The sequence below is a fragment of the Aeromonas media genome (assembly GCF_020423125.1).
GTDB classification, from domain to species: domain Bacteria; phylum Pseudomonadota; class Gammaproteobacteria; order Enterobacterales; family Aeromonadaceae; genus Aeromonas; species Aeromonas media.
Genome location: NZ_CP075564.1, coordinates 2,601,715 through 2,715,758, shown reverse-complemented (window position 1 = coordinate 2,715,758; position 114,044 = coordinate 2,601,715). Strand labels below are relative to the sequence as shown.

The window sequence follows — 114,044 nt, the reverse complement described above, 5'->3', positions numbered from 1 at the left end:
CATCAGCAATATCTGGAGAAGAATCCGGAAGGGTATTGCGGGTTGGGCGGCATTGGCGTCTGCCTGCCGCCCAGCCTGAACCGCTGAGGCGCAGCATGTATAAAACAGGGGCCATCCGGTCCCTGTTTCGTTTTTTTGAAAGAAATATTAAAAAAAGTGTCCTGGTCGGGAACTTAACCGAACCTCGGCAGACTAACAATTAGCTACCATGGACGGCAGCCAAGACCAGACACATTTCTTGCCTCGACATTCATCCCACTGACAAGCGCGATGAATCGGAAGTGATAGCAAGCAGGGCTGCCCGTTGAAGGCGGCCCTTTTCACTTTTCGGCCGTGCAGCCGCGCGGGGAGGGGCTAGCGGATGGTGCTGTCGAACAGGTTCTTGATGAGACTGATGAACTCATCGAGGAAGGCGTGCTGGGCCGGGGTGGGCGCCCGCAGCCAGACAGCGGAGAGCACCTCTTCCAGATCGGCCACCACGGCATCGGCCTCCTGCATGATCATGAAACGCACCTTGGGGTCGAGCTGAGGGTTCTGCTCGCAGATGGCCATGAGGTTGCCCGCCACCCGGTTGCTCACCAGATCCTCTATGGTCTCGGAGCCCGTGCCCTGCTGCTGGCTCTCGAACAGGCCCAGACTCTCTACCAGATACTCGATCAGCGCAATATAACCGTCGCTCTCTACCACCATGATGGCTGCCTTCATTCATTGCTTTGGGGAAATGGTGGGTATTTTAGTGGCTGGCCTTGGCTTGGCAAGCTGTAGTAGAGGCGATGGCGGACAAAACTGACCCCGCCGCGCTCGACGGTTTCCAATCCGGCCTGCTCGAACCCGTGGCGCAGAAACAGCGCGAGGCTGAAGGCGCTGGCCTCCGTGGTCAGGCTGTGCAGGCCCAACTGGCTGGCCGCCTGCAGCGCCTGTGCCAGCAGCAGGCCGCCGAGCCCCTGACGCGGATGATCCGGGCTCACATAGAGCAGGCTGAGGTGGCCGTCATCGCTTAAGGTAACAAAGCCAAGGGGCATCCCCTCCTGCTCCATGACCCAGCCGTGGTGCTCGCGCAGCTGGCTGGCGAGACCCGGATGACGGGCGCCCTGAGCCCATTGCTCCACCTGCTCCGGGCTGTAGTGTTCCGGGCCCAGGCGGCGCACCGACTGCTCGAACAGGGCGAGCAGGGCGGGGATGTGCTGCTCCCTCAGGGGGAGGATCCGGGCGGGCGCGGTGTTTTGTGTCTGCGGCATGGCTGTTATCCTGCCTTTGCTGATAAGGTCGGCTCCAGTGGCCGCTTGGCTTTGGGCAGCCCCGCCACCACGCGCTGGTAGGAGTGTTCAATCCAGCCCTGCCAGAGCTCGGCGTCCAGGCTCTCGCTCAGGGTGACCGTATTCCAGTGCTGCTTGTTCATGTGCCAGCCGGGTTTGACTTCGGGGTGTATCTCTCGCAGCAGCAGGGCGAGCTCGGGCTCGCATTTGAGGTTGATGGTGAGGGGCTCGGCCTGCCAGTTCACCAGGGCGAACATCTTGCCGGCAATGCGGTAGACCAGAAACTCCGGGCCGAAGGGGGTATCCTCGGTGGCCCCCGGCAGGCTGAGCAGGAATTCACGTAACGATACAAGGCTCATACAGGACTCCATGCTGGTCCGATGATAAGTGGCAGCATATTCAGCGGGGCGCCCCATCTGTTAATATGCCCGCCGAGTATGTCCCTCAACCCCCTGGGAGCCCATAAGATGTTGTACCACAAGACCTTTGAGCTGGGCCCCGATCGGGATTGGGTGGTGTTCGTGCACGGCGCCGGCGGCAGCTCCTCCATCTGGTTCAAGCAGCTGCGCGCCTACCGGGAGCACTTCAACGTGCTGCTGCTCGACCTGCGTGGCCACGGCCAATCCAACCAGCTACAACAGGTGGTCAAGGGACACTACAGTTTTCGTGCCGTGACCGAGGACATCCTGCGCCTGCTCGATCATCTGCGCATCCCCCGCGCCCATTTTGTCGGCATCTCCCTTGGCACCATCCTCATCCGCCACCTGGCCGAGCTCTGCCCCGAGCGGGTCAAGAGCATGGTGCTCGGCGGCGCCATCCTGCGCCTCGATATCCGCTCCCGGGTGCTGGTGCAGCTTGGCCGGGTCGGCCAGCACATCCTGCCCTACATGTGGCTCTACCGGTTGTTCGCCTTCATCATCATGCCGCGCCAGCACCATCAGGAGTCCCGCAACCTCTTCGTGCGCGAGGCTCGCAAACTCTGCCAGAAGGAGTTCAAACGCTGGTTCCGCCTCGCCACCGAAGTCAACCCGCTGATGCGCTACTTTCGCGAGCGGGCCCTGCCCATTCCCACCCTCTACGTGATGGGGGAGGAGGATCACATGTTCCTCGCCCCGGTGCGCGAGCAGGTAGCCCGCGACCCTTACAGTTGCCTCGAAATCATCGAAAAGTGCGGCCACGTCTGCAACGTGGAGCAGCCGGATCACTTCAACCGCCAGTCCCTGGCGTTTCTCTCCCGTCAGGCGGCGTCATCCGCCCTTTGAGGCCCGGCAAGGGCCTCAGATGAAGTAGTGGCCAATCTCCAGATAGCGCTGGCGGATGTGCTCGATGAGCAGCCTTATCTTGCGCGGCGGCTGGCGGGTGAAGGGGTAGACGGCGTAGATGCCGAGCTTCTTGCCCACCTGATCGGGGAAGAGATCCACCAGCTCGCCGTTCATCAGATCGTGATAGACCAGACAGCGTGGCACATAGACGATGCCGCGCCCCCCCAGCGCCGCCTTGCGAAGGGCACCGGCGTTGTCGGTTGAAAAGCTCCCCGACACCGACACCAGATAGTTGCCCTCTTCCCCCTTGAAGGCCCACTCCGAGGCCCCCGTGCTCTGGTAGGCGTAGCGCAGGCAGTTGTGGGTGAGCAAATCCGACGGCTCCCGCGGCGCCCCGAAGCGGCGCACATAGGCGGGGGCGGCGCAGATGACCCACTGGGAGTCGAGAATGTGGCGGGCAATCAGGCTCGAGTCATCCAGATAGCCGGTGCGAATGACCAGATCGAACCCCTCTTCCACCAGGTTGACGAAGCGGTTGTCCAGCGACATCTCCACCGTGAGCCCCGGGTGCTGCTGGCAAAAATCGGCTACCGCATCGGCGAGCAAGAGCTCGCCGGAGATGGTGGGCACCGACATCCGCACATGACCGCTCACCTTTTCACCAAATCCCGCCACCGCGTCGAAGGCGTCCAGTGCGGCGGCCTTCACATTTTTGGCACCTTGATAGAGCGCCTTGCCCGCCTCGCTCAGGGTGAGCCGGCGGGTGGTGCGATAGAGGAGCTGGACCCCGAGCTCCTCCTCAAGACGCCCGATCCGCTTGCTAACCACTGAATTTGTCAGGGAATTTTGTTCAGCCACCTTGCTGAAGGAGCCTGCCTCCACCACCTGGGCGAAGAGGATGAGGTCGTCGGTACTGGCCATATTGATCAACTTTTGGAACTAATGTTGTTCATTATTTCCATATATCGCGAAAAAGGAACAGGGTAAGGTCACGTCCGCTTAACAAAACAACAACAAGGTGCGCCTCTGCACCCCTCTGGACAAGGACGCAATGATGACAGACACCCTGCTGGCCCTGGTGGCCTTCTCGCCGATCCTGGTGGCCGCCGTGCTGCTGGTCGGCCTCAACTGGCCCGCCAAGCGCGCCATGCCCGTCGCCTTCCTGTTGACCGTGTTCATCGCCCTCTGGGGCTGGCAGATGAGCCCGACCCGGGTCTTCGCCTCCACCCTGCAGGGGCTGGTGATCACGGTGACCGTGCTCTGGATCGTGTTCGGCGCCATCCTGATGCTCAACACCCTCAAGCACACCGGTGCCATCACCGCCATTCGCGGCGGTTTTACCAACATCTCGCCGGACAGGCGCATCCAGGCCATCATCATCGCCTGGTGCTTCGGCGCCTTTATCGAAGGGGCCTCGGGCTTTGGCACCCCGGCCGCCATCGCCGCGCCGCTGCTGGTGGCCATCGGCTTTCCGGCGCTCGCCGCGGTGCTGCTCGGCATGATGATCCAGTCCACCCCGGTGTCGTTCGGCGCGGTGGGCACCCCCATCCTGGTGGGCATCAACAAGGGGCTGGATAACCAGGCCATCGGCCAGACCCTGAGCGCCGGTGGCAGCAGCTGGGACATCTACCTGCAACAGGTGACCACCAACGTGGCCCTCATTCACGCCACCGTCGGCACCCTGATGCCGGTGCTGATGGTGATGATGCTGACCCGCTTCTTCGGCCGCAACCGCAGCTGGACCGAGGGGCTCTCCATCCTGCCGTTTGCGATTTTCGCCGGGCTCGCTTTCACCGTCCCCTATGCCCTCACCGGCATGCTGCTCGGCCCCGAGTTCCCGTCCCTCATCGGCGGTCTGGTGGGGCTGGCCCTGGTGGTGACGGCGGCGCGAGCCGGTTTTCTGGTGCCCAAGAATTCCTGGGATTTCGCCCCCGAGAACGAGTGGCCCGCCGAGTGGCTGGGCTCCTTGAAGCTCGATCTCAAAGAGGCCGCCGGTCGCCCCATGTCGCTCATGCTGGCCTGGCTCCCCTATGTGGCGCTGGCGCTCCTGCTGGTGGCGAGCCGGGTGAGTCCGGAGTTCAAGGCGAGCCTCCTGTCGGTGAGCCTCGCCTTCACGGATCTGCTGGGTGAGAAGGGGGTCAGCGCGTCCATTGAGCCGCTCTACCTGCCGGGGGGCCTGCTGGTGCTTTGCGCCCTGCTCGCCACCTGGCTGCAGTCGCGCTCCCTCGCCCCCTTCGGTCGGGCGCTGGGGGAGTCCAGCCGCACCCTGATCGGCGCCGGCTTCGTGCTCATCTTCACCGTGCCCATGGTGCGTATCTTCATCAACTCCGGCGTCAACGGGGCGGATCTCGCCAGCATGCCGGTGACCACCGCCAACTTTGCCGCCGGGCTGGTGGGGGAGTTCTTCCCGGCCCTCAGCGCCACCATCGGCGCGCTGGGGGCCTTTATCGCCGGCTCCAACACGGTATCGAACATGATGTTCAGCCAGTTCCAGTTCGAGGTGGCCCAGACCCTGGGGGTCTCCACCGCCGCCATGCTGGCCCTGCAGGCAGTCGGTGCGGCGGCCGGCAACATGATTGCCATTCACAACGTGGTGGCGGCCTCGGCCACCGTGGGGCTGCTCGGTCGTGAGGGGGCGACGCTGCGCAAGACGGCGCTGCCGACCCTCTACTACCTGCTGGTCACCGGCCTTATCGGGCTGGCGCTCATGTACAGCTTCCACATCTCGGACGCACTGCTGCAGCTCAAGTAAGGAGAGCAAGTGATGAAGGTAATGCGGGTCTACCCGGCCAAGCCGGCCGATGTCTATCTCTACGCCACCTGTCTGGTGGACCTGTTCGACCCGGTGGCGGGGCTCGATGCCATCGCCCTGATCGAGCGGGAAGGGATAAGGGTGCACTTTGTCGAGAAACAGACCTGCTGCGGGCAGCCAGCCTACACCTCGGGTCACGAGGAGGAGGCGCGCAAGGTGGCGCAAAGCCAGATGGCGCTCTTCCCCGAGCCCTGGCCGGTGGTGGTGCTGTCGGGCTCCTGCGGCGGCATGATGCACCACCACTACCGCCGCCTCTTCCCCGAGAGCCCCGAGGTGGCCGATTTTTGCGATCGGGTGTTCGAGCTCACCGAGTTTCTGGCCCGGATCTGCCGGGTGCGCTGGCACGGGGTGGGGGAGGCGAGCATCGTCATGCACACCTCCTGCTCGGCCCGGCGCGAGATGCAGGTACACACCACGGCCCGCAGCCTGCTGGGGCAGCTCGATGGCGTCACCTTGCATGAACAGGCCTACGAGAGCGAGTGCTGCGGCTTTGGCGGCACCTTCTCGGTGCGCCACCCCCACATCAGCCAGGCCATGGTGGAGGACAAGACCCGCCACCTGCTGGCCACCGGCGCCGACACCCTGGTGAGCGCCGACTGGGGGTGCCTCTTGAACATCAAGGGATCCCTGGCCTATCAGGGCAGGATCTTGCCTGCCACCCACCTGGCGAGCTTCCTGCTCGCCCACAGCCGCCCCGACAGTGACGAAATAGCTCATAACGGCGTCGCTGTTAGCGATTTGGCTCATACCAAAGAGGCCCAGCCCCATGTCTGATCACGCCAAGTATTCGCCGCGCCGCTTCCATCCCCAGGCCGAGGCGGCTCTGGCCGACCCGGTGCTGCGCCAGAATTTTCGCGGCGCCATGGATTACCTGCGCGGCAAGCGCCGGGATGCCTTCGCCGACCCCGCCGAAGAAGCGGCGGTGCGCGATGCGGCGGAGCAAATCCGCCAGCGCTGTCTCTCGCGCCTGCCGGAACTCCTGGTGCAGCTCGAGGCCAACTGCGAGCGCAACGGCATCAAGGTGCACTGGGCCCAGACGCCGGCCGAGGCCAACGCCATCATCCTTCGCATCGCCCAGCAACACGGGGTGAGCAGCATCGTCAAGGGCAAGTCCATGGTGAGCGAGGAGGTGGGGTTCAACCACGAGATGGCGCGCCACGGCATCCGCTGCCTTGAGAGCGACATGGGGGAGTTTATCGTCCAGCTCGACGGCGACACCCCGTCACACATCATCATGCCCGCCATCCACAAGAACAAGCAGGAGGTGAGCGACACCTTCGCAAGCAACCTGGAAGGCTTCACCCCCACCACGGACGTGGACGAACTGATCCAGACCGGGCGGCGGGCCCTGCGCGAAGAGTTTCGCCGCGCCGGCATGGGGCTCTCCGGCGTCAACTTCGCGGTGGCGGAGACTGGCAGCCTCTGTCTGGTGGAGAACGAGGGTAACGGGCGCATGTGCACCACTGTGCCGAAAGTCCACGTGGCCATCACCGGCATCGAGAAGGTGGTGGAGTGCCTATCCGACGTGCCGCCGCTTTACAGCGCCCTGACCCGCTCGGCTACCGGCCAGGCCATCACCACCTACTTCAACGTCATCAGCGGCCCGCGCCAGGCAGGGGAGCTGGACGGCCCGGACGAGGTGCACCTGGTGCTGCTGGACAACGGCCGCAGCCAGGCTTACCGGGACGAGGAGTTGCGCAAGACATTGCAGTGCATCCGCTGCGGCGCCTGCATGAACCACTGCCCGGTCTACACCCGCATCGGCGGCCACGCCTATGGCACCATCTACCCGGGGCCCATCGGCAAAATCATCTCCCCCCACCTGCTGGGGCTGGAGAGCACCAGCGATCTGGTGACCGCATCGAGCCTGTGCGGTGCCTGCGGCGAGGTGTGCCCGGTGCGCATCCCCATTCCCGACCTGTTGCAGCGCCTGCGCCGGGAGGCCAAGCACGACGCACAGCCCGGTCACGAACCGCTGGCGGGGCAGGGGGCGGCCAAAAGCCGGCTCGAGACCCTCGCCATGCAGGGCTTTGCCTTTGCCGCCACCCACCCGCGCCTCTACCACGCCGCAACCGGGGTGGCCGGTCGCCTGCGGGGCTTGATGCCCAAACACCTGGGCCCCTGGACCCAGTGCCGCGAAGCCCCCAAACCCGCCCCCCAGAGCCTGCACGCCCTGCTGCGCCAGAAGAAGAAGGAGTCCTGAGATGTCGAGCAAAGAGGTCATATTAAGCCGCCTGCGCGGTGCCGCCACCCCCATTGCCCACGCCCCCCATGGCTGGCAGCCCTGGCGCGGGGAGGATGAACAGGCGCGGCGTGAGCGCTTTGTTGCCGGGATCAGCGCCAGCCATGCCGAGATCCTCACAGTCCAACAGGCAAACCTGGCCCGGGATCTGGCCGCCTGGCTGGATCAAGAAGGCGTGACGCATCTGGCCTGTGGCCAGGGCGGTCGCTGGCAGGCGGCGGTCGCGGCGGCTTGCGCCGGGCGATCTGTGTTGACCCCGGCGGGGGAGTTTTCCGGCTGGAAGGACGATCTGTTCGACACTCGTCAGGCCGGCATCACCCACTGCGCGGGGGCCATCGCCGATACCGGCACCCTGGTGTTGCTGCCCGATGGTGGCGAGCCGCGCACCTTGTCCCTGGTGCCCCCCTGCCATATCGCGTTGCTGGCGGCTTCCACCATCGCCGACAACCTGGCCGGGCTGGTGGCGGCCGGGCGCTGGCAGCAGGCCATGCCCACCAACCTGCTGTTGGTCTCCGGCCCCTCCAAGACCGCCGACATCCAGCAGACCCTGGCCTACGGTGCCCACGGCCCGAGCCGCCTCTTGGTGGTGCTGGTGGAGGATTGCTGATGCCCTGGAACCAATTTGACGCCGCCGTGCTCTCGCGTATCCCGCCGGAGCGGCTGGTGAGCGACCCGGACTTGCGATTGGCCCACGGCACGGACGCCAGCTTCTACCGGCTGGTGCCCGAGCGCATCGTGCGCCTCGATTCCCTCGATGAAGTGCGCTTCGTGCTCGGGGTGTGCCGCGAATTGAACCTGCCGTGCACCTTTCGCGCCGCCGGCACCAGCCTCTCGGGCCAGGCCCTGAGCGATTCGGTACTCATCACCCTGACCGACAGCTGGCGCGGCCACCGCATTCTGGACGAGGGTGCGCGCATTGCCCTGCAACCCGGGGTGATCGGCGCCGATGCCAACCGTTATCTGGCGCCCCTGGGGCGCAAGATTGGGCCGGATCCCGCCTCCATCAACGCCTGCAAGCTCGGCGGCATCGCCGCCAACAACGCGAGCGGCATGTGCTGCGGCACCGCCCATAACAGCTATCACACATTGCACGCCATGACCCTGCTGCTGGCCGATGGCACCGTGCTGGACAGTGGCGATCCCCAGAGCCGCGCCGCCTTTGCGGCCAAACGCCCGGAGCTGCTCTCGGGACTCGCCGCCCTGCGCACCGAAGTGCTGGCGAATGCCGAGCTTGCCGCCAAGATCCGCCACAAGTACCGGCTCAAGAACACCACCGGCTACGCCATCAACGCCCTGCTCGACCATGAGGACCCCGTCGATATCCTCACCCACCTGATGATTGGCTCGGAGGGGACCCTCGGTTTTATCGCCGAGGTAGTGCTCGACACCGTGCCGGAATACCCCCACAAGGCCTCGGCCCTGCTGGTGTTTCGGGACGCCGAGCAGGCCTGTCTGGCCACCTCGCGCCTGAAAAGTGCGCCGGTGGCGGCGGTGGAGCTGATGGATGGGCGCTCCCTTCGCTCGGTGGCGGGCAAGCCCGGCCTGCCGGACTTTATCAAGACCCTGGATCTGGCTGCCTGCGCCCTGCTTGTCGAGGTGCATGGGGAATCGAAGGAAGAGCTGGTGGATCGCTGCGAGCAGGTGACGGCCATGGCCGCCGAGTTCGTTCAGGTCGCCTCTGTGCCTTTTACCAGCGACAGCGCCGGGCTCTGGGCCATTCGCAAGGGGCTTTTCCCGGCGGTGGGGGCGGTGCGCACCACCGGCACCACCGTCATCATCGAGGATGTTGCCTTTCCCATCGAGCGTCTGGCCGAAGGGGTGGCGGGGTTGCAGCAACTGTTTGATCGCTTCGAGTACGGTGAGGCGATCATCTTCGGCCACGCGCTGGAGGGGAATCTGCACTTCGTCTTTACCCAGGGCTTTGACGATCCGGCCCAGGTGGCCCGCTACGGCGCCTTTATGGATGCGGTGGCCGAGCTGGTCGCGGTGCGCTTTGGCGGGTCCCTCAAGGCCGAGCACGGCACCGGCCGCAACATGGCCCCCTATGTGGAGCTCGAATGGGGGCCAGAGGGGATGGCGCTGATGCGCCGCATCAAGGCGCTGCTGGACCCGGACGGCCTGCTCAATCCCGGCGTCATCATCAACGACGACCCCAAGGCCCACCTTGCCCACCTCAAGCCCATGCCGGCGAGCGATGCCATCGTGGATCCGTGCATCGAGTGCGGCTTTTGCGAGGCGGTCTGCCCCTCGCGCACCCTGTCACTGTCGCCGCGCCAGCGCATCGTGCTCTATCGGGAGTTGTCGCGCCGTGGTCGCAGCGGTGAAGCGGCAGGGGATCTTGCCCGGCTGTTTGACTATCAGGGCATCGACACCTGCGCCGCGACCGGGCTCTGCGCCGATCGCTGCCCGGTGGGCATCAACACCGGCAGCCTTATCAAGAAGCTGCGCAGCGACAAGTACCAGCGCTTCGTGCCCATCGCCCGCTGGAGCGCCGATCACTTCGCCGGCGTCACCCGCACGGCCCGCGGTGCGCTGGGCCTCAAAGCCATTGCCGGCAAGCTGCTGGGGGAAAAAGCGCTGGCAGGGCTGGTGAACGGGGTTCGCCATCTGAGCGGTCAGCGCACACCCGCCTGGCTGCCGACCCTGCCGGGGCCGAGCCGCTACCAGTGGCCGCCAGGGAAGGGGAGCCATAGCGGACCCAGCGAGCGCGCTGTGGTTTATCTGCCGTCGTGCGCCAGCCGGGTATTCGGCCAGCAGGAGGATGCCCCGTCACTGCCGGACGTGGTGTTATCCCTGCTCAAGAAGGCGGGTTGCCGGGTCATAGTGCCGGTGAGAGTTGAGGGGCTCTGCTGCGGCATGCCCTATGACAGCAAGGGGATGGTCGAGGTGGCACAGGCCAAGCGCAGTGAGCTGGCCGAGGCCTTGTGGCAGGCAAGCGAAGCCGGCCGCTGGCCCGTGCTGCTCGACACCAGTCCCTGCGTGCAGCGGCTGCTCTCGGGGGCACTGGGCAAGGGCCTGCGCATATTCGAGCCCTCCGCTTTTGTGCTGGAACACCTGCTGCCGCACCTTGAGCTGACCCCCATCGATGAGACCGTGATGCTCTATATCACCTGCAGTAGCCGGCGCATGGGGCTGGGGGAGGCGATGCTCAGCGTCGCCCGTGCCTGCGCCCGGGAGGTGATAGTGCCGGAGCATATCCAGTGCTGCGGCTTTGCCGGCGACAAGGGGTTGATGACCCCGGAGCTAAACGCTGCCGCGCTCGCCAGCCTGCCCGCGCAGGTACCAAGCCATTGCCGCCAGGGTTTCAGCAACAGCCGCACCTGCGAGATGGGGCTGAGCCAGCACGCCGGCATTTCTTATCACAGCATCCTGTATCTGGTGGCGCAGGCGGCGAAATGAACAAGACCCGGCAGAATGAATTCTGCCGGGTCTTGTTGGTTGGCTAATAGGTGGGTGCTCTAGGGAAGGTGCGAATAAGCGGGGAAATTCTTCTCGGCTGACTCAGTCATTTCATTTCTTCATGTTTGAGCCGATTTTTTCTCCCGTAAATGCCTTGAATCAGCCTATTTAGACCGTTTCTTCGCCATTTAAGGCGCTATTCCCAGTTTTTAGTGAGATCTCTCCCACTGACGTATCATTTGGTCCGCCCGAAACAGGTTGGCCAGCGTGAATAACATCGCCAGTTGGTTATCGTTTTTCAGCAACCCCTTGTATCTGGCTTTCACGAAGCCGAACTGTCGCTTGATGATGCGAAATGGGTGCTCCACCTTGGCCCGGATGCTGGCTTTCATGTATTCGATGTTGATGGCCGTTTTGTTCTTTCGTGGATGCTGTTTCAAGGTTCTTACCTTGCCGGGGCGCTCGGCGATCAGCCAGTCCACATCCACCTCGGCCAGCTCCTCGCGCTGTGGCGCCCCTTGGTAGCCGGCATCGGCTGAGACAAATTGCTCCTCTCCATGCAGCAGATTACCCAGCTGATTGAGGTCATGCTCGTTGGCAGCGGTGGTGACTAGGCTGTGGGTCATGCCACTCTTGGCATCGACACCAATGTGGGCCTTCATGCCAAAGTGCCACTGATTGCCTTTCTTGGTCTGATGCATCTGCGGATCGCGTTGCTGCTCTTTGTTCTTGGTCGAGCTGGGTGCCTCAATGATGGTGGCATCGACCAAGGTGCCTTGAGTCATCATGACGCCTGCTTCGGCCAGCCAGCGATTGATGGTCTTGAACAATTGGCGGGCCAGTTGATGCTGCTCCAGCAGGTGGCGGAAATTCATGATGGTGGTGCGGTCCGGCAAGGCGCTATCCAGGGATAACCGGGCAAACAGACGCATGGAGGCGATTTCGTACAGAGCATCTTCCATCGCGCCATCGCTCAGGTTGTACCAATGCTGCATGCAGTGAATGCGTAGCATGGTTTCCAGCGGATAAGGTCGCCGGCCATTACCAGCCTTGGGGTAAAACGGCTCGATGACTTCCACCATGTTTTGCCATGGCAGAATCTGCTCCATGCGGGACAAGAAAATCTCTTTTCTGGTCTGACGGCGCTTACTGCTGAATTCACTGTCGGCGAAGGTAAGTTGATGACTCATGATGAACCCTGTTCCATGGCTCCAGATGACAAACATGATCTCATATCAGGGACTTGTTCGCACCTTCCTTAGTGATCGCGCCTGCAAAAGGGATGGGGATCCTCGCTGGATCCCGCTCGCCTGAGGTGGTTAGAATAGGGCCTTCCATGGGTCACAGGATGAGCAAGGATGTTACACAAGCAAGTCAGTTTTATCGTCGACAGCAAGGGCGTCAAGCAGGCTGCCGTGGTCCCCATCGATATCTACAACGAGCTGATGACCCTGCAAAAGGCCCTCTCCGACAACAAGCCGGGGGAGCGCGAGCTCTACCACTTCAACGGCAAGGGGGCAGAGGCCCATGGTTATCCGGTGGGCAAGCGGCAAAACCCCGGCTTCATGGTCCAGGCGGGCTCCACCGCCAACGGCGAGGATGCGGCCTCCCTGCGCGAGGCGGTGATCGAGCTGCGCCAGGAGCTGCTGGGCAAGGGGGTGCTCGTTCCCCACCCCGAAGGGGGTTTCATCTTTACCGCCGATCAGCTCTTCAACAGCCCGAGCCTGGCCGCGAGCCTGGTGGCGGGCAACAACCGAAGCGGGCTGGATGCCTGGCAAAACAGCGCAGGCTACACCCTCAAGCAATCGGGTTTTGGCAAGAAGACCTCCTGATGACGGGGCCCGGCAACGGGCCTCGCTCATGTTTGCCTGAGTGCCCGCGGCGAGCCGCTCATCAGGATGACAAGGAGGGCGGCTTCCCTTTGCGCTGCTAGCCTCAATGCCAGACGCCTGCCAGGAGATGCCGCCATGTCTGGACTCCTTCGCCTCGTGCCCGGGGCGGCCCTGCTCAGTGCCCCCGCCGCTGCGGGCAACGGCCCCCTCGATCTGACCCACAGCGGGGTCGGGCTCTTCGCCCTCGCCATCTTCGCCCTGGCTTATGCCCTGGTGATGGCCGAGGAGTACCTGAAGCTGCGAAAGTCCAAGCCGGTGCTGGTGGCCGCCGGCATCATCTGGATAGCCATTGGCGTCGTCTATGCCGGGCAGGGACAGAGCCCCCTGGCACACGAGGGGTTTCGGCAAAACCTGCTGGAGTATGCCGAGCTGATGCTGTTCCTGCTGGTTGCCATGACCTACATCAACGCTATGGAGGACAGGTTGCTGTTTGCCGCCCTGCGCGCCCGCCTGGTGCGGGCGGGGCTCAGCCTGCGCACCCTGTTCTGGCTCACGGGATTTCTGGCCTTCTTCATCTCCCCCGTGGTGGACAACCTCACCACGGCACTCCTGATGTGTACCGTGGTGCTCAATGTGGCCAACGGGGATCGCCGCTTCATCAACCTGGCCTGCATCAACATAGTGGTGGCGGCCAATGCCGGCGGCGCCTTCAGCCCTTTTGGCGACATCACCACCCTGATGGTGTGGCAGGCGGGCAAGGTGCCGTTCCAGCAGTTCTTGCTGCTCTTCATCCCCGCCCTGCTCAACTTCCTGGTGCCGGCCACCCTGATGAGCCTGATGGTGCCCCGTCTGGTGCCCGCCATGCCGGGCGAGATGGTGGTGCCAAGGCGCGGCGCCGTTGTCATCGTGCTGCTCTTTGTGCTCACCATAGTGACCGCCGTCGCCTGCCATCACTTCCTGGGGTTGCCCCCCGTGCTCGGCATGATGATGGGGCTGGGCTACCTGCAATTTTTCAGTTTCTATCTGCGAAAGACCCAGCCCGTCACCCTGGCCCGGGCACGGGCGCTGTATGAGCGCACCGGGGACGAGGCCAGGCTGCTGCGTCTGGGCTCGGTGGTGCCGTTCGATGTGTTCAACAAGATTGCCAAGGCGGAGTGGGACACCCTGCTCTTCTTCTACGGGGTGGTGATGTGCGTCGGCGGCCTCGGGTTTATGGGGTATCTGGCGCTTGCCTCCCATTTCCTCTACGACGGCGGCGATCCGACCCTGGCCAACGTCGCCATCGGCCTGCTCTCCGCCCTGATCGACAACATTCCGGTGATGTTCGCCGTGCTCTCCATGGAGCCGCAGATGAGCACGGGGCAGTGGCTGCTGGTGACATTGACCACCGGGGTGGGGGGCAGTCTGCTCTCGGTCGGCTCCGCCGCCGGGGTGACCCTGATGGGGCAGGCCAGGGGCATGTATACCTTCGTCGGGCACCTCAAGTGGTTGCCTGCCATTTTGCTTGGTTATATGGTCGGCGTAGGGGCGCACCTGTGGCTCAACAGCGCCCTGTTTTAGGCAACCCGGTTCCAGGCACCATGGAGAGGCAGGATGGGACAACTGTTCGAGGCGCTTTTGCCGCGCCATGTCACCTTTATCGAGGGGCAGAAGATCTTCTTTGTCGGTACGGCAGCCGCGAAGGGATCGGTCAATCTCTCCCCCAAGGGCGGGGATTCGCTGCGCGTCCTCGATGCCCACACCCTGGCCTGGCTCAACCTGACCGGCAGCGGCAACGAGTCCGCAGCCCAGGTGCTGCAACAGCCGCGCATGACGGTGATGTTCTGCGCCTTCGAGGGGGCGCCGCTTATTCTGCGAGCCTATGGCCAGGCACGGGTGCTGCACCGCACTGATCCGCAGTGGCCGTCGTTGCTGGCGCTGTTCCCCCCAAGCGTCGCGGCTCGCCAGATCTTCCTGCTGGACATTGAACGGGTCCAGACGTCGTGCGGCATGTCGGTGCCCCTGTTTGACTATCAGGGGGACAGGGAGGATCTCGCCAACTGGTCGGCACGCCAGGGGCAGGAGGGGATTGAGGCCTACTGGCGCAAGAAGAACCAGCTAAGCCTGGATGGGCTGGAGAGCGAGATCCTGGCGCGCAGCGGGTTGCAGGCCGATGACTGAGGCCTGCGCCCCGATGGAAAAAGCCCTGTCCATGGACAGGGCTTTTTCATTGCAAGGCATCAGGGGACGCGCTTGCCGCTCAGCAGCCAGTAACTGAGGGCCGACCCCAGGCCGCAACCGGCGATGGCGATGGCCATGGGGAGCGGCGATTCGGGGGGATTGAGGTTGACCAGGACCCCCACCAGGGCCCCAAGGCCAAAGCGCAGGGTGCCCGCCAGCGCCGAGGCGGTGCCTGCGGACTGGGGGAAGTGGCCCATCAGGCCGGTCATGGCGTTGGCCCCCACCAGGCTGATGTGGCCGACGAAGAGCACCACCGGGATGACGATGCCCCACAGGCCGCCGATCTGGCTCCAGGCGTTGTAGATGAGCAGGGCCCCGGCGAGCGGCAGCACGGTCAGGCCGTATCGCAGCATGCGTTCGGCACCCACCCCTTTCACCAGCCGGCTGTTGGCGAAGGTGACCACCATCATCAGCAGGATATTGAGGCCAAAGAGCCAGCCGTAGTGCTCGGTCGGCACCTTGAAATACTCGATGTAGACATAGGGGGAGGCGCTCAGGAAGGCGAACATGCCGGAGCTCGACAGAGCGCCGCACAGCACATAGCCCATGGCACCACGGTGGGAGAGCACCCCCCAGTAGTTGCGAAGCACCTGCCCGAGTCGCAGGGGCTGCTTGTGCTCGGGTTTGATGGTTTCCTCAATCTTCCACTGCATCACCAGGCAGATGAGCAGGCTGATGGCCACCAGCAGCCAGAAGATGACCCGCCAGTCGCTGTGAGCGCTGATGTACCCCCCCACCACGGGGGCCACCAGGGGGGCGAGGGTCATCACCAGGATGACGAAGGACATGGCGCGGGAAAACGCATCCTTCTCGAACAGGTCTCTCAGCAGGGCGTTGACCACCACCGAGCCAGCCGCCCCACCAGCTGCCTGCAACATGCGCCAGGCGAGGAGCTCAGGCAGGGAGTCCGCCATGGCGCAGCCCACGGAGGCCACGGCAAACATCGTCAGGCCCGCCAGGATCACCGGCTTTCTGCCGAAGCTGTCGGCGAGCGGCCCGTAAAAGAGCTGGCCGATGGCAAAGCCCCCCAGGAAGGCGCTGATGGTGAGCTGGGCGCCGTCGATGCTGGTAGCCAGATCCCGGGCGATGGCGGGAATGGCGGGCAGATACATGTCCACCGCGAGGGGAGTCAGGCCCGCCAGGGCACCGAGCAGGATGAAGAGGAAACGGGGGGAGAGGGAGCTGGCTTGGGGCATAGGGTATCCGAGTCGTGGGCTGGGCCGGGTTAAGAGGCAGGTGTTGAGTCTATCAGTTTTGGCGGGCGCGATCAGGTGCATCCTGCCCGATGCCCTTTTGTCTGGTGTGGCGCCAGAGCAGCCAGAGCCAGGCAAGCCATCCGAGCAGGGAGAGGGCATTGCCGGTGCGCTCCGGCCAGCGCGCCGCCAGGGTCAGGGTGAGGCTGTGGTGGCCCGCCGGAACCCAGAGTTGCATCAACCCCTGGCGATTGGCGCTCACCGTCAGCGCCAGGTGCCCGTCGAGGCGGGCCTCCCAGCCGGGGTAATGGTATTGGTGCAGGACCAGCCGGGTCGGCACCCGGGCCTTGATCTCCAGCGCCAGGGCGCGGGGTTGCCAGCGGGTCAGGGTCCAGCTTGCGCCTGGCGGTTCGGCGCTGACGGGCGGCTGGAACTCCTCCTTCCAGGCGAGCAGGGTCGGGGCGAACATGCCTCCCGGTACCTGCCTTGGCCTGTATTCCCGGGCACTGCGCTTGCTGTCGAACTCGAATGCCATGGCCCCCCGTTCGGGGGCCTGGGTGAGGGGGGCGTGACGCACATAGGCCAGGGTGGAGAGGAGGGTCAGCAGAAATACTCCCCACCAGAGCCCCTGCCAGAGACGATGGGGCTGGGTGCCGAGCGCCACCACGGCGACCGTGGCAAGGGCGAGCAACAGGTTGAGCCGCCAGGGAAACTGCACTCGCTGCAGGGGGGGAAGCAGGCTCCAGAGAGGCTGGCTCGGGGGCAGCATCATCAGGAAGGCGACGACGCCGATCGCCCCCCAGAACAGCAGCTCGGGGTGGCGCGGCTCCCGGGCGGCGGCCCAGGCGATGAGCAGCAGGGCCAGGGTCAGCATGCTTTGCCACGCCAGGTGACCGCGAAAACGCCAGTCCTCCCAGGCGCTGGGCAGGCGGTCGAGAAAGTTGCGCCTGTAGTCGAACATGCCGCCGCGCATCAGCTCCATGGAGATGGCCCCCTGATCCGCCAGGGCGGGCAGCAGCAGGGCGGCTGCCATGCAAAGCCCCACCCCCTGGGCGCCGAGGGCTTGCCAGCAGGGCGTCAGAGTGCGGGTGCGTCTGGCGAACCAGAAGGCGCGCAAGGTGACCAGCCCCATCATGAGCAATAGGCTGGGGAGGTGGGAGAAGGCCAGCAGCGCCAGCCCCAGGATCAGCAGGGGCAACCCCTGAGGTCGTCCGCGGTGGGCGCGATCCTGCCCTAGCAGGATAAGGGGGGCCCAGGCGAAGGCCCAGAACTCCGCCAGGGCGAAGCGGGCATAGAGATCCATGGCGACATGATAGGGCAGCGCCAGATAGAGCAGGCTGGCGGCCAGGGCCCGGCCAGGGGGCGTGGTGGCACGCAGCCACAGATAGGCAAACACCCCGGAGAGCAGCAGGGCCAGGGTGGCGCTGCCAAGCAAAGGGTAGATGGCCTGCTGGGGGTGGGCACCGGGCCCGGCAAAGAGGGCGCTGACGTAGTAGGGGAGCGGGGGATAGAAGAAGAAGGTGGGGCTGCCGAAGCCGCCGTTCATGGCCATCAGCCAGCGGGGATAGAGCTCCCCCTGCCAGAGCTGGCGGGCAAAGTAGTGGCCGGAGAGCAGGTGATGAAACAGATCGTGTCCCTGGCTGCCCCCCTGCCACCAGAGCGGCAGCATCAGCAGGGCGCAGGCCAGCAACAGGGCCAGCACGACCCGTATCCCCTCCCCGGTTCCGCTCGTGTTTCTTTCCATTGCACTGGTTCCTGACAGACCCGGCTGTGAGTGTAGACGAGTCGTGCGATGCCCTCGCAAGCGCCCGGTTCAGCGGGCCAGGGCGAGCCAGAGGCCGGGTTCGGCGTGAAAGCGGGGGGCAAGCCAGAGGGTGTCATAAGGGCCTGGCAGCGCCTCTGCCCCCAGGGGGCGGCGGCTGAGACGGCAGGCCCCCTGGGTGAGCGCAAGGGCGGCATCCCCCCGGTACCAGCCGTCGGTGACGGGCAGGGTTGTGGTTTCCCTAAGCAGCCTCACTCCCCACTGAGTCACCAGCGCCGGGCAGTTTTTTTCGGCGACTCTGGCCGCCTGCACCATGGCGGATGGGCGGGGTGGGGTGAAGGTCACCGCGAGCAGCAGCAATCCGGCCAACGCGACCAGCCCAACTCCTCGGCGTGGCAGCCAGCCTGCCAGCAACACCAGGCCGAGCAGGGTGATGGGCGCGAGATGGCGGGGATTGTCCGGATTCTGGCCAAACAGGGTCCAGAGCAGCAGGGCGAGCCAGTAGAGGGACCAGGCCGGGGAGAGGGCGGCATGGCCCTTTACCCTTTGCCAAAGAGGCTGCGCCAGCAGTCCCCCGACAGCCAAAAGCCAGAGCAGGGTGAACTGATCGTTGAAGGTATTCGCCCAGCTCAGCAGTCGATCCCCGTGGGCTGCCGCCGTGTTGCCCCACAGGGTAAAGTGGCCGTCGGTAAAGCGCCGCCCCTCGGCAAAATAGGCCCAGCCGTCGGCCTGCCAGACAAACAGCAGGCAGGCTAGCCCTACCAGCGCGATAGGGAGCACAAATCTGACGCGGTTGCCCTGCTGCGCCATCCCAAGCCAAAGGGGCAGCAGGGCCAGCACGAAGTAGGAGGGGCGCAGCGCCAGCATGAGGCCCAACAGCAAACCCGCCAGCGCTATCTTGCGCTGTTGCAAGGCCAGCAGCGCGCCCAGCCAGGCCGCGAGCGCCGGCCCGTCGGACAGGCCGGAGAGGGCGAGCGTCGGGGTGAGCGGCAGGGCCAATACCAGCAGCCAGACCGGCGCCAGCAGGCTTGGCCGCTGCCACAATCTGACCGCGAGGTAGGCGGCGAGCGGCGCCAGCAAACTGCTCCCCAAGAGGCTTGTCCACAGCACCGCCCGGGCCGGTTCGTCCACCGCCAGATTGATCAGCCGCGCCAGCCAGATAAAGGCGGGGTAGCCCGGAAAGTGGGGGGAGAACTCCAGCACGCTGAAGCGCACCACCCCGTGGGCAAAGTTGAGGGCATCGTCGGAATCGAGCGCAACGGGGAAGGTCAGCAGCCAGCCAAGCCAGGCCAGTTGCAGCAGGGCAAGCAAGTAGAGTCGATTGGCGAAGCGTAATCGGCCGTGGCGACGCCCCCCTTCTCCCCGTGCGGGAGAAGGGTTGGGGATGAGGGGGGCCGTCGTCATCGATGAGAGGCCATCAAAGCGGCGCCAGCACGGCCATCAGCGCTTTTTCGGCATCACTAAAGGCAGCGGCATCGGCAGGCTTGGCACCCACCCCGAACACTCCCGGGTTGCCGATGGCGTCGAGCACCTTGGCCAGTGCCTGATCGGCCGCCTTGCGATCCCCTTCGCTCAGGGAGGGGAGGATCAAGTCGAGGAAGCGCTTGCTCTTGACCACCAGCACCTTGGCGGTCTGGTAGTCGCCAAGGTTCTGGCTGGCCCCCTCGAGACGGCGTTCGATCTCCGCCTTGTAGGCCCGGTTGAGCAGGGCCGCGGTCGCTGCGGCGTCTTTGGCCTTGATAGCGGCCGCGAGCGGTGCTTGCAACTCGACCTTGTGATGCTGCTCCAGATAGGCGAGCTCGTCGGCAATCTCGCTCAAGGTGGCGCTGGCATCCTTGCCGTCAGTGGCGGCGCCAAGCAGCGCCTCACGGGCCTCGATCAGCGGCTCTTTGCCGGCGGCGGCGTAGGAGTAAGCCTGCGCCTGGCCGCTCAGCGTCAGCAGCAGGGTGAGGGCAAGTAAACCCGGGCGTATGTTCATCCTGTTCTCCTTACTTATGCCAAAAGGTTATGCCAATGGCGCGGCCCTCAGGCCACGCTCTGGGTTTCGATCACGGTGTTTTTGTTGCGATGATTGAAGGTGTTGCGGCGTCTGTCTACTTGTTGGGCACCGACAATCATCAGGCCACGCTCTGGGTTTCAATCACAGTATTTTCATTGCGATGATTGAAGATGGCGTGGCGTCTGTCCACCCCGTCGATCACCATGTCGGCAGCCATCATGCCCATCTCCATGGCGGTGTCGGTGAAGATGTAGCGGAATGTCCCCTGACGGCCGGTCATGATGAGGTTATTGATCGGCATCAGCGCCTTGATGGCTTCGTTGCGGCGTGCCTGATAGCCCAAATCCATCAGCGGATAGGCGTACTCGCTGCGCGCCTCGAAGGTCTCGTCGCCAAGCTTCTGGGTATCGACGCCGAGGCTCGCGAGATCAGCGGTGACCCGGCCGCGCAGATCGGCCAGCGGTGCCTGCCAGGTGGCATCCCCCGGGTTGCAGGGGATCTCCAGCATCACCGAAGTCTGGCCCTGGGGTGCCATAAAGGGGCTGCGCCGGCGCGGCTCCTGCAGGCGGGTGGCCAGAATATGGGGGTCGGAGAGGTACTGCCAGGTGTTGTCCGACAGGTTCTCCTGCTTGAGAGGCATATTGACGAAGCGAAGCGACCGGTAGTGCAGATCGCACGGCAAGCCCAGATGCTGGCAGGTGAGCGGCAGCGGCAGGGTGGAGATCACCTGATCAAAGCGCTCGCTCTGCTCAACGTCAACTTGTGACCAATAAACCCGTTCGATGCGGCCATTAGCCTGCTCGAGGCGGGTGATGGTGGCGCCGGTCTTGAGCTCTACCCCCTCGGCCACCAGCCGCTCGCCCAGGGTGGTGAAGATCTGGCCGAAGCCATACTTTGGATAACGATATTTGCGGGCATAGGTACGCACCGAGAGGTTGCCGCTGCGCCTTGGCAGCAGGCGGCGGGCCACGTCTTTGAGATCGATCAGGCTGATGCGCTGGCCGGCCCAGTCGGCGGAGAGACGGTCAGGGTTGATGCCCCACAGCTTGCCGGTGTAGCCCTCGAAGAACTGGCGATAGAGGGTGCGACCGAAGTGGCTCTGGATCCACTCGGCAAAGCTCGCCCTGGCAAAATCGGTGGGCTTCTTGGCAAAGGGCAACAGCAGCAGATCCTTCATCGCCCCGGCCATCAGTGGCAGCGGCGCTGTCTTGAGCAGGTTGGTCAGATTGAGGGGGTAGTCATAGGTGCGCCCGCCAAAGCGGATCACGCTCTTGCGCTCGGCGTGGAGCAGGTCGTCCCCCATCAGCTCGTCGATAAAGGTGAGCAGCTCGGGGTTCTTGGTGATGAAGCGGTGGCCGCCGTAGTCGAAGCGATAGTCGCCGTCGCGCCCCTTGAAGGTCTGGGTGGCGCACATGCCGCCCACCACGCTCTCTTGCTCGAACAGGGTGACCGTAAAACCGGCCTGGCAGAGGCGCCAGGCGGCCATCAGCCCTGCGGGACCGGCACCCAGCACCGCAATGTTTTTCTTGTTGTTGTCGCTCATGACTGTCTATCCGAAAAATCTGGCAAAGGAAGAGGCTTAAAAAGCGGCCCCTTGGCCGCTTTTGAGGGAGCTGCGCAACGCGCGATCAGCCTTGGGCCCTGGGTTGATAGCTGCGATGCCAGAGGGTGACGAAGATGACCAGATAGGCAGCCCAGGTCAGCAGCTGCAGGCCGGCCGGCGAGGCATTGTAGCCAAACAGGGCGCGCAGGAAGGTACCGAAGACCCCCCGATCGTCGAGAACCTGGCTGATGTTGAACACGGGCGTGGTCCAGAAGGTGATGACGTCTGCCGCCTGCAACATGTTGACCGCAGAGGAGAGCAGGCCAGCGGCGATGATGATGATGAGCAGGCCGGTCCAGCGGAAGAAGGGGGCCAGCGCCACCTTGCGGGTGGATCGCAGCAGCCCCCATACCAACGCCACCGAGACCAGCAATCCGCCCAAGGCGCCGATGAGCCCCTCATGCAGATCCACCCCCTGCCCTGAGTAGATCAGGGCCGAGAAGAACAGCACGGTTTCAAACCCCTCGCGCATCACGGCGAGGAAGGCGAGCAGCACCAGGCCAAAGAGGTTGCCGCCATCGATGGCCGCATCGATGCGTGCCGTCATGGCCCCCACCTGGGATTTGGCCTGCTTCTGCATCCAGATCGCCATGTAGGTGAGCACCAGGGTGGCGAAGAGCAGGATCCCCGCCATCAGCAGGTGGTTGTAGCGCTCGCTCTCGAACTGGCTCACCACCACCTGGAACAGGAAGGCGACGACGAGGGAGGTGATAAGGCCGAGCCCGACTCCCAGATAGATGAGCTTGTTGTAGCGGCTCGCCCCCAGCTTGGCGAGGTAGGAGAGGCAGATGCCGACCAGCAGGAAGGCTTCCAGCCCCTCACGTAGGGTAATGAGAAAACTTGCGAACATCAGGATTGAGGCTCCGTATCGGGCGTGATGGGGAGGGGCTGCAGGGTCAGTTGCAGCCGATTGAGTTGCACTATGGGTGGCGCCGGCAAGTCCGGCTCGGCGGCGCGCACCGCATCACTGACCCACTTGGGGTAGGTGCGGAAATTGAGTCTGATGTCGGCCTTGAAGGGGCCTTGGGCATCCGCCGGCAGCGGCCAGACTTCATCGCGCCAGCCATCGGCCGGAATGCGGGTATCTTCAAGGAGCTTGGCGTAGCGCCAGAACTTGAGTCCCACCGGCTTGCCCTCGGCATCGCCGAACACCTTCCTGAACAGGCGCGCATCCTCGGGCACGGCGCTGTTCACCGGCTGGCCGCTGGTGAGCACGATGTTTCCGTTGGCGTCGGTGACGGTCAGCTCCAGCCAGATCTCGCGAAAATCGGCCACCCCGGTGGGGAGGGCGTGGCCGGCGCCGACGTTGGTAACCCGCACCACCAACTGGCGGTTATCGACAGTCCCATCAATGCGGGCGGAGAGCGTGGCGCTGGCGCGCAGCAGTGCCAGGCTCTCCTGCTCGAGGGCCGGGTTCCTCAGCCCCACCAGCTGGTGCTGGGCGCCGGTGAAGTTGTGGCGATAGAGCCGTTCCTTCACCGGGCCGTTTTCGGTGGATTGGCCCGCTACCGGTTCGCCGCCGTTGCCGGGCTCCGGATTCATGTGGCAGTCGATGCAGGTGCGCCGCCTGGCGGGATCGTCTGCTTTCGCGAAGCTGGAGTTCTCCCACTCATCCCAGGTGTTGACGATGTTGGCGCCGGTGCCCGGGGCAAACTCGTTGTGACACGACTTGCACAGGGCCGCATCCCGGTAGAAATCCTTCTGGTAGGAGGCCTTGTGCATGGCGGGGCGGGAGTTGATCTGCCGCTCGGCCAGCCAGTGCTGAAGGCTGCCCCCCGGGGCATCCTCGAACACATAACTCTCCCTGTCTTTCAGGTTCACCGTGAAGGCACTGTTGCCGCCAGCATCCTCGAGTTTGGTGATGCGATGGCACAGCACGCAGCCGGTGCCTTCCTCGACAACCGGTTCACCTGCCTTGTGGGCCGCAACCAGCGAGGCGCCGCCCTGCTCAAACATGTGGGAACCCTTGGGCAGATCCTGCTGGCCGTTCAGCACCTGCTGGGGCATGTGGCAGCCCTGACACCACTGGCCGAACGCTTCCCCTTCGGTCTCGCGGGCCAGCGCCTGCACCACCTTGTAGTAGGGGTGGGAGTTGCCCATCAGCCGGTGGTTGCTCTCGCTCCAGTCTTTGAAGGCCTGTTGGTGGCAGTTCTGGCAGGAGGCGGAGTTGAGCCACGCTTTCGGGTGAGTGGTCGGCGCCTTGGCGGGATCTGTGCGCGGGGCATCGAGTCGCAGCCAGTTGGCAAGATAGGGGAGGTTGCCGTCCGCCGTCACGAAGGCGTGCAGATCCTCCATCATCGCCTGCACTTCGGGTTGGGGCTTGGCGGGATCCACCACTGCCGCGCCATCTCGGGTGTCGTGGCCCATGCCGCCCTGGGTTTGCTGAGTCATGCGCAGGTATTCGCCGACAAAGTCCCCCGCCACCATGTTGGCGAGGTTGGCGTGGCCGTTGATGGCGTTGTCGCCGCTCTTCTGGCGATGGGCCGCCATCAGGTGGCGGTTGGTGAAGTTGAAGCCGTCCAGATGGCAGGAGTTGCAGCTCATCCAGTTGTCCCCGGCCATGGGGAAGCGGCTGTTGGCGGCGGTATTACCCAGGTTGAACAACCGCTCGCCGCGCTTGGGAGGCTCGGGGCGGGGATCCGTCTCCACCAGTTTGGCGAAGTGGGGCACATCCACTGTCACCCGGGCGAAGGGGCTGCTGCCGCCGGTACTGAGGCGGGTGAGATCCTGTCCCATGGCGTTGTGCACCAGAATGTGGTCGCCATCGATCAGCAAGTCCCGAGGATTCTGGCCCGGCAGGTGGCGCAGCAGCTGGGTCGCCTTGGCGCCTCCTTGGAACTTCTTGCGGCGGTGGCGGTTGCTGTTTTGCTTGCCGCTGCGCGAGAGGTCGAACACCAGCAAGTCCTCGGAGCCCGCCAGGGTCAGATAGACCCGCTTGCCGTCGGCGGCGAAGCGCGCCGTGAACGGGTTGGAGACGATCTGGCTGCGGTTGCCGACGTTTGGCAGGTTGATCTGCAAAAAGAGCTGCTTGCGCTCGTCTACTCGTTCAGTGATGCGCTCACTCTCTTCATCCAGATTTATGATGGAGACCGCCGGGAAGACGGTGCTCTGAAACTGGAAGGGGTGGTCGAAACTCCACAGCACATGGGGCAGCCAGGCTTCGCTGCCATCGGGGGAGAGGGCGATGCCATCGAGCAGGCGCGGCAAGCCCTGGGAGTTGCTTGGTGTGGCGCTGTGGGTCTCGGCCAGGGTAATGAGCCTGGGTTTGGGCAGGGTCGCGCCTTTGGCGCCGTTCTCAAGCCTGGCGAGATCATAGATGGCGAGTTGGCCCGTCATGGCGTGGGTGAGCAGCAGGCGATCGTCGTCGGTCAATGCCAGCCCGCGCGGGGTCTCGGCAGTCTCTGCATCCAGCTGGAGCTTGCCCGAGCTGTCATAGGCCTGCAGGCGACCCGATTCGAACAGGCTGACCCAGAACCAGCGCCGTTTGGGGTCGAAGATGACGCCGTAGGGTCGATGGCCGGTGGGGATCGCCTTTTCCAGGTCGAGATCATCATCCAGCAGCAGCAGGCGATCGCCGCTGTAATCGGTGACCAGCAGGGTACCGTCGTCTGCGCGGGCCAGCTGGCGCAGATCCCCCCCCAGTTGCACCTCGTTGAGTCGCTTGCCGCTTTCTCGTTCAAGCAGTGTGACCGAACCAGCGCTCTGGTTGGCCACCAGCAGGCGAGGGGCGTCGCCCTCGTCATAGGCGATCATGGCGGTGCCCATCTCCTGGGCGGAGGCAGTCCCCGGCAGCAGGGCGGCGAACATCAGGGATAACAACAACTTCAACATAAGATCAGGTGCGCCATGTCAAGATGGTCCAGCGCCAGGCGTGGCGCAGCACCAGGGGCGTCAACGCGAGCGCGCTCAGCCAGTGGGTCCAGCTGGCAAGGTTGCCGAGGCTATCCCCCGGGGTGCCGTGCAGCACCAGCAGCAGGCCGCTGGCCAGACAGACCAGCAGCAAGGCTTCGATGATGCGCCCGGTGGTGCGCAAGAAAGGCTTGCGGCTCTTGCTCAGCAGACTGCGATGAGAGAGCCAGAAGGCACCAAACAGCAAGGGAAACAGGGTGAGCGAGAGCATGACATGGAGAAACAGATTCCAGCGTGCCAGGGACCAGACCGGGGTCAGCGGCTCCCACAGCAGCAGGCCGGAGAAAAACATCAGGTAGAGGGAGCCCTCGGCGGCCTGATGGTGATAGGCCAGCCACTGCCAGCACTGTCGGGGTGAGAGGGAAAGGCTTGTCATTGATTGCTCCAACGCCCGGGCGGTACGGCCCGGGGGGAGCAAGTTTATAACGCAGTAAGGGTAATGAAAAGAGTTATCAATTCGGCTCTTGATGAATAGACCCTGAATGGCGCCGGGCCCTATTTGTGCTCCGCCAGCCGCTCGGTCACCGCATAGATAAGTGCCGCGGTGGAGAAGGCGAGGAAGACGATGACCGACCACTTCATCTCGATCTCGTTGCCGGTGCCGTCGTCGAGGAAGGCTTTGAGCACCTCGATGCCGGCGATGGTCACCAGAGAGTTGATGACGATGAGCTTGAGGGACGCGAAGTTGATCTTGCTGAGCCAGTTGTCGCCGAGGGCCGCTCGCTGCTCCGGAGTCTTGATGAACTGCACGTAGCCGCAGATGGCCACCAGGATCAGCATCTGGGCGACCAGCACGAAGTCCACCAGGGTGAGTACCCCCGTGATGAGATCCAGATAGTGGATGTCGATGATGTCGCGGCACAGCACATAGAGCTGCATGGCGAACTTCACCATCAGGAGGGCGACACAGATAAGGATGCAGACATAGAAGGGGAACATCATCAACCGGCTGCCGTTGAGCATGACGTTGAAGCGGCGCATGGGAAACTCCATCGAAAAGGAAGGCAGCCAGAATATCCGGAAAGAAAGGAGCGGGAAAGCGCCTTGGCGCCTCCCGCCCGGCCTAGAGGGGGAAGGTGGGAAGGCCCCGGAACAACTGCTGCAACCCCTCTCCCCAGGCCTTTCGCAGCGCCACGAAATGGGGGTTCTGTTCGGTGATGCGGTGCTGGTTCGTCGCCGAGAAGCTGCCCTCGTGATAGACCAGGGCATCCAGGGGCAAGCCCACCGACAGATTGCTGCGCAGGGTCGAGTCGATGGAGATGAGGGCGCACTGCAATGCGGTCTGAAGCGGCGTCTCATGGTGAATGATGCGATCGATGATGGGTTTGCCGTACTTGCTCTCACCAATCTGGAAGTAGGGGGTGTCGGCGCTCGCCTCGATGAAGTTGCCCTCCGGATAGATGTGGAACAGGCGGTGGCGCTCCCCCCGGATCTGCCCCCCCAGCAGGATGTTGCAGCCGAAGTTGATATGGCCCTGCTGCTGACCCCCATCCCGGCTGATGACGGTGCGTATGGTCTGGCCGATGAGGGCGGCAGCCTCGTAGAGGCTGGGGAGGGCAAGGAGCTCCTGCCCCTCCGTCAGCAGGCTGATGACGCTCTGGGTGGTGGCCAGATTGCCGGCGCTTTGCAGCACTATCACCCTGTCCTCCCGGGTGAAGAGGTGCAATTTGCGGAAGGTGGCGATGTGATCCACCCCCGCATTGGTGCGCGAATCGGACGCAAACACCATGCCGTCTTGCAGGCACATGGCGACGCAATAGGTCATGACCGCACTCCCGCCAGGACTCTCCCGGTCTTCATTGCTGCTGTCCATCCAGGCGGGTCACCTGCGCCTGGCTCTGCAACTGTTCGCACCCGCCGCCATAGCGCACGCCGCGCACCGGACAGGCATCCAGATAATCCATGCCGACCGCGAGCTTGAGGTGCTCGCTGGTGGAGCTGGTGAGGTTGGTGACGTCGAACGTGTGCCAGCGCTCCTCGATCCACACCTCGGCCCAGGCGTGCATCGCCACGTGGCTGCTGTCCTGGCTGTAAAGGTAACCGCTCACGTACCGGGCCGGCAGGCCGGCGTGGCGGCAGCAGGTCAGGAAGACATGGGTGTGGTCCTGACAGACGCCGCTGCCCGAAGCAAGTGCCTCGTCGGCGCTGAAGGTGGCATCCGTGCTGCCAGGTTGATAGGGCATCAGCACCAGGATGCGTGCCATCAGGCTCTGCAAGTCGGCCAGGGTCGGCGCCTCTGGCAGGCAGGCCTTCGCGAGATCCTGCAGGGCCGGGGTCGGGCGGGTGAGGGGGGTGGGCCTCAGGTAGCTCAGGGGAGAGATGAGGGAGGACTCCTCATCTTCCGGGGCGTCGTCGCAGATCTCCACCTCCCCGTGGGCGCGGATCAGGATCCCCTCGTGGGGGGACTCCAGGCTCAGCACGTGCAGTATGTTGCCGTAACCGTCCGTGGTGCAGGTGGCCTCCCCCGGCAGCTCCAGCTCCCAGGAGAGGATCTGCTGGCGGGCCGTGCTGTGAGGAGTCAGGCGCAGGTACTGGGTGCTGCGGCGCACCACGTCGGCATAGTGGTAGCGGGTCTGGTGATCGATGATGAGTCTCATAATACCTCCAGGTAGGCGGCGTGGATGCTCTGGCCGATGGCGCCGATGTCGCTGAGGAAATCACTCAGGTACTCCTGCATGCCGAGGGCAAAGACATCGTCGATGGCGCCATAGGTCAGATGGGCGTTGAGTATGGTGGTCAGGCGCCGGGGCGTCTGGCCGGCGTTGCCCTCGATCTGGGCCAGGATCAGCTCCATTTCGTCGAGGCAGGCGCGCAGGGAGCGCGGTACTTCATTGCGCAGGATCAGCAGCTCGGCGATGGAGGCATGGGAGAGCGTCTTGTAGAGGGTCTGGTGGGCCTCGTAAGCGCCCACTGACCGCAACAGGGCGTTCCAGCGGTAGAACTCGCGCACGCTGTCCTCGTCCTCCCGGATCACCTGATACTTCACGGTCAGGATGCGTGCCGTGTTGTCGGCCCGCTCGATGAAGGTACCAAGGCGCAGGAACCAGAGCACGTCACCGCGCATGATGGTGCCATAGGTGGCGCCGCGAAACTGGTGGGAGCGCTCCTTGATCCAGTCGAAGAACTCCTGGGCCTGGCCGCTGGAGAGCCCCGCCTGGCGGCGCCGGCGGATCTCTATCCAGGCGGCGTTGATGCTCTCCCACACCTCACCGGGGATCTTGCCCCGCACGGCGTGGGCGTTGTCCCTGGCCATGCGCAGACAACTGAAGATGCTGCTCGGGTTCTCCTCGTCGAAGCAGAAAAATTGCAGCAGGTTCTCCATGTTCACCTGGCCGTAGCGGGCCAGGAAGGGCTCATGGGTGCCGCTGATGGTGAGGGGCGCCACCAGCTCGCTGTGATCGGCGTCGATGGAGGGCATCAGCGACATGGTCTGGGTGACGTCCAGCATGCGTGCCGTGTTCTCCGCCCGCTCCAGGTGGCGGGACATCCAGTAAAGTTCGCTTGCGGTGCGGCTCAGCATGGGCTGCCCTCCATGACCCAGGTGTCCTTGGTGCCACCGCCCTGGGAGGAGTTGACCACCAGAGAGCCTTCGGTGAGGGCGACCCGGGTCAGGCCGCCAGGTACCAGGCGCAGCTCCTGCCCCGTGAGGACGAAGGGGCGCAGATCGATGTGGCGGGGGGCGATACCGGCGTCGACGAAGGTCGGGCAGGTGGAGAGGGAGAGCGTCGGCTGGGCGATGTAGTTGTCCGGCCGAGCCTTGAGCAGCTCGCGAAAACGGGCCAGCTCCTCGCGGCTGGCGCAGGGGCCGATAAGCATGCCGTAGCCGCCAGCGCCATGGACCTCCTTGACCACCAGCTCCTCCAGGTGCGCCAGCACATAGGCCAGGGCCTCGGGTTCCCGGCACTGCCAGGTGGGGACGTTGTTGAGGATGGGCTCCTCCCCCAGGTAGAAGCGGATCATCTCCGGCACATAGGGGTAGATGGACTTGTCATCCGCCACCCCGGTGCCGATGGCATTGGCCAGCACCACGCCGCCGGCGCGGTAGACCGAGAGCAGCCCGGGCACGCCGATGAGGGAGTCCGGGTTGAAGGCGAGGGGATCGAGGAAGTCGTCGTCGATGCGGCGATAGATGACATCCACCCTTTTCAGCCCCGTGGTGGTGCGCATCAGCACCTGACCATCCTTGACCACCAGATCCGCGCTCTCCACCAGCTCCACCCCCATCTGCTGGGCGAGGAAGCTGTGCTCGAAGTAGGCGCTGTTGAAGCGCCCCGGAGTCATCACCACCACGCAGGGGTTGTCCACCGGGCTGCTCTCGCGCAGGGTCTGCAGCAACAGGGCCGGGTAGCGCTCCACCGGGGCGATGGGCTGGTTGTGAAACAGCTCCGGGAAGAGGCGCATCATCATCTTGCGGTTCTCCAGCATGTAGGAGACCCCGGAGGGGGTGCGCAGGTTGTCTTCCAGCACATAGTACTCACCGTCGTGGTTGCGGATGATGTCGACCCCTGTGATGTGGACATAGGTGTCCCGGTGCAGGTCGACCCCCTGCATGCAGGGCTGGTACTGGGCATTGGTGAGGATCTGGGCGGCCGGGATCACCCCCGCCTTCAGGATGCGCTGATCGTGATAGATGTCGTGCAGAAAGGCATTGAGGGCGGTGACGCGCTGGCGGATCCCCTTGTCCAGATGTTGCCACTCCCGGGCGGGAATGATGCGGGGAATGCTGTCGAACGGGATGAGGCGCTCGGCGCCGTCCCCATCCCCGTAGACGTTGAAGGTGATGCCGACCCGGCGAAACAGCAGGTCGGCCTCTTCACGCTTGCGCTCTATGCTCTTCTCGTCGGTCTGGTGCAGCCACGCCAGGTAGGCGTGGTAGTGATCGCGAAACTGGTTGTCGGCGAGCAACATCTCGTCGTAGCAACCGGGTCCGGGCGGCTTGATGGGTAGCATAGGCAACTCCTTGTGACGTCCCTGGCGTCAGGACTTGCAAGGGGTGTGCCAGTCAATTGAGTCGCTATGAAGGCCGGTATCAGTAATTTTCTGCTGATAAATCATATGGATGATTATTCTGTCAGCATGGGGAAAAGGGTGCTGCACCAGACTGGTACCCCATAGAGGGTAGCCCTGCGCCATCTTGTGGCAGTGCCTCCAGGCGCGATGAGGAGAGACCGGCAAGGAGGGGAGGCAATGCTGCTTCGCCTTGCCCCGTGCTGGGGCAGCAGAAACGAAAAAGCCCAGTCCTGAGACTGGGCTTTAGAAAATGGCTCCCTCGACAGGACTTGAACCTGTGACATACGGATTAACAGTCCGCCGTTCTACCGACTGAACTACGAGGGAATTGGCTCCTCCTACTGGACTTGAACCAGTGACATACGGATTAACAGTCCGCCGTTCTACCGACTGAACTAAGGAGGAATAGCCTGTCTCGTCGAGACGCAGCGAATATTAATGATCCCCCGGACGGGTGTCAACCCGCCACTCCACGGAAAAAGGGCTTTTTGGCCCGTTTGCCCAAAACTTGGTCGCTGTGGACTATTTTCAGCACAATCAGCAGCTTGAGATGCCCCTGCCTGCGGTTGCGGTTGCGGTTGATCAGGCCGTGAGAGGGGGCACCCGGATTGCCTTGCTGGGGCGCGGCAATGGATGGTCCGACATTGATGGTGATGGGCGAGAGAATCGGTGAGGTACCGCCTGTCGATGGTGTTGCATCTGTGATGATAGGGGGTATCGACGCACTGCAGATTGGCGATGACAAGATATCTGGAGGGATGGGGTTAAAATCGGCGATATGCGGTCTATCGATGACAATAATGCGGGGTAATGGCCATTTCTTGATCCTGCCCATCGAATTATCGGGCCGGCTCAGGTATGGTTGCTCTGGATACCATCGCCGCGTCGACAGCTCTGCCGGCCCTTGATGATGATCGGGTGCCGGTTCACCCCGGCCTTTGTCTCCCTCTTCTGGTATTACCCTAGACATGCACAATCAAGCTTCCTTACAAGGCGTGAAGCTGGCTATCGCATTGCGCCAATCCTGCATCGACGAACCCTACAGCGTGGCGCGTTTCGGCCGCGACCTCATCGCCGGCATCACGGTCGGCATCATCGCCATTCCGCTCGCCATGGCGCTGGCCATCGCCAGCGGGGTGCCGCCCCAGCACGGCCTCTACACCGCCATTATCGCCGGCATCGTCATCGCTGTGACGGGGGGGTCGCGCTTCTCGATTTCTGGCCCCACTGCCGCCTTCGTGGTGATCCTCTATCCGGTGGCCCAGCAATTCGGGGTGGGGGGCCTCTTGATGGCGACCCTCATCTCCGGCTTCTTCCTGGTGGCCATGGGGATGGCGCGCCTCGGCCGTCTCATCGAATACATTCCGCCCTCGGTGACCCTGGGTTTCACCGGCGGTATCGCCATCGTGATCGCTACCTTGCAGATCAAGGACTTCTTCGGCCTGCACGTCCCCGAGATGCCGGAAACCTATGTCGGCAAGGTACAGGCGCTGGCCCATGCCCTGCCAAGCTGGCAGTGGGGAGATACCCTGGTGGGGGTGGCCACTCTGGCGGTGCTGCTGCTCTGGCCCAGATTGCGGCTGCCGGTGCCGGGTCACCTGCCGGCCGTGCTGGTGGGTGTCGGCCTGGCTTTCGGTCTGCACCAGTTCGGGGTGGACGTGGCCACCATAGGCAGCAAGTTCAGCTATACCCTGGCCGATGGCACCCAGGGCATGGGGATCCCCCCCATAGCCCCGACCCTGGTGATGCCCTGGGCCCTGCCCGGGCCGGACGGGGCGCCGGTGGAGTGGAACCTCGCCGCCATCGAGCGGCTGCTGCCCGCCGCCTTCTCCATGGCCATGCTGGGAGCCATCGAATCCCTGCTCTGCGCCGTGGTGCTGGATGGCATGACGGGGCGCAAGCACAGCTCCAACGGCGAGCTGGTGGGGCAGGGGCTAGGCAACATCCTCGCCCCCTTCTTCGGCGGCATCACGGCGACGGCCGCCATCGCGCGCTCCGCCGCCAACGTGCGTGCCGGTGCTACCTCGCCCATCTCTGGCATAGTCCATGCGCTGGTGGTGCTGGCCGCCATCCTGGTGCTGGCCCCCTGGCTCTCCTGGCTGCCGCTCTCGGCCATGGCCGCCCTGCTGCTGCTGGTGGCCTGGAACATGAGCGAGGCCCACAAGGTAGTGGATCTGGTGCGCCGGGCGCCCCGCTCGGATGTGCTGGTGCTGCTGGTCTGCCTGTCGCTGACCGTCATCTTCGACATGGTCATCGCCATCACCTTCGGGGTGATCCTGGCGTCCTTGCTGTTCATGCGCGAGATCGCCAAGATGACCAAGCTGCACAATCTGGCGGAGCACGGGCGCTATGCCAGCGAAGTGCCGGCGCAGACCCTGCTCTACAAGATCAATGGTCCCCTGTTCTTTGCGGCGGCGGAGCGGGTCTTCGACGAACTGCTGGCCCAGGTGGGTGAGCACAAGGCGCTGATCCTGCAGATGGAGGCCGTCTCCATCCTGGACGCCGGCGGGCTCTCTGCCTTCCAGCAATTTGCCAGGCGCATGGCCAAGTCGGGCGTCCAGCTGAAGGTGGCCGAGCTGCAGTTCCAGCCCCTCAAGACCCTGGCGCGGGCCAAGGTGCGTCCTGTCCCGGGTGAGCTGGAGTTCTACGGCTCGCTGGAGGAGGCTATCAGAGGGGAACATTTTCACGAAGCGGTTGAAAATTGACGTAAAGGGATAGGAAACGGCATCTTTTTGGTCACTTGGTTCGCAAATTGAGCAATCGATGGCAAAAGATGAAAAATGAGATTGACCGGTCTTCTCCTATCCCTTACATTACGCCCCGTTCCGGCGCAGCAGCGCAACGAACCCGTGTTGGCTGAACACGTTAAGCAGCAGACCAAGATTTGGTGAGGTGTCCGAGTGGCTGAAGGAGCACGCCTGGAAAGTGTGTATACGGCAACGTATCGAGGGTTCGAATCCCTCCCTCACCGCCAAATATAACCCGTTGAATTTCAACGGGTTTTTTCATTTCTAGACTTACGTGATTTTTTTCCTGGATCAACTGGGTGGAACAATCATGTATCTGAGTAAAAATGCCTCCGGCACCTACTACACTCGTCTCCCGCTGCCTAAGTCATTACGTGACCGTGGCTTGCCCTTCGCTATCCGTACTTCCCTTTGCACCAAAGATCGTCAGCTCGCCGTAGACCGCAACCTGGCAGTGGCAGCTCGTACTCGCGCACTTATCGCGGCTACTCCTGCCGATACTGCCCCCCGCAGTTTCTATCGCTGGATCCGCGCCGATCTAGACGCGTTCAAAGCAGCGGGGTTCATCCCTCCTCAAACACCTTCCACACCTCGTGAACCTTCTGTTGATGCCCCAGCTTGCCCCAGCAGTGGGATCATGCTCACCCACGCATTGGCGAGATTCATCGAGACTAAAACCAGTGAGGGGATCCAGCATAGGTCGGTGGGCCAGCTCCAACTTCGGATCAACGCCTTCGTCACCTGGGCCAAAGGGGTTAAAGTCGATGAGGTGACGCCCGCGCTGGCACAGGAGTACCGCAACAGCTTGCTGCGCAAGACCAACCTCAGTTTCAAAACCAAAGGGGATTACCTCGCCGCCCTGAAACAGTTCTTCCGTTGGTGCGTGGCGCTGGACTATTGCAGCCGTAACCCTTTTGATGGGTTGACGGCAGGCAAGAAGCCGCACAAACGGGCGGATGAGGAGCGAGTGCGCTGGCATCGCCCTCAACTGGCTCAGCTGTTTGCCAGCCTGCGCAGCAAACAATCCCAGAAAGGCAAAAAATTGAGAGTTCAAGACTGGTGGGTGCCCCTGCTGTGCCTGTATGCCGGGCTGCGACCCTCCGAGGCTTGCCAGCTCAAAACGCAAAATATCAAACAGGTCGAGGGGATTTGGTGTTTGGTGGTCGATGCGGGAGAAGCGGATCAGCAGCTCAAAACCGTCAATGCGTACCGTACCGTGCCACTGCACAGTGCGTTGATCGGACATCAATTCCTAGACTATGTGGAGAGTCGTCGCAGTCAAGGGAAGGTATTTTTGTTCGATGACCAACCATCAGGCAAAGACGACGATTGGGCGCATAACATCACCTGTCGCTTCCAACGCCACCTCAATGATGCTGGCATCGTAGGTCAGGGCCGCCCCACCATTTACGGGATGAGACACACGTTTATCGATGAGCTGCAACAGGCGGACGTTGCTGAGCATATTGTGGCTGAGTTGGCGGGACATAGTAAAACAGGGATCACTTTTGGCCGCTATGGTAAACGGGTAAGCGTCTCTCTTTTGAAAGAAAAGATAGAGTTGATTCCCAGAGACTTAGTATAAGTGTCAATCCAGTACCGTCTGGTGAACTTTTGCTGTAGTGCTCATAGACGTATAAGCCCCAACTCAATGCTCACTTATCTGATAGGTGGGATTTACGGGAGAAAAGATCGGCTCAAACTGAAAAAATGAAATGACTGAGTCAGCCGAGAAGAATTTCCCCGCTTATTCGCACCTTCCATAGGCCAGGGTAAACGGATTTTGTCTGTGATCGGCGGCCTGGGCGGTGGCGGCAAAGCCTGCCAGCGCCGTCAGCACCATGGCACTGCCGTATCTATAAAAAAGCGCGGATTACTCCGCGCATAAAAACTTAGTGTTAAGACATCTTGGCTATGTTGGATAGTCCTCCTCTACTTGGCTGGTGTAATAAATAATAGAGCAGGGTGGGAAATACCCTACTATTATATGAGTTTTATTTGTCCGTAAAAAAGGGGTATATGAATGGAGACCGTGCCAGCCTAACTAAATTCTGGCTGCGACAATACGGCCAATCACACTTGGATCAAGTTCAAAGCCATCATCCATAGCCCACCTGACAAAACTACTACCTTCCATCAGGCTTAAAATCTGAAAAGCTATCTGCCGTGAATTTCCATCAGGAGAAAACTCACCGCTGGAGATGCCCATAGTTATTATTTTTTCAAGCCATTGCAATTGAATGTCAAAATACTTACGAGTTAGTGCTTGTAATTTTTCAGGCAATGCCGCCATTTCTGCTGCAAGTGCACCACATAAAGGTAACATTCCATCAGCCATTGCGGCTCTGAACAAAGAGGCGAATGCACATAGCCGACCAAATGCATTTGGAAAATCGTGTTCAATTCTATCGAAATCGAGAACGGAACGCTCAATATAAGACTCGATAATTACCACACCAAGGTCTTCTTTCTTAGGGAAATGGTGATGTATACTTGCTTTTCTTATCCCTACTACTTTTTCTAGGTCAGCATAACTAAATGCTGCATAGCCTCTGGAACGCAACATATACTCAGCAGATTTGATTAATGATTCTCTTGTATCAATAGACATATGGTGTACTACCTGCGTGAGGACATGGAGAGAGCATGCTATAACATCACGGATTAGAGGTAAATCTCGACGTAGCAAACTGCATGCTCTCTTCATTGCATTACTTCTCTGCAATGACCAGTTTGGGTACCATGCGAATGGCTCGTGAGAAGTTGGCATAGTTAGGCGATGTTTGAAGCACGGCGTTGTGGATCTCTTCTAACTGCGCATCAGTTCCATCAGAGTCGATGTAAACACTATATTGCACCTCGTCATAACCTGGATTGACAGCTTCATCCAATCCCAGGAAGCCGCGCAGGTCAAGCTCTCCTTTTGTGTCAATTTTCAGCGAGTTGATAGTGACCCCTTTGGTTGCCGCTATGGCAACGTAGCCAACCGTCATGCAGGCATTGAGGGCAGCCATCAGTAGTTCCTGGGGATTGGGAGCTGTATTGGTTCCCAATATTTCCGTTGGCTCATCTGCTGCGATATGGAAATTACGCTCATAGTTCTTACCACGCAGTTCATAGGATTTTATCGTAGACACAGAGCGTGTTTGACCGGCCCAACGAGTTTCCACATTGAAGCGCGCTTTCGATATGCTGGGATCTTGACTTACACCCTCAGCGAATTGCTGGAATTCGGTCATGTCAATGCCATTAACGATGTTTTTCATAATATTCCTGTATGTGACTTCCCCTATTATTCGATTAGCAAAATAATCGGGAACATTAATTTCAGTAGTTAGTGTATAGTGACTCTATGAGCTCATACTCCATCGTAGGCGTCTAAAGTTCGGGCCGAGTAGACATATGCTGCACCAGCATTTAGAGCGATTGCAGTTCCCAAAGCAGCTGCAACCTCTTCTTTCGTTGCGCCAACTTTTTTGGCCGCCGCAGCATGAGCTGCGATACAACCATCGCATCGAGTGGTTACCGCAACGGCTAATGCAATGAGTTCATGAGTTTTCGGATCCAGTACATTACCAGCCCTTGTTGCGGCTTCCAGGTTATGAAATGCATGAGCCACAGGTTGATTTGCTTTGGCAAGATTACCCACGCTCTTGATAAGATCGGACAGTCTATTGCTCCATTCATTGATCATTTTTGGTACCTTTTTAGTTTGTTGAATTTTATTTTCCAAGCTTACGTGCAGCCATGACACCACCATCAACATCCCAGATCGCCCCGGTCACCCAAGATGCCTTATCTGAGAGAAGAAATACAATAGTCTCCGCAACATCACGTGGAGTGCCATTTCGGCCTAGTGGATGGAAATTACTGAAATCCTGTAGGGCACTATTTAGTTCTTCACTCGGAATGAAGCGTTCAAAAATACGAGTTTCCACAATGGCTGGGCTGACTGCATTTACACGAATGCCGTATCTTGCCAGTTCAGCAGCAGCATGCCGAGTCATCGTATCCAACCCGGTTTTCGCCATTGAATAGGCAGAGGCCGTAACAGTTTCAATCGCTTGGCGGGCAGCAACGGCTGTTACATTGACGATCGAACCGGTTTTATTCTGAGCTATGAGTGACGCTGCAATCTGCTGCGTAATAAAGAAGAATGCGCGGTTTAGATCGAGAAAATTGTTATAGTCATCGAGAGTATGTTCCAAGAATCCCTTGGGGTAATAAATTCCTGCGGAATTTACCAACATATCGATATCTTTGTGCTCAAGCGCTAACTGGCTAATCAGATACTGCACACTTTCAAAATTTGATAAGTTTGCAGTTAACGCAAAGACTTTTTCGTCACCGCTTACAGTAGCAAGTTGTTTACGTGCTTCCTCAGCTTTCTCTGCCCGGCTTCCGACAATAACTACAGTTCCGCCTTGCTCGGCGACTATTAGCGCTGTTTCAAACCCTATGCCGCTTGTGCCGCCAATAACCAAGATCTTCTGACCTTCAAATTGTCTATTCTGCATAGTCTCACCTGCTGAGAATTTAGGATTAAACCAACCTACCAACTAGTAGGTTAAGGTTATGTGTGTCTGTTCTTCTTGTCAAGTTTCTGCTGGTTTTTATTGTTATCGACCCATGTTGACTGGCATACCATGCCTATGCAGCCGTTCTTTTCTACCGTTTTTAGTCACACCCCCCCTGGTTCAGAGCCTCGGAGTGTGGCGTCCTTCACCTCTGTCAGTGCGTGATGGTAATGTTCTGACGATTTCCCCCCGACGATGCGTTTGATCAGCTGTCCATCTTTGAACATCAGCACTGAGGGTAACCCCCAGATTTCATAGCGGGTGGTCAAAACAGGAGACTGATCAATGTTCACACTCCCAACAATCACAGAGTGTTCCAGCTGCTCAGCAAACTCATTAAAGAGCGCTTCACTATCGCGGCAAGGTGGGCACCAGGACGCAAAAAAGCGCACAACAGCCAACCCCTTGGTGCGCTCAATTTGGTGGAAGTTATTTTCGTTGCAGATGAACAACTCATGCATTTTTCGGTACCTCATTTGTGGGTTTTGGCATCAAGCGCATCTCATATAGAGCAGGCAGACATTCCTCCTGCACAGGAAGATGAACTCAATTAAGGCTCATTGATGGGCGTTGAAAAAATTGCAACAACACAATTGCCTACCTAGTGGTAGGTTGATAAACTGTCACAGTATCATCTTCCTTGCAACAGCGGCAACAAACTAGATAGTTGCATGCCTCCTGCTGGCGAGAATCTAACTAGTGGCCGCAGGGCTTGAGTGATATGCCTGGTTTGTCAGGCCATCCTGATATTTTTTATTTAACCTTTAGTGAGGTATTCGATGAGTAAGTTATTCACTCCCTACAATATGGCGAGTATCCATTTAAAAAACCGTGTTGTAATGGCTCCAATGACTCGAACCAGGACACTTAACGATGTTGCTGATGAGCTGGTTGCTCTTTATTACGCCCAACGGGCATCTGCTGGCCTTCTGATCACGGAAGGTCTTCCTGTGTCTGAAGAGGGCCGCGGCTATTTGTATACACCAGGCTTGTATAATGAGGCACAGATGCAAGGCTGGCGGAAGGTTACTGATGCTGTCCATGCGAAAGGTGGTCGTATTTTTGCGCAGCTCTGGCATGTAGGTCGCATGTCGCATGTATCTCTGCTGCCTGGTAATCAGGCTCCTGTCTCGTCAGGAACAATACCTGCGACCAATACAACCGTGTTTGCATTTACGGAGTCTGGCGAGCCGGGCGCGGTTACCCCCAGTGAGCCGCGAGCACTGGAGACGGAAGAGGTCGGTCGCATTACAGAGGATTTTGTGAAATCTGCGCTGCTGGCAATAGAGGCTGGTTTTGATGGTGTCGAAGTCATGGCGGCCAATGGATTTATCTTTGATCAATTCTTAAGTAGCCAACTGAACACCAGAACAGATCGATACGGTGGAACTGTTGAAAACCGTCAGCGTTTCCTGATGGAAACTATCGATGCTATCTCAATGGCTATTGGTGAGGACAAAGTGGCAGTTCGCCTTTCACCATTCGGCCGTATTTACGACCTAGCACCGTATGATAATGAAGAGGAAACTTGGGCCAGCATCGCGTCAGCCCTCGGTCAACGTAAACTTGCTTATGTACATTTGTACTATCAACCGAACTACAATGCGGCCCCGAAAGAGGCTGATAGCTTCAAGAGTTCATTCCGCAACGTTTTTGACGGTACGATTATCGCTGCCGGCGGCTTCAATCGAAGCATTGCCGAAGAAGCGTTGGAAAAAGGTGAAGTGGATCTGGTGGCTTTTGGTGTTCCCTACATTGCCAACCCTGATTTGGTTGAGCGCATGCAAAATGATTGGCCACTGGCGGAAAGCGATCGTACAACCTATTACGGCATCAGTAGCTCTCCAGAGAAGGGATATACTGATTATCCAGCTTATCAACTAGAATAAACCAACGGCTATATAGCCTGGATAATATCCTATGTTACCGGGCTTTAATTTATATCATCCCAATCAATATTTAGTTAAATTTTTTGAGGTAGTTATGAATATACTCTCCCCACAAATAACCATTGATATTTGGTCCGATTTTGTCTGTCCATGGTGCTGGATAGCAAAGAAACGGTTCGAAAAAGCATTAGACGTTTTTGAAAATAAGGATAATGTGTTGATTCGCCACCACAGCTATCGTATAGCAAGTGAATTTGCGCCAGCACCTTTTAAGGCTGCAATGTATAAAAAATTTGGTACAGAACAAGGTGCCGAATTAATGATGAAGCAGATAAAAATTGCTAGTGAGTCAGAAGGGCTTTTGTATAACTTTGACACAATGCTGTTTGGTGATACCAAGGATGCACATGCCATGGTAAAGATGGCCGATCAGGTAGGTTTAGGAGAAAAACTAGCTGAGCGATTGTTCATGGCAAGCATCACTGAAGGGCGATCTATTTTTGACCATAAGGAGTTGGTTGCAATCTCCACAGAAGTGGGTGTTAGCCCTACAGATGCCGAAAATGCGCTCAATAGTAGAACACTGAGGGACGCCATCATTTCAGATGAAAACAACGCTCGCGCCATTGGTGCAAGCGGCGTACCGCTTTTCTTGCTCAACAACAGGTATTCTCTCAGTGGCGCCCAGCCTGCAAGTAGCTTTCTGGGCGTATTACAGCAGGCATGGGCTGACAAGCAGAATGAAGTAGTGATAACTAAAGGCCAAAGTTGCGAAGTGGGTGGGTGTAGTATCTAAAGAATGAATGGAAGATGAGTGTTGTAGAAGATCTGTGATCTGTAGTGAAGTCTCGTCTGCAAGGTCACAGTCATTTTTACTGAGCCTGTAAATCCAATTGTGTAACCGCCCACGAATAAGTAACTTTTTCAAAAGGATACCTTCGTGGGTAAGCAAATGGACCAAGACAAACTCAAAGCACTGGCCGCTGAGCTGGCCAAAGACATCAAATCTGAAAAAGATCTCGGCACCCTCACCCAACAGCTGATCAAGCTTACCGTCGAGACCGCGCTCAATGCCGAGATGGACGAGCATCTGGGCTATGAGAAACACGCTCCACAAGGCCGCGGGACCGGCAACAATCGCAATGGCTATTCCATCAAGCGCCTAAAAGGCCAGCATGGAGAGGTCACCATCCAGGCGCCTCGTGACCGTAACGCCTCCTTCGAGCCTCAGTTTGTCCGCAAGGGCCAGTCCCGCCTGACCCAGATGGACGACCAGATCCTCGCCCTCTACGCCAAAGGCTTGAGCACGCGCGATATCGTGGACGCGTTCAAAGAGATGTATGACGCCGACATCTCGGCGGGGCTGGTATCGAAGGTGACCGAACGTGTCATCGAGCAGGTCCACGAATGGCAAAACCGGCCGCTGGATCCGCTCTATCCCATCGTTTATCTGGACTGCATTGTACTGAAGATCCGCGCGAACCAGCGGGTGATCAACAAGTCGCTCTATCTGGCACTGGGCATCAATATGCAGGGTCACAAGGAGCTGTTGGGCCTGTGGCTGGCCGAGACCGAAGGGGCAAAGTTCTGGCTGTCGGTCCTGACCGAGCTGAAGAACCGCGGTCTGGAAGACATCCTGATCGCGTGTGTGGATGGTCTCAAGGGCTTCCCTGATGCCATTGCCGTGGAGTATCCCCAGACCAAGGTCCAACTGTGTATCGTCCACATGGTGCGCAACTCGTTGCGCTATGTCTCCTGGAAGGACTACAAGGCGGTGACGGCGGATCTGAAGCAGTCGTGCTCTACAACAGGGAAATTCAACCAGAAATCGTGCCCTGTGTGGCTCAGATGTTGTGGTGGAACGATATTATTTAAAAAACCAAATAATTTTCTTGACTTGTAATTTCGTTTGTGCATCAAAAATCTGTTGACTTATTTTTTTAATGCTCATAACCTATGCGCAAATCAACTGGATTAGAGCCGATGAACAATGATAAAAACTCACAGGCCAAAGATTTAAATAAGACTCTTGGACTGGCAATAAATGAAAATCTGAAATTTAAAGAAGCCCGCTATGCTGAATCGACCATTGGACCATATCGCCGCAAGAGCAAGCAGCTTGTAACTTGGTTCGGTAAGAAAAAGTTGATCGACTTTAGCTCTACAGACATAGAGATGATGGTCGTAAAACTTTTAAAGAAATATAATGGCTGTACAGTTAATCACTACCTGGAAATTCTGCGCAGTGTATTTGTTAGGGAAGGTGCGAATAAGCGGGAAAATTCTTCTCGGCTGACTCAGTCATTTCATTTTTTCAGTTTGAGCCGATCTTTTCTCCCGTAAATGCCTTGAATCAGCCTATTTAGACCGTTTCTTCGCCATTTAAGGCGTTATTCCCAGTTTTTAGTGAGATCTCTCCCACTGACGTATCATTTGGTCCGCCCGAAACAGGTTGGCCAGCGTGAATAACATCGCCAGTTGGTTATCGTTTTTCAGCAACCCCTTGTATCTGGCTTTCACGAAGCCGAACTGTCGCTTGATGATGCGAAATGGGTGCTCCACCTTGGCCCGGATGCTGGCTTTCATGTATTCGATGTTGATGGCCGTTTTGTTCTTGCGTGGATGCTGTTTCAAGGTTCTTACCTTGCCGGGGCGCTCGGCGATCAGCCAGTCCACATCCACCTCAGCCAGCTCCTCGCGCTGTGGCGCCCCTTGGTAGCCGGCATCGGCTGAGACAAATTGCTCCTCTCCATGCAGCAGATTACCCAGCTGATTGAGGTCATGCTCGTTGGCAGCGGTGGTGACTAGGCTGTGGGTCAGGCCACTCTTGGCATCGACACCAATGTGGGCCTTCATGCCAAAGTGCCACTGATTGCCTTTCTTGGTCTGATGCATCTGCGGATCGCGTTGCTGCTCTTTGTTCTTGGTCGAGCTGGGTGCCTCAATGATGGTGGCATCGACCAAGGTGCCTTGAGTCATCATGACGCCTGCTTCGGCCAGCCAGCGATTGATGGTCTTGAACAATTGGCGGGCCAGTTGATGCTGCTCCAGCAGGTGGCGGAAATTCATGATGGTGGTGCGGTCCGGCAAGGCGCTATCCAGGGATAACCGCGCAAACAGACGCATGGAGGCGATTTCGTACAGAGCATCTTCCATCGCGCCATCGCTCAGGTTGTACCAATGCTGCATGCAGTGAATGCGCAGCATGGTTTCCAGCGGATAGGGCCGACGACCATTACCGGCTTTGGGATAAAACGGCTCGATGACTTCCACCATGTTTTGCCATGGCAGAATCTGCTCCATGCGGGACAAGAAAATCTCTTTTCTGGTCTGACGGCGCTTACTGCTGAATTCACTGTCGGCGAAGGTAAGTTGATGACTCATGATGAACCCTGTTCCATGGCTCCAGATGACAAACATGATCTCATATCAGGGACTTGTTCGCACCTTCCTTAGGGCGAAACTCGACGGTTTAATTCCATCTAATCCGATGGAAAACATAAAGAAATGTAAATTTATCAGAAAGAAGCCGAAACCATTCTTGCAGTCTGAGATTGCACTATTGCTACAACAGAATAAGCAGGAAAACTATCAAATTGAAACTGCATTGATACAGGTAGGGATAGCAACTGGCTTACGAATTAGTGAACTGCTCGCCTTAAGTGCTGAAGTAGTGGATCTCGAAAAAAAGATGCTGACCATAGATCTGGCTTTGGTAAATGGTGTGTATAAAACCCCTAAAAATGAGGGGTCTAGACGAACAATAGAATTGACAGCGCAGGCAATAGAACCGCTAACTCTGCTGCTAGAACAAGCCAAGAATAGAAAGGCAAAAAATATAAAAGTCACGCAGAATGATAATCGAACTAAATTAATCGAATCTCGGACATTGTTAGCCTATTTTTGTGCAAAGCGGCGTCCTTACGCCTCAGTCGATGAATACAGAGAAAAATTCTTTAAACCGTACTGTATCTCTCTTGGCGTTGATTATCGCGGGCCATCGCAATTCCGTCATACATTTGCCAGTCAACTATTGTCTGCCGGAATAAATGTACCATGGATTGCACGGCAGATGGGGCATGCTGGTACTGAAATGATTCAGCGCTGTTATGGCCAATGGTTAGTCGAGGATGCAGTCGATTTTGGAGCCCAGGCAGGAGCGGTTTTGCAACGGTGCTTACATTCGAATGCTGTAGATACGGTAGAGCAGTCTGCTGCGCCATCTGCCACATTGTACAGAAATTGGAATGAGTTGATGACCATGCCAGAGATGCAATCGATAATACCATTAATCGAAATGCTCCTTAAAAAGAAGTGAATTACGATAGCATAAATTAAAGAGAGTTATCGGGTTAATATGATCTAAGTGTGTACGGTATCGTTGCAGCTAAAAACTATCGTTGACGCTACTATCTAATCAGGCAGTTTATTGCTTTTAATAAAAAGAGCAAGGTCACTCCTACACCGTACAAATTGCGTTCCGCAATGTACGGTGTACGGAGCCTTGCCATGGCTGTCGCCCTGGACCTACCTGGGCTGCCGCCCAGACCCGCTAAATATATAAATTAGAGCTGTTCAGCAGCCAGGAGACAATACGTGGGAAAAGAAAATAAAAAATTAAGGAATAGCAAAAATAATACTTTACGTGAGGAGCTGACAAGAGATCCTGATCTCATGCTGCTCATTGAAAGGGCCGTTATCAGGTGCATCAATGACGATATCGCTGTCACTATTAACGGTATAGCTAGAGATGTAAATATGGATACAGACATCGTTCGACAAATGCTGCCGAGTTTTACAGAGATCCGTGATCATCGAATCGAGCTACGCTGCACATATGAGGAAAAACGTCGTTGGGAGAAAAAGGCTAAAAATGCAAGCATCACTGTATCGAGGTTAGCATCTCAATCTCTCACAAAATTGAAAATCGTCATTTCTCCAGCAGAAACATTACGCGACACAATAAATAATCTTATTGCGCAACAGACCGGGTTTTATAACAATTTCAATCAGCTGGTAAAATGGTGTAACTCCCATAAGGGCGATGTAAATCTACTTTTTATTTTATACGAACTCAGGGAACTAGAAAAACAACATAAAGAGCAGGTTGATAAAATCAACGAGATGTTATCACCACAATTAACACAGCCATCTCGGGTTATACGCCATGATAAAAGCGATACTGCGACCCCAGACACTACATGGTCACACTCAGGTGAGGATGACGAGGATGCAGTGGAGGTAAATCCAGCATTAATCGAGAGTGAGTATGAGGAGCATGAGCTATGGCGGTGATTAGATTTTTTGCAACCAATGGGCATCGCCAGACTAAATCCAGCGCCCCAATAGATTACCTACTGGGTATCTACAGCGCTCTGACTCCGCAACAAAAAAATGAGCGTAGTACAATCGCTGATGCGATTAGGGTTGCTCGTGATAAAAATGACGCTCCATTGGTTCATCGGTTGAACCAACAACTGAGACTGATCCATGGTGTACAACGGACTCCACCACCTGAGCTGTTGGCTGGAAATCCACGAGACATCGCTTATGCAATCGAGATATCGCCACATAAATATAAATACACCAGCGGTGTCATTGCACATGCAATTGAGGACAACCAGACGCTGAGCTCCAATCCTGATATTGCTCAGGAATTTCGTGCATTGATGGAGGAGCTGGTTTTTGCGGGATTACCCATAGAGGACAGGATGATCTTGTGGGTACAACATACGCATGAACAAAATCTGGAGAATCATTTCTTAATCCCACGGATTAATCTGCGCACTGGAAAATATTTCAACCCTCACCCACCAGGTGCGGAAGGAGATTTTAATGCGATCCGTGATTACCTCAACTTGAAACATAACCTCGCACGTCCAGATGATCCGCAACGCAAGAGGCTGACAGGAACAATACCACGGTACAGTAAAAATGCGGACTTGATTGCAGCGTTATCTGATGCGGTGCAGTTACGGGTAACTCAGGGTCAGTTATGTAACCGACAGGCTGTGATTAATTGGCTGGAGCAACCTCAGACTCGACAAATGTATGGTATTAGCGAAGTCGAGGCTAAAAAGGATTACATACGGATTGTGCCAGAGGGAAAGATCAAGGCTTTTCGGCTGAAAGGACCTTTATTTAGCCGTGCGTTTACCAGTATTGATGCGGTGAGACCGACGTTGTCGATAACAACACCTCCACAACCGTCGTTGGATGCACTCTGGCAGCAGATTGAGGAGCGGATAGCCAAACGCCGGGCCTTCAATCAGAGCCGCTATAACGTCACTGAGACGCTGCACCCAATGCCCTCTCCGAGGCCTGTGAGACGACCGACAGGTATGGCCGCAGTGATAACCCAGAGACATCGCAAACAGCCAACAAATGCGCTTTTTTGGCAACAGCAGATGCAGCTATATGCAGGTTACACACTGACCCCAATTAACCCTGAAGGAACCCTAACAGTAGACACCGAAAAGGCATTAATTCAACTGCTGATGAAAATTTTGAGCGCTATTTTAGCATTACTAGGAGTTAATCATGAATTTAGAGAAACAATTATTAGAGTTGCTCAGTTTTATCAACACCGAGCAGATGAGCTCGATAGCAACACTCAGGGAGCAGGTTCAATCGCAGCATGTCACACAGCAGCAGATAATGAACGACCATCAGGTCTTGCTGACCATGTTGCAGCATTTGAACACGCATACCAGCGACAGCAACGTCTCTGCCGAGAACTCCATTCATCAGATGAGCGTTTCGCTCAAACAGTTGCAGGAGCAAGTTCAGACCTTGAGCGGCTCCGTAGAGAGTACGCAGAGGTCGGTGAGATTGCTACTCGAGGTCTTAGAATCATAATGGATAACCCTATATTAGCAGCCAAAAGAATTGCACGTTTCAGGATGAGGCCTGGAGCGTATGCATTAAAATCTCAGCACGAGCACTCTGGCCAGAGGACTGCACGTCATGAAATGGATTCAGATCTTTCTTTGTAAAATATTCTGAATGGCGTTTGTTTTTTATATTTTCTGAACATCATCAATAATAGATTATTTGCAATGTTTATTTTTATAAATAGCAATAATGAATATCTACCATTGATATATAAAAACAACAAATAATAATAACCTTTTTTGGGGGGAGTATGTATGCTCCAGAATAAAATGTTAGCTTGGGGGGTTAGTGAGGGGCGGATTGCCAGTGAGCAAAAACCGATTTGGTTGTTGGACGAACTGATTGAGCAGGGTGATCAGTGGATCATCAATGGCGCCCCCAAATCTGGTAAATCGCTGTTCGCAACGCAGCTCGCATTGGCTATCGCCAGTGGAGGACAGTTCCTCAACTGGAGGAATCGAAATCCAGCACGAGTGTTGTATATGGATTTTGAGCTAAAAGATCGGTTGTTTTGGAAACGCTTTTTAACCATGACAGCACATAATAATGTGACTGACCAAACAATTGAGCGGAATTTTTTCCGGTGTGGTGATTTCCAGACAACGGATGTATTGGATCCTGTAGAGGCGAAAAAAATGATCTCCATCGTGAATGAGATCCAGCCTGACCTGATTATTTGGGATGTACTAGCCAGGATGCATACGGCGGTGGAAAATGATAATAGCATGATGGGCCAGGTGATGCGGTCCATCAGAAAAATAAGTCGACCCGCAGCCCACATTGTTGTGCATCATGCAAGAAAATCCTCGCCAGGAGCGGAGGGTTACAACGCAGGCGCTGCTGGTATCAGGGGGGCATCATCCATTCATGGTGAGGCTGATGGCGTTATGTCACTAGCATTACGGGATGGGCAGGGGGCTAGATTCAGCCTCAGGTTTAGTTCGAGAGCGGTTGAAACTCCTGATGAGATTTTATTAAACCGAACAGAACATCTGATATTCGTCAGCGCGAATGATAGTGATAACAACACATTATTAACTTCCCTGAAAAAAGCTCTGAGTGGTCATACCTCAGTATCAGCAGCCGAGTTAGTGAACTCCTTTTGTGCGGAATTTTCCATACAGGAACGGCAGGCAAAAAACTATATCAGAAAATGCGTCGCAAATGCTTGGGTTCGGCGGGAGAGGAGGCCGGATAAAACGTATGAGTATATCGCCACAGATTTACTCACTGATGTGTCAGCCTAAGCACACAATATCTACCATCTGGATGCAAGCATGCAATGAACCTCTATCTATAAATAGATTGCATCCAGAATTACCCCCCTTACATATCCCCCTTTCATGCACAAGAGCGCCTAGTGCTGATTTTAGACATTGCATTTAAAATGCATTATGATGCTAAAATAAACAATTGAGCCTTTGTTTTCAAAATAAAATATGAATCACATTGAAAACAACTAGAACATGTCATTCAAGCATTGATGTCCTGCTTTATGCAGGAATTCGTCTGTTTATGTTCTGTTTAAGCCTCATATCCATTAAATCGAACGGCAAAAATGTTTTTATTTATATTGCTCTTCGAGCATATCATCCACATGTAATGACTACCACATTATCGATATTTTACCATCCCAACCACGTCCATACTGTTTATGGGCATGTTATAGGTCAAATGTTGTGCAACCAACACGCAGGAAGAGCAAAAAACAACCAAGAGCGAAATTTGTACAATTATTTTTTCAATAAAAAACTCTTTTAAAATCAATGGCATGATCCATTTTTGTCGCTTGACAGATGGCAGTATCTCGGTTTACCGTGGGCACTCTCTTAGATACCCAATGACGACTCATGATGGATCAATTATGCGATAGACTATGCGATAGGAGTTTGAAATGGCGGGAGAAATTTAAAAATTTCAATATCTCTATTTATACGATTTTTTCGTGGGGCTGGTGATCGGGTTCTGCTCCAATATCATCCAAATAGGATGATTGTTATAGAGGTCTGAGTGTTATCAGAGTTGGTAGCTTTATTTAAATCTAAACGTAACGATCACCTGCACTACTATCATCAACACGGCAGCCATCTGCCGATTGCCCCCACTGGACTAATCATGATAATTCTTACTCGAAAACCTTTCATCGGCCCATTCATCTACCACCTAAACGGCTATGTCACCAAGCCCGGATATGAAATTCCATTTTCCGACAAAAGATCCTATAACCAACCCATTTTGCTGGCTAAACATTTCAACCAACTGCGACGTGACAGCGTCAAAGCTGGTTTTAATGCTGGCAGTGGCAGCGCCGACGTTCGACACTGCCTGATCACCCAATTTATCCTGCTGGGTCATCCCGATCTGCCGAATCTAGAGTTTATCCCGCAGCCACCTCAGGAGCAGCCCGAGGCAGAGCATAAATGCTTACCAGGCAGGTTATATACCTATCAGGTGAGCGGCTACATTATCGACCTGCACTCAAACCCCGGCTATCGGCAATCATTTACCGAACTGCTTCAATTCGATACTCCACTGTTGTCGGGCAAACACTTCTACCAGATGATGCTATATCTGCGTGAGCTCCTGTTGGGTGCCGACCATCAGAAAGCCGATCTGTACCGTGTGATCGTGTCAGAGTTCGATTTGCTCTACGATCCGGTGTACGGCGTCATTGATATGTTTCTGACCACGGTTGCGCGATGTTCGGATGGAGTGTTGCGAGATAACGGGATTTGTGTCGCAAGCAGTTAGTCTAGGGAAGGTGCGAACAAGTCCCTGATATGAGATCATGTTTGTCATCTGGAGCCATGGAACAGGGTTCATCATGAGTCATCAGCTCACCTTCGCCGACAGTGAATTCAGCAGTAAGCGCCGTCAGACTGACCAGAAAAGAGATTTTCTTGTCCCGCATGGAGCAGATTCTGCCATGGCAAAACATGGTGGAAGTCATCGAGCCGTTTTATCCCAAGGCTGGTAATGGCCGGCGACCTTATCCGCTGGAAACCATGCTACGCATTCACTGCATGCAGCATTGGTACAACCTGAGCGATGGCGCGATGGAAGATGCTCTGTACGAAATCGCCTCCATGCGTCTGTTTGCCCGGTTATCCCTGGATAGCGCCTTGCCGGACCGCACCACCATCATGAATTTCCGCCACCTGCTGGAGCAGCATCAACTGGCCCGCCAATTGTTCAAGACCATCAATCGCTGGCTGGCCGAAGCAGGCGTCATGATGACTCAAGGCACCTTGGTCGATGCCACCATCATTGAGGCACCCAGCTCGACCAAGAACAAAGAGCAGCAACGCGATCCGCAGATGCATCAGACCAAGAAAGGCAATCAGTGGCACTTTGGCATGAAGGCCCACATTGGTGTCGATGCCAAGAGTGGCATGACCCACAGCCTAGTCACCACCGCGGCCAACGAGCATGACCTCAATCAGCTGGGTAATCTGCTGCATGGAGAGGAGCAATTTGTCTCAGCCGATGCCGGCTACCAAGGGGCGCCACAGCGCGAGGAGCTGGCCGAGGTGGATGTGGACTGGCTGATCGCCGAGCGCCCCGGCAAGGTAAGAACCTTGAAACAGCATCCACGCAAGAACAAAACGGCCATCAACATCGAATACATGAAAGCCAGCATCCGGGCCAAGGTGGAGCACCCATTTCGCATCATCAAGCGACAGTTCGGCTTCGTGAAAGCCAGATACAAGGGGTTGCTGAAAAACGATAACCAACTGGCGATGTTATTCACGCTGGCCAACCTGTTTCGGGCGGACCAAATGATACGTCAGTGGGAGAGATCTCACTAAAAACTGGGAATAACGCCTTAAATGGCGAAGAAACGGTCTAAATAGGCTGATTCAAGGCATTTACGGGAGAAAAGATCGGCTCAAACTGAAAAAATGAAATGACTGAGTCAGCCGAGAAGAATTTCCCCGCTTATTCGCACCTTCCCTAGGGAAGGTGCGAACAAGTGGATTGCACCTTCACCACGAGCTCTTTGTCCGCATTTGAAATGCCCAGCACTCCAAAAACCTGACTTTTTGCCGCAAGTATTCGGCTATTAAGTGCCATTTAGCCTCATTTTCGAGGCTTATCTCGATTTTTGGGCACAGCTATCCCATGCCCGTATCATCTGGTCCACGCGAAACAGATTCGCCAGCGTAAACAACATCGCCAGTTGGTTGTCGTTCTTGCGCAGCCCCTTGAACCGCGCCTTCACAAAGCCAAACTGACGTTTGATGATCCGAAACGGGTGCTCCACCTTGGCGCGGATGCTTGTTGAGCTCCTTGAGCCTGCCTGGTCGCATCGCAATCGCCCATTGTGGAGTACCCCCAGACCAAGGTTCAACTGTGTATCGTCCACATGGTGCGCAACTCGTTGCGCTATGTCTCCTGGAAGGACTACAAGGCGGTGACGGCGGATCTGAAGCAGATCTACCACTCTGCGACGGAACGTGAGGCTCAGCAGGCGCTGGCGGCCTTCGGCGAGCGCTGGGATAGCCAGTACCCGCAGATAGCGCGTTCCTGGCAGGGTAACTGGGACAATTTGATCACGCTGTTTGATTATCCCCCCGCCATCCGGAAGGTGATCTACACCACCAATGCGATCGAGTCACTGAACAGCGTGCTGCGCAAAGCGACCAAACAAAGGAAGCTGTTCCCGACCGATGAGTCGGCGCTCAAAGTGGCGTACCTCGCGATACAGCAGGCCTCCAAGAAATGGACCATGCCGATCCAGAATTGGAAGCTTGCCCTAAATCGCTTTATTATCGAGTTCGGTGATCGCCTGAACGGTCACCTGTAATGGAGTGGGCAGTTACACAGAATCATTTACAGGCTCAAGATTAAACCTACAATCTACATAATGTAGATTGTAGGTTTAATCATCCCTCCCTGTTCTAATTATCAGAGTTGGGTAATTCAACTTTAACTCATCTGTTATAGACTTTGTTTTAATGTTGTATGTAGTTACCAATATATGCCCGGTATCCAAAAACTTCACATCACCTTTCTCAATGATGTTATTTATCGCTGTTGTTACACCTACATATCCTATTCTGTAGGGACGTTGTACTACTAGTGCAGTGAATATGTTTTTATTTAGTCCATCGATCAATCTTTGACTGACATCAAAACCTATATTAACCATACTCTTGTTCGGGGTTAGTTGCTCTAATGCCAATAGGAGGCTTGACGATGTAGTCTCATTGGGTGTGAATATCCCATCTATTTCACCGGAATATTTAGATAGTATGTCTTTAGTATTTTTTCGGCCTTCTGCAACATTATCTCCAATATAGGGGGCATCGATTATGGTAAGACCTAAGTTTGTTGCTGCATCAATAAATCCTTTTTCTCTAAAATCCGTCGAGGAGACACCTTTTCTTAATCTTAGAACTACTATACGGCCACTCCAGCCCAGCCTCTCTGCCATGTATAAACCAGCCTCATAACCAGCATTATAGTTATTAGTGGCTACTAAGCTTGTAAGTTTAGTATTACCTACACTGCGATCAATGAATACTACTGGGATGCCAAGTTTATGTAGACGAGCTACATCTTTATCATAATTAGCACTTGGTGCTAATACGAGAGCTTTACATCCAATTTCATCTGTCATGTTGACTATTCGCTGTTGCTCTTTTCCATCACTTGATGTTTTTGCACCTCGAAAGTAAATTGAATAACCATAATCACGACCAGCATCCTCTGCTCCGCGTTTAACCTGCACCCAAAACAGTTCTACTGCTCCACCGGGCACAACCTGAACACATGGTTTTCCTATTAATGGTACCGATATGTTGGTTAGACCAAGAAGCATGACAAAAAATAAAGGCATAAGCTTCACCATGATAGTTAAATTATTTTTATTGCTTTGCATTAAAAATAAAAATTAAAATCCATTGTTCCTAATGAAGTATATCTGTAGTTCTCTGTCAGCCAAGAATTTCGTACAGATTATGTTGAAATATGAGTGGTATATCTCAAATTAATACACTTCCCCAGAGGAGTAGCGATCAAGCCCCAAATGTAAGATCGCGATCCCCACTTTGCACCACGAATGAGGTGCTGAATGAGTCACCAGCTCACCTTCGCGGATTACGAATTCAATGGTAAACGCCGCAAAACCCGCGAAGTGATTCTTGACTCGCATAGAGGCAGTGCTCCCATGCTGGGGGTCATCGAATCCATCAATCCCAAGGCGGGTAACGGGTGTCGTCTCTACCCGCTCGATACAATGCGCGCATTCACTGCATGCAGCAGTGGTATAACGTCAGCGACGGCGCTATGGAAGATGTACATTACGAGATTGCTTCGATGCGTCTGTTTGCCATGACCTCCTTGACCTAAATAACTGATCCTAATAGCGCTACATCTTCGCTGTGCCATAGCCATTCCCCGGGAAAGGAGTACTGTGTCAGCAAGCGAGCCCTCAAGGTGACAGTGGCCTATCGGCAGCCCTGTAAGGGACGTATCACCGACCTGGTTATCGACTCGACTGGCCTCAAGGTATCTGGCGAAGGCGAGTGGAAGGTCAGAAAATACTGCGCTGAGACGCGGCGAATCTGGCGCAAGTTGCATCTGGCGGTAGACCCGGTGATCCACGATATCGTGGCGGCAGAAGTGTTGTTGGAAAATGTCCATGATGCCGAGGTGTTGCCGACTGATATTCAGAACAAGCAGTCGGAATAGCGCCATTAGGGAAGGTGCGAACAAGTCCCTGAAATGAGAGCATGTTTGTCATCTGGAGCCATGGAACAGGGTTCATCATGAGTCATCAACTTACCTTCGCCGACAGTGAATTCAGCAGTAAGCGCCGTCAGACCAGAAAAGAGATTTTCTTGTCCCGCATGGAGCAGATTCTGCCATGGCAAAACATGGTGGAAGTCATCGAGCCGTTTTACCCCAAGGCTGGTAGTGGCCGGCGACCTTATCCGCTGGAAACCATGCTACGCATTCACTGCATGCAGCATTGGTACAACCTGAGCGATGGCGCGATGGAAGATGCTCTGTACGAAATCGCCTCCATGCGTCTGTTTGCCCGGTTATCCCTGGATAGCGCCTTGCCGGACCGCACCACCATCATGAATTTCCGCCACCTGCTGGAGCAGCATCAACTGGCCCGCCAATTGTTCAAGACCATCAATCGCTGGCTGGCCGAAGCAGGCGTCATGATGACTCAAGGCACCTTGGTCGATGCCACCATCATTGAGGCACCCAGCTCGACCAAGAACAAAGAGCAGCAACGCGATCCGCAGATGCATCAGACCAAGAAAGGCAATCAGTGGCACTTTGGCATGAAGGCCCACATTGGTGTCGATGCCAAGAGTGGCATGACCCACAGCCTAGTCACCACCGCGGCCAACGAGCATGACCTCAATCAGCTGGGTAATCTGCTGCATGGAGAGGAGCAATTTGTCTCAGCCGATGCCGGCTACCAAGGGGCGCCACAGCGCGAGGAGCTGGCCGAGGTGGATGTGGACTGGCTGATCGCCGAGCGCCCCGGCAAGGTAAGAACCTTGAAACAGCATCCACGCAAGAACAAAACGGCCATCAACATCGAATACATGAAAGCCAGCATCCGGGCCAAGGTGGAGCACCCATTTCGCATCATCAAGCGACAATTCGGCTTCGTGAAAGCCAGATACAAGGGGTTGCTGAAAAACGATAACCAACTGGCGATGTTATTCACGCTGGCCAACCTGTTTCGGGCGGACCAAATGATACGTCAGTGGGAGAGATCTCACTAAAAACTGGGAATAACGCCTTAAATGGCGAAGAAACGGTCTAAATAGGCTGATTCAAGGCATTTACGGGAGAAAAAACGGCTCAAACATGAAGAAATGAAATGACTGAGTCAGCCGAGAAGAATTTCCCCGCTTATTCGCACCTTCCCTAAATAACTGATCCCAATAGTGCTACACCTTCGCTGTGCCATAGCCATTCCCCGGGAAAGGAGACACGGTATCCATGAAGTGTTTCACTCGGGCCAGCAGGTTTGCCATCCCTCTGCATTGATGATTGCGCGTGATGGTTTCATGTAACTTGTGCCATAGCCGTTCTATGTGATTAACCCAAGGGCTGTAAACTGGCTGGAACACCAGGCAGAACTTGGGATTCTTCTTCAACCATCGCTCGGTCTGTTTGCTTTTGTGAATGATGTAGTTATCGAGGATCAACGTGATGGTTTTGGCTCGTCGGTAGTGGTGGCGCAGCTTTTCCAGCATGGCAATAAACAGCGATGAGTTTTTCTTGATCCCGCTGACGTAAAGTACCCTTCCGTTGCCTGCGTGGAGAACGCCTGCCAGATAATGCTTGGCATTCTGCCCCGGTGTGACAACCCGCTTTTGCTGCGCTCTGAACATCCAGTCGGCTCCTAATTTGGGATTGAGGTCTATATCGACTTCATCCTCATAAAACACCGGATTATCGGCATCACAGCGGGCCAGCGCGGCGTCGATATTCGCCATTTTTTCCTGATAGGCTGGGTCTTTTATCCGCAAGGTCGGCACGGACCTGCGCCAGACAATGCCCATACGAGGTAACCATCGGCGGAGCGTGGAGGCTGCCACATTGAGCCCTGTTAACCGATTGATTTTTATAGCCAATAGTTCAGTACACCAACGGCTGCGCTGATAACCAAAATCTTGCGGAGAAAACTGCATGAGCAGCACCAGTAAGGTGACAATCTTGGCGATAGGTAAGACTGGGGCACGGCCAGCCGGTAAGGCTTCTAGCGCATCTATGCCTTCATCTCGATACCACCGAAGCCAACGACCGATGGTCGAGCGCGCAGCGCCGGTAAGGTGATGAACATCGGTGATCGTGCGTCCTTCATGTAACAGCAAGATGGCCATCAAGCGACGAGCATGTCCTTTATCACGGGTGGCATGGATGATTTTGTGAATGCGGCGCCGTTGTGGTCGTGGCAGAGGTGGTAGGATAGGCATCAACTCAGTCCTTTGGGTGTGGCTTGTTTTGTTTAGCGACTAATCAGATCGCACAAACTGGACTGAGTTCCCTTCCTCCGGTGATCTACTATTCGGAACAGCTATTTAGGCGGTGATGTTTTTCATCTCCACCAGCACTCCACCGGACAGGGTTTTTTGCAAGCCCGAGACGCACTGAGAAAGTTCGCTGACAACAAGGAGTTCGAGGCCGGATGTAGTGGTCTAATCATCCCGGACACCGTTTTAGGTGGTACAGTCGCCACCATGACTTGAGGTGTTCAATGACAAGATTACGTCGCTCATTTACTGCTGAATTCAAACTCGAAGCCGCATCCCTGGTGCTCGACCAGGGATACTCTGTCCCCGAAGCCAGCCGTTCACTGGATGTCGGTGAAACCATACTTCGCCGATGGGTTCAGCAGCTTCAATCCGAACGAACCGGCACCACCCCTATCGGCAAAGCGCTGACCCCGGAGCAGCAGAAAATCCAGGAGCTGGAAGCCCGCATCAACCGGCTCGAGCGCGAAAAGGACATTCTAAAAAAGGCTACGGCTCTCTTGATGACGGACGAGTTCACTCGTACGCGCTGATAGACCGATTAAGAGAGCAAGCCCCCATCACTCTGCTCTGCTGCGCTTTCGATGTTCCAACATCCTGTTTTTACGACTATCTGGCCCGCAAGCGGACGATTAACCGTGAGCGGATGCAGCAACGCAGCGAGTTGCGCCGTTTGTTCAAAGAAAGCCGGAACTCAGCGGGCAGCCGCGCCTTGATGTCGATGATGCGAGAGCTGGGGCATCAGATTGGCCGATTCAAAGTGCGCAGTCTGATGAAAGAAGCCGGTCTGGTATCCAAGCAACCGGGCGCTCATCGCTATCAGGTCGCCCGGTCTGAGCGACCGGACATTCCCAATCTGCTGGCCCGTGAATTTGATGTCCAGCAACCCAATCAGGTGTGGTGTGGCGATATCACCTATGTCTGGGCCGCGGGTCGTTGGTATTACCTGGCCGCAGTGCTCGACCTGCATACCCGGCGGGTCGTGGGCTGGGCGATGTCTGACAAGCCTGATGCAGAGCTGGCCATCAAAGCACTGGAGATGGCCTATCAGCAGCGGGGTTGCCCATCCGGTGTGCTGTTTCACTTCGACCAGGGCAGCCAATATGGCAGTCGGGCATTTCGGCAACGACTGTGGCGCTATCGCATGACCCAGAGCATGAGTCGGCGTGGCAACTGCTGGGATAACGCGCCGATGGAGCGGCTGTTCAGGAGCCTGAAGTCAGAGTGGCTCCCGACAACGGGATATATGAACCTGCGGGAGGCGAAGCGGGATATCAGCTATTACCTGATGGATTACTACAACTGGCGGCGTCCACATCAACACAATGACGGGATCGCGCCAGCAAAAGCCGAGGATCGGCCTAACCAAGTGTCCGGTTTTAGTTGACCACTACAGGAGTCAGCTACGAAGGAATGAGCACGCCCGAGCGTGAAGCCAAGATCCAAGCTCGCAAGGAAGAAGAAGAAATCAGGAAAGAGTTTCGGAGAGTTGCTGTTGTTGCTGTTTATGGTAGCGTTTAATTTTAAGCTTTGGGAAATCAACAAGAAGGCATAGCGAATGATCCCCTCTGGCAAACCAAGCCGACTGTCGCCGAGGCTAATCCCTCTTGTGGTTTTTTTGATCGGCCTGTGCTCCACCGTAGTGCTTTACCAACTCATCGTCGAGTCCATCGATCAACGACAACAGGTCTACTTCGACTTCCGCGCCCGGGAGGCTGCTGAGCGCATCGAGAACCGCATGGCCACCTACCAGCAGGTCCTGCGGGGCACGGCCGGGTTCTTTGATGTGCATCATGATGTCGGACGTGAAGATTTCCGAAGGTATTCCGATCGCCAGGCTCTGGACCAGTACCTGCCTGGCATCCAAGGCGTGGGCTTCGCCAGGGCCATCCGGCCTGCCGATCTGCAAACCCACATCGATCAGGTCCGCGCCGAAGGCTTTCCCTCTTACACTGTGCAACCAGCAGGCCAACGAGACCTGTATTCCTCGATCGTGTATCTGGAGCCGTTTTCGGGACGCAACCTGCGTGCCTTCGGCTTCGACATGTATTCAGAACCCGTGCGGCGCGAGGCCATGCAGCGCTCGGTAGATACGGGTGCCATCGCGCTTTCGGGGCATGTGCGTCTCGAGCAGGAAACGGGGGTTCAGGAGCAGTCGGGGTTCCTGATCTACCAGGCGATCTACGCTACTGACCAGCCAGCGGCAACCGTAGCAGAGCGCCGGGAACAACTGCGCGGCTGGGTCTATGCACCGTTTCGCATGACAGACTTCCTGCATGGTCTCCTCGGAGAGCAGGAGCGTGACCTGATCATCGACATCTTCGACGGCGAAGAGATGGTTGAAGCGACACGAACTCACTTTGGCAGTTCAGGGCGTACCGATATCCGTCCAGGGTTTGAATCGGTGCATCGGCTGCGCATGATGGGACAAACCTGGACCGTTCGCGTTCATGGCAGCACGAGCCTTCTGCAACGGGTGGACAGAGGGCTACCGATCGTGATCGCGGTAACCGGTGTCTTGCTCAGTGCCATGCTGGCTGGGCTGATGTTTTTGCTGGTGTCGGGTCGGTCCCGGGCAGAAGCGGCGGCCCGCGCGATGACAGAAGACCTGTCTCTGGAGAGGTCTCGATTGAGCGCCATTCTTGAAGGCACCCGGGTCGGCACCTGGGAGTGGAATGTCCAGAGCGGTGAAACCGTCTTCAATGAGGAATGGGCGAGGATCGTTGGATACAAGCTCCAAGAGCTTGAGCCGATCTCCATCGTCACCTGGGTAAAGCTCACGCATCCGGAAGATCTGCAAAAGTCAGAACAGCTGCTCAAGCAGCACTTGGCGGGGGAGTTACCGTTCTACGAGTGTGAGGCCAGAATGCGCCACAAGGATGGGCACTGGATCTGGGTGCTGGACCGCGGGAAGGTGGGGAAATGGGATCGGGATGGCAAGCCTCTCATCATGTACGGTACCCATCAGGACATCAGCCGGTCCAGACAGGAGCTGGATACCTATCACCATCGAGCGCATCATGACGTATTGACCGATCTACCCAACCGGGTCTTACTCGGTGACCGCATACAGCAGGCGCTTGCATTGGCAGAGCGCGAGAACACGCATCTGGCTGTGCTGTTCATGGATCTGGATGGGTTCAAGTCGGTCAACGACACCCATGGCCACGAAGCGGGGGATGTAGTGCTAAAGACCGTGGCCCGCCGTCTCCTGTGTTGCATCCGTGCCTCCGACACGCTCGCCAGGGTGGGAGGCGATGAGTACGTGGCCTTGCTGCAACACGTCAGCGACGAACAGGAGGCGCTCAAAAAGGCCAGCCTGTTCATCTCGGAGGTCCGCCGACCAATCCCCTTGCCTGCGGGTGGCGAAGCACGAATTTCCATTAGTGTCGGTATCGCGCTCTACCCTCAGCATGGAGCGACCATCGAGGTGCTCAGCGAGCATGCCGATCAGGCGATGTATCAGGTCAAGAAAGGCTCCAAGAATGGAGCCTTGGTGCATCAGGATAGCGGCTCGGTGTAGCTCTGCGTTCCCGTAGCGTTTAAACGCACCCTGATCGACAACTCCAGATCTTGTGTTGCCGGCGACAGCGTCCACGCATGAAGTTGGTCCATCACGACCGATCAGGCATTGACCGCCGATTGCTTCGAGCAACTGGCCCCACAGATGACCGCCAAGGGCTGGAAAGGGAAGCCGCAGAATTCGGGAAGAATCGTACGCTAAGCCGACTTGGCTTAAGTGCGTTTCCTGTTCCACTGCTCCCTATTCGGGATTTGGGGAGCAATGGAACCAAAACCCAACGTAGGCCCGCCGCGAACGTCCAGTTGAAGTACGCCCTAACTAGGCGTCAGGCCGGAACCTTGGGCCGCGTCAGGATAGGGCCGATTCCAGCATTTTCTGACGCCTCGCCGGCAACCTCTAAATAACTGATCCCAATAGTGCTACACCTTCGCTGTGCCATAGCCATTCCCCGGGAAAGGAGACACGGTATCCATGAAGTGTTTCACTCGGGCCAGCAGGTTTGCCATCCCTCTGCATTGATGATTGCGCGTGATGGTTTCATGTAACTTGTGCCATAGCCGTTCTATGTGATTAACCCAAGGGCTGTAAACTGGCTGGAACACCAGGCAGAACTTGGGATTCTTCTTCAACCATCGCTCGGTCTGTTTGCTTTTGTGAATGATGTAGTTATCGAGGATCAACGTGATGGTTTTGGCTCGTCGGTAGTGGTGGCGCAGCTTTTCCAGCATGGCAATAAACAGCGATGAGTTTTTCTTGATCCCGCTGACGTAAAGTACCCTTCCGTTGCCTGCGTGGAGAACGCCTGCCAGATAATGCTTGGCATTCTGCCCCGGTGTGACAACCCGCTTTTGCTGCGCTCTGAACATCCAGTCGGCTCCTAATTTGGGATTGAGGTCTATATCGACTTCATCCTCATAAAACACCGGATTATCGGCATCACAGCGGGCCAGCGCGGCGTCGATATTCGCCATTTTTTCCTGATAGGCTGGGTCTTTTATCCGCAAGGTCGGCACGGACCTGCGCCAGACAATGCCCATACGAGGTAACCATCGGCGGAGCGTGGAGGCTGCCACATTGAGCCCTGTTAACCGATTGATTTTTATAGCCAATAGTTCAGTACACCAACGGCTGCGCTGATAACCAAAATCTTGCGGAGAAAACTGCATGAGCAGCACCAGTAAGGTGACAATCTTGGCGATAGGTAAGACTGGGGCACGGCCAGCCGGTAAGGCTTCTAGCGCATCTATGCCTTCATCTCGATACCACCGAAGCCAACGACCGATGGTCGAGCGCGCAGCGCCGGTAAGGTGATGAACATCGGTGATCGTGCGTCCTTCATGTAACAGCAAGATGGCCATCAAGCGACGAGCATGTCCTTTATCACGGGTGGCATGGATGATTTTGTGAATGCGGCGCCGTTGTGGTCGTGGCAGAGGTGGTAGGATAGGCATCAACTCAGTCCTTTGGGTGTGGCTTGTTTTGTTTAGCGACTAATCAGATCGCACAAACTGGACTGAGTTCCCTTCCTCCGGTGATCTACTATTCGGAACAGCTATTTAGAGCTTATCTGACCCCATACAAGACAGATTTTTGTGTTAAGCAGTTTCTCCAAGTGCCTTTGCATCGGTCAGATAGGAGCTACAACGCAGTCAATTGCCACAACCTATGTGGTTGACATTTAATTAATTTCCTATATAAAAGTACGATAAGTCTCATAGCAATTACCTGAGACAATTATGTAGCTTTTATTTCGGTAAAAAATGCGTAAGCTATTGAAATTGAAGGTTATATTTGTGCTGTGATGTACGAGAATGAGGGTTCGAATCCCTCCCTCACCGCCAAATTAGAAAAACCGACCTCAGGGTCGGTTTTTTGCTTTATCCGGTGACAGACGGCTCGGTTCGAGCCCTGGTTCGACAGGCGGGCAGGATAACCTGCCTGGACAGCCGCAGGGCGAGCGCCAGGAATGGCGCGAGTCAATCCCGACCCTCCGCCAACTTGAAAGCCCGACCTGATGGTCGGGCTTTTTGCTTTTGGGAACCTAACCTCCCCAAGTGCTGCGAAGAGTGGCCGATCCTTGCCGGAGGAGCATGAGGTTACTTGGCGGCTCCGACGCCGTAAGCCCCACAGGCGTGTCATCTCCCCGATCCTCTCTCCCCTTCGGAGGACTGTACCCGGTTTATCAACCGGGGTAGCTGTTTGTCCCCAGCCCCACCGGCGTGCTGGCGGGACTTTTCTATTGCCCTATCCCTGCCTTGCGCCAAGCCTCTCCCTGCCCTATCAGAAGATCACCCCGACCAGTCTGTCGAGTAATGCTTCGAAGGAGAACAGGGTGAGGAGCAGGGGCAGGAAGGGCACCACAGTCGCGAATACCAGTTGCAGGAACATGTCCCGGCTAAATGGCATGGGCCTGATCTCCTTGATGACGGCATAGGCATTGCCGAAATCGGCGAGGGACTGGATATCCGAGGCACCGAGCAGGGATTCCCCGTCCCGGTCTGCCGTGCGCAGCCAGCGGTGTTCGAAGTTGCGGCTGTATTCGGCGGCGAGGGCACCGTATTCCCGCAGTCCCATACGCTTGGCCGCCAGAATATGGGGGGTGAAGACCGTCAGGGGCGCCAGTACGAGCAGCAATCCAAAGCCGGCTAGCAGGATGATCTCCGGCTTGTAGGCGGTCAGCACGGCGGCGTCATAGAAGATCCTGTTGGCGATAAAACCGGCCAGCTGGGCACCCAGTGCGGTCAGCAGCGGTGAGTAGGCGTAGGCCGAGCCCCCGAGAAAGCCGAGGCCGCAGTTGCGATCGGGATGGGTCGGCATGAGAGCGAGGGGGATCCGGGAAACCTGCCAGAGGAAGCGTGCCCAGATCAGAAGCCGGTAGAGCCAGCGCAGGAGCAGGAACTGGATAATGGGATTACTCACCCAGAAGAACCAGAAGCCGGGTAGGGTAAGGGTCGAATGACCCTCGTTGAAGGTGGCGTACCAGGTTGAAGATTCCAGGGTGAAGGTGCTGGTCCGGATAAAATACCCCATCGAGAAGACGCACAGGATGAGCCCGACCTCTGCGGGGATCGAGTTTCGCCAGCTCATGGCACTGCGGATAGCGTCATGAAAACGTGGCAAGGAGAGCGGCGAGATCAGCCCTCGCTCGACAAACTGGCTGACGATACCCCGGATGCGTTGATGGACGATCAGTTCGGCGAACACCAGCAAAGAGACGCAGATGAGAAAGCGGACATGGGTTTCTATGTCCAGTAGAAAGGGCACGGCCACCCCTTTAAGCAGGCTCCCTTCCCAGCCGCACAGCAGCAACAGGGGCAACCAGCAGATCCCGCAGAGAATAAGGATCCTGCGCCTGATATGCACCTCTATATCGCCAAGGTGAGCCCGGCTCCACAGCTGATAGAGCGGCCCTCCCAGGATCAGGGAGAAGTTGCCTGGATCGGACAGAGGAGGCGTGAGGGGATCGGGCGAAGTGACAGGCCTGTGATGCGACATGATGGGACCACCTTGGTGTGCGATGAAAGCGCCATCCAGCCGGTACTGGCTCGCCTTGCCACCGAGGTGGAGGGCGAGGGCGCTGCGGGCCGGGATCTGAGCTTGGTGTCATGAGTGCACCATGACGAGTCCTCTGAACTCAGCCTCTGTGGTGGCTGAAAACCCCATATGTAAAAGGATTGGCAGAGGAAAGTCATTGTCGCGATGGCGGGTTCCATCTCAGTACCCTTGAGCAAGCCCCATGGCTATAGGTATAGCGTTTGCCATGGACTGGTGACGTGATCAACCTACGACAATTTCACTCTTGAGGGCTCTCCAGCGTTCTCGATGATGGCCAGCACAATCCCTTGCCTCAGGGTTGCGTCATGCCAGAGAAAGCAGGGGCTGTTGTTGGCGAGATAGTGCTGAAAAGAGCCGTGCATTCATCGTTGATGGCAGTATCACATGCTGGTGTGGGCAATTTTTTGCCGCAGTGATGGTGTTAAATGCTGTCATTGCAATAAATGCCAGCAATAGACTCTTTATGCGCAAGGTGTTGCGGTGTGGTGATGCTCAACTGGGCATAAAATAGGTTCAAGTCGTTGTTTTATAGCTAAATAATGAATTGGCATGGTCACTGCTAATGGTTTCGGTCGAGTGTCATTACCGTTCAACCCATCAGGAGCAAACTCATGCCAACTCCATGTTATATCAGCATCGAAGGTAAAACCCAGGGCAACATCACCGCCGGTGCCTTCACCTCCGACTCCGTCGGCAACATCTTCGTGCAGGGCCACGAAGACGAGATGCTGGTCCAAGAGTTCCAGCACGTCGTTACCGTGCCGACCGATCCGCAATCCGGCCAGCCTGCCGGTCAGCGTGTCCACAAGCCGTTCAAGTTCACCGTGGCCCTGAACAAGGCCGTGCCGCTGATGTACAACTCCCTGGCCTCCGGCGAGATGCTGCCGAAAGTGACCTTGAAGTGGTACCGCACCTCGGTGGAGGGCAAGCAGGAGCACTTCTTCTCTACCGTGCTGACCGATGCCACCATCGTCGACATCGACTGCCAGATGCCTCACTGCCAGGATCCGGCCAACGCCGATTTCACTCAGCTGATCCAGGTCTCCCTGGCCTATCGCAAGATTGACTGGGAACACACCGTAGCCGGTACCTCGGGTGCCGACGACTGGCGTGCCCCGATCGAGGCTTGATGCCGTGAGGGAGCGCTCGATCGGGGGCTCCCTTTTCTGAATCAGACAGGGAGGCTGCATGCCAAAAGAATCCTTCTATCCCGATACCAACGAACCGCACATTCACCTGCACAGAGGGGGGGCTACCTTCACCGACATTGGCCACAACCATAGAACTCTGGTTCGGGGATCCCTGGTGTACCGCGGAACCCAGCAGGAGGTGATCGCCGATCTGCAAAGTCGTGGTGATGCCCGCAGTCTCCAGATGGCGCAATACATCCAGGCCCATCTGGCGTGATCTCGAAGGCCGGGATACCGGCCTGCTTGTGATGTCCACTCAATAACACCCGTCCGTTTTTCTCCTGCTTGTTTGCCCTGGTGAGCGAGCACAAGAAAGATCACGACTGACGATCCGACCGCGCGCCTCATGGGCGTGCGGTAGCCATGGCGGCGAGAAAGTAACGGCCATGGTGGATCTCTTATCCACCTCAGGTTGCCCGGCAGGCTTGCGGGGCTGGGCTAAGCGGGAGTACTGCGTCCAGTACCGGGAAACTGACCTCGATTTCGTAAACCGGCTCGCCGCCGAAGAGGGGATGTTCTACTTCCACGAGTTTGAAGCGGGCAAGCACCGCGTCGTGTTTGCTGACGATGCAGCCGCCCTGACCGCCGGCCCCGAGCTCTTCTTCAACCTCGGCAACCGCTCGCTGGAACAGGGCCCTTACGTGCGCCAGTTCCACTACCGGGAGGCAGTGCGCCCGTCGGATGTGGAGCTCAAAGATTACAGCTTCAAGACCCCGGCCTATGGCCTCTCCCACAAGAAACAGGGTGCAGAGCTCGAACACCAGCGCGATACCTACCAGCACTTCGACTACCCGGGCCGCTACAAAGCGGACCCGAGCGGCAAGGCCTTTGCCCAGCACCGCTTGGATGCGCTGCGCAACGACGCGGTGGCGGGCCAGGCTAAGTCCAACAGTGCCGCCTTGCTGCCAGGCCAGACGTTTTCACTCACTGAACACCCGAACGGCAGCCTCAACACCGACTGGCAAATCGTCCATATCCGCCACACCGGCTTGCAGCCACAGGCGCTGGAAGAGGAGGGAGGCAGCGGCCCCACCGTCTATCACAACGAATTCGGGGTGGTGAAAGCCAGCACCACCTGGCGGGCACGCATCGGCAGCCCGGAAGCCCCTCACAAACCGATGGTGGATGGCCCGCAAATAGCTATGGTGGTGGGCCCCGAAGGGGAGGAGATTTACTGCGACGAATACGGCCGGGTGAAACTGCAGTTCCCGTGGGATAGATATGGCAACTCCGACGACCAGAGCTCCTGCTGGGTGCGAGTATCCCAGGGATGGGCGGGCGGTCAGTACGGCATGATGGCCATCCCGCGCATCGGCCACGAGGTCATCGTGAGCTTTTTGGAAGGGGACCCCGACCAGCCCATCGTGACGGGTCGCACCTATCACGCCACCAACCGGCCGCCGTACGAGTTGCCGGCCAACAAGACCCGCACTGTGCTGCGCACCGAGACCCATCAGGGCGAGGGCTTCAACGAGCTGCGCTTTGAAGACCAGGCTGGCAAGGAAGAGATTTACATCCACGGTCAGAAAGACCTGAACGTGCTTATCGAGAACGATGCCGCCTGGCACATCAAACACGACCAGCATACCGACATCGACAACGAGCGGGTCACTCGCATCAAGGCCAACGACCACCTGACGGTGGAGGGTGAGAAGCGCGACCAGGTAAAAGCCGATTACTCGCTGACGGTGGATGCCAGTTTGCACCAGAAGCTGGGACAGTCGCTGTTGGTGGAAGCCGGTCAGGAAGTGCATATCAAGATGGGTGACAAGCTGGTGCTGGAGGCGGGTTCTGAAATAACCCTCAAGGGAGGCGGCAGCTTTGTGAAAGTGGATCCTAGTGGCATCAAGCTGGTGGGCCCCGCCATCAAGCTCAACGCCGGCGGCAGCGCAGGGGCAGGATCCGGCTGGGGTGGCAAGGCCCCCGTGGTGCCCAAGGGGGTAGAAGTGGTCAAGGCTCCCGAACTGGTTGAACTCATCAAAGCCATTCCCACCGAGAAGGCGATGGAGGCGCTGCTCAAGGAGCAGAAGCCTGGCGCGTTCTACCTCTTTTCTGAATAAGGAAACAGCATGAAGTTTGCATTTCCCATCCTCACCGCCACAGGGGAAGAGTTCAAGGACGTCAAGGCACTGACGGCGCTGATCAATGGCGAGCAATCGGGTCACTATCTTCTTGGTAACCACAACAAATGGCATGGTGGCATTCATATCAGCGACAAGAGTGCCCCCTGGTGCAAGGATAAGCGCGAATTCAACTTCGAAGTGCGACACTCGCCTATGCCGCCTGACGGTACTCTTCGAATACCTTGACAGGCTGCCTGAATCCGAGACATTTCCGAGGTCGTAGGTTGAGCCACTGCTCCGCTCTCCTGACATCCTCGTCCGTGACCTCTCTCAGGTCTGTTCCCTTTGGGATAAACTGCCTCAACAGCCCATTGCTGTTCTCGTTCAGACCGCGCTCCCACGAAGAGTAAGGGTGCGCAAAGTAAGTCTCGGCACCCAGCGCTTCCTCTATCGCCTTGTGTTCGGCAAACTCGCCGCCGTTGTCAAAGGTGATGGTATGCACCTGCTCGATGTAGGGCGTTAACATCTCGATTATCGCATCCCGCACCACCCCAGCCTGTTTGCTCGCGACCCGCTTGACCAGATAGAGCCGGCTCTTGCGCTCCACCAGGGTGACCAGTGCACCTGTGCCTTGCTTGCCCAGCACCGTGTCCGCCTCCCAATCACCGAGCCGCTCCCGGCTATCGACGATAGCCGGCCGTTCATCAATAGAGCGGGCTTCCTTGATGGGAGAACGCAGGCTGCTCGCCCCCTTGCGGTAGCGCTTGTGGCCCTGGCGCAGATGGCGGTACAACTGGCCACCCCGGGCTTTGTCGGCGGCCACATGGCGGTATATCCACTCGTGACTCACCATGAGGCCTATCTGCTTGCCCACCGCGCTTATCTGCTCCGGGCTCCACCACCAGGCGAGTGTCAGCTCGACAAACTGGATGACATCGGCAGATAGCCGAGATTTGGCCGCACTGGCCCGTCGGTGGGTGGCGTGCTGATGCGCATTGTCTGGCTGGTAGCCCTGCGGCCCGGCGTTACGACGCAGCTCCCGGTAGAGGGTGGAGCGATGAACGCCAATGGCGCGTGCGGTGGCAAGGATGGACATCCCCTGTGCGCGAAGCACCGATAACTGGTATCGTTGCCCCTCGGTCAACTGCTGATAGCTCATGGTGATACTGCTTTTACTTTGGCGAGCAGAAGGGTACCACCAATCAGCAGTTGGCCACCTCTCGCCATTCATCCATGAGTGTCGCACTTATTATCTGAATTCCCGAAGTACCCTGTAAGAGCCATGGCCGATGGCAAGGTGGTGGCATTCCGGATGATGAAGGATTACCTGACTTCTGAATTTCAGGGGGAGTCGTTGCGTTATTCCAACTGCTTCTGCCTGGTACAACATGAATATTGCGAGATAAACACCGAAACGAAGGCAAAAAACGAGTTCACCTTCTATTCGCTCTATATGCATCTGCTGCCCTGGAACCAGTATCAGACCGCCGAGAAGCTGGTACTGAAAAAGGGCTGGAATGCGCGTAATTCCGTTCCTCACGCCAATCCCGATGTCGATCAGCAGCGTGCCGATGCTGCCTTGCCCCGTTTCGCGCTGCCCAAGGATACCGAGCTGGAGATAGATAGCAGTACGCCACCCCAAAAGGGAAAGGTGGGAGACAAGGTGTATGACTTCATTAAAGTGACGATCAAGAGCCAGCTATCCAATGCTCAGATAAAAGAGGCCGAGAAGGTAGGCGTTGTTGTCAGTGAAGGAAGTTCGGTCTGGATCGCCAATAGCCCGGACGCTGTCGGGGTGATTAAACCCAACCTGCCGACCTAGCTATTCGATCAAATAGAGGCGGAACTGCTGACCAATATGGTTGGTCGTGCGGATCCTGTTTTTAATGGGCCTACAGGTCGTCTGATGGCCGGGGACAGAAGCGTATCTCTGCCTGCGGGCACAAAAGTGCAGTATGATGCGCACCAACTCGAATTCCATTGGGTGGGTGACAAGACACGCAAGATGGCCAGATGCAACTATGTGATGCCGAGTGCTGATGGTGCTGCGGGTAGCTGTGGCATGGCCTGGGTGTGTGTCGAAGATGACTTTATCAAGGTGAATGCACGTGTGCCGTCACATCTTGGTGAGCTCTATGTACTGCCTTCGCCAGTCGCCATTGCTGCGGGGGAAACCATTGGATATCTAGGCCTGGTGGAAACGCCGGGCTCCCTGATTGGAGGCAAAAAGAGCAAGCATCAGGTGCATCTTGAAGTCTTCACCCAGGATCCCCGTCTGGATGATGTTCTGGCCAACAAGGCGGGTACTAAAGGCGGTGCTATTTATGCCAAGGTGCCAGCCAATCTGACCCTTCATGAGAAGGAGAGCGAGGGCGGCAAGTCTAAGTGGGTGGCAACCGATGGCAAGAGCCATGAGGAGTTGATTGAATCACCCAAGCTGGAAAAAGACGCAGCCAAGCAGGAGTGGGTCTGTATCTCGTCAGAAAAATATGTCAAGAAAGAGCAGGTAGAGCTGCTGAGCCAGCACGACTGGTTGAAGATTGGTTTTAAAAAGGTCGATGGGTCAGGCTCTGACGGTTATCTGGACCCGGATGCACCGCCTACCTTCTTTACCGAATTGGTAAACAGTTTCGACACTGACAAGAGCGGTGAACTCAGCAGTGAAGAGATACAGGCAGCGCTGCAAAATAGCAGTAATGCAGAGCAACTTCACAAGCTTATCGTCAAACATCCCAGCGAATGGTATGAAAAATCCTCGGCCAGTACTTATCTGTGGCTGGACAAGCTGATGGCTAAAATTGACCTACCCGATTTTGACAAGCTGGTAGATCACGAAAAACAGCGCATCGATAAGCTGGAGTGGATGCAGAGTGCTGCTAAATTGAAGCTTGATAAGGATGTTTGGCATTTTCACTCATTAATATTCTCACCACAGAAAGGCAATCAGTGTTTGTGTGGACGGGATATCGAGCTGAAACACCTAGAAATTGCAATCGAAGGGAAAGCTTCAGTGGGAAACTTATTTTCTCGGTCAGCACATTCAGGTGTTACTGGTGTTTCTGCAGACACTTTCCTCAAAGAGCTTAATACAGCTATGAATTTCTTCGGCGTTTCTACATGTCTTGATAAAATGCATTTCTTGGCTCAATGCCTTGTCGAAACTGACTTCTTTAGAACTACTGAAGAATATAAAAATAAAAATGGCTCCACACCATCTAAGTGGAATGACTATGGTGGTGGAAGCTTCTGCCATGGTCGAGGCCTAATACAGATAACGCATAAAAAAAATTACGAAAAATATTTATCTTCAATTAATATGTTGCCTATTGATAACGATAAAGTCGATATGCTAGCAAGTACAATTCATCACGCAGTGTATTCTGCTGTGTGGTATTGGGTTTCTGGTTCTGCATGGGGTGATATAAGAAACTTCACCAGGAACAACGATTTCTTGAAGGTTACGATTGCTGTAAATGGTGGCTTTAATCATGTAAAAGAGCGAAATGAGTCACTGCTGAGACTAAGCAAAAGCATAAATTGTAATAATGTGGATTACTCTAAAATTAAATTCTCAAAGTTTGACTTTTCTCAAAGTGCACTTAAAGATTCTAAATGGTATGACTCAAATAAAAACCTGATTACCCATGATTAGCAGTCAGTTACCACGAACTATACTGATCTTACGTACAGTTATCGAGGTGCGAGATCATGGCCAAAAGCAAAATCCAATTCCAGAAAGGCTACAGCCTGTTTGAGTTTCTCAAGGACTATGGCACTGAGGCTCAGTGCGAAAACGCGCTGTTCACTTGGCGTTTTCCTAACGGCTTTGTCTGCCCTGAATGTGCCAACAAGACCTGTTGTCGCCTGAGAAGGCGGCCACGTGTGTGGCAATGCAATCACTGCCGTCACCAGATGTCATTGACTGGAAACACGATTTTCGCAAACACCAAGCTCCCACTGACCAAGTGGTTTCTGGCAATGCACCTGTTGTCACAAACCAAAACAGGCTTGTCAGCGATGGAGCTAAAGCGCCAGTTGGGCGTCAAATATGACACCGCCTGGATGCTCAAGCACAAGCTGCTGCAAGCCATGAAAGAGTCCGATGACAAGCAGCCCATCAGCGGCATCATTCAGCTCGATGATGTCTACTGGGGTGGCGAGCGCCGTGGTGGCAAACGGGGTCGGGGCGCGGCAGGCAAGACGCCGTTTGTGGCAGCAGTGGCCCTGAACAAGGAAGGACATCCAATCAAGATGCGGATGACGGTGGTCGATGGTTTCAAAACCAAGTCCGTTGCTGATTGGGCAAAACGGCATATTGCCAGTGGTAGCGCGGTGATATCCGATGGATTGGCCTGTTTCAAAGCGGTCAAGGAGGCCAATTGTGAGCACCTGGGTGTTGTCACCGGGGGCAACCTGGACTGGCTGGATCATCCGGCATTCAACTGGGTAAACACGATGATAGGAAATGTGAAAAACTCGCTGCGGGGCAGTTGCCATACGCTCGGAGCGAAGCATTTACCAAGGCATCTTGCGGAATACTGCTTCCGGTTTAATCATCGTTTTGACCTCAAGAGCATGTTGGTTGAATTGGGGCATGCAGTCGTGGCAAGCCCTCCGATGCCATATCGGCTCTTGAAGCTGGCTGAGGGTCATGGGTAATCAGGAATAAAAATGGTTCAATGGTTAGAAAAGCAAAAGAAGACCTGGAGTCGGTTAATGAATAGTTTATCGAAATGTTTGTTAATGGCGTTTTGTTGTTTTGTGCACACATGGGCATATGCTGTTGAGGATTGTTCAGATGAAATCATATATCAAGTGGATACCAATATTGAAAGTGGTGAGCCAGTGAGTGTTGTATCAATAAAGTATAATGAGGAGGTGAGATCGTTCACAGTTCCGTTTACTGCGGGAAATAGTTCATGTAAAAGAATAAATAATGATGGTCTTATAAAACTAACTGTTCCTTCTGATGGGCCCAGACAGAGTGCCGTATATTATTTTGATGTTGCTGGGAAGCTTAATTATATAGGTGGTGCATCTATCTCAACAAGCTCAGGCGAGGAGCGAGTAAGTGGTATTGGCGAAATAAATAAGGGCGATGGAATCACTGCGGTTAATTTGGCAGGGGTAGCAAGTGAAGATGCTTCTATCATAAGTAAAATCATAAATATTCCTTATGTTCTTACAGATAATAAAGTGTCAGACCTATACAGTGAGATGCGTTATATTGAGATCGATGCATTGTCAGAGAGTACTGGGAACAAAATTTGTGACAGTGACGAGAGCGTGTTCTATTACTGTAAGACAAAATCGGGGAAAAATTTGAACTTATGTTACTCTCCTTTCTCAGGAGACATAACATATAATTATGGCAGGCAGGGAAAGGAGCTATCACTTAATGATTTTTCATTGATGGGTGAGATATTTAGCTTTAAGAATAAAAATACGATGTACAATGTGTCACCTGATAAGGGTGAGATATCAGTGATCCAGAATGGCAAGATATTATCTGTTATTTCATGCACATGAAATATTTATTTTTGTATAGATTCTATTATATTCCGACACCGGCTTAAGGCCGGTGTTTTTATATCCAGGATCGCGTAGTTACGGCTCTCAGGTTCGTTCTCTTTTATCTGAGCATCGAGATCAGCTGTGTTCGTTTTTGTCGGGGATGTTGCCTGAAAGGCTCCCATTGAAGCTTTTTTGTGTGGCATTAACAAGTCGGATGTAGGCAGCAGTGGCAGGTCCTGATGATTAGCAATCCAGGTTTGATTAATTAATCGGTCTTGTACTGTTTTTTCCAAGCTTTCTTTGCGTGCCCCACTTGGAAAAATTGCGGTCCCAGTATCGATAACAGCCAATATCACTCGTAGGAGAATGATACTGTGACAACGCTTTCATTTTCTTTAATGGATGGCCGGAATGGATCGATAATTTATATGATTTTAATTGTATTGGATCTTGAAATGCCTCTTTATGGGTATTCTGTGTCATGCTTATGAAGCAATAAGTGCATGTTATATATAGCTTTTTATTTTCATTTCATGGGGTCTCGAGCGCATTAAAGTGTGGTGACTTGATAAAGATCAACATAAAGGGGGAGGGGGAGGCATAGCATTCCCGCCATTAAGCATTTGTCAAACAATGCTCACTGACGGGAATAAAAAGAATGGTCGAGGATACTTTTTTATCGGCTCATGGAATTAATCGCCGTGACTTTATGAAATTGTGTGCCGGGATGGCCGCAACCCTGGGATTAAGTCAGAATGCCGTCGCCAAGATGGCCACCGCGCTTACCAGCCCCGAGCGGCCGCCGGTGATCTGGATTGGGGCGCAGGAGTGTACTGGCTGTACCGAGTCGCTGCTGCGGGCCACTCACCCCACCATCGAGAACCTGATCCTCAATACCATTTCGCTGGAGTACCACGAGGTGCTCTCGGCGGCCTTTGGTCATCAGGCGGAAGAGAACAAGCACAACGCCATCAAGCGTTATAAAGGCAAGTATGTGCTGGTGGTGGATGGCTCCATTCCGCTCAAAGATGGCGGCGTATTCTGCATGGTGGCCGGTGAGCCCATCGTCGACCATATTCGCCGCGCCGCCGCCGATGCGGCTGCGGTCATCGCCATCGGCTCCTGCTCCGCCTGGGGCGGTGTGCCTGCCAGCGGCGGCAACCCGACCGGCGCCGTCAGCCTGGAAGAGGCCCTCGGCAATATCGGCACCCCCATCATCAATATCCCGGGCTGCCCACCCAATCCCCACAACTTCCTCACCACGGTCGCCTACTACATCACCTACGGCAAGCTGCCGGCGCTGGATAGCAAGAAGCGTCCGCTGTTTGCCTACGAGCGCCTGATCCACGAGAACTGCGAGCGTCGTCCGCACTTCGATGCAGGCCGCTTTGCCAAGGAGTTTGGCGATGAGGGGCACCGTCAGGGCTGGTGTCTCTACCATCTGGGCTGCAAGGGGCCGGAGACCTATGGCAACTGCTCGACCCTGGAGTTCTGCGATGTGGGCGGCGGCATCTGGCCGGTCGGCATCGGCCACCCTTGCTATGGCTGCAACGAGCAGGGGGTCGGTTTCAGCAAGGGGATCTTCCAGCTCGCCAAGGTGGAGAACCCGACCCCGCGGGTGGATAAACCCGACGTGAAGATCCAGGAGGGGGGCTATACCTCGCCCACCGCGACCGGCCTTATCGGTGGCGCCCTCGGGGTGCTGGTGGGGGTGAGTCTGATGACGGTGCGTGAACTCGGTCGCCAGCAGAAGCGCCACGAAGCCGGGCAGCACCCATCACGGGAGGAATGACCGTGAACAGACGCAATTTCCTCAAATTCGCCTCCGTCGGTGCACTGGCGGCGGGCACAGCCGTACCCGGCACCGCACTGGCGGCGGCCAAGAACAAGCCGCCCATTCCCGGGGCGCTCGGTATGTTGTATGACTCCACCCTCTGCGTCGGCTGTCAGGCCTGTGTGGCGGAGTGTCAGCGTCTCAACGGCAACCCGGCCAATCCGGAGGGCGCACAGATCTGGTCCACCAACGACAAGCTGACCCCCTACACCAACAACATCATTCAGGTGTGGAAGAGCGGCACGGGTGAGCACAAGGATCAGCTGGTGGATGGCTACGCCTACATCAAGAAGCAGTGCATGCACTGTGTCGATCCCAACTGCGTCTCGGTCTGTCCGGTGCAGGCCCTTACCAAAGATCCCAAGACCGGCATCGTTCACTACAATCCGGACGTCTGTACCGGCTGTCGCTACTGCATGGTGGGCTGCCCGTTCGATGTGCCCAAATATGACTACGACAATCCGCTGGGGGCGATCCACAAGTGCGAGCTCTGCAACCAGAAGGGGCTTGAACGAATTGATCAGGGCAAGCTGCCCGGTTGTGTCGAGGTGTGCCCGACCGGCGCCGTGATTTTCGGCACCCGTGAGGAGCTGATGGCCGAGGCCAAGCGCCGCCTGCTGGCGGCCCCTGGCAGTGAATATGCCTATCCGCGCCAGACTTTCAGCGCCAACGATCCTTACCTGCACGAGGTGCCCAACTACCAGCCTTACGTCTATGGCGAGAAGGAGGGGGGCGGCACCCAGGTGCTGGTGCTGGCCGGAGTGCCCTACACCAAGCTCGACATGCCCGACTTGCCGGAGCTCTCCTCCGGTGCTCGCTCCGAGCATATCCAGCACACCCTCTACAAGGGGATGGTGCTGCCCATGGTAGTGCTGACCGGTCTTTCTGTGCTCATTCGTCGCAATAGCAAGAAGAACGGTCACGATCACCATCACGATGATGGTCATGATCAGGGGAGTGCTCAGATTAAAGATCAGAGTTCAGCAAAGGGGGGCAAGGATCATGAGTAATCACAAGGCGCATCCGCTCGGCGGCAAGCTGGTCAGTTGGCCGGTGCTGGTGCTGGCCCCCTTTGCCGTGCTGTGCGGCATGTTGATCTTGAAACGCCTCTTCTTCGGGCTGGGCTCAGTTACCGATCTCAACGGGGGTTACCCCTGGGGGTTGTGGATCTCGTTCGATCTCTTGATCGGCACCGGTTTCGCCTGTGGCGGCTGGGCGCTGGCCTGGGCGGTCTATGTGTTCAACCGGGGCGAGTATCACCCGCTGGTGCGACCGGCCCTGCTGGCGAGCCTGTTCGGCTACTCGCTCGGTGGTCTCTCCATTACCATCGACGTGGGCCGTTACTGGAACCTGCCGTACTTCTACCTGCCCGGTCACTTCAACACCTCCTCGGTGCTGTTCGAGACGGCGGTCTGCATGACCATCTATATCGGGGTGATGGCGCTGGAGTTTGCGCCCGTGCTGCTGGAGAAGTTCGGCTGGAAGGCGTCACTCATTCGCCTCAACAAGATCATGTTCTTCGTGCTGGCGCTGGGGGCCCTGTTGCCCACCATGCACCAGTCCTCCATGGGCTCGTTGATGATCGTCGCGGGGGAGAAGATCCATCCGCTCTGGCAAAGCTACGAGCTGCTGCCGGTCTTTTCGCTTCTGACCGCCTTCATCATGGGCTTTTCCATCGTGGTATTTGAGGGCTCTTTGGTGCAGGCGGGACTGGCGGGGCGCGGCCCCAACGAGAAGTCGCTGTTCTACAAGCTGACCCAGGTGATCGATATCTTCCTGATCCTGTTTGTGGCACTGCGCTTTGCCGAGATCGTCATCAATGACAAGTCGGAGTACCTCTCCGATCTAAATCGCTTCTCCATCATGTTCTGGAGCGAGATTGCGCTGATGATCTTCCCGCTGCTGGTGTTCCACTGGGACAAGAGCCGCCGCGATTCGCGCATGTTGTTCCTGGGGGCCCTCAGCATGCTACTGGGCGCAGCCCTCTGGCGACTGGATTACTCCCTGCTCGCCTTCAACCCCGGCAATGGCTACCACTACTTCCCCTCCGCGGAGGAGGTACTGATCTCCCTTGGCTTCGTCGCCATCGAGGTGTGTGCCTATTTGCTGTTGATCCGGCTGCTGCCGGTACTGCCATCACTTGAACGTGTTCACCAAGATTATCAGGCCCGAGGGAAAGCCAACGTATGAGCCAACGTATCACCATAGACCCCATCACCCGCATTGAGGGGCACCTGCGTATTGACTGCGAAATCGAAGGCGGCGTCGTCACCAAAGCCTGGTCGTCCGGCACCATGTGGCGCGGGATGGAGGAGATCGTCAAGGGCAACGACCCGCGCGATGCTTGGATGATAGTGCAGCGCATCTGCGGGGTCTGCACCTCCATTCATGCCATCGCTTCGGTGCGGGCAGTGGAAAACGCCATCGGCGCCAAGGTGCCGGTCAATGCCCAGTTCATCCGCAATCTCATCATCGCGGCCCATAACATCCACGATCACATAGTCCACTTCTACCAGCTCTCCGCGCTGGACTGGGTGGACATCACGGCGGCGCTGCAGGCCAATCCGCAGAAGGCGGCGGATATCCTCAAGGGGGTGTCTACCTGGTCCCTCAACAGTGCCGATGAGCTGACCAAGGTGCAGGATAAGATCCGTGCGCTGGTGGCCAGCGGCCAGCTCGGTATCTTCGCCAACGGCTACTGGGGTCACAAGGCGATGAAGCTGAGTCCGGAGGTGAACCTCATCGCCGTGGCGCACTACCTGCAGGCGCTGGAGTGCCAGCGCGATGCCAACCGCATTGTCGCCATCCTAGGCGGCAAGACCCCCCACATTCAGAATCTGGCGGTGGGCGGCGTCGCCAACCCCATCAATCTGGATGCGCCGAGCGTGCTCAACCTCGAGCGGCTGCTCTATGTGAAGAGCTTTATCGACCGGCTCGGCGAGTTTATCGAGCAGGTCTACAAGGTGGATGCCGCCATCATAGCCGCGCACTACCCCGAGTGGCTGGCGCTGGGGCAGGGGGCCAAGCACTATCTGAGCGTGCCGGAGCTGCCTACCGACGCCAACGGTGGCAGCTTCCTGATGCCGGGCGGCTATATCGAGAATGGCAATCTGGCGGGTTATCGCCCCATCGAGAGCCATCAGGATGCCTGGCTGATGGATGGCATCGTCGAGAGCAACAAGCACGCCTGGTACAAGGATGACGAGCCTCTCAAACCCTGGGAGGGCAAGACCGAGCCCAACTACACCGGCTGGCAGGATGACGGCAAGTACTCATGGGTCAAATCCCCCACCTTCTACGGCAAGGTGGTGGAGGTGGGGCCGCTCGCAGACTTGCTGGTGAAGCTGGCCGCCAAACATCCGGAGACGGTTGCTCATTTTGATCAGCTTAACGGTCTCTACAAGGCACTGACCGGCTCCGCCATCAAGACTGAACAGCTGCACTCCACCATGGGCCGCATCATCGGTCGTGCGGTGCGTTGCTGCGTGCTGAAAGATACCCTGGCGCATCAGTGGAAGGCGCTGGTCGACAACATCGGCAAGGGGGATACCACTGCCTACATCAAGACCGAGATCCCGGCGGATAAAGAGTTTCGCGGGGTGGGCTTTGAAGAAGCGCCGCGCGGCATGCTCTCCCACTGGATCGTCATCAAGGGCGGCAAGATCGAGAACTATCAGGCGGTGGTGCCCTCCACCTGGAACTCGGGTCCGCGCAACTTCAACGATGAACCCGGTCCCTACGAGCAATCGCTGGTAGGCACCCCGGTGGCCGATCCGGCCAAGCCGCTGGAGGTGGTGCGCACCATCCATTCGTTCGACCCTTGCATGTCCTGCGCGGTGCACGTGGTGGATACCCAGAATGGCGAAACGACTCAGGTGAAGGTGCTGTGATGAACACCCTGATCCTGGGAGTTGGCAACCTGCTGCTCAGCGACGAGGCGGTGGGCGTGCGTATCGTCGAGGCGCTGGGGCGTGAATACCGTTTCGCCCCCGGTATCGAGCTGCTGGACGGCGGTACGGCGGGCATGGAGCTGCTCGAAGCGATGGCCAGTCGCGACCACATCATTCTGGCGGATGCTGTGCGCAGCGGCAATCCGCCGGGTACCGTAGTGACCCTGAAAGATGAGGAGATCCCGACCCTGTTCGGTCGCAAGATCTCCCCCCATCAGCTGGGGCTGGCAGACGTGCTCTCGGCGCTGCACATGACGGGGGAATCCCCCAAGCAGCTCACCCTGATCGGGGTCGAGCCCGAGTCCCTGGAGCCCCGCATCGGCCTCACCCCTGTGGTAGCGGCCGCCATGGGGGAGGCGACGGATCGGATTTTGACCCTGCTGGCTGCCGTTGGTGCGCCCGCCATTGCGCTCTCTGAGCAGGAGAAAGCTGAACAAGCGCGGGAGGGCCTATGGCGCAGTCCCATTTAAGCGAGCTTGATGCCGTGCAAGAACGCGTGCAGGAGTTTGCCGGTTTTACAAGCGATCCCGCACCTCTGCTGGTAGCCCAGTACGAGCGGATCGCTCGCGAAGAGATGCAGGCGTTGCCCTTCTATCACGCCACCATGCCCATCGTGGCCGAGTGCGTGCTGTTTGAAGGGCAGTGGCTCGGTTGCGTGCTCACCCCCTGGATGCTGAGCGTGGTGGTGTTGCCGGGGCCGGATCAGCTTTGGCCGGTGCGCAGCAGCGAACGCCTCGCCCTGCAGCTCCCCTGCGGCAACCTGACCTTTATGGTGGGTGAACTGCCCGAAAGTGGTCAGCTGCTGGCCTGCTCCCTGATGTCCCCCATCGATCCCCATCTCGGTGCCGAGCAGGGGCGCTCACTGGTAAGCAGCACCCTCAAGATGCTGCACTCCTTGCCTGTGCAGCAGGGGGAGGGACGTGTCGATCTCGGCCGGCGACGGCTGTTTGGTGCGCGCGGGCGTTAGCCTGCCTGCGTTGGTAAAAAAGATGGGGCCCTTATCGGCCCCTCATTCGCTTCTATCGGTGCCACCTTTTCTCGCGCTCTCGCACCCGGTGGCAACAGATGAAAAAGGAATGCTATGACCTTCCGAACGTATGATGCACGCGCCGCCGGGGCTTTGCTGGCCCTGCTATTGGGCGCCAGCCCCTTGGCGCAGGCCGCCCTCGCCACTGAGACCACCCCAGTTACCCAGCCGGTTCCTGCCGAACTCAAGCTCGCCATCGGCGCCGAGCCTACCGAAGGGTTTGACCCTCTGCTTGGTTGGAGTCACGGCAGCCATCTGCTGCTGCACAGCCCGCTGCTCAAGCAGAATGCAGACCTCAGTTGGCAGAATGTGCTCACCCAATCTGTGACCCCGAACCAGGATGGCAAGGGGTGGCTTATCACCCTCAAGCCCGACCTGAAATTCTCCAACGGCGCGCCGCTCACCGCCGAAGATGTGGCCTTTACCTACAAGAGCGCGGCCAGGGGCGGCGGCAAGATCGACATGGGCAACTTTGTCTCTGCCAAGGTGGTCTCGCCCACCGAGGTCGCCATAGTCTTAAGCGCCCCCCAGAGCACCTTCGTCAACGTGCTGGGATCCTTGGGCATAGTGTCAAAGCGGGATTACGATCCCAAGCGTTATGCCCGCGAGCCTGTCGGCGCCGGCCCCTACCGGCTGGTAAGCTTCCTGCCAGGCCAGCAGCTGGTGGTGGAGGCGAACCCCCATTACGCCGGTGGCAACAATGACTTCAAACGGCTGGTGTTTGTCTTTATCGATGAGGAGAGCGCCTATGCCGCCGCCCAGAGCAGCCAGCTCGATCTGGTGCGCATCCCCCCGTCGCTGGCGCCCACAGTGCCTGCCTCGCTCAAGCTCTGGGTTCGGCCGAGCGTGGAGAACCGCGGTATCGTCTTCCCCATTCCTGCAGCAGGTAAAAAAGACGCCAAAGGTTATGCCATCGGCAACGACGTGACCGCCGATGTGGCGGTGCGCCGCGCCATCAACTACGCCATCGACCGCAAGCTGCTGGCCGATCAGCTGCTGGAGGGGCACGCCATCCCTGCCTACAGCGCGGTGGAAGGCTTGCCCTGGCAAAGCAAATCTACCGCCTTCAAGGACGGCGATGCCGCCCATGCCAACGCCCTGCTCGACAAGGCAGGCTGGAAGATGGGCAGTGACGGCATTCGCCACAAGGGCGACCAGCGCGCCGCCTTTACTCTCTGGTACACCAGTGGCGACAGCACCCGCCGGGATCTGGCGGAAGCGGTGCGGGCCATGCTCAAACCCATAGGTCTGGAGGTGAGCCTCAAGTCCGGCAGCTGGGAGCAGGTGGAGCGCGAGATGCACGCCAATCCGGTGCTGATGGGGTGGGGGAGTCTGGATCCCATGGAGCTCTATCACCACTATCAGAGCGGAGCCGGCGGCGTTGAGTTCTACAACCCGGGCTACTACAGCAACCCTGTGGTGGATGGCCACCTCAAGCTGGCGCTGGATGCCCCGAACTGGCAGGCGGCCGTGCCCTTCTGGCAGCAGGTGGAGTGGGATGGCAAGACAGGCGCCGGGGTGCAGGGGGATGCCGCCTGGGCCTGGTTACTCAATGTGCAGCACACCTATCTCGCCAACCGCTGCATCGACCTTGGCAAGGGGGCGCCGGAAATTCACGGTAGCTGGTCTTTGCTCAACAACCTCTCTGACTGGCGGTGGACGTGCCGCTAAGTTCGTCCACTATGATGAGCGTCACTGTGAAAGCCCTGCTGCGTCTGGCAGGGCTTTTATGCTTGGTGTCGGTCGCTACCTTTGTGTTGCTCAGCTACTCCCCCATCGATCCCATCAAGGCCTATATCGGCAACGATCTGCTCCATGTGCCGCCAGAGCAGTACGCCCGCATCGCCGCCAGCTGGGGGCTGGATCAGCCGCTCTGGCTGCGCTACTGGCGCTGGTTTAGCCAGGTGCTGCAGGGGGATCTCGGTTACTCCATGCTCTACAACACGCCGGTGAGCGAGGTAATTGGCCAGCGCTTTGCCGCCTCCTTCCTGCTGCTGGCCGGCGCCTGGCTGCTCTCCGGCTTTTTCGGCATCCTGCTTGGGCTCTGCGCCGGTCGCTATCTCAACCGCTGGCCCGATCGTCTTATTTGCCGCTTTGCCTACCTGCTCGCCTCCCTGCCCACCTTCTGGGTCGGCCTCTTGCTGCTGGCGCTGTTTGCGGTGCACTGGCCGCTGTTGCCGGTCTGCTGTGCCTGGACGCCGGGGCTCGCTGCCGATGAGGCTGACTGGGCATTGCGGGCGCGCCATCTGCTGCTGCCGGTGACCACGCTGGCGCTGCTCGGGGTGGGCAATATCGCGCTGCATACCCGGGGGCGGGTGGCCGAGGTGCTGGAGAGCGACTTTATCCGTTACGCCCGCGCTCAGGGGGATGGCGGCTGGCCCATGTTGCGTTTTCACGTGTTGCGCCACGCCCTGACTCCGGCGCTCTGCCTGCAGTTTGCTTCCCTTGGTGAGCTGATTGGCGGATCTCTGCTGGCGGAGAAGGTTTTCTCCTACCCAGGGCTTGGGCAGGCCACCGTGGATGCGGGGCTGAGGGGGGATATTCCCCTGCTGATGGGCATAGTGCTCTTCTGCACCCTGCTGGTCTTTATTGGCAACACTGTGGCCAGTTTGCTGCTGGCCCGCATCAATCGGGGCTGGGAGGGTGAGCATGCTGTTTAATCCGCTTCCCTCCATAGTGCGCCTGGCCGTGGCTCTGATCGGATTGGCGCTGCTGGCCGCCTACGGCTGGAGCTTGTCGGCTCAGGATGTGCCCATGGATCTACTGGCCCGCCAGCAGCCTCCCTCGCTGGCCCACTGGTTCGGCACCGATCAGATGGGGCGGGATCTCTGGCTGCGGGCCTTTCAAGGCACCCTCACCAGTCTGGAGTTGGGTATCAGCACGGCACTCTGCAGTGGGCTGCTGGCCATGGTGGCGGCAAGCCTCTCGCTGGTTCATCCCAGATGTGATGCGGCGGTGCGGCTGGTGATCGATGCCATGCTGGCGCTGCCCCATATGCTGCTGCTGATCCTTATCTGTTTTACCGTGGGTGGGGGCATGCGCGGGGTGATCCTGGCTGTGGCCCTGACCCACTGGCCCAAGCTGGCGCTCATTCTCTGCGTCGAGGCGCGGCGGATCGCCTGCAGTGACTATGTGGTGCTGGCCCGCTGTCAGGGGATGGGGGCGCTGCGTCGCTGGCGCACCCACCTGCTGCCAGGGCTGTTGCCCCAGTGGTTTATCGGCACCCTGCTGATGTTTCCCCATGCGGTGCTGCACAGCGCGGCCTTGAGCTTTCTCGGCTTTGGGTTGGCGGCCCACGAGGCCTCGCTGGGCCTGCTGCTGGCCGATGCCTTGCGTTATCTGGCCGGTGGCGGCTGGTGGCTGGCCCTCTTCCCGGGGCTGATGTTGCTGCTGCTGGTGTTGCTCTTTGATCAGGCGACCCGCGCCTTGCAACAGCTGCTGTGGCACAGGAGTGAACCATGCTGAGTTTTGACCAGGTGACTATAGAGGCAGCCCACTACTCCTGGCTGGGACGGCGCAGCTGGCAGCCTTTGCTGACCGATATCAGCCTGCAACTGGCACCGGGGGAGATAGTGGCGCTAGTGGGGGGGAGCGGCGAGGGCAAGAGCCTGCTGCTGCAAAGCGCCCTGACATTGCTGCCGGACAATCTGCGGATGCGCGGTTCCATCTCCCTTGATGGCACGCCCCTTTGTGATGCCAGCCGGGCCCGTCTGCGCGGTCACACCCTCTGCTATGTGCCACAGGGGGTAAGCGCCCTCAATCCGCTGCTGACGGTGGAGCGTCAGCTGGGCCGGGCGGCACGCCTCTGCGGCCAGAGCGGTTCTCGCGAGCGGCTCGGCGAGCAACTGCTGCGCTACCAGCTGCCCGCGACCACCCTGGACAGATACCCGCGCCAGCTCTCCGGCGGCATGGCCAAGCGCATTCTGGCCTGCACCGCGGCCCTCGGCGGTGCCCGCTACATTCTGGCAGACGAGATCACCGCCTGGCTCGACGAGGGGCTGGCCTGTCTGCTGCTCGGCCAGTTGCGTGAATTGGCCAATCAGGGCAGCGGCATCCTCTGGGTGACCCACGATCTGGCGCTGGCGGCCCGCTTTGCCGATCGCATTGTGGCGCTGCATCAGGGCCAGGTGAGCGACACCCTAAGCTGTCACCATCTGCGCCAGGGGCAGGGGAGCGATATGCTCCGTGCCCACTGGCAGGCGCTGCCGGAGTTCAACGCGCTCTTCTCTGCGCCGGAGGTTTCATAATGTTGGAACTACGAAGTCTCACCATCGCCCAGGGGGAACGCCCCCTCTGGCAGGGGTTATCGCTGACGGTGAAAGCGGGCGAGCGGCTGGGCATCTCTGCCCCGAGCGGTTATGGCAAGACCACGTTGGGGCGGGTATTGGCCGGTTGGCAACCGATTTGGGCTGGCGGTCAGTTCCTGCTGGATGGGCAGCCTGTGCCTGAACAGGTAAAAGGCTATAACCCTATCCAGCTGGTGCCCCAGCACCCGGAACTCACCTTCAATCCCTATCGCACTACCGGGCAGGCGCTATGGGATGTATGGCGCCCCGATGAGGCCATGCTGGCCCGCTTTATGGTCAAACCTGCGTGGCTCGGTCGCAAGCCCGGTCAGCTCTCCGGTGGCGAGCTGGCCCGCATCGCGCTGCTGCGCGCCCTCGATCCCCGCACCCGATTGCTTATTGCCGATGAGGTGACTGCCCAGCTGGATCCGCAAATTCAGCGTCAACTCTGGCGGGAGTTGATGGTTGAGTGCGAGCAGCGCGGGCTCGCCATGGTGATTTTTAGCCACCAACAGGCGCTGCTGCGTCAGGTTTGCCATCGGGTGCTGCATTTTGGTGAGGAGGCAGTTGAGCAAGAATTGATGGCCCGCAGCGTGGCCTGAGGATTGGTGTTCCCCCTTATCCCCAGCCCTTCTCCCGCAAGGGGAGAAGGGAGCGGAAGGTGGCATCAACAAACCGGTTCCCTCTCCCTGGGGAGAGGGCTAGGGTGAGGGGATGTGCTTGTGAGACGCTGGCCATTCGTACAGATAGAACTGCTGACAAGGTTCGCGGATTGCAGATAGAAGATAGGGAGGCATCAGCCTCCCTATCTTGTTATCCGCCACTGGTAACGGCGTTTAACCGGTTCAGGCCGTGGCCAGCCAGTTCAGCCAGGCATCCATCCCTTCACCCGTGGTGGCGCTGACCTGGATCACCTGGATATATGGGTTGACCCGTTTGGCGTTCTCGATGCAGCGGGCCACGTCAAAGCTGACGTAGGGCAGCAGATCAATCTTGTTGATCACCATCAGCTGGGCGGCGGCAAACATGTCCGGGTATTTCAGCGGCTTCTCTTCCCCCTCGGTGACGGAGAGAATCGCCACCTTGTACTTCTCGCCGAGATCGAAGCTGGCGGGGCAGACCAGATTGCCCACGTTCTCGATAAAGAGGATGCCCCCTTCATTGGCGGGCAGCTGGTGGCAGGCGTCGTGGACCATTTTGGCGTCCAGATGGCAGCCCTTGCCGGTGTTGATCTGCACGGCAGGCACGCCGGTGGCGCGAATGCGATCCGCATCGGCGCTGGTCTGCTGATCCCCTTCGATCACCGCGCAGGGGCGTTTGTCGGCCAGCTGGCGCAGGGTTTCGCACAGCAGGGTGGTTTTGCCTGAACCCGGGCTCGATACCAGATTGAGCACCAGCTGGGCCGCTTCGTCGAAGTGTTCGCGGTTGTGGGCCGCCAGCGCGTTGTTCTTGGCCAGCACATCCATCTCGATGGCGATCAGCTGGCGCTGCCCCATGCCGGGCACTGACAATCCCGCTTCTCCTTTGCCGTAGTGCAGATCACCCTGCTGATGGTCATGGTCATGGTCATGGCTGTGATCATGGGAATGCGCGTGGGAATGGCCGTTGTCATGAGAGTGGGCATATTCATGATGATGGTCGTGGGGGTGATCATGGTGGTGATCATGAGGCTGATCATGACCCTCATGGCTCATGGGAGCCCGTACCCCGTGGTAGTGGTGATGGACATCCCCCTGATGGTGATAGTGGTGGTGAATGATCAGGGTGCGCGGCGCGCTCTGCTCGTGGTCATGATGGTCGTGCTCATGGCCATGTTCGTGATGATGCTCATGATCGTGCTCATGGCCGGCGATCCGCGCCTGGCCGCATCCGCATACGCTACACATATCAACTTACCTCGATGTCGGTGATGCGCAGGCTATCGCCCTGCGCGACGCGTAATTTGTATCCACCACACTCGGGACAGGCCTGCCCGCGCTCGGTGAGGGTGACCGTCTGGTTGCAGTCGTAACACCAGGCCTCTGCCGCCTGATGCTGAAAGTGCAGTTGGGCCCCTTCGACGGCGGTACCCTTGGCGGCAGCTTCGAAACAGAAGGCAATGGTGTCCGGGTCGACGCAGGAGAAGCTGCCGACCTCGAGCCAGAGGGCGGTCACCTTGTTAAAGCCCCGCTGGGTGGCCTGCTCGGCTGCCAGATCGATGGCGGCCATGGCCAGAGACATTTCGTGCATGGTGGCTCCTTAACCGATATGGGGAGGAGCAGTGACTCCTCCCTGTAATTGACGGAACGGCATGGCCGCTCAACAGATCCGCGGCAGCAGCTCCCCTTGCGGCAGCTCCAGATAGCGGCGGCTGCCCCAGGGGTTGTTGAGGATCACCTTGTGACGATCGCTTGCCTGCACCACGCCGATCTGACTGGCGGCGGGGTTGAATTGCCGCAAGATGCCCAGTGCGTCCTGCGCCTGTTCGGCAGGCAGGGCCAGCACCATGGTCCCCTCGTTGGCGAGATCATGGGGCTCGAAACCGTAGAGCTCGCACAGGCCGCGCACTGGGTCGCAGACCGGAATGGCGGACTCCTCCAGCTCGATGGCAACGCCGGAGGCGTTGCTCCACTCGTTGAGCACGGCCGCAAGGCCGCCACGGGTGGCGTCGCGCAGGGCGTGAGGGGTAATGCCCGCCTGCAGCAGCGCTTCTACCTGTGGCCAGAGGGTAGTGCAGTCGCTCTTGAGATCAGATCCCAGTTGCAGGGCGTCGCGGGCCATCAGGATGCAGGCGCCGTGGCTGCCGATATCCCGCGACACCAGGATGGCGTCACCGGCCTTGAGGTTGCGTACCGAGATGCCCCGGCTCTGTTCAGGCTGCGGGAAAGTACCGACCCCGCTGGTGTTGATAAAGATCTTGTCGGCCGCCCCCTTGGGCACCACCTTGGTGTCGCCGCAGACGATACGGGCACCGCTCTTGGCAAGTTCAGCCGCCATCGACTCGACGATACGGGCGAGATCGGCGTAGGGGAAACCCTCCTCGATGATAAAGCTGCAGCTCAGATACTCGGGCTTGGCCCCCATCATGGCGAGATCATTGACCGTGCCGGCGATGGCCAGCTTGCCGATATCGCCCCCCTCGAAGAACAGAGGCGAGACGGTAAAACTGTCGGTGGTGAAGGCGACGGGGCCGCTGACCGGCAGCAGGGCTGCATCTTCACCGCGCAGCAGGATCTCGTTGCCAAAGTGGCGAAAGAAGAGCTGGTTTATCAGCTGATTCATTTCCACACCGCCACCACCGTGGCTTAACTGAATTTCTCTCATCGGGTCTGGTTCTCCACAAGATTGCCGAAACAGGCTGGTTCATCTCCACCCATCACCCGACCACCGTGGCTAAGTTGGATTTCTCTCATTGTTCCTGGATCCCCATATATCGGTAGTAGGCATTGCAGGCCCCTTCGGAGCTGACCATGCAGCTGCCCATGGGCTGGGTCGGGGTGCAGCCCCGGCCAAAGACTTTGCACTGGTTCGGTTTGGCCAAGCCGCGCAGGATATCGGCGCACTGGCACGCCTTGTGGTCATCGATGGGGGTCTGATTGAGCGCAAAATGACGCTCCGCATCGCGTTTGGCAAACGCATCGCGCAGGCGCAGGGCCGAGGCGTTGATATCCCCGAGTCCTCGCCAGCGAAAATGCTCGCGGGTCTCGAAAAAGCGCTCGACCAGCCGCTGGGCGGCTTTATTGCCACTGGCGGTGACGGCGCGGCTGTACTGCACCTCCAGCGCGTAGCGACCCTCAACCTTCTGGCGCACCATCATCAAGAGCGCCTCCATCACATCCACCGGTTCGAAGCCGCTCACCACCACCGGCACCTGATAACGATCGACGATGGGCAGGTAGATATCGGCGCCGGTGATGACGCTGACGTGGGAGGGGCCGATAAAGGCGTTCACCTTGGCCACCCCGTCCGCCATCACCGCATGAATGGCGGGGGGCACCAGCACATGGTTGATATGAAACAAGAGATTCTCAATCCCCTCAGCTTCAGCGGCAGCCAGCAAGGCTGCGGTCATCGGGGTGGAGGTCTCGAAACCGATGGCGAAGAAGACCACGGTTTTCTCCGGGTTCTCACGGGCGATGCGCAGGGCATCGAGGGGGTCATAGACCGGACGGATATCGCTCCCCTTGGCCCGCTGCTGGGCTAGCGTGCCCTTGGAGCCCGGCACCCGGATCATGTCCCCCAAGGTGACCAGAATGACGTTGGGCTGGCGGGCGAGCTCGATGGCCTGATCGATGCGCTCTTTGGGCATGATGCAGACCGGGCAGCCGGGGCCGTGGACAAACTCGATGCTGGCCGGCAGCAGCTGGTGCAGGCCGTACTTCATGATGGTGTGGGTATGGCCGCCGCACACCTCCATTACCCGCAGCGGCTCGGGCAGATTTTTGGCCAGCTCGGTGATCTGGACGGCGAGGGCGCGGATGACGTCGGGCTGACGAAAGCCCTGAAACAGGTCATTCAAGGTCAGCATGGCAAAATATCCTGTTTGGGCATCAGGGCCACCATCTGGCGGAAGCTCTCGAGGCTGGCCTGCGCCTCCGCTTCGTCAATCTTGCTCATCACAAAGCCGATATGGAGCAGCACATAGTCGCCCTCCTGGAGAGGCTCTTCGAGTAGCATGCAGCTGACGCGCCGCTGCACCCCCAGGGTGTCGACGGTGACGCAGTTATCTTCGGGGTGCAGCTGCACCACCTGAGAGGGGATGGATAGACACATGGATTTCAGGACTCCAACAAGGTGGCACAACCGGTGGTGACAGGCTGGTGCGTGGCAAGATGGTGGATGGCAAACCAGAGCTGACCGGCGGCGATGCCACCGTCATTGAGCGGCAGGGTTTCGCTGGTTAATACCTGCCGGCCGGCAGCTTCGAGTGCGGGCACCAGCTCGTCCATCAGCACCCGGTTTTGAAAGACGCCGCCCCCGAGCGCCACCGGATAGCCGGGGAAGCGTTCGGCCAGGGCGATCACCAGAGCGCTGACAGCGCGGATAAAACCGGCGGCCAGGCTGGCGGTGGAGGTGCTTTTGCGCCGCTCGTTGATGAGGACATTGAGCAGCTCGGCCCACTCGATGTGCAGTGGCCCCTCTGTTGATTGGCTGAGGCCAAAGACGAGGGGGAAGGGCGTTTCATCGGGAAGCAGCTGCAAGGCGGATGCCTCCAGCAGGAGCCCCGCTTCGCCCTCGTAATCCGGGGTATCGATCACCCCCAAGAGCGCCGCCACCGCATCGAACAGCCGGCCGATGGAGCTGGTGTAGGGGGCGTTGCGACCCAGCTGCCAGAGCTGGTGCAGGTTGCGGATTCGCTCAGCTGGCAGTTGCTTGATCAACGGAATATTGAGGGTGCTGATCTCCTCCACGCTATACGACTCAAACAGCAGCCCCAGCAGCTGACGTACTGGCTCGCGAATGGCCGCCTCGCCACCGATCAGCTTGAAGGGTTTGAGGTGGGCAACCCGCGTAAAGCCCAGTACGTCTGCGATCATCAGCTCGCCACCCCATAGGGTGCCGTCATCCCCAAGGCCGGTACCATCGAAGGCAAAACCCAGCACTGGGCCTGTGATGTCGTGCTCCGCCATCACCCCCAGCAGGTGGGCGTGATGGTGCTGCACCTCGAGATGGGTTGCACCCTGATCCTGGCAATAGTCCTTGGCCCACTGGTGGCTGAGATAGCCCGGGTGGCGATCCGAGACCAGAACTTCGGGCTTGAGATCGTAGAGACCGCGAAAGGTGGCGAGAGTCTGCTCGAAGTGGCTCTGCATCGGCAGGCTGTGCAGATCGCCGATATAGGGGCTGTAGATGCGCTGGCGACCGAAGGCGAGCGCCAGCTGGTTCTTCTGTTGCGCCCCGACCGCCAGCAGCGGCACCTTGACCGCCTCTTTCAGGCTGGGGGTGCAGGGGGCATAGCCCCGGGCGAGGCGCAACGTCTGGCGCCGCCCGCCCGCCCACTGCACCAGACTATCGTCGCACGGGTGCAGGATGGGGCGGTTGTGATCCAGGATGCCGTCAATCTCGCTGCCGAGTTCCCTGACCACCGCCTCGCAATCGACAAGGATCGGGCTGCCGCGACCATTGGCGCTGGTGGCCACCAGCGGCATGGCGCAGGCGTCCAGCAGCAACTGATGGAGCGGGGTATAGGGGAGCATGACGCCAAGGTAGGGGATGCCGGGGGCGATCCCCTCGGCCAGCGGCGCGGCTGGCTGTCCGGATTCTGAGTGCCGATCATCGTTTTTGCGCTTGCGCAGCAAGGTGATGGGTCTGGCCTGAGAGGCGAGCAGTTGCCACTCGTCATCGCTGCCGGTGACATGCAGTTTGGCCTCGGCTAGGGAGCCCATCATCACCGCCAGCGGCTTGCGCTCGCGCCGCTTGAGCTGGCGAAGCCGTACCACGGCGGACTCGCTGCGGGCATCACACATCAGGTGATACCCCCCCATCCCCTTGAGCGCAATCAGCGCGCCCGCTTGCAGAGCGCGGGCGGCAGCCTGCAGCGCATCCTCGTGCTCGGTCAGCACATCGCCGCGGCCGCTGCGCCAGCTGAGATGGGGCCCGCACTCGGGGCAGCTCACCGGCTGGGCGTGGTAGCGTCTGTCCAGCGGGTTTTCATAGGCCGCCGCACAGCGCGGGCACATGACAAAGCCCGCCATGGCGGTGTGGGGTCTGTCGTAGGGGAGGCGGCGGATGATGGTGTAGCGCGGGCCGCAGTGGGTGCAGTTGGTAAAGGGGTAGTGGTGGTGGCGATCCTCAGAGTTGGCCACATCCGTGGCGCACGCTTCGCACATTCCCTGATCCGGCGAGATGGCAACCGTGGCCGCGCTCTGCTGCTGGCTTGTCTTGATATGAAAGACCCCGTCGTAGTCGGGATTATGTTCGGAGTCAGCATCTCGGGGCAGTTCCCGCTCGCTGAAATGATCGATGCGGCTTAAGGGCGGCGCCAGTTCCCGTAGTTCGCGGGCAAAGCTGGCGAGCTGCTCAGGCGATCCTTCGGCGCCAATGGTGACGCCGTTGGCATCGTTCAACACATAACCGGCAATGCCGTGGCGCAGTGCCAGCCCATAGACGAAGGGGCGAAAACCGACTCCCTGCACTATGCCGTCGATATGAAATTCGCGGCGCAGTCTGGAAAGCGCCTGGGTCCGGGCCGTCATGGCGCCACCCTGAGGGGGGCGGGTGCTCTTCCCTGATAACAAGGGGACAGATAGCCCTCCCAGACGACAAGAGGGCAGAGGAGGGCCGGCCATCCGGCGATCATCCTGGGGAATGTCATGCGATATCGAACTCCCGTCTGCTGGCCTGCCGCCACGGCACGGCCTCAGGGTGCAACGAACCGGGTTGCAATGGGCGCCGCGAGGGAAGGGGCCTTGGCGTGGCAGGGAAAGGAGGAAAGTGGCCCCTGCCGCGGGGGCCAAGTTTATCGGGTCAGTGCCCCCCATTACCTTGATCTCGCACCGGTTTGAGTGCCAGACGCGGCGCTTCTTTGCGATCCTGCGAGGTGGGCCCGTTCGTTATGGAGAGGAGCATGGGCTGGGGGAATCGACGGGGCAGTGACGGCATAGTGACGGCACAGCTTATCGGGCACCCTGATAGCGCCCTTGCAGAGTGCTGCGGCCAGGGGCGCTGGCCTCGGGAGGACTTTTTTGTTTGGTTTTATTTAACGATGCTCATTAACCGAATAGAAGAATTAAACATTCAGGGCGCTTTTTATCGCCTTGTGAGCCCTGGATGGCCCTTTTGGGGTCTGCACCGGAGCGTAAAGCGGGGCGTAGCCCGCTTTCCCGGTGTACCGGAAATCTGTGTGGCAAGGGGGAGGGGCCATTTGGCGGGATCTGCCATTGGCGCTCGGGGTTGGCTCGGGTATAGTCCTGCGCCAACAAGATAGGTTCGGATGGAGGAGTCGGCGTCGCGTCAGGCAAGCGGACCGACTCCTCCCTTCGGCGCGGCTTTAAAGGATATCCCCATGAAATTCAGTCCCCTGCTCGATGAGATGATGAAGGCGCTGCAGGTCTTGCCGGGCGTGGGCCCCAAGTCGGCCCAGCGTATGGCGTTCACCCTGCTGGAGCGCGAGCGCAGCGGCGGCCTGCGTCTGGCCTCCCTGCTCAATCGGGCGCTGACCGAGATAGGTCATTGCAGCCACTGCCGCACCTTTACCGAGAACGATCGCTGCGAGATCTGCGCCAATCCCAAGCGCGAGGAGAACGGTCTGCTCTGCGTGGTGGAGAGCCCGGCGGACGTGGCCGCCATCGAGCAGACCGGCCAGTTCTCCGGCCGCTACTTCGTGCTGATGGGCCATCTGTCGCCGCTGGACGGCATCGGCCCGGAGGAGCTGGGGCTGGAGATCCTGGAGCGGCGCCTCAAGGATGAGCACATCAAGGAGCTGATCCTCGCCACCAATCCCACCATAGAGGGGGATGCCACCGCCTGGTATATCGCCGACATGGCCCGCGCCGCCGGGGTGGAGGTGAGCCGCATCGCCCACGGGGTGCCGGTGGGTGGCGAGCTGGAGCTGGTGGATGGCACTACCCTGTCCCACTCCCTGATGGGGCGTCAGCGCATCTAAACCTGCTTATGTGCCTGCTGCGAAACCGTGATCAAGGCTCATGTGCTGCTCGGAATCCTCATTTATGCCTATAAACTCCGGTTCCTGCGCTGCTCTTCACCTTGCTGACGGCTTCTCGCGACGGCTCATAAACAGGTTTGGCTGGATGGTACAAGAAATGGGCATCCGAGCCCGCAACGAGGGGCCAGTGTGCAAGTTTGCACACTGGCCCCTTGATATTTGAAAGGCCAGCCCCATCTAGGTTGGGAATCTGTTCAACCCGACGTTTTGAGGACTGGTCGATGACCCAAAGTGTTCACGCCGAAACCCACGGCTTTCAGACTGAAGTCAAACAACTGCTGAGCCTGATGGCTCACAGCCTCTACTCCAACAAAGAAGTATTCCTGCGCGAGCTTATCTCCAACGCCTCCGATGCGGCGGACAAGCTGCGCTTCAAGGCGCTTTCCGATGCCTCTTTGTTCGAAAACGACGGCCAGCTGCGCGTGCGCCTGGTGGTGGACAAAGAGAACAAGACTCTGACCATCTCGGACAACGGCATCGGCATGACCCGGGACCAGGTGATCGAGCACCTGGGCACCATCGCGAAATCCGGTACCGCCGAGTTCTTCAAGCACCTCTCAGGTGATCAAGGCAAGGACTCCCAGCTGATCGGTCAATTCGGAGTGGGCTTCTACTCCGCCTTCATCGTCGCCGACAAGGTGACCGTCATCTCCCGCGCCGCCGGCACCGAGCCGGGCCAGGGCGTGCAGTGGGAATCACAAGGGGAAGGCTCCTTCACCGTGGCTGACGTGACCAAAGAGGGTCGCGGTACCGATGTCATCCTGCACCTGCGCAGCGATGAAGAGGAGTTCCTGGACGACTGGCGCCTGCGCGCCGTGGTCGCCAAGTATTCCGACCACATCAGCGTGCCGGTGGAGATGTACAAGGAGGGTACTCCTGATCGCGAAGAAGACGGTGAGACCATCGTCGGCACCCCCGGCGAGTGGGAGCAGGTCAACCGCGCCACCGCGCTCTGGACCCGCAACCCCAAAGACATCAAGGACGAGGAGTATCAGGAGTTCTACAAGCACGTCGCTCACGACTTCGAAGATCCCCTGCTCTGGGGCCACAACCGGGTGGAAGGGGCTCAGGAGTACACCAGCCTGCTCTACATCCCGGCCCGCGCACCGTTCGATCTCTACAACCGCGAGCAGAAGCACGGCCTCAAGCTCTACGTGCAGCGCGTCTTCATCATGGACGACGCCGAGCAGTTTATGCCGACGTATCTCCGGTTTGTAAAAGGGGTGCTGGACTCCAACGATCTGCCGCTCAACGTCAGCCGCGAGATCCTGCAGGACAACAAGGTGACCGCCTCCCTGCGCAAGGCCTGCTCCAAGCGCGTTTTGACCATGCTGAACAAGCTGGCCAAGGACGACAGCGAAAAGTACGCCAAGTTCTGGAGCGAGTTCGGCAATGTGCTCAAAGAGGGCCCAGCCGAGGATTACGCGAACCGCGAAGAGATCGCCAAGCTGCTGCGCTTTGCCAGCACCGCCGGCGAGGGCGAAGCCCAGACTGTGTCGCTGGAAGACTACGTTGGCCGCATGAAGGAAGGTCAGCAGAAGATTTACTACATCACCGCCGACTCCTATGCCGCGGCCAAGAACAGCCCGCACCTCGAGATCTTCCGCAAGAAGGGCGTCGAAGTGCTGCTGATGTGGGAGCGGGTGGACGAGTGGCTGATGAGCCATCTCACCGAGTTCGACGGCAAGCAGCTGGTCTCCGTCACCCGTGGCGAGCTGGATCTCGGCGAGCTGGAGGACGAGGCGTCCAAGCAGGCCCAGGAGGAGGCTGAAAAGGCCAACGCCGGTCTGGTGGCGCGGGTCAAGCAGAGCCTGGCAGAGGCGGTGAAAGAGGTGCGTGTCACCCACCGCCTGACCGACTCGCCCTCTTGCATCGTCACCGATGACCACGGCATGAGCACCCAGATGATCAAGCTGATGCGCGCCGCCGGTCAGCCGGTGCCGGAGCAGAAGTACATCCTGGAGCTCAACCCTGACCACGCCCTGGTGAAGAAGCTCGACACCATAGAGGACGAGGCGCTGTTCGGCGAGTGGGTCGCCCTCTTGCACGAGCAGGCCCAGCTGGCGGAGCAGGGCGGCCTCAATGATCCGGCGAGCTTCGTCTCCCGTATCAACCGTCTGCTACTCCAGGCGTGATGTGATTGGCCCACTGCAAGGCAGTGGGCTTTTTTTTTGGTCGACGCCGCCCTCGGGGCGGCGTTGTCCGCCCTGCTGGTTGCTGCATTTTCAATCATTTTTGGTGGCAGGGGCCTGCGTCTTTGGTCGCAGAGACGGCGCCAGGGGGTGGTGATAATCTGGCCACTCACATGGGGTGAGCTTGTTAATATGGGCGAAAACGTGTAGTTTTTTGCCTTCTCAAGAATTGAATAACCAATCAATTAGGAGCGTGTATGCGCATTGTTCTGTTGGGAGCACCGGGTGCCGGCAAGGGTACCCAGGCTCAGTTCATCATGGAAAAACACGGTATTCCGCAGATCTCCACCGGCGACATGCTGCGTGCGGCGATCAAGGCGGGCACCGAGCTGGGCCTCAAGGCCAAGGCCGTGATGGACGCAGGTCAGCTCGTCTCCGACGACATCATCATCGGCCTGGTCAAAGAACGTATCGCGCAACCGGATTGCGCCAACGGCTTCCTGCTGGACGGCTTCCCCCGCACCATTCCCCAGGCGCAAGCCATGAAGGATGCCGGTGTGGTGGTGGACTTCGTGCTGGAGTTCGACGTGCCGGACGAAGAGATCGTCAAGCGCATGAGCGGCCGCCGCGTGCACTCCGGCTCCGGCCGTACCTACCACGTGGTGTTCAACCCGCCGAAAGTGGAAGGCAAGGATGACGTGACCGGTGAAGATCTGGTGATCCGTGCCGATGACGAAGAGACCACGGTGCGCAAGCGTCTGGATGTCTACCATCAGCAGACCGCTCCGCTCATCGGTTTCTACGGCAAGGAAGCGGAAGCGGGCAACACCCGTTACGTCAAGATCGACGGCACCCAGCCGGTGGATCAGGTCAGCCAGCAGCTGGCGACAATCCTGGGCTGAGCCCGCCATTGCCAACGCTCCTGAGGGGCCAGCGGCAATGTGCCATTGAGACAAGGGCCCGGCATGGGCCCTTTCTTGCATTCAGACATGACAACAGAAAGACAGGAAGCAAACGTGACCACGAAAACCGGGATCTTGCTGGTCAATCTGGGGACCCCAGCCGCGCCAACCACGGCCGCCGTCAAGGCGTTTCTCAGCCAGTTTCTGCACGATCAGCGGGTCGTTGACCTGCCGCGTTATCTCTGGTGTCCACTGCTCCACTTCATCATATTGCCGACGCGCTCCCCCAGGGTAGCCAAGCTCTACCAGCAGGTGTGGACCGAACAGGGCTCACCCCTGATGGTGATAAGCCTGCAGCAGCGCGCGGCGCTGGAGCAGGAGCTCAAGCGTGAAGGTGTCGAGGTGCCGGTGGAGCTGGCCATGACTTATGGCTCACCCTCCATGGAGGATGGCTGGCAGGCGCTCAAGGCCAAGGGGGTCAATCGAGTGATCCTGCTGCCGCTCTATCCACAATATTCGGTCAGCACCACGGCCTCGGTGTTCGATGCCTGGGCCAAGGCGATGAAGAAAGAGCGCAACCTGCCGGTGGTGCGGCTCATTCGTGATTACCATGCCCACCCCGAATACATCCAGGCGCTGGCCATGAGTGTGCGTCGCCATTGGGAGCAGCACGGCCAGGGCGAGCACCTGCTGATGTCGTTCCACGGTATTCCGGAGCGTTACGAGAACGAAGGCGACCCTTATGGTCATCAGTGTCGGCGCACCGCCGCCCTGCTGGCAGAAGCCCTGGGCCTCGCCCCCGAGCAGTGGACCGCGAGCTTCCAGTCCCGCTTTGGCAAGGAGGAGTGGCTCAAACCCTACACGGACGTGACCGTGGAAGGATTGCCGACCCGTGGTGTCAAGCGACTCGATGTGATCTGTCCGGCCTTCTCGGCGGATTGCCTCGAGACCCTGGAGGAGATCCAGGTACAGAACCGCGAGATCTTCATGGACGCCGGGGGTGAGCAGTTCGAATACATACCGGCCCTCAACAGCGATCAGGCCCATATCCGCATGATGGTGTCGCTGATCTGTCGCGAGCTGGCGTGAGGGGTCTTTACGGCCGCGACTGTGCGCGCCGGCTGTTCGGGTTCAACGATAAAGGAGTGTCTCGATGATGCATATCACGCTGATCTATGGCGGCTTGCTGGGGCTCTTGTTCCTGCTGCTCTCGTTCTGGGTGGTCAAGCGCCGCGCCCAGTTCAAGGTGATGATAGGGGAAGGGGAGGCGCCCGAAATGCTCTCCGCCATCCGTGCCCACGGCAACTTCGCCGAGTACGTGCCGCTCACTCTCTTGCTGATGGCCCTGTGCGAACTGGCCGGGGTGGGGGCACTCTGGCTGCACCTGGGTGGGGTGCTGCTGCTGGCGGGTCGCATCCTGCACGCCATCGGCATCCAGATCCCCAGGGCGCCGAACAAGCCACGGCTGTTCGGCACCCTGTTTTTCTGGCTGTCCCTGGGGCTCTTCTCGGTGCTGGCGCTGGTGCAGGGGCTGTCATTCGGCTGAGTCCAGACGTCACTTGAGTGCGAAAAACCACCTCACCGCGAGGTGGTTTTTTGAGGGAGAAAGATCAAACGTTTTCCTCGCAACCCCTTGTCTATACTGACCTCAAAATTTAATCGTGCGACTTTTCGGCGAGGTGGATTGTGTTAAAATCCCGCCCCTCTTTCCCCCAGAGCACAGAAGATTGCCATGAAATTTCCCGGTCAGCGCAAGTCCAAACACTACTTCCCGGTCGACAGGCGTGATCCCCTGATCCCGCAAAATCCGTTGCTCACCGAACTGGGCAAGGCCTATGTAGTGGGCATAGATCAGACTCTGGTGGATATCGAAGCCCATGTGGACGAGGACTTCCTGAACCGGTACGGCCTGAGCAAGGGTCACTCCATGCTCATCTCCGACGATGTGGCCGAGCGGGTCTATGAAGAGCTCAAGGCCAACAACATGGTGGTGAGCGAGTTTGCCGGCGGCACCATAGGCAACACCATGCACAACTACTCTGTGCTGGCAGATTCCCACTCCATCCTGCTCGGGGTGATGAGCCAGGACATCCGCATCGGCAGCTACGCCTACCGCTATCTGTGCAACACCTCGTCCCGCGTCAACCTCGACTACCTGCAGCCGGTGGATGGCCCGGTCGGTCGCTGCTTCACCTTCATCACCGAAGGGGGCGAGCGAAGCTTTGGCATCAACGCCGGCAAGATGGATCACCTGGACGTGGCGCACATCCCCGAGGCCATCATCAAGGAGTCCTCCGCCCTGGTGATCACCGCCTACCTGGTGCGCGGCGCCGACGGCACCCCCATGAAGGAGGCGGCCATGGCTGCCGTGCGTTATGCCCGCGAGGCCGGTGTGCCCGTGGTGCTGACCCTGGGCACCCGTTTCGTCATCGACGAGAACCCCCAGTGGTGGCGTGACTTCATCAGCGAGAACGTGACCGTGCTCGCCATGAACGAGGACGAGGCCGAGGCCCTGACCGGGATTAAAGATCCGCTCGGTGCCGCCGACAAGGCGCTGGACTGGGCCGACATGGTGCTCTGCACCGCCGGTCCCGTCGGCCTCTACATGGCGAGCTACACCGAGGAAGACTACAAGCGCGAGACCACCCATACCCTGCTGCCCGGCGTCATCCCCGAATTCAACATGTATGAGTTCAGCCGCCCCATGGCCCGCGAGAAGTGCCGCAATCCGGCGCGGATCTACTCCCATATCTCCCCCTACATGGGCGGCCCGGAGAAGATCAAGAACACCAATGGTGCCGGGGATGGCGCCCTGTCTGCGGTGCTGCACGACATGGTGGCCAACGCCTATCACCGCATGAATGTGCCGAACTCCGCCAAGCACCTCTCCGAGTTCCTCACCTACTCCTCCCTGGCCCAGGTGTGCAAATACGCCAACCGGGTGAGCTACGAGGTGCTGGCCCAGAGCAGCCCGCGTCTCTCCCGCGGCCTGCCGGAGAAGGAAGACAGCCTGGAAGAGGTGTACTGGGAGCGGTGATACCGTCATCCGGTCGACAACAAGAAAGGGTGCCACTGGGCACCCTTTCTTGTTTTTGGGGCTGGATCATGTTTTTGGCACTGCTTTTGCTGTCATCGTGGACAGGCCGCGCCATGGCGACATACCTTGTTAACAACATGTAGCTGGTACGGGACGAGGGTATGTTGAGACAATGGAGTATCGGCCGGCGCTTGTCGCTGGTGACCCTGATGGTGCTGGCGCTGCTGGGACTGTTGCTGTTCTTCTGCCTGCAGATCTATCAGCAGGGGCTGATGGGGGAGAAGAGCCGCCAGACCCGGGCCCAGGTCGAGACCGCCTACAGCCTGGTGGCGGGGCTGGAGGCCAGGGTACGCAAGGGAGAGCTCGACGAGGCGAGTGCCAAGGCCGAGGCCCTCGCGCTGATCAAGGGGCTGCGCTATGGCGCCGACGACTACTTCTGGATCAACGACAGCCACCCCACCATGGTGATGCACCCCATGAAACCCGAGCTGGATGGCAAGGACCTTTCCGGGGTGGAGGATAAACAAGGGCTCAGGCTGTTCGTGGCCTTCGCCGATCTGGCGCGGGCGCAGGGCGCGGGGGAGGTAGCCTATTACTGGCCAAAGCCCGGCGTGGAGGAGCCGGTACGCAAGATCTCCTACATCAAGCGCTTCGCCCCCTGGGACTGGATCATCGGCACCGGCGTCTATGTGGACGACGTCGAAGGCCAGTATCAGGAGGTGCTGCGCACCCTGCTCGGGGTAGGCCTGGTGCTGGCCCTCCTGCTGTTTGCCGTAGTCGGGCTCATCGTGCGCAGCATAGTGGTGCCCCTCTCCCAGTCGGTATCGGCCCTCGGCAACATCGCCAGAGGTGAGGGGGATCTGCGTTTTCGGCTGCCGGAGTCGGGCCGGGACGAGTTGAGCCAGCTCTCGGTCAACTTCAACCTCTTCGCCGGTCAGATGGCGCAGCTGGTGGGACGCAGCCAGCAGATCACGGCCCAAAACAGGGAGCAGGCGCACCAGCTGGCCCAGGTCGTCGATCGGACAGGCGCCATCGTCACCGGCCAGGAGCAGGATACCCTGCGGGTGGCCAGCGCCATGGAGCAGATGACGGTGAGCAGCCGCGAAGTGGGCCAGCACGCGGCTCAGGCCGCCGAGGCGGCGGACTCCGCGCTCAACCTCGCCCAGCACGGGCGCCAGGTGGTGGCCCAGACCCGGGAGACCATCAGCCAGCTGGCGGACGAGATGGTGGAGACGGTGCAGGCGGTGAGCCGGCTCGAGCAGGAGACCCAGCAGATTGGATCTGTGCTTGACGTGATCCGGGGGGTGGCGGAGCAGACCAATCTGCTGGCGCTCAACGCCGCCATCGAGGCGGCCCGGGCCGGGGAGCAGGGGCGCGGCTTTGCGGTGGTTGCCGACGAGGTGCGCACCCTGGCCACTCGCACCCACAGCTCCACCGACGAGATCCGGCAGATGATCCAGCGGCTGCAGGAGGGGGCGGGCCGGGTGGTCAGCAGCATCACCCAGTTGCAGCAACTCTCCCGTTCCACCGCCGAGCGTGCCGGTGATGCCGACGGCGCCATCCATGCCATCGATGGGTCTGTGCACACCATTACCGCCATGAATAGCCAGATAGCGACGGCGGCGGCCGAGCAGAGCCGGGCGGCCGAGGAGATCAACCAGCGACTGGTAGCCATCACCGGGCTGGCGGCGGATGCCCTGGCTCAGAACCGGTTGACCGAGCAGGCGGCAAGCCAGCTGGCGCTCTCCTGCGATGAGTTGGGGGCCTTGGTCGCCCAATATCGTACCTGATGGTGCTTATCCCCGCCTTTTTGGGGATAAGGCTTGAGTCTGGGGGGCTTTTGGGACACCATCAGCCCCATTATTGGCCAGCGTTGGCCAACCGCCTGCAAGAGAGAGACCCCATGAGCAAACTAACTGACAATCTTGACGCCAATTTCCAGCTGTTCATCGAAGAAGTCCGCGAGTCGGGTCAGGTGTGGGGTCTGCGCTACGGTGAAGACTGGGTAGTGTGCCGCTCTGCCGAGTTCGAGGATGCCGACGTCATGCCGCTCTGGTCTGCCGAGGGCGATGCCCGTCTGCACTGCGTGGACGAGTGGGCGGACTACGAGCCGGAAGTGATCGAGCTGGAAGAGTTTCTCGACATCTGGATCAACGATCTGGACGAAGATGATGTGCTGGTCGGCCCGAACTGGAACGCCGATCTGGAAGGCCAGGAGCTCGAGCCCATCGAGCTGGCCAAGGCGCTGGTGGAACTGGACGCCTGAACTGTGCTGCATTGAGTGCCCCTCATCGGGCCCTCGTCGAGACCAGAACCGACGGCTGTGAGGCCGTCGGTTTTTTTTATGCCCGCGGAAGCACCAACATCCGCGGGTGATTTGGCTTTGCACCCATCACCGAGATGGGTCATCATCAACCCTTTGCCGATCGGGAGGAGCCATGTTTGTCTTTGACGTGACCACGCGCGCGGGCGCACGGGCCCGGATCCGGGTGCAGGCACTGGATTGGGGCCAGAGCGGTCCCGTGACTTTCCAGTGTGACAGCGATGCCCTGGCCCTGGTGCTACTGACCGACTGTCGCTGCGATGCGGTGGGATATTTCGATCTGCTGGCCGGCTGCAAGCCGCTCTATGTGGAACAGTGGCTCGCCTATCTGCAGGAGAGCGGCCACCTCGACAAGCAGAGTTGTCAGTTGGAGAGCCCGTCCCAGGAGGACTATCTGATCCGGGCCGGGCTGGATGACGAAGAGCTCAATGCTCTGCTGGGACAGGTCTACAAGGTGGCCGGGTTCAATCGTCTTCAGATCAACCGTTACCTCAAGAATCGCCACAACCCGACCATGCTGGCGACCCGTTACGATCAGAAGGAGCTGGAGCGCTATCGCCAGCTCAATGACATCATTCTGACCCTGCTGAAGTTGAAACGCTCTCCGTAAAAAACGCCATCTGGCTCATCTCCGGTCCCAGCTCCTGGGGCCGTGCGATCAGATACCCCTGCAACCCGTCTACGTACATGCCTTGCAGCATCTGCTTCTGCCCTATCTGCTCGACCCCTTCCGCTATCACCAGACTGCCCATGCGATGGGAGACGTCGACTATCATCCGCACGAATTGCTGGTTGGTCAGATCCTGCTCCAGCTCGGTGATGAGGCCGGGGTCCAGCTTGATGTAGTCGGGTTTGAGCTCACGAAACAGGCTGAAGGAGCCTATCCCCTTGCCAAAGTTGCAGATGGCCGAGCGGCTGCCGTGGCGCCTGAGCAACTCGAACAGCCGCCTCGCCCCCGTCAGGTTGCGCTCCAGATGTTCCTCATCTATCTCGAACACCAGGTTGGCGCTGATGTCGGGGTCTTTTTGCAACTGGTGATCGAGCCAGATGAGGAAGGCGCTGTTTTGCAGCAAGGTGCCCGGCAGGTTGAGGCCCCAGCGGCTGTTGTGACCACCGAAGGCGCGGTATTGACGGATGACGTGGCGGATCACCATTTGCGCCAGGCGCAGCACCATGTCCAGACGTTGGGCCATGGCGTGCAGGGTGTCGCTCGGCAGCGTGGTGCCGTCGCTGCTGCAAAAGCGGGGGTAGATCTCGTGATAAGCCTGCATGCCGCGATGCAGGGGCTGGATGGGCTGGCAGGTAAAGCTGACGCTCTCCTGCTCCAGTAGATCGGTCAGTACCTGGGTCCAGTGACGCTGCCCCTGCAACTCGACCACCTCGTCACTCTGCTGGATGGCCCAGCCGTTGACCGCTTCCGTCTGGGCACGGGCCAGCGCAAGATCGGCTCGGGCCAGGATGGCCTCTATCTTCTGTTCGCTGCTGAGCCGGGTCATGCCCGAGTAGGCGGCACTGTCCAGCTCGTGTTCGTGCTGATAGCGATCGAAGGCGAGTTTCAGATCCCGCCCCAGCAGGTGGGGGGGGATCTGGGCCAGCGGTGGCATCAGAACCGCGAAGTCGGCCCCCGAGATACGATAGACCTGATGGCCAGGGAAGCGGATCACCGTGTGGGTGATGAGGCTGGCGATGTCCTTGATGTAGGCATCCCCCGACTGGAAGCCGCGCTGGGCGTTGAGCTTGCCAAGCTCGGTGGCACGGACCAGCACCAGGATGGCGGTCTGGGTATTCTCCTGTTGCAGCAGTTCGGTTAGATCGCGCCTGAACGCATGGCGGTTGCGCAGGCCCGTCATCTCGTCCCGGGTCGCCTGATTGTGCAGTTCGCTTATCTGGCGGTGTGCATCGAGTTCGGCTTCACTGAAGGAGGCGAGTAACTGGCGTAGCGCCGTTTGTGCCTGCGGGCTGTCCAGCATGGCGGGATCCCGCTGCTGCAGCGCCAGCAGCCAGCGCTGCTCCTGCCTCGCCCGTTCCCCCTTGCGCACGCTGTGGGTGAGAAAGAGCAGCATGGCAAAGCCAATGATGGTGGTCATCAGAACCAGCAGCAGGGTGAGGGGGGAGACCGGGGGCGCAAGCCAGAGCCCCTGCAGCAACAGCATGGGAATGCAGACCAGGGCGCTGACCAGCAGCAGATTTCCCTCGTGTTTATTCAACATCGTTTCATCCTTGATGATGTTCATGATGTAGAAATTCTAACCAAGCCGCCGGCACAAAGCATGAGTACTCACGCAACTCCGTGAAAAGGACCGGCGGAAAGCAACTAAATGTGAGTGAAAACACTTTCATAGTTTGTGAAAAAAGCGAAGATGGGTTGAAAACAGCCCCAACAGAGCAGAGGTAAATATGTTGCTAGAACCCGTAGACACAGCCAAAGCACGGCAACTATTGAATCAGAGTATGGCCTTGGTGCTCGCAGGGGGACGCGGTAGTCGCCTGAAGCAGTTGACCGACAACCGCGCCAAGCCCGCCGTCCATTTCGGCGGCAAGTTCCGCATCATCGATTTCGTGCTCTCCAACTGCATCAACTCCGGCATTCGCCGGGTGGGTGTGGTCACCCAGTACAAGTCCCACAGCCTGTTACGCCACCTGCAATCCGGCTGGTCCTTCCTGCGCTATCAGATGAACGAGTTCATCGATCTGCTGCCGGCCCAGCAACGGGTGGACGAGGTGCACTGGTATCGCGGCACCGCCGATGCCATCTACCAGAACGTCGACATCATTCGCGACTACGGCCCCAAATACATAGTGGTGCTGGCGGGGGATCACATCTACAAGATGGACTATGCCGCCATGCTGCTCGATCACGTGCGCCTCGGCGCCAAGGTGACGGTGGCCTGCATCGAGGTGCCGCGTGCGGAGGCGTCCGCCTTCGGGGTGATGGACATCGACGAGCAGCGCAAGATCCGCGCCTTCGTCGAGAAACCGGCCAACCCGCCCGCCATGCCGGGCAATGACCAGGTCTCCCTGGCTTCCATGGGGATCTACATCTTCGATGCGGAATATCTCTATCAGCTGCTGGAGGAGGACATCCACAACCTGGAGTCCAAACACGACTTCGGCATGGACGTGATCCCGCGCATCGTGGGAGAGGGCAAGGCCTTTGCGCACCCTTTCACCATCTCCTGCGTGGGGGCCAAGGAGGGACAGAAACCCTACTGGCGCGACGTGGGCACCCTGGACTCCTTCTGGGAGGCGAACATGGATCTCGCCTCCGTGGTGCCCGAGCTCGACATCTATGACGAGAACTGGCCCATCTGGACCAGCCAGAACATGTCGCCTCCCGCCAAATTCGTGCAGGACAGAAACGGCCAGCATGGCATGACCATCAACTCCATGTTCGCGGGGGGATCGATTGTCAGCGGCTCCTTCGTGCTAAACTCGGTGCTCTTCACCAATGTGCGGGTGCACTCCTTCTGCACCCTGGATCAGGCGGTGATCTTCCCCGGTGTCGAAGTAGGGGCGGGCTGCCGCCTGCGCCGGGTGGTGGTGGACAAGGGCTGCAAGCTACCCGATGGTCTGGTGGTGGGGGAGAACGCGGACGAGGATAGCCGCCGCTTCTACCGCTCCGAGCAGGGCATAGTGCTGGTGACCAAGGAGATGCTGGCCAAGCTGGGGTGACACCATTACCAACGTCAGACGTCACAAGTAAAAAGGGAGCCGATATGGCTCCCTTTGTCTGTTCAGCCGGGCTGCTGATTATTTTTCGGTGATCAGGGCCTTGGCGGCCATCACCATGGCGGTGCCGTGCTTGCCGCCGGCGGCGGTCACTTGCGGCACGCCATCTTCGTCGGTGTCACCACCGGCGCCGTCGATGACGTTCTCGCCGGAGTCGCCGACCCACTCGGCCATCTGCATGCCGCCGTTGACGGTGCCACGGAACCAGCTCACGTACTGACCGGTCAGCTTGGCCAGCTCCAGCTCGGGTGCCTTCTCGGCCCCTTCGTTGCGCAGGTTCAGCATGGCGGAGCGCAGGGCGCCGGAGATGGCGGCCTGGGTCCAGGGGGTGTATTCACCCTGCTTGCTTGCCAGCCAGGTACCCGCCTTGGTATTGAAGTAAGCCTTGTCGGTGGCGATGAAGAGCTCGCGCGCCGCGGTGCGATACTTGGCATCCGAGGTGGCCAGGAAGGCGGCGGTCAGGCCGCGGATGGCGGCAAACTGCGCGTCGATGGACTGGCCGGCGTCAAGTTTGCCACCCAGGGTCAGACCGTCATGGACCAGACCGTTCGTGCCCACCAGCTTGCCGAGGATGAAGTCAGCCTGCTTGCGCACCAGCTCGAGCGCCTGTTGACCTTGCTGAGTCTTGAGGTTCAGCTCGCCATTGTCACCGGCGGCGTAGCCGACCGGCAGCGCATCCTGGGCGCGCTGGAAGATCTGCAGGGCGACCAGGGCGTAGGCGGCGTCGAAGGTGGTGACGTGCTTGCCCTGCTTGCCTGCTTGCCAGCTGTCGACCAGGGTGCCGGCCTTGGGCTCGAAGTGCAGGGCAGCCAGGTTCTTGAAGGTCAGGTTGGAGAGATTCAGCGCCAGGGAGAAGGCATCGCTGCCCGCCACCGCCTTGCCTAGATCGTTGGTCTGGTTGGCGGCCGGGGCGGCGGCGAACGGGGCGCCGTCAAACACGGCGTGGAAGGCCGGGTTCTGGTTGGTGTTGGCGCCGCGCTGATCGCTGAAGGCGTAGAACTCGGAGAGCGGCCACAGCAGCATCCAGGCGTCACGCAACTGGGCGGAGCCGTCCACCACCTCCAGCTTGCCGATGGCGCCGACGTCATTCTTGCCGGTCTCGGTCACCTTCACCTGATGGGGGAAATAGACCACACCCTTGGCCGGATCGTACTGCGGGGTGATCTTGGCGCCCAGCTGCTTGCCATCGAAGCCGATCTGGCCCTGCAGGATGGCCAGCTTGTCGATGGACTGCTCGGTCAGCATCATGCCGTTGAAGCCGTCGGCGGCAGAGACGCCCAGCTTGTGCTTGCCGTCCTGATCCATGGTGGCGGACGCGGCTTCCACCTCTTCATCGCTCTCGGCCACGTGCATGCCGCCCAGGAAGTCCTGGGACCACATCACCTCCTTGAGCAGGATGCCGCCCACGGCTGCGGGGACCAGCAGGTTGTCACTGCCGCTCCAGCGCAGGGTGGCGTAGTCGCGGAAGTAGGCGGGGACCTGGGTCTTGACGCTCTTCTCGTTGCCCTTGGCGGTCTTGATGGTGATCTGGTCGCCGTTGACCGGGGTGGCGTTCACGGCTTGTGCGAACTCCGGGTTGGCGGAGGCGTAGGGCAGGGAGAGGGGATACATGCCCTGGGGAATTTCATCGGCCGGGAAGCCGACGGCCTCGGCCATGGCCAGCACCCGCTTGCCCAAGTCGTCCAGGGTGCCACCGCGCGCCTGGTTTTGTGGTCCGTTCACCAGATGGGGGCCCATGCCGGACTGGTAGTTCAGCGCGTACATGGCCTCTTCGGAGTATTCATAGGATTCGATGCCGGCGGCGAAGTCGAACGGGGTGGGCTCGTCGGCGCGGTTGGCGTCCAGCACGTTCAGATCCAGCCCCAGCGCCTCGGCCAGCGGCTCGCCGGAGAGTTCGAATTCGGTGTAGGCCAGCATGTTGGCGGCGGTGTTGAAGGTCTTGTCTTCCACCTTGACGGCAGCGTGCGCGGCGCTGCTGAGCAATGCACAGGCGATCGCCTGCACCAGTACGGTTTTTCTCATGTCCTTTTTACCCATATGTTTGATTTTATTATGACGCTTCTCATGAATCTAAATGAGAATGGTGTGCATTATGGGGCAAAGGGGATGTCTTGAGAAGAAAAAACCGCGCCCTTAAGGAGGGCGCGGCGGCAGGCGTTACATCAGCTTGAAGGGGATCACCAGACGACCCGGCTCCACCTTGAGGGCCTCGACCTTCTCCTTGATCCTGGCCTCGTTCTTGCGACTGCCATCCAGCCGATAGACAGGGGTCTGGGAGAGGAAGAGGGAGAGGGACTGGTTGAAGGTGGGCAGCAGCGGGGTGAGGGCGGCCCCCACGTCGGCCGGCTCTGTCTTGACCGAGATGAGTTCGAGGTCACGCAGGTAGATGGCGCCCTGCTCGGCCACATAGTCCGGGCGGGCACTGAGGGAGAGGCGGATCTTCATCTGCTGGCTGCCAAGAGGGCTCGCCACCTCCAGATCACCGGCGGCATCCAGCTCGACCCGGTCGGTCTGGCGGCGACCGATGCGACTCTCCATGTCGTCCAGGCGGATCTTGCTCGACATGATGCCGGGGATCCCCAGCTGTTTCTCGAAGGCGACTCGCTCCTTGAGGTACTGGTTGATCTCGCCCTCGCTGACGCTGTACTGGGTGAGGGAGCAGGCCGCCAGCAGCAGGGCGAAGGGGAGCAGAAGCAGGTGCTTTAACATGGGAAGATTCCATCAAATGGGTGGCAACAACAGATGGCGCCATCTTAGGGGCAAAGCGGGTCGGCCGCCAGTGGGGGCAGCCTGACCCCGTTTCTGTCGCATCCCCATATGGGGATGGCAATCCGTGTTCATTCGAGTAGCGTTGCCACCCCCTGCGCCAGCAGGCCCGCCGCGGCGCCATAGTGCCAATACCCATAGAAAAGCCCCTGTTTTATCGACTCAAAATCCCATTGACCCCGTGATTTCAAAGCGAGTATTTTACCGCCGCACAAAATCAAACTGATAATCATTATCATTTTGAGTCTTTTTGAGGGTGTAACGTGAATACTCGTGTAATGGAAAATGGCGCACCTGCCGAGGCGGACACACCGCCAGACTTCTTGTTTACCTCGGGTCAGGGGAGCCTTGGTGCCTATGACCTGGGTCAACCCATAGCGACCCCAGCCGGTGACTGGTCTCTGCTGGCGCAGCAGATAACCCGGGCCCTCGATGCTGCCAGGGCCGCCGGCCAGGCCAACCCCTTGCTGATCGGTGCCTTCGCCTTCGATCCGGCGGAAGCCTCCTGTCTCTATGTGCCCGGCCGCTATGAGCGGGGGGATCGTGCCGCGCCAGAAGAGCAGACCGCCGAGACCAACAGCGTCATCGCGGTGCAGAGCACCCCGGCGTCGGGTGAATTCAAGGCCTCGGTGAGTGCGGCGCTGGATGCGTTCGCCCAAGGCAAGCTTGCCAAGGTGGTGCTGTCGCGCAAGCTGATCCTCGCCCTGCACAAGCCCGCCGACCCCGAGCGGGTGCTGGCCCGTCTGATGGCTCAGAACCCCCACGCCTTCCACTTCTCCTTACCGCTCGGTCAGGGCCGCCGACTGCTTGGGGCCAGCCCCGAGCTGCTGCTGCGGGTCAGCGGGGGAGAGGTCTTCACCCACCCGCTGGCGGGTTCCGCCAGACGGGCGAGCGAGCCGGTGCAGGACGAGGCGGTGGCCCGGGATCTGCTGGCCTCTCGCAAGGATCAGCATGAACACAAGTTGGTGATCGACGAGATCCGCCGGGTGCTGACCCCCCACTGCCGCGAGCTGGTGATCCCCCCAAAACCCACCCTGATGAGCACGGACACCCTCTGGCATCTGGGTACCCCCATAGCGGGCCAGCTGCATGGCAGCGACGCCTCAGTGCTCTCTCTTGCCTGCCAGCTCCATCCCACCCCGGCCCTGTGCGGCTATCCCACCGATCTTGCGCGCCAGTTCATCCGTGAGCAGGAGCCTTTCAGGCGCGCCCTGTTCAGCGGCATCGTCGGCTGGTGTGACAGCCAGGGCAACGGCGAGTGGGCCGTGGTGATCCGCTGCGGCGTGCTCGATGGTCATCAGGTGGAGCTGTTTGCTGGCGCCGGCATAGTGGCGGGGTCGGATCCCGCCATGGAGTGGGCCGAGACTGGCACCAAGCTGGGCACAATGCTCAAAGCCCTAGGATTGGATCTGGAGGTGGCGCAATGAGCGATGCCAGCCGTTTCCTGCCCTATAGCCGCTGGCCCGAAGCCTTGGCCAAGCAGTACCGTGCCAAGGGTTATTGGCGCGGCGAGCCCCTGACCGCCATGCTGGTGCGTCAGTGCGAGCTGGCCCCCGATGCCGCCGCCATCCTCTGCGGCGAGCGCCGCTTCAGTTATCACGAGCTGGACGCCGCCTCGAGCCGATTGGCCGGGCGATTGGCCCGCCACGGCCTGGGGGTGGGGGATACAGCCCTGGTGCAGCTCCCCAACGTGGCCGAGTTCTATCTGGTGTTCTTCGCCCTGCTCAAAGTCGGCATTGCCCCGGTCAACGCGCTCTTTAGCCACAACCGGCTGGAGCTGGCCTCTTACGCCGAACAGATCCGGCCCCGCCTCTTTATCGGTTCGCTCGCCCATTCGCTGTTTGCCAGCGGGGATCGCCACAGTGATCTGCTGCGAGGCATAGGCGCCGAGCTGGTGTTGCTCGATGGCGAGAGCGGGGAACTGGGGCTGACCCATTGGCTGAGTGATCTGGCCAGGAGCGAAGAATTGCCCATCCCCGTCCATGGCCCGACTCCGGCAGACGAGGTGGCCTTCTTCCAGCTCTCCGGTGGCAGCACCGGCACCCCCAAGCTCATCCCGCGCACCCACGACGACTACCTCTACAGCGTGCGCCGCAGCAATGAAATCTGTGAGCTGGGGCCCCATACCCGCTATCTGTGCGCCCTGCCTGCCCCCCACAACTTTCCCCTGAGTTCCCCAGGCGCCTTGGGGGTGTTCGAGGCAGGCGGCGCCGTGGTGCTGGCGCAAGATCCCAGCCCCATCAGCTGTTTCCCGCTGATTGCCCGCCACCAGGTCAACCTCACCTCCCTGGTGCCGCCGGCGGTCTCCCTCTGGTTGCAGGCGGCCGAATCTGATCCGTCCGTCCGCAGTCAGATCGAGAGCCTGGCCTTGCTGCAGGTGGGCGGCGCCAAGCTGGCCGAAGCGGTGGCGCGCAAGATCACCCCGCTGCTCGGCTGTCGGCTGCAACAGGTGTTCGGCATGGCGGAGGGGCTGGTGAACTACACCCGGCTGGATGATAGCGACGAGAAGATCATCCACACCCAGGGCCGCCCCATGAGCCCGGACGACGAGGTGCGCATCCTCGACGAGGCGGGCAATCCGGTCGCCCCCGGCCAGCCCGGCGCCCTGCACACCCGCGGTCCCTATACCTTCCGCGGTTACTACCAGAGCCCGACCCACAACGCCCGGGTGTTTGATGCGGAGGGCTTCTACTGCTCCGGGGATCTGGTGGTGCAAGACCAGGACGGCTACCTGACGGTGGTGGGGCGGCAGAAGGATCAGATCAACAGAGGCGGCGAGAAGATAGCGGCGGAAGAGGTGGAAAACCAACTGCTGCACCATCCGGCCATCACCCAGGCGGCCCTGGTCTCCATGCCCGACAGCGCCATGGGGGAGAAGAGCTGCGCCTTTATCGTCACCACCGAGCCAGGTCTCAAGCCGCTGGCCTTGCGCAAGTTTCTGCGCGAGCGCGGGGTGGCGGACTTCAAGCTGCCCGACCGTTTCGAAACCCTGGATGCCCTGCCCATGACGGCGGTGGGCAAGATTGACAAGCAGGGGCTGCGAGCGCGCATCGCGCACCTCATCGCCGCCGGCCAGCCCCTGACCACAGCTTAAAACTAAAAAGGAATCATGACGTTATGGCTATCCCAACCCTGAACAACTACGCCATGCCCAGCCAGTGGAAGGCCAACAAGGCCAACTGGACCCTGGATCCCAAACGCGCCGCCCTGCTGATCCACGACATGCAGGAATATTTCACCGCCTTCTACGGCGAGAACAGCCCGCTCATCCGCGATCTCACCGAACGGCTCGCCGCGGTACGGAAGCAGTGCAAGGCCCTCGGCATTCCGGTCTTCTACACAGCCCAGCCCAAGGATCAGACCCCCGAGGACAGGGCCCTGCTCAACGACATGTGGGGCCCGGGTCTGAACAAGAGTCCCGAGCTGCAACAGGTGGTGGCAGCACTGTGCCCGGAGCCTGACGACACAGTGCTGGTCAAGTGGCGCTACAGCGCCTTCCAGCGCTCCGAACTCGAACAGATGCTCAAAGACTTGGGGCGGGATCAGCTCATCATAGGCGGCATCTACGGCCATATCGGCTGCATGATGACCGCCTGTGACGCCTTCATGCGCGACATCCAGCCCTTCTTCCTGGCAGACGGGATAGCGGACTTCTCCCAGGCCGATCACCAGATGGCGCTCGACTATGTGGCGACCCGCTGCGGCAAGGTGATCCCCTGCGAGGAGGTGCTGGCACTCGCCCCGGCTTCCATTTTCGCCGTCCAGACCAATCCGTTGCTGACGTATGAGGGACTCAAGGCGCGGCTGTTGAGCCATATCGATGAAGACGAAGGGGAGTTTGACCCGGACGAGAACCTCATCGACTACGGCCTGGATTCGGTGCGCATCATGTCTCTGCTCACAGAGTGGCGCGCCGCCGGGGTGGAGCTGGGCTTCGTGGACTTGGCCAAGCTGCCGACCCTCAACGGCTGGTGGCGTTTGATCGAGGCCAAGCTGGCAGCACAGGCGCTGGAGGTGACGCCATGAGCCGCTTCCCTCTGACCATACCCCAACAGGGGCTCTGGTCCGGTCATCTACTCAAGGACGACAAGGCGATGTTCAACACCGCCGAGTGCATCGCCTTTGATGGCAAGGTCGACGTGGCCGTGCTGGTGGCTGCGCTCACCCGGGCTGTGGGTGAGTGCGAGGCGCTCAAGGGCCACTTCGAAGACGATGGGGAGGCGGTCTGCTTCGTCTCGGACGAGGCCCCACTCGCCTATGACGAGGTGAACCTTGAAAGCGATGACGAGGCTGCTGCCCGCGCCTGGGCATGGGCCGATCTGCGCCGTCCGTTCGCATTGACCCAAGAGGCGCCCTGCCGCTTCGCCCTGCTGCGTGGCCCCGGTCGGGATTACCTCTACAGCTGCGTGCACCACATAGCCCTGGACGGCTTTGGCACCACCTTGCTGTTCCAGCGTATCGCCGAACTCTATGGCGAAGGGCTGGCAGGGGCTGTGCCGTCGCCATCACCGTTTGGCCTGCTGGATGAGGTACTGGCCGAAGAGCTGGCCCGCGAGGAGAGCGGCAAGAACGCTGCCGCCCGCAGCTTCTGGCAGGAGCAACTGCAAGCCTGGCCCGAGGTGAAATCCTTTGGCGAGACCCGCGCCCCCATCGCCGCCGAATTTATCCGCGAGAGCCGTCCGCTGCCCGCGGCGCTGTGGCAGGCGCTGATCGGCTTTGCCGACGAGCACAAGCTGGGTTGGCCCGATCTGCTGCTGGCCGGCCTCTCGGCCCAGCTCTCCCTTGCCAGTGGCCAGCAACAAACGTTGCTTGGCCTGATGATGATGAACCGCATCGGCTCGGCGTCGCTGACAGTGCCCTGCATGCAGATGAACATCACCCCCCTTGCTCTGGAGCTCGAAGAGGGGCTGAGTCTGGCGGGGGCCGCCGGCGCCGTGGCCAAGGTCAAGCGCGGGGTGCGCAAGCACCAGCACTACCGCTACGAGCTGCTGCGCCGCGACCTTGGCCTTGTGGGGGGAGACAAACGGCTGTTCGGCCTCCTGGTCAACATCATGCCCTTCGATCACGCCCGCCGTTTTGGGCCGCTCAGTGCCCACATTCTCAACATCAGCGCCGGCCCGGTGGAGGATCTCACCATAGAGGTGCAGGTTGGCGCCGATGGCCAGCCACGCCTGGATCTGGACGCCAACCCGGGTTGCTACCAGCAGGGGGATCTGGCGGCCATCGCCGATACCCTCTTTGCCCTGCTGGGCCGCTGGCTGGTCGAGCCCGTCCAGACCCTGGGGGCGCTCAAGGCCGGCTGGCTGGCCGAGCAGCGAGCCAGGGCCCTGATTGCCGGTCCCGCCCATGAAGCTCTCCAGGTGCGGCCGGTGCTGGAGGCGCTCTGCCACTTCGCCGCCCAGACCCCGGACAAGATAGCGCTGGAGCAGGGAGAGGCCCGCTTCAGCTACGAGGCGCTGCTGGCCAGATCCGAACAGATGGCGGCCGCTTTGCAGACTGCCGGTGTCGCTCCCGGCGACAAGGTGGGGGTCATGCTGGCCCGCACCCCCCAGGCCATCTTCGCCCAGCTGGCGGTGCTGCTGGCGGGCGCCGTCTATGTGCCGCTCGACCCCGAGCAGCCGCTGGAGCGCCAGGGCCACATACTGCGGCTGGGGGAGGTCAAGACCCTGATCACCCAGGCCGAGTACCGTCACAAGCTGGCCAGCCTGTTCGAGGGGCGCACGCTGCTGGCGGGGGATCTGGTGAGCGATAACCGCTTGAACCAACCGGCCGCCGGCCGCGCCGTCGCCTACCTGATGTTCACCTCGGGCTCGACCGGTCTGCCCAAGGGGGTGGCGGTCAGTCACGGGGCACTCGATCACTTCGCCGCCGCAGCTCGCTGCCGCTATCACCTGGATGAAGACGCGCGGATGCTGCAATTCGCCCCCTTCAACTTCGACGCCAGCATCGAGGAGGTGTTCGCCACCCTGAGCGCCGGCGCCACCCTGGTGCTGCGCACCGACGCCCTGCTCGAATCCATGCTCGCCTTTGCGGCCGGGGTGGAGCAGATGGGGATCACCCACCTCGACCTGCCCACCGCGTTCTGGAACGAATGGGTGGTGGCGCTGACGGCGGGTCAGGCCCACATTCCTGCCAATCTGGCCACCGTCATCATCGGCGGCGAGGCGGTCTACCCCGAGCAGCTGGCCCAGTGGCAGCGTCAGGGCCGCTCCGATGTGCGCCTCTTCAATACCTATGGCCCCACCGAAACCACAGTGGTGGTGACCACCCAGGAGCTGCAGCGGGAAGATCCGAGCCAGGCCCAGTTGCCCATAGGCCTGCCGCTGCCCGGCATGCAGGCGCTCATTCTGGGGGCAGGGGAACAGCCTGCCAGCGAGGGGGAGCTGGTGCTGCTCGGCCCGCAGCTGGCCAATGGCTATGTGGGGGGCGTGCAAGGGAGCTTTGGCACCCTGAGGATCGGTGAAGAGGATCTGCCCGTCTATCGCACCGGCGATCGGGTGCGGCTGGCGGCCGGCCGGCTGGTCTACCTCGGCCGGCGCGACAACGAATTCAAGATAAGCGGCTATCGCATCCAGCCCGGCGAGGTGGAGGCCCAGCTGCTGGCTCTGCCCGGGGTGGACGAGGCCTGCGTGCAAGGCATCAGTCAGGGCAGCGTGCGCCGGCTGGTGGCCTTTGTGGCGGGGCCGGAGCGCGACAGCCGGATCATCAAGGCGCAGCTCGCCAGGGTGCTGCCCGCCGCCATGATCCCCACCGACTATCGCCACTATGACCAGCTGCCCCGCACCGGCTCCAACAAGTTGGATCGCAAAGCCCTGCTGGCCGCCTACCAGGCGGGCGGCGAAGCCTTGACCCTGGGCAGCGAGACTGAGAACAGGGTCGGCGCCATCTGGCAGCAGATCCTGGGGCTCGCCACCATGGCGCCTGCGGACAACTTCTTCGAGCTGGGGGGCCAGTCCCTGCAGACCATACAGATAGTCAACCGGCTCGGCGCCGAGTTCGGGGTGCAGGTCAAGGTCTCCGATGTCTTCGATCACCCCCGTCTGGACGACTTCTGCCGTTTCCTCGACGGCAAGCTGACCGAAGACGAAGAGAGCGTGGAGATGGTCTGGTGATGGGAAAGATGATGAAGGAACAGCATAAGATGGCCTTTGATTTCAGTGGCAAGCGGGTCTGGGTGACCGGGGCCGGGCGCGGCATCGGCCGCGAGGTGGCGACGCAGTTCGTGGCCGCCGGCGCGTCCGTTGTGGGGCTGGATCTGGCGTTTCCCGAAGCCGGCTATCCCTATGCCACCCGGCTGCTCGATATTGGCGATGCCGCAGCGGTGAACGCCTGCTGTGCAGCGCTGCTGGCGGACGGCGGGCTGGATGTGCTGGTCAACGGGGCCGGGGTATTGCGCCTCGGCCCCACCGAAAGCCTGACCGACCAAGATTGGCACGACTGCATGACGGTCAACGCCAGCGGTGTCTTCTATCTGCTGCGGGCCTTGGTACCTCACTTCAAGGGGCAGCAGCGCGGTGCCATCGTCACCATAGGCTCCAACGCCGCCCATGTGCCGCGCATGCAGATGGCGGCCTATTGCGCCTCCAAGGCGGCGGTCACCAGCCTGACCCAGACGGTGGGGCTGGAGCTGGCCCCCTTCGGCGTGCGCGCCAACCTGGTGTCGCCGGGCTCGACGGATACCCCCATGCTGCGCGGCATGCTGCCGGACGAGGGGGCCATGGCCCGCACCATTGCCGGGTTGCCGGAGCAGTTCAAGCTCGGCATCCCCCTGCGCAAGGTAGCCACCCCGGCGGAGATCGCCCATACCGTCCTCTTCCTGGCCTCGGATCTGGCCAGCCACATCACGCTGCAGGATCTGGTCGCCGACGGTGGCGCCACCCTGAGTGCCTGAGGCTTGAGAAACAGATGAACAATATGATTTTGCTGTTGAAACAGCTGGAACGGCAGGGAGT

At 58.9% G+C, this 114,044-nt stretch carries 98 protein-coding genes, 3 tRNA genes and 9 pseudogenes (2 of these 110 only partly in view); 66 read left to right on the top strand and 44 right to left on the bottom strand.

All coding sequences use genetic code 11. The features are described from left to right. Positions 1 to 87 carry the end of a peptide-methionine (S)-S-oxide reductase MsrA gene (gene msrA / locus KI797_RS12455; protein ID WP_005327561.1) on the top strand. The gene continues 546 nt to the left of window position 1, outside the view, so 87 of the gene's 633 nt are visible here — the last part of the coding sequence; the start codon falls outside the window, past its left edge; the stop codon is at positions 85 to 87. 267 nt (positions 88 to 354) lie between these two features. On the opposite strand, the gene KI797_RS12450 is transcribed toward msrA, so the two are convergent. From KI797_RS12450 to KI797_RS12440, 3 genes are read right to left on the bottom strand one after another with little or no spacing between them, the layout of a single operon-like run. Further along, positions 355 to 690 carry a DUF3802 family protein gene (locus tag KI797_RS12450; protein WP_042648312.1) on the bottom strand — a complete coding sequence of 112 codons (336 nt, stop codon included), beginning with the start codon at positions 688 to 690 and terminating at the stop codon, positions 355 to 357. 11 nt (positions 691 to 701) lie between these two features. Next, positions 702 to 1,238 (bottom strand): GNAT family N-acetyltransferase, encoded by a 537-nt coding sequence (locus KI797_RS12445; RefSeq protein ID WP_226169544.1) that lies wholly within the window; start codon positions 1,236 to 1,238, stop codon positions 702 to 704. Positions 1,239 to 1,243: 5 nt separating this feature from the next. Further along, positions 1,244 to 1,615, bottom strand: coding sequence for an MmcQ/YjbR family DNA-binding protein (locus tag KI797_RS12440; RefSeq protein WP_226169542.1), 372 nt, complete (start codon positions 1,613 to 1,615; stop codon positions 1,244 to 1,246). Positions 1,616 to 1,723: 108 nt separating this feature from the next. Between KI797_RS12440 and KI797_RS12435 the strand changes: the two genes are divergently transcribed. Next, positions 1,724 to 2,518 (top strand): alpha/beta fold hydrolase, encoded by a 795-nt coding sequence (locus KI797_RS12435; protein ID WP_226169541.1) that lies wholly within the window; start codon positions 1,724 to 1,726, stop codon positions 2,516 to 2,518. A 15-nt stretch (positions 2,519 to 2,533) separates the two neighbouring features. Here KI797_RS12435 and KI797_RS12430 read toward each other — a convergent pair whose 3' ends face one another. Then, complete coding sequence (locus KI797_RS12430) at positions 2,534 to 3,439, bottom strand: LysR family transcriptional regulator (RefSeq protein ID WP_039038957.1); 906 nt, start codon at positions 3,437 to 3,439, stop codon at positions 2,534 to 2,536. A gap of 133 nt (positions 3,440 to 3,572) precedes the next feature. Here KI797_RS12430 and KI797_RS12425 point away from each other — a divergent pair, with 133 nt between their 5' ends. The 5 genes from KI797_RS12425 to KI797_RS12405 are packed head-to-tail and all read left to right on the top strand — an operon-like array spanning position 3,573 to position 10,971. Beyond that, positions 3,573 to 5,270, top strand: coding sequence for an L-lactate permease (locus tag KI797_RS12425; protein WP_041215398.1), 1,698 nt, complete (start codon positions 3,573 to 3,575; stop codon positions 5,268 to 5,270). A 12-nt stretch (positions 5,271 to 5,282) separates the two neighbouring features. Next, positions 5,283 to 6,104 carry a (Fe-S)-binding protein gene (locus tag KI797_RS12420; protein ID WP_226173111.1) on the top strand — a complete coding sequence of 274 codons (822 nt, stop codon included), beginning with the start codon at positions 5,283 to 5,285 and terminating at the stop codon, positions 6,102 to 6,104. Continuing rightward, positions 6,097 to 7,533 carry a LutB/LldF family L-lactate oxidation iron-sulfur protein gene (locus KI797_RS12415; RefSeq protein WP_226169540.1) on the top strand — a complete coding sequence of 479 codons (1,437 nt, stop codon included), beginning with the start codon at positions 6,097 to 6,099 and terminating at the stop codon, positions 7,531 to 7,533. Before KI797_RS12420 ends, KI797_RS12415 begins: the two co-directional genes overlap by 8 nt. Before the next feature lies 1 nt (position 7,534). Then, positions 7,535 to 8,179 (top strand): LutC/YkgG family protein, encoded by a 645-nt coding sequence (locus KI797_RS12410; protein WP_226169539.1) that lies wholly within the window; start codon positions 7,535 to 7,537, stop codon positions 8,177 to 8,179. Further along, positions 8,179 to 10,971 (top strand): FAD-binding and (Fe-S)-binding domain-containing protein, encoded by a 2,793-nt coding sequence (locus tag KI797_RS12405; protein WP_226169538.1) that lies wholly within the window; start codon positions 8,179 to 8,181, stop codon positions 10,969 to 10,971. Before KI797_RS12410 ends, KI797_RS12405 begins: the two co-directional genes overlap by 1 nt. Before the next feature lie 209 nt (positions 10,972 to 11,180). Here the strand turns inward: KI797_RS12405 and KI797_RS12400 are convergent, their stop codons facing one another. Beyond that, entirely contained in the window at positions 11,181 to 12,161 is a 981-nt protein-coding gene (locus KI797_RS12400) for an IS5-like element IS5 family transposase (RefSeq protein WP_226172994.1), read from the bottom strand. 168 nt (positions 12,162 to 12,329) lie between these two features. Between KI797_RS12400 and KI797_RS12395 the strand changes: the two genes are divergently transcribed. The 3 genes from KI797_RS12395 to KI797_RS12385 all read left to right on the top strand — a co-directional run bounded on the left by KI797_RS12395 (position 12,330) and on the right by KI797_RS12385 (position 14,963). Further along, the gene (locus tag KI797_RS12395; RefSeq protein ID WP_010674381.1) at positions 12,330 to 12,803 is read left to right on the top strand and encodes a DUF4357 domain-containing protein; all 474 of its coding nucleotides are present in this window, start codon (positions 12,330 to 12,332) and stop codon (positions 12,801 to 12,803) included. Between the two features lie 135 nt (positions 12,804 to 12,938). Beyond that, a complete protein-coding gene (nhaD, locus tag KI797_RS12390) occupies positions 12,939 to 14,363 on the top strand; it encodes a sodium:proton antiporter NhaD (protein WP_226169537.1) in 1,425 nt (474 codons plus the stop codon). A 33-nt stretch (positions 14,364 to 14,396) separates the two neighbouring features. Beyond that, positions 14,397 to 14,963, top strand: coding sequence for a pyridoxamine 5'-phosphate oxidase family protein (locus tag KI797_RS12385; protein ID WP_128345226.1), 567 nt, complete (start codon positions 14,397 to 14,399; stop codon positions 14,961 to 14,963). 59 nt (positions 14,964 to 15,022) lie between these two features. Here the strand turns inward: KI797_RS12385 and KI797_RS12380 are convergent, their stop codons facing one another. The 16 genes from KI797_RS12380 to KI797_RS12305 form a co-directional block, all read right to left on the bottom strand. After that, complete coding sequence (locus tag KI797_RS12380) at positions 15,023 to 16,219, bottom strand: Bcr/CflA family multidrug efflux MFS transporter (RefSeq protein WP_226169536.1); 1,197 nt, start codon at positions 16,217 to 16,219, stop codon at positions 15,023 to 15,025. 52 nt (positions 16,220 to 16,271) lie between these two features. Next, positions 16,272 to 17,960: a hypothetical protein gene (locus KI797_RS12375; RefSeq protein WP_226169535.1), complete on the bottom strand. Its 1,689-nt coding sequence runs from the start codon at positions 17,958 to 17,960 to the stop codon at positions 16,272 to 16,274. A 69-nt stretch (positions 17,961 to 18,029) separates the two neighbouring features. After that, positions 18,030 to 19,289: a hypothetical protein gene (locus KI797_RS12370; RefSeq protein WP_226173108.1), complete on the bottom strand. Its 1,260-nt coding sequence runs from the start codon at positions 19,287 to 19,289 to the stop codon at positions 18,030 to 18,032. 106 nt (positions 19,290 to 19,395) lie between these two features. Beyond that, positions 19,396 to 19,956: a hypothetical protein gene (locus tag KI797_RS12365; RefSeq protein WP_226169533.1), complete on the bottom strand. Its 561-nt coding sequence runs from the start codon at positions 19,954 to 19,956 to the stop codon at positions 19,396 to 19,398. 139 nt (positions 19,957 to 20,095) lie between these two features. Further along, positions 20,096 to 21,520 (bottom strand): FAD-dependent oxidoreductase, encoded by a 1,425-nt coding sequence (locus tag KI797_RS12360; protein WP_226169531.1) that lies wholly within the window; start codon positions 21,518 to 21,520, stop codon positions 20,096 to 20,098. An 85-nt stretch (positions 21,521 to 21,605) separates the two neighbouring features. Continuing rightward, positions 21,606 to 22,430 carry an FTR1 family iron permease gene (locus KI797_RS12355; RefSeq protein WP_182785678.1) on the bottom strand — a complete coding sequence of 275 codons (825 nt, stop codon included), beginning with the start codon at positions 22,428 to 22,430 and terminating at the stop codon, positions 21,606 to 21,608. Continuing rightward, positions 22,430 to 25,411, bottom strand: a complete 2,982-nt coding sequence (locus KI797_RS12350; protein WP_226169529.1) for a YncE family protein — start codon at positions 25,409 to 25,411, stop codon at positions 22,430 to 22,432. The genes KI797_RS12355 and KI797_RS12350 overlap by 1 nt, the downstream gene beginning before the upstream one ends. A gap of 4 nt (positions 25,412 to 25,415) precedes the next feature. Further along, positions 25,416 to 25,865, bottom strand: a complete 450-nt coding sequence (locus KI797_RS12345) for a hypothetical protein (RefSeq protein WP_226169528.1) — start codon at positions 25,863 to 25,865, stop codon at positions 25,416 to 25,418. Positions 25,866 to 25,984: 119 nt separating this feature from the next. Continuing rightward, positions 25,985 to 26,470: a YqhA family protein gene (locus KI797_RS12340; RefSeq protein ID WP_010674393.1), complete on the bottom strand. Its 486-nt coding sequence runs from the start codon at positions 26,468 to 26,470 to the stop codon at positions 25,985 to 25,987. 82 nt (positions 26,471 to 26,552) lie between these two features. Continuing rightward, positions 26,553 to 27,254 (bottom strand): peptidase, encoded by a 702-nt coding sequence (locus KI797_RS12335; protein ID WP_226169527.1) that lies wholly within the window; start codon positions 27,252 to 27,254, stop codon positions 26,553 to 26,555. A 31-nt stretch (positions 27,255 to 27,285) separates the two neighbouring features. Next, positions 27,286 to 28,086, bottom strand: coding sequence for a transglutaminase family protein (locus KI797_RS12330; RefSeq protein ID WP_226169526.1), 801 nt, complete (start codon positions 28,084 to 28,086; stop codon positions 27,286 to 27,288). Then, positions 28,083 to 29,009 carry an alpha-E domain-containing protein gene (locus KI797_RS12325; RefSeq protein ID WP_010674396.1) on the bottom strand — a complete coding sequence of 309 codons (927 nt, stop codon included), beginning with the start codon at positions 29,007 to 29,009 and terminating at the stop codon, positions 28,083 to 28,085. Before KI797_RS12325 ends, KI797_RS12330 begins: the two co-directional genes overlap by 4 nt. Further along, positions 29,003 to 30,439: a circularly permuted type 2 ATP-grasp protein gene (locus tag KI797_RS12320; protein WP_226169525.1), complete on the bottom strand. Its 1,437-nt coding sequence runs from the start codon at positions 30,437 to 30,439 to the stop codon at positions 29,003 to 29,005. The genes KI797_RS12325 and KI797_RS12320 overlap by 7 nt, the downstream gene beginning before the upstream one ends. A 311-nt stretch (positions 30,440 to 30,750) precedes the next feature. Then, positions 30,751 to 30,826, bottom strand: a tRNA-Asn gene (locus KI797_RS12315). Positions 30,827 to 30,828: 2 nt separating this feature from the next. Continuing rightward, positions 30,829 to 30,904 (bottom strand) — tRNA-Asn (locus KI797_RS12310). A gap of 52 nt (positions 30,905 to 30,956) precedes the next feature. Then, the gene (locus tag KI797_RS12305) at positions 30,957 to 31,334 is read right to left on the bottom strand and encodes a hypothetical protein (RefSeq protein WP_226169524.1); all 378 of its coding nucleotides are present in this window, start codon (positions 31,332 to 31,334) and stop codon (positions 30,957 to 30,959) included. A 133-nt stretch (positions 31,335 to 31,467) separates the two neighbouring features. Between KI797_RS12305 and dauA the strand changes: the two genes are divergently transcribed. The 3 genes from dauA (at position 31,468) to KI797_RS12290 (ending at position 34,831) form a co-directional block, all read left to right on the top strand. Further along, a complete protein-coding gene (gene dauA, locus KI797_RS12300; RefSeq protein ID WP_182785674.1) occupies positions 31,468 to 33,204 on the top strand; it encodes a C4-dicarboxylic acid transporter DauA in 1,737 nt (578 codons plus the stop codon). Positions 33,205 to 33,385: 181 nt separating this feature from the next. After that, positions 33,386 to 33,473 (top strand) — tRNA-Ser (locus KI797_RS12295). 83 nt (positions 33,474 to 33,556) lie between these two features. Next, on the top strand, positions 33,557 to 34,831 hold the full coding sequence (locus KI797_RS12290; RefSeq protein ID WP_226169523.1) for a site-specific integrase: 1,275 nt from the start codon (positions 33,557 to 33,559) through the stop codon (positions 34,829 to 34,831). Positions 34,832 to 35,290: 459 nt separating this feature from the next. Here KI797_RS12290 and KI797_RS12285 read toward each other — a convergent pair whose 3' ends face one another. The 5 genes from KI797_RS12285 to KI797_RS12265 form a co-directional block, all read right to left on the bottom strand. Beyond that, entirely contained in the window at positions 35,291 to 35,857 is a 567-nt protein-coding gene (locus KI797_RS12285; RefSeq protein WP_059112251.1) for a TetR/AcrR family transcriptional regulator, read from the bottom strand. A 100-nt stretch (positions 35,858 to 35,957) separates the two neighbouring features. Further along, positions 35,958 to 36,512: an OsmC family protein gene (locus KI797_RS12280; protein WP_041211544.1), complete on the bottom strand. Its 555-nt coding sequence runs from the start codon at positions 36,510 to 36,512 to the stop codon at positions 35,958 to 35,960. Between the two features lie 92 nt (positions 36,513 to 36,604). Beyond that, the gene (locus tag KI797_RS12275) at positions 36,605 to 36,979 is read right to left on the bottom strand and encodes a carboxymuconolactone decarboxylase family protein (protein WP_226169522.1); all 375 of its coding nucleotides are present in this window, start codon (positions 36,977 to 36,979) and stop codon (positions 36,605 to 36,607) included. Next, a complete protein-coding gene (locus KI797_RS12270; RefSeq protein WP_041211543.1) occupies positions 36,969 to 37,763 on the bottom strand; it encodes an SDR family NAD(P)-dependent oxidoreductase in 795 nt (264 codons plus the stop codon). The genes KI797_RS12275 and KI797_RS12270 overlap by 11 nt, the downstream gene beginning before the upstream one ends. A 164-nt stretch (positions 37,764 to 37,927) precedes the next feature. Further along, on the bottom strand, positions 37,928 to 38,284 hold the full coding sequence (locus tag KI797_RS12265; RefSeq protein WP_050498234.1) for a thioredoxin family protein: 357 nt from the start codon (positions 38,282 to 38,284) through the stop codon (positions 37,928 to 37,930). Between the two features lie 318 nt (positions 38,285 to 38,602). Here KI797_RS12265 and KI797_RS12260 point away from each other — a divergent pair, with 318 nt between their 5' ends. From KI797_RS12260 to KI797_RS12245, 4 genes and pseudogenes are all read left to right on the top strand, one after another. Then, positions 38,603 to 39,712 (top strand): alkene reductase, encoded by a 1,110-nt coding sequence (locus KI797_RS12260; RefSeq protein WP_041211542.1) that lies wholly within the window; start codon positions 38,603 to 38,605, stop codon positions 39,710 to 39,712. A gap of 31 nt (positions 39,713 to 39,743) precedes the next feature. After that, positions 39,744 to 40,508: a DsbA family oxidoreductase gene (locus KI797_RS12255; protein ID WP_226169521.1), complete on the top strand. Its 765-nt coding sequence runs from the start codon at positions 39,744 to 39,746 to the stop codon at positions 40,506 to 40,508. 156 nt (positions 40,509 to 40,664) lie between these two features. Further along, a pseudogene (locus tag KI797_RS12250) lies at positions 40,665 to 41,504 on the top strand (IS256-like element ISAs3 family transposase); the annotation flags it as partial. Positions 41,505 to 41,695: 191 nt separating this feature from the next. Continuing rightward, positions 41,696 to 42,055 (top strand): hypothetical protein, encoded by a 360-nt coding sequence (locus KI797_RS12245; RefSeq protein WP_226169519.1) that lies wholly within the window; start codon positions 41,696 to 41,698, stop codon positions 42,053 to 42,055. A gap of 60 nt (positions 42,056 to 42,115) precedes the next feature. On the opposite strand, the gene KI797_RS12240 is transcribed toward KI797_RS12245, so the two are convergent. Next, positions 42,116 to 43,096: an IS5-like element IS5 family transposase gene (locus KI797_RS12240; RefSeq protein ID WP_026141915.1), complete on the bottom strand. Its 981-nt coding sequence runs from the start codon at positions 43,094 to 43,096 to the stop codon at positions 42,116 to 42,118. Here KI797_RS12240 and KI797_RS12235 point away from each other — a divergent pair. The 6 genes and pseudogenes from KI797_RS12235 to KI797_RS12210 all read left to right on the top strand — a co-directional run. Next, a pseudogene (locus KI797_RS12235) lies at positions 43,095 to 43,985 on the top strand (tyrosine-type recombinase/integrase); the annotation flags it as partial. The gene KI797_RS12240 and the pseudogene KI797_RS12235 overlap by 2 nt on opposite strands. A 323-nt stretch (positions 43,986 to 44,308) precedes the next feature. Beyond that, positions 44,309 to 45,007, top strand: coding sequence for a plasmid mobilization protein (locus KI797_RS12230; RefSeq protein ID WP_005346571.1), 699 nt, complete (start codon positions 44,309 to 44,311; stop codon positions 45,005 to 45,007). Beyond that, positions 44,998 to 46,707 (top strand): relaxase family protein, encoded by a 1,710-nt coding sequence (locus KI797_RS12225; protein WP_226169516.1) that lies wholly within the window; start codon positions 44,998 to 45,000, stop codon positions 46,705 to 46,707. The genes KI797_RS12230 and KI797_RS12225 overlap by 10 nt, the downstream gene beginning before the upstream one ends. A gap of 153 nt (positions 46,708 to 46,860) precedes the next feature. Beyond that, positions 46,861 to 47,853 (top strand): AAA family ATPase, encoded by a 993-nt coding sequence (locus KI797_RS12220; protein WP_226169514.1) that lies wholly within the window; start codon positions 46,861 to 46,863, stop codon positions 47,851 to 47,853. A gap of 763 nt (positions 47,854 to 48,616) precedes the next feature. Further along, positions 48,617 to 49,357 carry a hypothetical protein gene (locus KI797_RS12215; protein WP_226169512.1) on the top strand — a complete coding sequence of 247 codons (741 nt, stop codon included), beginning with the start codon at positions 48,617 to 48,619 and terminating at the stop codon, positions 49,355 to 49,357. A 73-nt stretch (positions 49,358 to 49,430) separates the two neighbouring features. Further along, a pseudogene (locus KI797_RS12210) lies at positions 49,431 to 50,415 on the top strand (IS5-like element IS5 family transposase). 284 nt (positions 50,416 to 50,699) lie between these two features. Here KI797_RS12210 and KI797_RS12205 read toward each other — a convergent pair. After that, positions 50,700 to 50,882 (bottom strand): annotated as a pseudogene (locus KI797_RS12205) (transposase); the annotation flags it as partial. Positions 50,883 to 50,936: 54 nt separating this feature from the next. Here KI797_RS12205 and KI797_RS12200 point away from each other — a divergent pair. Next, a pseudogene (locus KI797_RS12200) lies at positions 50,937 to 51,413 on the top strand (IS256 family transposase); the annotation flags it as partial. Between the two features lie 75 nt (positions 51,414 to 51,488). Here KI797_RS12200 and KI797_RS12195 read toward each other — a convergent pair. Then, positions 51,489 to 52,490, bottom strand: coding sequence for a substrate-binding domain-containing protein (locus KI797_RS12195; protein ID WP_226169511.1), 1,002 nt, complete (start codon positions 52,488 to 52,490; stop codon positions 51,489 to 51,491). Positions 52,491 to 52,682: 192 nt separating this feature from the next. Between KI797_RS12195 and KI797_RS12190 the strand changes: the two are divergent. From KI797_RS12190 to KI797_RS12180, 3 genes and pseudogenes are all read left to right on the top strand, one after another. Then, positions 52,683 to 52,954, top strand: a pseudogene (locus KI797_RS12190) (transposase); the annotation flags it as partial. 69 nt (positions 52,955 to 53,023) lie between these two features. After that, positions 53,024 to 53,275: pseudogene (locus KI797_RS12185) on the top strand (transposase); the annotation flags it as partial. A gap of 104 nt (positions 53,276 to 53,379) precedes the next feature. Beyond that, positions 53,380 to 54,360 carry an IS5-like element IS5 family transposase gene (locus tag KI797_RS12180; RefSeq protein ID WP_226173105.1) on the top strand — a complete coding sequence of 327 codons (981 nt, stop codon included), beginning with the start codon at positions 53,380 to 53,382 and terminating at the stop codon, positions 54,358 to 54,360. Positions 54,361 to 54,528: 168 nt separating this feature from the next. Here KI797_RS12180 and KI797_RS12175 read toward each other — a convergent pair whose 3' ends face one another. After that, positions 54,529 to 55,560: an IS630-like element ISAhy2 family transposase gene (locus KI797_RS12175; RefSeq protein WP_226169508.1), complete on the bottom strand. Its 1,032-nt coding sequence runs from the start codon at positions 55,558 to 55,560 to the stop codon at positions 54,529 to 54,531. A 281-nt stretch (positions 55,561 to 55,841) separates the two neighbouring features. On the opposite strand from KI797_RS12175, the gene KI797_RS12170 reads away from it, so the two are divergent. Then, a protein-coding gene (locus tag KI797_RS12170; protein WP_226169510.1) for an IS3 family transposase occupies positions 55,842 to 57,004 on the top strand; the annotation gives its coding sequence in 2 pieces (ribosomal slippage) (positions 55,842 to 56,097 and positions 56,097 to 57,004; 1,164 coding nt in all). A gap of 171 nt (positions 57,005 to 57,175) precedes the next feature. Then, entirely contained in the window at positions 57,176 to 59,140 is a 1,965-nt protein-coding gene (locus KI797_RS12165) for a CHASE domain-containing protein (protein WP_226169509.1), read from the top strand. Between the two features lie 419 nt (positions 59,141 to 59,559). Here the strand turns inward: KI797_RS12165 and KI797_RS12160 are convergent, their stop codons facing one another. Then, positions 59,560 to 60,591, bottom strand: coding sequence for an IS630-like element ISAhy2 family transposase (locus KI797_RS12160; RefSeq protein WP_226169508.1), 1,032 nt, complete (start codon positions 60,589 to 60,591; stop codon positions 59,560 to 59,562). 287 nt (positions 60,592 to 60,878) lie between these two features. Here KI797_RS12160 and KI797_RS12155 point away from each other — a divergent pair. Next, positions 60,879 to 60,981, top strand: a pseudogene (locus KI797_RS12155). A 439-nt stretch (positions 60,982 to 61,420) separates the two neighbouring features. Here the strand turns inward: KI797_RS12155 and KI797_RS12150 are convergent. Next, on the bottom strand, positions 61,421 to 62,635 hold the full coding sequence (locus KI797_RS12150) for a hypothetical protein (protein ID WP_226169507.1): 1,215 nt from the start codon (positions 62,633 to 62,635) through the stop codon (positions 61,421 to 61,423). A gap of 671 nt (positions 62,636 to 63,306) precedes the next feature. Between KI797_RS12150 and hcp1 the strand changes: the two genes are divergently transcribed. From hcp1 to KI797_RS12130, 4 genes and pseudogenes are all read left to right on the top strand, one after another. Next, positions 63,307 to 63,825: a type VI secretion system effector Hcp1 gene (gene hcp1 / locus KI797_RS12145; RefSeq protein ID WP_025326621.1), complete on the top strand. Its 519-nt coding sequence runs from the start codon at positions 63,307 to 63,309 to the stop codon at positions 63,823 to 63,825. Between the two features lie 58 nt (positions 63,826 to 63,883). After that, a complete protein-coding gene (locus KI797_RS12140; protein ID WP_218408783.1) occupies positions 63,884 to 64,102 on the top strand; it encodes a hypothetical protein in 219 nt (72 codons plus the stop codon). Positions 64,103 to 64,322: 220 nt separating this feature from the next. Beyond that, positions 64,323 to 65,945 (top strand): annotated as a pseudogene (gene tssI, locus KI797_RS12135) (type VI secretion system tip protein TssI/VgrG); the annotation flags it as partial. A 9-nt stretch (positions 65,946 to 65,954) separates the two neighbouring features. Further along, the gene (locus KI797_RS12130; RefSeq protein WP_226169506.1) at positions 65,955 to 66,194 is read left to right on the top strand and encodes a hypothetical protein; all 240 of its coding nucleotides are present in this window, start codon (positions 65,955 to 65,957) and stop codon (positions 66,192 to 66,194) included. Here KI797_RS12130 and KI797_RS12125 read toward each other — a convergent pair. Then, the gene (locus KI797_RS12125) at positions 66,160 to 67,107 is read right to left on the bottom strand and encodes an IS30-like element ISAs2 family transposase (protein ID WP_019706001.1); all 948 of its coding nucleotides are present in this window, start codon (positions 67,105 to 67,107) and stop codon (positions 66,160 to 66,162) included. The genes KI797_RS12130 and KI797_RS12125 overlap by 35 nt on opposite strands. Positions 67,108 to 67,230: 123 nt before the next feature. Here KI797_RS12125 and KI797_RS12120 point away from each other — a divergent pair, with 123 nt between their 5' ends. Genes KI797_RS12120 through KI797_RS12105 form a run of 4 tightly spaced genes read left to right on the top strand, consistent with a single transcriptional unit; the run spans position 67,231 to position 71,477 of the window. Continuing rightward, complete coding sequence (locus tag KI797_RS12120) at positions 67,231 to 67,770, top strand: hypothetical protein (protein WP_226169505.1); 540 nt, start codon at positions 67,231 to 67,233, stop codon at positions 67,768 to 67,770. 36 nt (positions 67,771 to 67,806) lie between these two features. Next, a complete protein-coding gene (locus KI797_RS12115) occupies positions 67,807 to 69,600 on the top strand; it encodes a hypothetical protein (RefSeq protein WP_226169504.1) in 1,794 nt (597 codons plus the stop codon). Between the two features lie 56 nt (positions 69,601 to 69,656). Beyond that, entirely contained in the window at positions 69,657 to 70,607 is a 951-nt protein-coding gene (locus tag KI797_RS12110) for an IS1595-like element ISKpn3 family transposase (RefSeq protein ID WP_005342491.1), read from the top strand. A 57-nt stretch (positions 70,608 to 70,664) separates the two neighbouring features. Beyond that, positions 70,665 to 71,477, top strand: coding sequence for a hypothetical protein (locus tag KI797_RS12105; RefSeq protein WP_226169502.1), 813 nt, complete (start codon positions 70,665 to 70,667; stop codon positions 71,475 to 71,477). A gap of 5 nt (positions 71,478 to 71,482) precedes the next feature. Here the strand turns inward: KI797_RS12105 and KI797_RS12100 are convergent, their stop codons facing one another. Then, entirely contained in the window at positions 71,483 to 71,812 is a 330-nt protein-coding gene (locus KI797_RS12100; RefSeq protein WP_218408758.1) for a hypothetical protein, read from the bottom strand. Positions 71,813 to 72,120: 308 nt separating this feature from the next. On the opposite strand from KI797_RS12100, the gene hybO reads away from it, so the two are divergent. From hybO to KI797_RS12045, 11 genes are all read left to right on the top strand, one after another. Next, complete coding sequence (gene hybO, locus KI797_RS12095) at positions 72,121 to 73,254, top strand: hydrogenase 2 small subunit (RefSeq protein WP_226169501.1); 1,134 nt, start codon at positions 72,121 to 72,123, stop codon at positions 73,252 to 73,254. Further along, positions 73,251 to 74,306, top strand: a complete 1,056-nt coding sequence (hybA, locus tag KI797_RS12090; protein ID WP_226169499.1) for a hydrogenase 2 operon protein HybA — start codon at positions 73,251 to 73,253, stop codon at positions 74,304 to 74,306. Before hybO ends, hybA begins: the two co-directional genes overlap by 4 nt. Next, a complete protein-coding gene (gene hybB, locus KI797_RS12085; protein ID WP_042648477.1) occupies positions 74,299 to 75,486 on the top strand; it encodes a Ni/Fe-hydrogenase cytochrome b subunit in 1,188 nt (395 codons plus the stop codon). Before hybA ends, hybB begins: the two co-directional genes overlap by 8 nt. Next, complete coding sequence (gene hybC, locus KI797_RS12080) at positions 75,483 to 77,186, top strand: hydrogenase 2 large subunit (RefSeq protein WP_226169497.1); 1,704 nt, start codon at positions 75,483 to 75,485, stop codon at positions 77,184 to 77,186. Before hybB ends, hybC begins: the two co-directional genes overlap by 4 nt. After that, entirely contained in the window at positions 77,186 to 77,716 is a 531-nt protein-coding gene (locus KI797_RS12075) for a HyaD/HybD family hydrogenase maturation endopeptidase (protein ID WP_226169495.1), read from the top strand. Before hybC ends, KI797_RS12075 begins: the two co-directional genes overlap by 1 nt. Next, a complete protein-coding gene (gene hybE / locus KI797_RS12070) occupies positions 77,698 to 78,213 on the top strand; it encodes a hydrogenase-2 assembly chaperone (protein WP_226169493.1) in 516 nt (171 codons plus the stop codon). Before KI797_RS12075 ends, hybE begins: the two co-directional genes overlap by 19 nt. 114 nt (positions 78,214 to 78,327) lie before the next feature. Next, entirely contained in the window at positions 78,328 to 79,944 is a 1,617-nt protein-coding gene (locus KI797_RS12065; protein WP_226169491.1) for an ABC transporter substrate-binding protein, read from the top strand. Next, entirely contained in the window at positions 79,929 to 80,933 is a 1,005-nt protein-coding gene (locus tag KI797_RS12060) for an ABC transporter permease (RefSeq protein ID WP_182785666.1), read from the top strand. The genes KI797_RS12065 and KI797_RS12060 overlap by 16 nt, the downstream gene beginning before the upstream one ends. After that, the gene (locus tag KI797_RS12055; protein WP_182785665.1) at positions 80,923 to 81,738 is read left to right on the top strand and encodes an ABC transporter permease; all 816 of its coding nucleotides are present in this window, start codon (positions 80,923 to 80,925) and stop codon (positions 81,736 to 81,738) included. Before KI797_RS12060 ends, KI797_RS12055 begins: the two co-directional genes overlap by 11 nt. Continuing rightward, the gene (locus tag KI797_RS12050) at positions 81,732 to 82,520 is read left to right on the top strand and encodes an ATP-binding cassette domain-containing protein (RefSeq protein WP_182785664.1); all 789 of its coding nucleotides are present in this window, start codon (positions 81,732 to 81,734) and stop codon (positions 82,518 to 82,520) included. The genes KI797_RS12055 and KI797_RS12050 overlap by 7 nt, the downstream gene beginning before the upstream one ends. Next, the gene (locus tag KI797_RS12045) at positions 82,520 to 83,161 is read left to right on the top strand and encodes an ATP-binding cassette domain-containing protein (RefSeq protein ID WP_226169489.1); all 642 of its coding nucleotides are present in this window, start codon (positions 82,520 to 82,522) and stop codon (positions 83,159 to 83,161) included. The genes KI797_RS12050 and KI797_RS12045 overlap by 1 nt, the downstream gene beginning before the upstream one ends. Before the next feature lie 243 nt (positions 83,162 to 83,404). On the opposite strand, the gene hypB is transcribed toward KI797_RS12045, so the two are convergent. Then, complete coding sequence (gene hypB, locus KI797_RS12040; RefSeq protein WP_226169487.1) at positions 83,405 to 84,253, bottom strand: hydrogenase nickel incorporation protein HypB; 849 nt, start codon at positions 84,251 to 84,253, stop codon at positions 83,405 to 83,407. Between hypB and KI797_RS12035 the strand changes: the two genes are divergently transcribed. Continuing rightward, complete coding sequence (locus KI797_RS12035) at positions 84,140 to 84,469, top strand: hypothetical protein (RefSeq protein WP_226169486.1); 330 nt, start codon at positions 84,140 to 84,142, stop codon at positions 84,467 to 84,469. The genes hypB and KI797_RS12035 overlap by 114 nt on opposite strands. Here KI797_RS12035 and hypA read toward each other — a convergent pair. The 5 genes from hypA to hypF all read right to left on the bottom strand — a co-directional run bounded on the left by hypA (position 84,447) and on the right by hypF (position 89,734). Beyond that, positions 84,447 to 84,788 carry a hydrogenase maturation nickel metallochaperone HypA gene (hypA, locus tag KI797_RS12030; protein ID WP_005301911.1) on the bottom strand — a complete coding sequence of 114 codons (342 nt, stop codon included), beginning with the start codon at positions 84,786 to 84,788 and terminating at the stop codon, positions 84,447 to 84,449. The two genes, KI797_RS12035 and hypA, sit on opposite strands and share 23 nt — an antisense overlap. A 69-nt stretch (positions 84,789 to 84,857) precedes the next feature. After that, positions 84,858 to 85,862 (bottom strand): hydrogenase expression/formation protein HypE, encoded by a 1,005-nt coding sequence (gene hypE, locus KI797_RS12025; RefSeq protein WP_182785661.1) that lies wholly within the window; start codon positions 85,860 to 85,862, stop codon positions 84,858 to 84,860. An 85-nt stretch (positions 85,863 to 85,947) separates the two neighbouring features. Next, positions 85,948 to 87,066 (bottom strand): hydrogenase formation protein HypD, encoded by a 1,119-nt coding sequence (gene hypD, locus KI797_RS12020; protein WP_182785660.1) that lies wholly within the window; start codon positions 87,064 to 87,066, stop codon positions 85,948 to 85,950. Next, positions 87,060 to 87,311: a HypC/HybG/HupF family hydrogenase formation chaperone gene (locus KI797_RS12015; protein WP_144712927.1), complete on the bottom strand. Its 252-nt coding sequence runs from the start codon at positions 87,309 to 87,311 to the stop codon at positions 87,060 to 87,062. Before KI797_RS12015 ends, hypD begins: the two co-directional genes overlap by 7 nt. A 5-nt stretch (positions 87,312 to 87,316) precedes the next feature. Further along, complete coding sequence (hypF, locus tag KI797_RS12010; protein WP_226169484.1) at positions 87,317 to 89,734, bottom strand: carbamoyltransferase HypF; 2,418 nt, start codon at positions 89,732 to 89,734, stop codon at positions 87,317 to 87,319. An 809-nt stretch (positions 89,735 to 90,543) separates the two neighbouring features. Here hypF and recR point away from each other — a divergent pair. The 9 genes from recR (at position 90,544) to KI797_RS11965 (ending at position 100,207) form a co-directional block, all read left to right on the top strand. Then, a complete protein-coding gene (gene recR / locus KI797_RS12005) occupies positions 90,544 to 91,143 on the top strand; it encodes a recombination mediator RecR (RefSeq protein ID WP_025326665.1) in 600 nt (199 codons plus the stop codon). 281 nt (positions 91,144 to 91,424) lie between these two features. Then, a complete protein-coding gene (gene htpG, locus KI797_RS12000) occupies positions 91,425 to 93,338 on the top strand; it encodes a molecular chaperone HtpG (RefSeq protein WP_226169482.1) in 1,914 nt (637 codons plus the stop codon). A gap of 254 nt (positions 93,339 to 93,592) precedes the next feature. After that, positions 93,593 to 94,237 carry an adenylate kinase gene (gene adk, locus KI797_RS11995; RefSeq protein WP_042648493.1) on the top strand — a complete coding sequence of 215 codons (645 nt, stop codon included), beginning with the start codon at positions 93,593 to 93,595 and terminating at the stop codon, positions 94,235 to 94,237. 114 nt (positions 94,238 to 94,351) lie between these two features. Further along, a complete protein-coding gene (hemH, locus tag KI797_RS11990) occupies positions 94,352 to 95,326 on the top strand; it encodes a ferrochelatase (RefSeq protein WP_171269675.1) in 975 nt (324 codons plus the stop codon). Positions 95,327 to 95,390: 64 nt separating this feature from the next. Continuing rightward, positions 95,391 to 95,783: an MAPEG family protein gene (locus KI797_RS11985; RefSeq protein WP_226169480.1), complete on the top strand. Its 393-nt coding sequence runs from the start codon at positions 95,391 to 95,393 to the stop codon at positions 95,781 to 95,783. A gap of 186 nt (positions 95,784 to 95,969) precedes the next feature. After that, entirely contained in the window at positions 95,970 to 97,274 is a 1,305-nt protein-coding gene (locus KI797_RS11980; protein ID WP_226169478.1) for an inosine/guanosine kinase, read from the top strand. A gap of 161 nt (positions 97,275 to 97,435) precedes the next feature. After that, the gene (locus tag KI797_RS11975) at positions 97,436 to 99,064 is read left to right on the top strand and encodes a methyl-accepting chemotaxis protein (RefSeq protein ID WP_226169476.1); all 1,629 of its coding nucleotides are present in this window, start codon (positions 97,436 to 97,438) and stop codon (positions 99,062 to 99,064) included. 113 nt (positions 99,065 to 99,177) lie between these two features. Beyond that, on the top strand, positions 99,178 to 99,540 hold the full coding sequence (locus tag KI797_RS11970) for a DUF2750 domain-containing protein (protein WP_010674427.1): 363 nt from the start codon (positions 99,178 to 99,180) through the stop codon (positions 99,538 to 99,540). A 172-nt stretch (positions 99,541 to 99,712) separates the two neighbouring features. Then, positions 99,713 to 100,207 (top strand): hypothetical protein, encoded by a 495-nt coding sequence (locus tag KI797_RS11965; RefSeq protein WP_226169474.1) that lies wholly within the window; start codon positions 99,713 to 99,715, stop codon positions 100,205 to 100,207. Here the strand turns inward: KI797_RS11965 and KI797_RS11960 are convergent. Beyond that, positions 100,170 to 101,807, bottom strand: coding sequence for an EAL domain-containing protein (locus KI797_RS11960; protein WP_226169472.1), 1,638 nt, complete (start codon positions 101,805 to 101,807; stop codon positions 100,170 to 100,172). The two genes, KI797_RS11965 and KI797_RS11960, sit on opposite strands and share 38 nt — an antisense overlap. A gap of 187 nt (positions 101,808 to 101,994) precedes the next feature. Here KI797_RS11960 and glgC point away from each other — a divergent pair, with 187 nt between their 5' ends. Next, entirely contained in the window at positions 101,995 to 103,269 is a 1,275-nt protein-coding gene (gene glgC / locus KI797_RS11955; RefSeq protein ID WP_042648499.1) for a glucose-1-phosphate adenylyltransferase, read from the top strand. A gap of 78 nt (positions 103,270 to 103,347) precedes the next feature. Here the strand turns inward: glgC and KI797_RS11950 are convergent, their stop codons facing one another. From KI797_RS11950 to KI797_RS11940, 3 genes are all read right to left on the bottom strand, one after another. Beyond that, a complete protein-coding gene (locus tag KI797_RS11950) occupies positions 103,348 to 105,348 on the bottom strand; it encodes a hypothetical protein (protein WP_226169471.1) in 2,001 nt (666 codons plus the stop codon). A gap of 135 nt (positions 105,349 to 105,483) precedes the next feature. Beyond that, complete coding sequence (locus KI797_RS11945; protein ID WP_226169470.1) at positions 105,484 to 106,035, bottom strand: lipoprotein; 552 nt, start codon at positions 106,033 to 106,035, stop codon at positions 105,484 to 105,486. Positions 106,036 to 106,163: 128 nt separating this feature from the next. Beyond that, positions 106,164 to 106,331, bottom strand: a complete 168-nt coding sequence (locus KI797_RS11940) for a hypothetical protein (protein WP_162627438.1) — start codon at positions 106,329 to 106,331, stop codon at positions 106,164 to 106,166. Between the two features lie 24 nt (positions 106,332 to 106,355). Here KI797_RS11940 and KI797_RS11935 point away from each other — a divergent pair, with 24 nt between their 5' ends. The 6 genes in view from KI797_RS11935 to amoG are tightly spaced (at most 29 nt apart) and all read left to right on the top strand, a layout consistent with a single transcriptional unit that may run on beyond the window. Continuing rightward, positions 106,356 to 107,519 carry an isochorismate synthase gene (locus KI797_RS11935; protein ID WP_226169469.1) on the top strand — a complete coding sequence of 388 codons (1,164 nt, stop codon included), beginning with the start codon at positions 106,356 to 106,358 and terminating at the stop codon, positions 107,517 to 107,519. Further along, entirely contained in the window at positions 107,516 to 109,186 is a 1,671-nt protein-coding gene (locus KI797_RS11930) for a (2,3-dihydroxybenzoyl)adenylate synthase (RefSeq protein WP_226169468.1), read from the top strand. The genes KI797_RS11935 and KI797_RS11930 overlap by 4 nt, the downstream gene beginning before the upstream one ends. A gap of 23 nt (positions 109,187 to 109,209) precedes the next feature. Then, entirely contained in the window at positions 109,210 to 110,118 is a 909-nt protein-coding gene (locus KI797_RS11925) for an isochorismatase family protein (RefSeq protein WP_226169467.1), read from the top strand. After that, the gene (gene amoF / locus KI797_RS11920; protein WP_226169466.1) at positions 110,115 to 113,204 is read left to right on the top strand and encodes an amonabactin biosynthesis non-ribosomal peptide synthetase AmoF; all 3,090 of its coding nucleotides are present in this window, start codon (positions 110,115 to 110,117) and stop codon (positions 113,202 to 113,204) included. The genes KI797_RS11925 and amoF overlap by 4 nt, the downstream gene beginning before the upstream one ends. 29 nt (positions 113,205 to 113,233) lie before the next feature. Beyond that, a complete protein-coding gene (dhbA, locus tag KI797_RS11915) occupies positions 113,234 to 113,983 on the top strand; it encodes a 2,3-dihydro-2,3-dihydroxybenzoate dehydrogenase (protein WP_226169465.1) in 750 nt (249 codons plus the stop codon). Between the two features lie 14 nt (positions 113,984 to 113,997). Next, on the top strand, positions 113,998 to 114,044 hold the beginning of the coding sequence (gene amoG / locus KI797_RS11910; protein ID WP_226169464.1) for an amonabactin biosynthesis non-ribosomal peptide synthetase AmoG. 6,232 nt of this gene lie beyond the right edge of the window; only the first 47 of its 6,279 coding nucleotides appear in the window; its start codon is at positions 113,998 to 114,000; its stop codon lies beyond the right edge, outside the window.

Excerpts from the sequence above, each read along its gene's own strand:
- KI797_RS12450 (WP_042648312.1), bottom strand. The coding sequence starts at position 690 with ATGGTGGTAGAGAGCGACGGTTATATTGCGCTGATCGAGTATCTGGTA.
- KI797_RS12445 (WP_226169544.1), bottom strand. The coding sequence starts at position 1,238 with ATGCCGCAGACACAAAACACCGCGCCCGCCCGGATCCTCCCCCTGAGG.
- KI797_RS12440 (WP_226169542.1), bottom strand. The coding sequence starts at position 1,615 with ATGAGCCTTGTATCGTTACGTGAATTCCTGCTCAGCCTGCCGGGGGCC.
- KI797_RS12435 (WP_226169541.1), top strand. The coding sequence starts at position 1,724 with ATGTTGTACCACAAGACCTTTGAGCTGGGCCCCGATCGGGATTGGGTG.
- KI797_RS12430 (WP_039038957.1), bottom strand. The coding sequence starts at position 3,439 with ATGGCCAGTACCGACGACCTCATCCTCTTCGCCCAGGTGGTGGAGGCA.
- KI797_RS12425 (WP_041215398.1), top strand. The coding sequence starts at position 3,573 with ATGACAGACACCCTGCTGGCCCTGGTGGCCTTCTCGCCGATCCTGGTG.
- KI797_RS12420 (WP_226173111.1), top strand. The coding sequence starts at position 5,283 with ATGAAGGTAATGCGGGTCTACCCGGCCAAGCCGGCCGATGTCTATCTC.
- KI797_RS12415 (WP_226169540.1), top strand. The coding sequence starts at position 6,097 with ATGTCTGATCACGCCAAGTATTCGCCGCGCCGCTTCCATCCCCAGGCC.
- KI797_RS12410 (WP_226169539.1), top strand. The coding sequence starts at position 7,535 with ATGTCGAGCAAAGAGGTCATATTAAGCCGCCTGCGCGGTGCCGCCACC.
- KI797_RS12405 (WP_226169538.1), top strand. The coding sequence starts at position 8,179 with ATGCCCTGGAACCAATTTGACGCCGCCGTGCTCTCGCGTATCCCGCCG.
- KI797_RS12400 (WP_226172994.1), bottom strand. The coding sequence starts at position 12,161 with ATGAGTCATCAACTTACCTTCGCCGACAGTGAATTCAGCAGTAAGCGC.
- KI797_RS12395 (WP_010674381.1), top strand. The coding sequence starts at position 12,330 with ATGTTACACAAGCAAGTCAGTTTTATCGTCGACAGCAAGGGCGTCAAG.
- nhaD (WP_226169537.1), top strand. The coding sequence starts at position 12,939 with ATGTCTGGACTCCTTCGCCTCGTGCCCGGGGCGGCCCTGCTCAGTGCC.
- KI797_RS12385 (WP_128345226.1), top strand. The coding sequence starts at position 14,397 with ATGGGACAACTGTTCGAGGCGCTTTTGCCGCGCCATGTCACCTTTATC.
- KI797_RS12380 (WP_226169536.1), bottom strand. The coding sequence starts at position 16,219 with ATGCCCCAAGCCAGCTCCCTCTCCCCCCGTTTCCTCTTCATCCTGCTC.
- KI797_RS12375 (WP_226169535.1), bottom strand. The coding sequence starts at position 17,960 with ATGGAAAGAAACACGAGCGGAACCGGGGAGGGGATACGGGTCGTGCTG.
- KI797_RS12365 (WP_226169533.1), bottom strand. The coding sequence starts at position 19,956 with ATGAACATACGCCCGGGTTTACTTGCCCTCACCCTGCTGCTGACGCTG.
- KI797_RS12360 (WP_226169531.1), bottom strand. The coding sequence starts at position 21,520 with ATGAGCGACAACAACAAGAAAAACATTGCGGTGCTGGGTGCCGGTCCC.
- KI797_RS12355 (WP_182785678.1), bottom strand. The coding sequence starts at position 22,430 with ATGTTCGCAAGTTTTCTCATTACCCTACGTGAGGGGCTGGAAGCCTTC.
- KI797_RS12350 (WP_226169529.1), bottom strand. The coding sequence starts at position 25,411 with ATGTTGAAGTTGTTGTTATCCCTGATGTTCGCCGCCCTGCTGCCGGGG.
- KI797_RS12345 (WP_226169528.1), bottom strand. The coding sequence starts at position 25,865 with ATGACAAGCCTTTCCCTCTCACCCCGACAGTGCTGGCAGTGGCTGGCC.
- KI797_RS12340 (WP_010674393.1), bottom strand. The coding sequence starts at position 26,470 with ATGCGCCGCTTCAACGTCATGCTCAACGGCAGCCGGTTGATGATGTTC.
- KI797_RS12335 (WP_226169527.1), bottom strand. The coding sequence starts at position 27,254 with ATGACCTATTGCGTCGCCATGTGCCTGCAAGACGGCATGGTGTTTGCG.
- KI797_RS12330 (WP_226169526.1), bottom strand. The coding sequence starts at position 28,086 with ATGAGACTCATCATCGATCACCAGACCCGCTACCACTATGCCGACGTG.
- KI797_RS12325 (WP_010674396.1), bottom strand. The coding sequence starts at position 29,009 with ATGCTGAGCCGCACCGCAAGCGAACTTTACTGGATGTCCCGCCACCTG.
- KI797_RS12320 (WP_226169525.1), bottom strand. The coding sequence starts at position 30,439 with ATGCTACCCATCAAGCCGCCCGGACCCGGTTGCTACGACGAGATGTTG.
- KI797_RS12305 (WP_226169524.1), bottom strand. The coding sequence starts at position 31,334 with ATGGGCAGGATCAAGAAATGGCCATTACCCCGCATTATTGTCATCGAT.
- dauA (WP_182785674.1), top strand. The coding sequence starts at position 31,468 with ATGCACAATCAAGCTTCCTTACAAGGCGTGAAGCTGGCTATCGCATTG.
- KI797_RS12290 (WP_226169523.1), top strand. The coding sequence starts at position 33,557 with ATGTATCTGAGTAAAAATGCCTCCGGCACCTACTACACTCGTCTCCCG.
- KI797_RS12285 (WP_059112251.1), bottom strand. The coding sequence starts at position 35,857 with ATGTCTATTGATACAAGAGAATCATTAATCAAATCTGCTGAGTATATG.
- KI797_RS12280 (WP_041211544.1), bottom strand. The coding sequence starts at position 36,512 with ATGAAAAACATCGTTAATGGCATTGACATGACCGAATTCCAGCAATTC.
- KI797_RS12270 (WP_041211543.1), bottom strand. The coding sequence starts at position 37,763 with ATGCAGAATAGACAATTTGAAGGTCAGAAGATCTTGGTTATTGGCGGC.
- KI797_RS12265 (WP_050498234.1), bottom strand. The coding sequence starts at position 38,284 with ATGCATGAGTTGTTCATCTGCAACGAAAATAACTTCCACCAAATTGAG.
- KI797_RS12260 (WP_041211542.1), top strand. The coding sequence starts at position 38,603 with ATGAGTAAGTTATTCACTCCCTACAATATGGCGAGTATCCATTTAAAA.
- KI797_RS12255 (WP_226169521.1), top strand. The coding sequence starts at position 39,744 with ATGTTACCGGGCTTTAATTTATATCATCCCAATCAATATTTAGTTAAA.
- KI797_RS12245 (WP_226169519.1), top strand. The coding sequence starts at position 41,696 with ATGAACAATGATAAAAACTCACAGGCCAAAGATTTAAATAAGACTCTT.
- KI797_RS12240 (WP_026141915.1), bottom strand. The coding sequence starts at position 43,096 with ATGAGTCATCAACTTACCTTCGCCGACAGTGAATTCAGCAGTAAGCGC.
- KI797_RS12225 (WP_226169516.1), top strand. The coding sequence starts at position 44,998 with ATGGCGGTGATTAGATTTTTTGCAACCAATGGGCATCGCCAGACTAAA.
- KI797_RS12220 (WP_226169514.1), top strand. The coding sequence starts at position 46,861 with ATGCTCCAGAATAAAATGTTAGCTTGGGGGGTTAGTGAGGGGCGGATT.
- KI797_RS12195 (WP_226169511.1), bottom strand. The coding sequence starts at position 52,490 with ATGCAAAGCAATAAAAATAATTTAACTATCATGGTGAAGCTTATGCCT.
- KI797_RS12180 (WP_226173105.1), top strand. The coding sequence starts at position 53,380 with ATGAGTCATCAACTTACCTTCGCCGACAGTGAATTCAGCAGTAAGCGC.
- KI797_RS12175 (WP_226169508.1), bottom strand. The coding sequence starts at position 55,560 with ATGCCTATCCTACCACCTCTGCCACGACCACAACGGCGCCGCATTCAC.
- KI797_RS12165 (WP_226169509.1), top strand. The coding sequence starts at position 57,176 with ATGATCCCCTCTGGCAAACCAAGCCGACTGTCGCCGAGGCTAATCCCT.
- KI797_RS12160 (WP_226169508.1), bottom strand. The coding sequence starts at position 60,591 with ATGCCTATCCTACCACCTCTGCCACGACCACAACGGCGCCGCATTCAC.
- KI797_RS12150 (WP_226169507.1), bottom strand. The coding sequence starts at position 62,635 with ATGTCGCATCACAGGCCTGTCACTTCGCCCGATCCCCTCACGCCTCCT.
- hcp1 (WP_025326621.1), top strand. The coding sequence starts at position 63,307 with ATGCCAACTCCATGTTATATCAGCATCGAAGGTAAAACCCAGGGCAAC.
- KI797_RS12140 (WP_218408783.1), top strand. The coding sequence starts at position 63,884 with ATGCCAAAAGAATCCTTCTATCCCGATACCAACGAACCGCACATTCAC.
- KI797_RS12130 (WP_226169506.1), top strand. The coding sequence starts at position 65,955 with ATGAAGTTTGCATTTCCCATCCTCACCGCCACAGGGGAAGAGTTCAAG.
- KI797_RS12125 (WP_019706001.1), bottom strand. The coding sequence starts at position 67,107 with ATGAGCTATCAGCAGTTGACCGAGGGGCAACGATACCAGTTATCGGTG.
- KI797_RS12120 (WP_226169505.1), top strand. The coding sequence starts at position 67,231 with ATGGCCGATGGCAAGGTGGTGGCATTCCGGATGATGAAGGATTACCTG.
- KI797_RS12115 (WP_226169504.1), top strand. The coding sequence starts at position 67,807 with ATGGTTGGTCGTGCGGATCCTGTTTTTAATGGGCCTACAGGTCGTCTG.
- KI797_RS12110 (WP_005342491.1), top strand. The coding sequence starts at position 69,657 with ATGGCCAAAAGCAAAATCCAATTCCAGAAAGGCTACAGCCTGTTTGAG.
- KI797_RS12105 (WP_226169502.1), top strand. The coding sequence starts at position 70,665 with ATGAATAGTTTATCGAAATGTTTGTTAATGGCGTTTTGTTGTTTTGTG.
- hybO (WP_226169501.1), top strand. The coding sequence starts at position 72,121 with ATGGTCGAGGATACTTTTTTATCGGCTCATGGAATTAATCGCCGTGAC.
- hybA (WP_226169499.1), top strand. The coding sequence starts at position 73,251 with ATGACCGTGAACAGACGCAATTTCCTCAAATTCGCCTCCGTCGGTGCA.
- hybB (WP_042648477.1), top strand. The coding sequence starts at position 74,299 with ATGAGTAATCACAAGGCGCATCCGCTCGGCGGCAAGCTGGTCAGTTGG.
- hybC (WP_226169497.1), top strand. The coding sequence starts at position 75,483 with ATGAGCCAACGTATCACCATAGACCCCATCACCCGCATTGAGGGGCAC.
- KI797_RS12075 (WP_226169495.1), top strand. The coding sequence starts at position 77,186 with ATGAACACCCTGATCCTGGGAGTTGGCAACCTGCTGCTCAGCGACGAG.
- hybE (WP_226169493.1), top strand. The coding sequence starts at position 77,698 with ATGGCGCAGTCCCATTTAAGCGAGCTTGATGCCGTGCAAGAACGCGTG.
- KI797_RS12065 (WP_226169491.1), top strand. The coding sequence starts at position 78,328 with ATGACCTTCCGAACGTATGATGCACGCGCCGCCGGGGCTTTGCTGGCC.
- KI797_RS12055 (WP_182785665.1), top strand. The coding sequence starts at position 80,923 with ATGCTGTTTAATCCGCTTCCCTCCATAGTGCGCCTGGCCGTGGCTCTG.
- KI797_RS12050 (WP_182785664.1), top strand. The coding sequence starts at position 81,732 with ATGCTGAGTTTTGACCAGGTGACTATAGAGGCAGCCCACTACTCCTGG.
- KI797_RS12045 (WP_226169489.1), top strand. The coding sequence starts at position 82,520 with ATGTTGGAACTACGAAGTCTCACCATCGCCCAGGGGGAACGCCCCCTC.
- KI797_RS12035 (WP_226169486.1), top strand. The coding sequence starts at position 84,140 with ATGGGAATGCGCGTGGGAATGGCCGTTGTCATGAGAGTGGGCATATTC.
- hypB (WP_226169487.1), bottom strand. The coding sequence starts at position 84,253 with ATGAGCCATGAGGGTCATGATCAGCCTCATGATCACCACCATGATCAC.
- hypA (WP_005301911.1), bottom strand. The coding sequence starts at position 84,788 with ATGCACGAAATGTCTCTGGCCATGGCCGCCATCGATCTGGCAGCCGAG.
- hypE (WP_182785661.1), bottom strand. The coding sequence starts at position 85,862 with ATGAGAGAAATTCAGTTAAGCCACGGTGGTGGCGGTGTGGAAATGAAT.
- hypD (WP_182785660.1), bottom strand. The coding sequence starts at position 87,066 with ATGCTGACCTTGAATGACCTGTTTCAGGGCTTTCGTCAGCCCGACGTC.
- KI797_RS12015 (WP_144712927.1), bottom strand. The coding sequence starts at position 87,311 with ATGTGTCTATCCATCCCCTCTCAGGTGGTGCAGCTGCACCCCGAAGAT.
- hypF (WP_226169484.1), bottom strand. The coding sequence starts at position 89,734 with ATGACGGCCCGGACCCAGGCGCTTTCCAGACTGCGCCGCGAATTTCAT.
- recR (WP_025326665.1), top strand. The coding sequence starts at position 90,544 with ATGAAATTCAGTCCCCTGCTCGATGAGATGATGAAGGCGCTGCAGGTC.
- htpG (WP_226169482.1), top strand. The coding sequence starts at position 91,425 with ATGACCCAAAGTGTTCACGCCGAAACCCACGGCTTTCAGACTGAAGTC.
- adk (WP_042648493.1), top strand. The coding sequence starts at position 93,593 with ATGCGCATTGTTCTGTTGGGAGCACCGGGTGCCGGCAAGGGTACCCAG.
- KI797_RS11985 (WP_226169480.1), top strand. The coding sequence starts at position 95,391 with ATGATGCATATCACGCTGATCTATGGCGGCTTGCTGGGGCTCTTGTTC.
- KI797_RS11980 (WP_226169478.1), top strand. The coding sequence starts at position 95,970 with ATGAAATTTCCCGGTCAGCGCAAGTCCAAACACTACTTCCCGGTCGAC.
- KI797_RS11975 (WP_226169476.1), top strand. The coding sequence starts at position 97,436 with ATGTTGAGACAATGGAGTATCGGCCGGCGCTTGTCGCTGGTGACCCTG.
- KI797_RS11970 (WP_010674427.1), top strand. The coding sequence starts at position 99,178 with ATGAGCAAACTAACTGACAATCTTGACGCCAATTTCCAGCTGTTCATC.
- KI797_RS11965 (WP_226169474.1), top strand. The coding sequence starts at position 99,713 with ATGTTTGTCTTTGACGTGACCACGCGCGCGGGCGCACGGGCCCGGATC.
- KI797_RS11960 (WP_226169472.1), bottom strand. The coding sequence starts at position 101,807 with ATGTTGAATAAACACGAGGGAAATCTGCTGCTGGTCAGCGCCCTGGTC.
- glgC (WP_042648499.1), top strand. The coding sequence starts at position 101,995 with ATGTTGCTAGAACCCGTAGACACAGCCAAAGCACGGCAACTATTGAAT.
- KI797_RS11950 (WP_226169471.1), bottom strand. The coding sequence starts at position 105,348 with ATGAGAAAAACCGTACTGGTGCAGGCGATCGCCTGTGCATTGCTCAGC.
- KI797_RS11945 (WP_226169470.1), bottom strand. The coding sequence starts at position 106,035 with ATGTTAAAGCACCTGCTTCTGCTCCCCTTCGCCCTGCTGCTGGCGGCC.
- KI797_RS11940 (WP_162627438.1), bottom strand. The coding sequence starts at position 106,331 with ATGATAATGATTATCAGTTTGATTTTGTGCGGCGGTAAAATACTCGCT.
- KI797_RS11930 (WP_226169468.1), top strand. The coding sequence starts at position 107,516 with ATGAGCGATGCCAGCCGTTTCCTGCCCTATAGCCGCTGGCCCGAAGCC.
- KI797_RS11925 (WP_226169467.1), top strand. The coding sequence starts at position 109,210 with ATGGCTATCCCAACCCTGAACAACTACGCCATGCCCAGCCAGTGGAAG.
- amoF (WP_226169466.1), top strand. The coding sequence starts at position 110,115 with ATGAGCCGCTTCCCTCTGACCATACCCCAACAGGGGCTCTGGTCCGGT.
- dhbA (WP_226169465.1), top strand. The coding sequence starts at position 113,234 with ATGGCCTTTGATTTCAGTGGCAAGCGGGTCTGGGTGACCGGGGCCGGG.